Source organism: Nonomuraea sp. NPDC049141 (genome assembly GCF_040648415.1).
GTDB lineage: Bacteria > Actinomycetota > Actinomycetes > Streptosporangiales > Streptosporangiaceae > Nonomuraea.
In genome coordinates this window covers 55,323-160,026 of record NZ_JBEZDR010000033.1, presented here as the reverse complement: position 1 = coordinate 160,026, position 104,704 = coordinate 55,323, and the positions used below count along the sequence as shown (strand labels likewise).

General features: G+C 67.3%; 102 protein-coding genes and 5 pseudogenes (1 of these 107 running past the window's edge). 54 read left to right on the top strand and 53 right to left on the bottom strand.

From position 1 onward, the window contains the following. Nucleotides 1–586 precede the first annotated feature (586 nt). Both AB0B91_RS58880 and AB0B91_RS58875 read right to left on the bottom strand, forming a co-directional pair. A complete protein-coding gene (locus AB0B91_RS58880; protein WP_358340896.1) occupies nt 587–931 on the bottom strand; it encodes an alpha/beta hydrolase in 345 nt (114 codons plus the stop codon). Between the two features lie 110 nt (nt 932–1,041). After that, nucleotides 1,042–1,551, bottom strand: a pseudogene (locus AB0B91_RS58875) (transposase family protein); the annotation flags it as partial. A 705-nt stretch (nt 1,552–2,256) separates the two neighbouring features. On the opposite strand from AB0B91_RS58875, the gene AB0B91_RS58870 reads away from it, so the two are divergent. Beyond that, nucleotides 2,257–2,616 (top strand): hypothetical protein, encoded by a 360-nt coding sequence (locus tag AB0B91_RS58870; RefSeq protein ID WP_358340895.1) that lies wholly within the window; start codon nt 2,257–2,259, stop codon nt 2,614–2,616. Beyond that, nucleotides 2,591–6,817 (top strand): tetratricopeptide repeat protein, encoded by a 4,227-nt coding sequence (locus AB0B91_RS58865; protein ID WP_358340893.1) that lies wholly within the window; start codon nt 2,591–2,593, stop codon nt 6,815–6,817. Before AB0B91_RS58870 ends, AB0B91_RS58865 begins: the two co-directional genes overlap by 26 nt. A 171-nt stretch (nt 6,818–6,988) precedes the next feature. Here the strand turns inward: AB0B91_RS58865 and AB0B91_RS58860 are convergent, their stop codons facing one another. Further along, entirely contained in the window at nt 6,989–7,117 is a 129-nt protein-coding gene (locus AB0B91_RS58860; protein WP_358340891.1) for a hypothetical protein, read from the bottom strand. Between the two features lie 622 nt (nt 7,118–7,739). On the opposite strand from AB0B91_RS58860, the pseudogene AB0B91_RS58855 reads away from it, so the two are divergent. Next, nucleotides 7,740–7,919 (top strand): annotated as a pseudogene (locus tag AB0B91_RS58855) (transposase); the annotation flags it as partial. Nucleotides 7,920–8,059: 140 nt separating this feature from the next. Here AB0B91_RS58855 and AB0B91_RS58850 read toward each other — a convergent pair. From AB0B91_RS58850 to AB0B91_RS58830, 5 genes are all read right to left on the bottom strand, one after another. After that, nucleotides 8,060–9,283: a hypothetical protein gene (locus AB0B91_RS58850; protein WP_358340889.1), complete on the bottom strand. Its 1,224-nt coding sequence runs from the start codon at nt 9,281–9,283 to the stop codon at nt 8,060–8,062. Further along, nucleotides 9,276–10,682 (bottom strand): aminotransferase class V-fold PLP-dependent enzyme, encoded by a 1,407-nt coding sequence (locus AB0B91_RS58845; protein WP_358340887.1) that lies wholly within the window; start codon nt 10,680–10,682, stop codon nt 9,276–9,278. The genes AB0B91_RS58850 and AB0B91_RS58845 overlap by 8 nt, the downstream gene beginning before the upstream one ends. Continuing rightward, entirely contained in the window at nt 10,679–11,248 is a 570-nt protein-coding gene (locus tag AB0B91_RS58840; RefSeq protein ID WP_358340885.1) for a DUF6875 domain-containing protein, read from the bottom strand. Before AB0B91_RS58840 ends, AB0B91_RS58845 begins: the two co-directional genes overlap by 4 nt. After that, nucleotides 11,245–11,754, bottom strand: a complete 510-nt coding sequence (locus AB0B91_RS58835; protein WP_358340883.1) for an EF-hand domain-containing protein — start codon at nt 11,752–11,754, stop codon at nt 11,245–11,247. Before AB0B91_RS58835 ends, AB0B91_RS58840 begins: the two co-directional genes overlap by 4 nt. Nucleotides 11,755–11,867: 113 nt before the next feature. Beyond that, entirely contained in the window at nt 11,868–12,890 is a 1,023-nt protein-coding gene (locus tag AB0B91_RS58830; RefSeq protein WP_358340881.1) for a DUF418 domain-containing protein, read from the bottom strand. Between the two features lie 355 nt (nt 12,891–13,245). Between AB0B91_RS58830 and AB0B91_RS58825 the strand changes: the two genes are divergently transcribed. Together AB0B91_RS58825 and AB0B91_RS58820 are read left to right on the top strand one after the other, a co-directional pair. Continuing rightward, nucleotides 13,246–13,689, top strand: coding sequence for a VOC family protein (locus AB0B91_RS58825; protein ID WP_358340879.1), 444 nt, complete (start codon nt 13,246–13,248; stop codon nt 13,687–13,689). 9 nt (nt 13,690–13,698) lie between these two features. After that, entirely contained in the window at nt 13,699–14,037 is a 339-nt protein-coding gene (locus tag AB0B91_RS58820) for a hypothetical protein (protein WP_358340877.1), read from the top strand. Between the two features lie 246 nt (nt 14,038–14,283). On the opposite strand, the gene AB0B91_RS58815 is transcribed toward AB0B91_RS58820, so the two are convergent. The 10 genes and pseudogenes from AB0B91_RS58815 to AB0B91_RS58770 form a co-directional block, all read right to left on the bottom strand. Next, on the bottom strand, nt 14,284–15,003 hold the full coding sequence (locus tag AB0B91_RS58815; protein WP_358340875.1) for a zf-HC2 domain-containing protein: 720 nt from the start codon (nt 15,001–15,003) through the stop codon (nt 14,284–14,286). Continuing rightward, a complete protein-coding gene (locus tag AB0B91_RS58810; protein ID WP_246652910.1) occupies nt 15,003–15,512 on the bottom strand; it encodes a sigma-70 family RNA polymerase sigma factor in 510 nt (169 codons plus the stop codon). The genes AB0B91_RS58815 and AB0B91_RS58810 overlap by 1 nt, the downstream gene beginning before the upstream one ends. A 24-nt stretch (nt 15,513–15,536) precedes the next feature. Continuing rightward, the gene (locus AB0B91_RS58805; protein ID WP_358340873.1) at nt 15,537–16,313 is read right to left on the bottom strand and encodes an enoyl-CoA hydratase-related protein; all 777 of its coding nucleotides are present in this window, start codon (nt 16,311–16,313) and stop codon (nt 15,537–15,539) included. Between the two features lie 32 nt (nt 16,314–16,345). Further along, the gene (locus AB0B91_RS58800; RefSeq protein ID WP_358340871.1) at nt 16,346–17,626 is read right to left on the bottom strand and encodes a hypothetical protein; all 1,281 of its coding nucleotides are present in this window, start codon (nt 17,624–17,626) and stop codon (nt 16,346–16,348) included. Then, a complete protein-coding gene (locus AB0B91_RS58795; RefSeq protein WP_358340869.1) occupies nt 17,623–19,152 on the bottom strand; it encodes an amino acid adenylation domain-containing protein in 1,530 nt (509 codons plus the stop codon). Before AB0B91_RS58795 ends, AB0B91_RS58800 begins: the two co-directional genes overlap by 4 nt. Nucleotides 19,153–19,624: 472 nt before the next feature. Then, nucleotides 19,625–20,956 carry a hypothetical protein gene (locus AB0B91_RS58790; RefSeq protein WP_358340867.1) on the bottom strand — a complete coding sequence of 444 codons (1,332 nt, stop codon included), beginning with the start codon at nt 20,954–20,956 and terminating at the stop codon, nt 19,625–19,627. 448 nt (nt 20,957–21,404) lie between these two features. Continuing rightward, nucleotides 21,405–21,928, bottom strand: a pseudogene (locus AB0B91_RS58785) (CbrC family protein). Between the two features lie 221 nt (nt 21,929–22,149). Beyond that, nucleotides 22,150–22,581, bottom strand: a complete 432-nt coding sequence (locus AB0B91_RS58780; protein WP_358340865.1) for a hypothetical protein — start codon at nt 22,579–22,581, stop codon at nt 22,150–22,152. A gap of 96 nt (nt 22,582–22,677) precedes the next feature. Further along, complete coding sequence (locus AB0B91_RS58775) at nt 22,678–23,226, bottom strand: N-acetyltransferase (protein ID WP_358340863.1); 549 nt, start codon at nt 23,224–23,226, stop codon at nt 22,678–22,680. Between the two features lie 1,065 nt (nt 23,227–24,291). Continuing rightward, nucleotides 24,292–25,119, bottom strand: coding sequence for a hypothetical protein (locus AB0B91_RS58770; protein WP_358340861.1), 828 nt, complete (start codon nt 25,117–25,119; stop codon nt 24,292–24,294). 524 nt (nt 25,120–25,643) lie between these two features. On the opposite strand from AB0B91_RS58770, the gene AB0B91_RS58765 reads away from it, so the two are divergent. Next, nucleotides 25,644–26,036, top strand: coding sequence for a hypothetical protein (locus AB0B91_RS58765; protein WP_358340859.1), 393 nt, complete (start codon nt 25,644–25,646; stop codon nt 26,034–26,036). Here the strand turns inward: AB0B91_RS58765 and AB0B91_RS58760 are convergent. Continuing rightward, nucleotides 26,002–26,865, bottom strand: coding sequence for a pentapeptide repeat-containing protein (locus tag AB0B91_RS58760; RefSeq protein WP_358340857.1), 864 nt, complete (start codon nt 26,863–26,865; stop codon nt 26,002–26,004). The two genes, AB0B91_RS58765 and AB0B91_RS58760, sit on opposite strands and share 35 nt — an antisense overlap. Nucleotides 26,866–27,121: 256 nt before the next feature. Between AB0B91_RS58760 and AB0B91_RS58755 the strand changes: the two genes are divergently transcribed. Then, on the top strand, nt 27,122–27,691 hold the full coding sequence (locus AB0B91_RS58755; protein ID WP_358340855.1) for a hypothetical protein: 570 nt from the start codon (nt 27,122–27,124) through the stop codon (nt 27,689–27,691). 419 nt (nt 27,692–28,110) lie between these two features. Here AB0B91_RS58755 and AB0B91_RS58750 read toward each other — a convergent pair whose 3' ends face one another. After that, nucleotides 28,111–28,380, bottom strand: a complete 270-nt coding sequence (locus AB0B91_RS58750; protein ID WP_358340853.1) for a transposase — start codon at nt 28,378–28,380, stop codon at nt 28,111–28,113. 67 nt (nt 28,381–28,447) lie between these two features. Then, entirely contained in the window at nt 28,448–29,008 is a 561-nt protein-coding gene (locus AB0B91_RS58745) for a TetR/AcrR family transcriptional regulator (protein WP_358340852.1), read from the bottom strand. A gap of 119 nt (nt 29,009–29,127) precedes the next feature. On the opposite strand from AB0B91_RS58745, the gene AB0B91_RS58740 reads away from it, so the two are divergent. Further along, complete coding sequence (locus tag AB0B91_RS58740; RefSeq protein WP_358340850.1) at nt 29,128–30,177, top strand: aldo/keto reductase; 1,050 nt, start codon at nt 29,128–29,130, stop codon at nt 30,175–30,177. A 98-nt stretch (nt 30,178–30,275) separates the two neighbouring features. On the opposite strand, the gene AB0B91_RS58735 is transcribed toward AB0B91_RS58740, so the two are convergent. Further along, nucleotides 30,276–30,473 (bottom strand): hypothetical protein, encoded by a 198-nt coding sequence (locus AB0B91_RS58735; protein ID WP_358340901.1) that lies wholly within the window; start codon nt 30,471–30,473, stop codon nt 30,276–30,278. On the opposite strand from AB0B91_RS58735, the gene AB0B91_RS58730 reads away from it, so the two are divergent. Further along, nucleotides 30,398–30,583, top strand: a complete 186-nt coding sequence (locus AB0B91_RS58730) for a VOC family protein (RefSeq protein ID WP_358340847.1) — start codon at nt 30,398–30,400, stop codon at nt 30,581–30,583. The two genes, AB0B91_RS58735 and AB0B91_RS58730, sit on opposite strands and share 76 nt — an antisense overlap. 43 nt (nt 30,584–30,626) lie before the next feature. Next, nucleotides 30,627–31,667 carry an aldehyde reductase gene (locus tag AB0B91_RS58725; RefSeq protein WP_358340845.1) on the top strand — a complete coding sequence of 347 codons (1,041 nt, stop codon included), beginning with the start codon at nt 30,627–30,629 and terminating at the stop codon, nt 31,665–31,667. A gap of 809 nt (nt 31,668–32,476) precedes the next feature. On the opposite strand, the gene AB0B91_RS58720 is transcribed toward AB0B91_RS58725, so the two are convergent. Then, nucleotides 32,477–34,714: a LuxR C-terminal-related transcriptional regulator gene (locus tag AB0B91_RS58720; protein WP_358340843.1), complete on the bottom strand. Its 2,238-nt coding sequence runs from the start codon at nt 34,712–34,714 to the stop codon at nt 32,477–32,479. 134 nt (nt 34,715–34,848) lie between these two features. Here AB0B91_RS58720 and AB0B91_RS58715 point away from each other — a divergent pair, with 134 nt between their 5' ends. After that, nucleotides 34,849–35,844, top strand: a complete 996-nt coding sequence (locus AB0B91_RS58715; RefSeq protein WP_358340841.1) for an NAD(P)-dependent alcohol dehydrogenase — start codon at nt 34,849–34,851, stop codon at nt 35,842–35,844. Between the two features lie 2 nt (nt 35,845–35,846). Here AB0B91_RS58715 and AB0B91_RS58710 read toward each other — a convergent pair whose 3' ends face one another. After that, nucleotides 35,847–36,515 carry an AraC family transcriptional regulator gene (locus tag AB0B91_RS58710; RefSeq protein ID WP_358340839.1) on the bottom strand — a complete coding sequence of 223 codons (669 nt, stop codon included), beginning with the start codon at nt 36,513–36,515 and terminating at the stop codon, nt 35,847–35,849. A gap of 213 nt (nt 36,516–36,728) precedes the next feature. Between AB0B91_RS58710 and AB0B91_RS58705 the strand changes: the two genes are divergently transcribed. Further along, on the top strand, nt 36,729–37,706 hold the full coding sequence (locus tag AB0B91_RS58705; RefSeq protein ID WP_358340837.1) for a zinc-binding dehydrogenase: 978 nt from the start codon (nt 36,729–36,731) through the stop codon (nt 37,704–37,706). Between the two features lie 18 nt (nt 37,707–37,724). Here the strand turns inward: AB0B91_RS58705 and AB0B91_RS58700 are convergent, their stop codons facing one another. After that, entirely contained in the window at nt 37,725–38,114 is a 390-nt protein-coding gene (locus tag AB0B91_RS58700) for a VOC family protein (RefSeq protein ID WP_358340835.1), read from the bottom strand. A 123-nt stretch (nt 38,115–38,237) separates the two neighbouring features. On the opposite strand from AB0B91_RS58700, the gene AB0B91_RS58695 reads away from it, so the two are divergent. The 4 genes from AB0B91_RS58695 (at nt 38,238) to AB0B91_RS58680 (ending at nt 41,977) form a co-directional block, all read left to right on the top strand. Further along, nucleotides 38,238–39,143 carry a LysR family transcriptional regulator gene (locus AB0B91_RS58695; RefSeq protein WP_358340833.1) on the top strand — a complete coding sequence of 302 codons (906 nt, stop codon included), beginning with the start codon at nt 38,238–38,240 and terminating at the stop codon, nt 39,141–39,143. Between the two features lie 67 nt (nt 39,144–39,210). Continuing rightward, entirely contained in the window at nt 39,211–39,612 is a 402-nt protein-coding gene (locus tag AB0B91_RS58690) for a hypothetical protein (protein WP_358340831.1), read from the top strand. Between the two features lie 41 nt (nt 39,613–39,653). Continuing rightward, a complete protein-coding gene (locus AB0B91_RS58685) occupies nt 39,654–40,790 on the top strand; it encodes a hypothetical protein (protein WP_358340829.1) in 1,137 nt (378 codons plus the stop codon). Next, entirely contained in the window at nt 40,787–41,977 is a 1,191-nt protein-coding gene (locus AB0B91_RS58680) for a hypothetical protein (protein ID WP_358340827.1), read from the top strand. The genes AB0B91_RS58685 and AB0B91_RS58680 overlap by 4 nt, the downstream gene beginning before the upstream one ends. Before the next feature lie 12 nt (nt 41,978–41,989). Here AB0B91_RS58680 and AB0B91_RS58675 read toward each other — a convergent pair whose 3' ends face one another. The 4 genes from AB0B91_RS58675 to AB0B91_RS58660 all read right to left on the bottom strand — a co-directional run bounded on the left by AB0B91_RS58675 (nt 41,990) and on the right by AB0B91_RS58660 (nt 45,979). Next, entirely contained in the window at nt 41,990–42,868 is an 879-nt protein-coding gene (locus AB0B91_RS58675) for a sigma-70 family RNA polymerase sigma factor (protein ID WP_358340825.1), read from the bottom strand. After that, entirely contained in the window at nt 42,865–43,305 is a 441-nt protein-coding gene (locus AB0B91_RS58670; RefSeq protein WP_358340823.1) for a VOC family protein, read from the bottom strand. Before AB0B91_RS58670 ends, AB0B91_RS58675 begins: the two co-directional genes overlap by 4 nt. An 85-nt stretch (nt 43,306–43,390) precedes the next feature. Beyond that, nucleotides 43,391–43,996 carry a hypothetical protein gene (locus tag AB0B91_RS58665; protein ID WP_358340821.1) on the bottom strand — a complete coding sequence of 202 codons (606 nt, stop codon included), beginning with the start codon at nt 43,994–43,996 and terminating at the stop codon, nt 43,391–43,393. A gap of 72 nt (nt 43,997–44,068) precedes the next feature. Further along, entirely contained in the window at nt 44,069–45,979 is a 1,911-nt protein-coding gene (locus AB0B91_RS58660) for a sugar transferase (RefSeq protein ID WP_358340819.1), read from the bottom strand. Nucleotides 45,980–46,023: 44 nt separating this feature from the next. Here AB0B91_RS58660 and AB0B91_RS58655 point away from each other — a divergent pair, with 44 nt between their 5' ends. From AB0B91_RS58655 to AB0B91_RS58640, 4 genes are all read left to right on the top strand, one after another. Then, nucleotides 46,024–46,314 (top strand): hypothetical protein, encoded by a 291-nt coding sequence (locus tag AB0B91_RS58655; RefSeq protein ID WP_358340817.1) that lies wholly within the window; start codon nt 46,024–46,026, stop codon nt 46,312–46,314. 133 nt (nt 46,315–46,447) lie between these two features. Next, the gene (locus AB0B91_RS58650) at nt 46,448–47,914 is read left to right on the top strand and encodes a sialidase family protein (protein WP_358340816.1); all 1,467 of its coding nucleotides are present in this window, start codon (nt 46,448–46,450) and stop codon (nt 47,912–47,914) included. A gap of 176 nt (nt 47,915–48,090) precedes the next feature. Beyond that, nucleotides 48,091–48,894 (top strand): hypothetical protein, encoded by an 804-nt coding sequence (locus AB0B91_RS58645; RefSeq protein WP_358340814.1) that lies wholly within the window; start codon nt 48,091–48,093, stop codon nt 48,892–48,894. A 107-nt stretch (nt 48,895–49,001) separates the two neighbouring features. Then, nucleotides 49,002–49,427, top strand: coding sequence for a hypothetical protein (locus AB0B91_RS58640; protein ID WP_358340812.1), 426 nt, complete (start codon nt 49,002–49,004; stop codon nt 49,425–49,427). A gap of 118 nt (nt 49,428–49,545) precedes the next feature. Here the strand turns inward: AB0B91_RS58640 and AB0B91_RS58635 are convergent, their stop codons facing one another. Then, nucleotides 49,546–50,019, bottom strand: coding sequence for an AAA family ATPase (locus tag AB0B91_RS58635; protein ID WP_358340810.1), 474 nt, complete (start codon nt 50,017–50,019; stop codon nt 49,546–49,548). A gap of 259 nt (nt 50,020–50,278) precedes the next feature. Further along, nucleotides 50,279–50,503: a hypothetical protein gene (locus AB0B91_RS58630; RefSeq protein WP_358340808.1), complete on the bottom strand. Its 225-nt coding sequence runs from the start codon at nt 50,501–50,503 to the stop codon at nt 50,279–50,281. A 44-nt stretch (nt 50,504–50,547) separates the two neighbouring features. Between AB0B91_RS58630 and AB0B91_RS58625 the strand changes: the two genes are divergently transcribed. Beyond that, nucleotides 50,548–52,272 carry an FAD-dependent oxidoreductase gene (locus AB0B91_RS58625; protein ID WP_358340806.1) on the top strand — a complete coding sequence of 575 codons (1,725 nt, stop codon included), beginning with the start codon at nt 50,548–50,550 and terminating at the stop codon, nt 52,270–52,272. 127 nt (nt 52,273–52,399) lie between these two features. On the opposite strand, the gene AB0B91_RS58620 is transcribed toward AB0B91_RS58625, so the two are convergent. Further along, nucleotides 52,400–53,293, bottom strand: coding sequence for an ETEC_3214 domain-containing protein (locus tag AB0B91_RS58620; protein ID WP_358340804.1), 894 nt, complete (start codon nt 53,291–53,293; stop codon nt 52,400–52,402). Between the two features lie 567 nt (nt 53,294–53,860). Between AB0B91_RS58620 and AB0B91_RS58615 the strand changes: the two genes are divergently transcribed. Continuing rightward, nucleotides 53,861–54,340 carry a peptidoglycan-binding protein gene (locus tag AB0B91_RS58615; protein ID WP_358340802.1) on the top strand — a complete coding sequence of 160 codons (480 nt, stop codon included), beginning with the start codon at nt 53,861–53,863 and terminating at the stop codon, nt 54,338–54,340. A gap of 67 nt (nt 54,341–54,407) precedes the next feature. Here AB0B91_RS58615 and AB0B91_RS58610 read toward each other — a convergent pair whose 3' ends face one another. After that, nucleotides 54,408–55,073: a DUF4386 domain-containing protein gene (locus AB0B91_RS58610; protein WP_358340800.1), complete on the bottom strand. Its 666-nt coding sequence runs from the start codon at nt 55,071–55,073 to the stop codon at nt 54,408–54,410. On the opposite strand from AB0B91_RS58610, the gene AB0B91_RS58605 reads away from it, so the two are divergent. Then, nucleotides 55,063–55,716, top strand: a complete 654-nt coding sequence (locus AB0B91_RS58605; protein WP_358340798.1) for a TetR/AcrR family transcriptional regulator — start codon at nt 55,063–55,065, stop codon at nt 55,714–55,716. The genes AB0B91_RS58610 and AB0B91_RS58605 overlap by 11 nt on opposite strands. Nucleotides 55,717–55,722: 6 nt before the next feature. Here AB0B91_RS58605 and AB0B91_RS58600 read toward each other — a convergent pair whose 3' ends face one another. After that, nucleotides 55,723–56,157: an SRPBCC family protein gene (locus AB0B91_RS58600; protein WP_358340797.1), complete on the bottom strand. Its 435-nt coding sequence runs from the start codon at nt 56,155–56,157 to the stop codon at nt 55,723–55,725. Nucleotides 56,158–56,257: 100 nt separating this feature from the next. Between AB0B91_RS58600 and AB0B91_RS58595 the strand changes: the two genes are divergently transcribed. From AB0B91_RS58595 to AB0B91_RS58575, 5 genes and pseudogenes are all read left to right on the top strand, one after another. Then, nucleotides 56,258–57,244 carry a DUF1838 family protein gene (locus tag AB0B91_RS58595; RefSeq protein ID WP_358340795.1) on the top strand — a complete coding sequence of 329 codons (987 nt, stop codon included), beginning with the start codon at nt 56,258–56,260 and terminating at the stop codon, nt 57,242–57,244. 39 nt (nt 57,245–57,283) lie between these two features. After that, nucleotides 57,284–57,838 (top strand): hypothetical protein, encoded by a 555-nt coding sequence (locus AB0B91_RS58590; protein ID WP_358340793.1) that lies wholly within the window; start codon nt 57,284–57,286, stop codon nt 57,836–57,838. A 289-nt stretch (nt 57,839–58,127) separates the two neighbouring features. Then, nucleotides 58,128–59,172, top strand: a pseudogene (locus tag AB0B91_RS58585) (arabinofuranosidase catalytic domain-containing protein); the annotation flags it as partial. Continuing rightward, complete coding sequence (locus AB0B91_RS58580) at nt 59,161–59,730, top strand: AbfB domain-containing protein (protein WP_358340899.1); 570 nt, start codon at nt 59,161–59,163, stop codon at nt 59,728–59,730. The pseudogene AB0B91_RS58585 and the gene AB0B91_RS58580, both read left to right, overlap by 12 nt. A gap of 95 nt (nt 59,731–59,825) precedes the next feature. Continuing rightward, a complete protein-coding gene (locus AB0B91_RS58575; RefSeq protein ID WP_358340792.1) occupies nt 59,826–61,838 on the top strand; it encodes a hypothetical protein in 2,013 nt (670 codons plus the stop codon). Here AB0B91_RS58575 and AB0B91_RS58570 read toward each other — a convergent pair. Both AB0B91_RS58570 and AB0B91_RS58565 read right to left on the bottom strand, forming a co-directional pair. Beyond that, nucleotides 61,820–63,775: a hypothetical protein gene (locus AB0B91_RS58570; protein ID WP_358340790.1), complete on the bottom strand. Its 1,956-nt coding sequence runs from the start codon at nt 63,773–63,775 to the stop codon at nt 61,820–61,822. The two genes, AB0B91_RS58575 and AB0B91_RS58570, sit on opposite strands and share 19 nt — an antisense overlap. 70 nt (nt 63,776–63,845) lie before the next feature. Next, nucleotides 63,846–66,134, bottom strand: a complete 2,289-nt coding sequence (locus AB0B91_RS58565; RefSeq protein WP_358340788.1) for a hypothetical protein — start codon at nt 66,132–66,134, stop codon at nt 63,846–63,848. Nucleotides 66,135–66,306: 172 nt separating this feature from the next. Here AB0B91_RS58565 and AB0B91_RS58560 point away from each other — a divergent pair, with 172 nt between their 5' ends. The 7 genes from AB0B91_RS58560 to AB0B91_RS58530 are packed head-to-tail and all read left to right on the top strand — an operon-like array spanning nt 66,307 to nt 74,141. Next, nucleotides 66,307–67,671 (top strand): extracellular solute-binding protein, encoded by a 1,365-nt coding sequence (locus AB0B91_RS58560; RefSeq protein WP_358340786.1) that lies wholly within the window; start codon nt 66,307–66,309, stop codon nt 67,669–67,671. After that, on the top strand, nt 67,668–68,534 hold the full coding sequence (locus tag AB0B91_RS58555; RefSeq protein WP_358340785.1) for a sugar ABC transporter permease: 867 nt from the start codon (nt 67,668–67,670) through the stop codon (nt 68,532–68,534). Before AB0B91_RS58560 ends, AB0B91_RS58555 begins: the two co-directional genes overlap by 4 nt. A gap of 32 nt (nt 68,535–68,566) precedes the next feature. After that, nucleotides 68,567–69,379: a carbohydrate ABC transporter permease gene (locus AB0B91_RS58550; protein WP_358340783.1), complete on the top strand. Its 813-nt coding sequence runs from the start codon at nt 68,567–68,569 to the stop codon at nt 69,377–69,379. After that, complete coding sequence (locus AB0B91_RS58545; RefSeq protein WP_358340782.1) at nt 69,376–70,224, top strand: NAD(P)-dependent oxidoreductase; 849 nt, start codon at nt 69,376–69,378, stop codon at nt 70,222–70,224. The genes AB0B91_RS58550 and AB0B91_RS58545 overlap by 4 nt, the downstream gene beginning before the upstream one ends. Beyond that, nucleotides 70,221–71,477: an enolase C-terminal domain-like protein gene (locus AB0B91_RS58540; protein ID WP_358340780.1), complete on the top strand. Its 1,257-nt coding sequence runs from the start codon at nt 70,221–70,223 to the stop codon at nt 71,475–71,477. Before AB0B91_RS58545 ends, AB0B91_RS58540 begins: the two co-directional genes overlap by 4 nt. Before the next feature lie 25 nt (nt 71,478–71,502). Beyond that, nucleotides 71,503–72,543: a LacI family DNA-binding transcriptional regulator gene (locus AB0B91_RS58535; RefSeq protein ID WP_358340778.1), complete on the top strand. Its 1,041-nt coding sequence runs from the start codon at nt 71,503–71,505 to the stop codon at nt 72,541–72,543. Continuing rightward, nucleotides 72,540–74,141, top strand: coding sequence for an FAD-dependent oxidoreductase (locus AB0B91_RS58530; RefSeq protein WP_358340776.1), 1,602 nt, complete (start codon nt 72,540–72,542; stop codon nt 74,139–74,141). Before AB0B91_RS58535 ends, AB0B91_RS58530 begins: the two co-directional genes overlap by 4 nt. A 4-nt stretch (nt 74,142–74,145) precedes the next feature. On the opposite strand, the gene AB0B91_RS58525 is transcribed toward AB0B91_RS58530, so the two are convergent. Genes AB0B91_RS58525 through AB0B91_RS58510 form a run of 4 tightly spaced genes read right to left on the bottom strand, consistent with a single transcriptional unit; the run spans nt 74,146 to nt 78,367 of the window. Further along, nucleotides 74,146–75,429: a hypothetical protein gene (locus AB0B91_RS58525; RefSeq protein WP_358340774.1), complete on the bottom strand. Its 1,284-nt coding sequence runs from the start codon at nt 75,427–75,429 to the stop codon at nt 74,146–74,148. A 15-nt stretch (nt 75,430–75,444) separates the two neighbouring features. Then, nucleotides 75,445–76,779: a peroxidase gene (locus tag AB0B91_RS58520; protein WP_358340772.1), complete on the bottom strand. Its 1,335-nt coding sequence runs from the start codon at nt 76,777–76,779 to the stop codon at nt 75,445–75,447. 22 nt (nt 76,780–76,801) lie between these two features. After that, nucleotides 76,802–77,818, bottom strand: a complete 1,017-nt coding sequence (locus AB0B91_RS58515) for a hypothetical protein (protein WP_358340770.1) — start codon at nt 77,816–77,818, stop codon at nt 76,802–76,804. Nucleotides 77,819–77,833: 15 nt separating this feature from the next. Next, a complete protein-coding gene (locus tag AB0B91_RS58510) occupies nt 77,834–78,367 on the bottom strand; it encodes a hypothetical protein (protein ID WP_358340768.1) in 534 nt (177 codons plus the stop codon). Between the two features lie 117 nt (nt 78,368–78,484). Here AB0B91_RS58510 and AB0B91_RS58505 point away from each other — a divergent pair, with 117 nt between their 5' ends. Both AB0B91_RS58505 and AB0B91_RS58500 read left to right on the top strand, forming a co-directional pair. After that, nucleotides 78,485–79,996, top strand: coding sequence for an FAD-dependent monooxygenase (locus AB0B91_RS58505; RefSeq protein WP_358340766.1), 1,512 nt, complete (start codon nt 78,485–78,487; stop codon nt 79,994–79,996). Continuing rightward, nucleotides 79,966–80,565 carry a TetR/AcrR family transcriptional regulator gene (locus AB0B91_RS58500; protein ID WP_358340764.1) on the top strand — a complete coding sequence of 200 codons (600 nt, stop codon included), beginning with the start codon at nt 79,966–79,968 and terminating at the stop codon, nt 80,563–80,565. Before AB0B91_RS58505 ends, AB0B91_RS58500 begins: the two co-directional genes overlap by 31 nt. 74 nt (nt 80,566–80,639) lie before the next feature. Here the strand turns inward: AB0B91_RS58500 and AB0B91_RS58495 are convergent, their stop codons facing one another. Beyond that, entirely contained in the window at nt 80,640–80,846 is a 207-nt protein-coding gene (locus AB0B91_RS58495) for a cold-shock protein (protein ID WP_219534776.1), read from the bottom strand. Between the two features lie 258 nt (nt 80,847–81,104). Here AB0B91_RS58495 and AB0B91_RS58490 point away from each other — a divergent pair, with 258 nt between their 5' ends. Next, entirely contained in the window at nt 81,105–81,857 is a 753-nt protein-coding gene (locus AB0B91_RS58490; protein WP_358340762.1) for an SDR family oxidoreductase, read from the top strand. Nucleotides 81,858–81,860: 3 nt separating this feature from the next. Continuing rightward, nucleotides 81,861–82,202, top strand: a complete 342-nt coding sequence (locus tag AB0B91_RS58485) for a MerR family transcriptional regulator (protein ID WP_358340760.1) — start codon at nt 81,861–81,863, stop codon at nt 82,200–82,202. Here AB0B91_RS58485 and AB0B91_RS58480 read toward each other — a convergent pair. The 6 genes from AB0B91_RS58480 to AB0B91_RS58455 are packed head-to-tail and all read right to left on the bottom strand — an operon-like array spanning nt 82,197 to nt 87,616. Continuing rightward, entirely contained in the window at nt 82,197–83,162 is a 966-nt protein-coding gene (locus AB0B91_RS58480) for a hypothetical protein (RefSeq protein ID WP_358340758.1), read from the bottom strand. The genes AB0B91_RS58485 and AB0B91_RS58480 overlap by 6 nt on opposite strands. Nucleotides 83,163–83,216: 54 nt before the next feature. After that, nucleotides 83,217–84,170: a branched-chain amino acid ABC transporter permease gene (locus AB0B91_RS58475; protein ID WP_358340756.1), complete on the bottom strand. Its 954-nt coding sequence runs from the start codon at nt 84,168–84,170 to the stop codon at nt 83,217–83,219. Beyond that, nucleotides 84,167–85,027, bottom strand: a complete 861-nt coding sequence (locus AB0B91_RS58470) for a branched-chain amino acid ABC transporter permease (RefSeq protein WP_219534779.1) — start codon at nt 85,025–85,027, stop codon at nt 84,167–84,169. The genes AB0B91_RS58475 and AB0B91_RS58470 overlap by 4 nt, the downstream gene beginning before the upstream one ends. Continuing rightward, nucleotides 85,024–85,683, bottom strand: a complete 660-nt coding sequence (locus tag AB0B91_RS58465; RefSeq protein WP_358340754.1) for an ABC transporter ATP-binding protein — start codon at nt 85,681–85,683, stop codon at nt 85,024–85,026. The genes AB0B91_RS58470 and AB0B91_RS58465 overlap by 4 nt, the downstream gene beginning before the upstream one ends. Next, complete coding sequence (locus tag AB0B91_RS58460) at nt 85,680–86,435, bottom strand: ABC transporter ATP-binding protein (protein ID WP_358340752.1); 756 nt, start codon at nt 86,433–86,435, stop codon at nt 85,680–85,682. Before AB0B91_RS58460 ends, AB0B91_RS58465 begins: the two co-directional genes overlap by 4 nt. A 2-nt stretch (nt 86,436–86,437) precedes the next feature. Then, nucleotides 86,438–87,616, bottom strand: coding sequence for an ABC transporter substrate-binding protein (locus tag AB0B91_RS58455; RefSeq protein ID WP_358340751.1), 1,179 nt, complete (start codon nt 87,614–87,616; stop codon nt 86,438–86,440). 165 nt (nt 87,617–87,781) lie between these two features. On the opposite strand from AB0B91_RS58455, the gene AB0B91_RS58450 reads away from it, so the two are divergent. After that, nucleotides 87,782–88,882 (top strand): 5-methyltetrahydropteroyltriglutamate--homocysteine S-methyltransferase, encoded by a 1,101-nt coding sequence (locus AB0B91_RS58450; RefSeq protein WP_358340749.1) that lies wholly within the window; start codon nt 87,782–87,784, stop codon nt 88,880–88,882. A 27-nt stretch (nt 88,883–88,909) separates the two neighbouring features. On the opposite strand, the gene AB0B91_RS58445 is transcribed toward AB0B91_RS58450, so the two are convergent. Next, complete coding sequence (locus AB0B91_RS58445; protein ID WP_358340747.1) at nt 88,910–89,707, bottom strand: class I SAM-dependent methyltransferase; 798 nt, start codon at nt 89,705–89,707, stop codon at nt 88,910–88,912. A gap of 100 nt (nt 89,708–89,807) precedes the next feature. Here AB0B91_RS58445 and AB0B91_RS58440 point away from each other — a divergent pair, with 100 nt between their 5' ends. Next, nucleotides 89,808–90,347: a CGNR zinc finger domain-containing protein gene (locus AB0B91_RS58440; protein ID WP_358340745.1), complete on the top strand. Its 540-nt coding sequence runs from the start codon at nt 89,808–89,810 to the stop codon at nt 90,345–90,347. Here the strand turns inward: AB0B91_RS58440 and AB0B91_RS58435 are convergent. Then, nucleotides 90,340–91,266 carry a D-2-hydroxyacid dehydrogenase family protein gene (locus AB0B91_RS58435; protein ID WP_358340743.1) on the bottom strand — a complete coding sequence of 309 codons (927 nt, stop codon included), beginning with the start codon at nt 91,264–91,266 and terminating at the stop codon, nt 90,340–90,342. The two genes, AB0B91_RS58440 and AB0B91_RS58435, sit on opposite strands and share 8 nt — an antisense overlap. A gap of 161 nt (nt 91,267–91,427) precedes the next feature. Between AB0B91_RS58435 and AB0B91_RS58430 the strand changes: the two genes are divergently transcribed. Then, entirely contained in the window at nt 91,428–91,913 is a 486-nt protein-coding gene (locus AB0B91_RS58430; protein WP_358340741.1) for a CHRD domain-containing protein, read from the top strand. Between the two features lie 416 nt (nt 91,914–92,329). Here the strand turns inward: AB0B91_RS58430 and AB0B91_RS58425 are convergent. Together AB0B91_RS58425 and AB0B91_RS58420 are read right to left on the bottom strand one after the other, a co-directional pair. Further along, nucleotides 92,330–92,479 (bottom strand): annotated as a pseudogene (locus tag AB0B91_RS58425) (ClpX C4-type zinc finger protein); the annotation flags it as partial. Nucleotides 92,480–92,496: 17 nt separating this feature from the next. Continuing rightward, the gene (locus tag AB0B91_RS58420) at nt 92,497–92,838 is read right to left on the bottom strand and encodes a hypothetical protein (protein WP_358340739.1); all 342 of its coding nucleotides are present in this window, start codon (nt 92,836–92,838) and stop codon (nt 92,497–92,499) included. A 331-nt stretch (nt 92,839–93,169) separates the two neighbouring features. Here AB0B91_RS58420 and AB0B91_RS58415 point away from each other — a divergent pair, with 331 nt between their 5' ends. The 10 genes from AB0B91_RS58415 to AB0B91_RS58370 all read left to right on the top strand — a co-directional run bounded on the left by AB0B91_RS58415 (nt 93,170) and on the right by AB0B91_RS58370 (nt 101,893). Next, the gene (locus AB0B91_RS58415) at nt 93,170–94,996 is read left to right on the top strand and encodes a glycosyltransferase family 2 protein (RefSeq protein WP_358340738.1); all 1,827 of its coding nucleotides are present in this window, start codon (nt 93,170–93,172) and stop codon (nt 94,994–94,996) included. 76 nt (nt 94,997–95,072) lie between these two features. Next, the gene (locus AB0B91_RS58410) at nt 95,073–96,083 is read left to right on the top strand and encodes an energy-coupling factor ABC transporter permease (RefSeq protein WP_358340736.1); all 1,011 of its coding nucleotides are present in this window, start codon (nt 95,073–95,075) and stop codon (nt 96,081–96,083) included. A 29-nt stretch (nt 96,084–96,112) separates the two neighbouring features. After that, a complete protein-coding gene (gene cbiQ, locus AB0B91_RS58405) occupies nt 96,113–96,868 on the top strand; it encodes a cobalt ECF transporter T component CbiQ (RefSeq protein ID WP_358340734.1) in 756 nt (251 codons plus the stop codon). An 11-nt stretch (nt 96,869–96,879) separates the two neighbouring features. Then, on the top strand, nt 96,880–97,620 hold the full coding sequence (locus AB0B91_RS58400; protein WP_358340732.1) for an ABC transporter ATP-binding protein: 741 nt from the start codon (nt 96,880–96,882) through the stop codon (nt 97,618–97,620). A 117-nt stretch (nt 97,621–97,737) separates the two neighbouring features. After that, nucleotides 97,738–98,076 (top strand): STAS domain-containing protein, encoded by a 339-nt coding sequence (locus AB0B91_RS58395; protein ID WP_214643247.1) that lies wholly within the window; start codon nt 97,738–97,740, stop codon nt 98,074–98,076. Between the two features lie 48 nt (nt 98,077–98,124). Then, nucleotides 98,125–98,898, top strand: coding sequence for an SDR family NAD(P)-dependent oxidoreductase (locus tag AB0B91_RS58390; RefSeq protein ID WP_358340730.1), 774 nt, complete (start codon nt 98,125–98,127; stop codon nt 98,896–98,898). A gap of 6 nt (nt 98,899–98,904) precedes the next feature. Beyond that, nucleotides 98,905–99,669 (top strand): crotonase/enoyl-CoA hydratase family protein, encoded by a 765-nt coding sequence (locus AB0B91_RS58385; protein ID WP_358340728.1) that lies wholly within the window; start codon nt 98,905–98,907, stop codon nt 99,667–99,669. 103 nt (nt 99,670–99,772) lie between these two features. Beyond that, entirely contained in the window at nt 99,773–100,390 is a 618-nt protein-coding gene (locus tag AB0B91_RS58380) for a rhomboid family intramembrane serine protease (protein WP_358340726.1), read from the top strand. A 103-nt stretch (nt 100,391–100,493) separates the two neighbouring features. Then, nucleotides 100,494–101,027 carry an RNA polymerase sigma factor gene (locus tag AB0B91_RS58375; protein WP_358340724.1) on the top strand — a complete coding sequence of 178 codons (534 nt, stop codon included), beginning with the start codon at nt 100,494–100,496 and terminating at the stop codon, nt 101,025–101,027. Then, nucleotides 101,024–101,893, top strand: coding sequence for a hypothetical protein (locus AB0B91_RS58370; protein ID WP_358340722.1), 870 nt, complete (start codon nt 101,024–101,026; stop codon nt 101,891–101,893). The genes AB0B91_RS58375 and AB0B91_RS58370 overlap by 4 nt, the downstream gene beginning before the upstream one ends. On the opposite strand, the gene AB0B91_RS58365 is transcribed toward AB0B91_RS58370, so the two are convergent. Beyond that, complete coding sequence (locus AB0B91_RS58365) at nt 101,894–102,430, bottom strand: TIGR00645 family protein (protein ID WP_358340720.1); 537 nt, start codon at nt 102,428–102,430, stop codon at nt 101,894–101,896. A gap of 133 nt (nt 102,431–102,563) precedes the next feature. Here AB0B91_RS58365 and AB0B91_RS58360 point away from each other — a divergent pair, with 133 nt between their 5' ends. Further along, a complete protein-coding gene (locus AB0B91_RS58360; protein ID WP_358340718.1) occupies nt 102,564–102,938 on the top strand; it encodes a BlaI/MecI/CopY family transcriptional regulator in 375 nt (124 codons plus the stop codon). On the opposite strand, the gene serC is transcribed toward AB0B91_RS58360, so the two are convergent. Then, on the bottom strand, nt 102,917–104,038 hold the full coding sequence (serC, locus tag AB0B91_RS58355; RefSeq protein ID WP_358340716.1) for a phosphoserine transaminase: 1,122 nt from the start codon (nt 104,036–104,038) through the stop codon (nt 102,917–102,919). The two genes, AB0B91_RS58360 and serC, sit on opposite strands and share 22 nt — an antisense overlap. Nucleotides 104,039–104,167: 129 nt before the next feature. Here serC and AB0B91_RS58350 point away from each other — a divergent pair, with 129 nt between their 5' ends. Beyond that, nucleotides 104,168–104,704: the start of an ABC transporter substrate-binding protein gene (locus AB0B91_RS58350; RefSeq protein WP_358340714.1), read on the top strand. 2,103 nt of this gene lie beyond the right edge of the window; 537 of the gene's 2,640 nt are visible here — the first part of the coding sequence; it begins with the start codon at nt 104,168–104,170; the stop codon falls past the right edge of the window.

The following is a 104,704-nucleotide window of genomic DNA, read 5'->3' as shown; positions in this document are numbered from 1 at the left end:
CTTCGGCCATGGTCTTCACCATGGATCGCAACATGTCGGGGTCGTCGGTCTCGATCTGCCGCGCCAGCCACTGCGCGGGCGTCACACTGTTGTCTGCGGCCATCGCCTGATCTCCTTCGATCTTGATCTTGCTACTCGAAGGATCACGCGATGGCCGTCTTCATTTCACGACGCCACGCCTATGACCAGGCCAAACTCGTACACCACTCCCGTGGACGCAACCCAAGCTAAAGGAGACGCTGAGCAGGAGCCCATGACGGCGGTGGACGTCTGTGGACAGTCTCGAAGTCCCTTGTAAACAGAAGGTCAGGGGTTCGATTCCCCTCGTCGGCTCTGCAACTGAAAGGCCCTTTCCCATGATCGGGAGAGGGCTTTTTCGATCTTGTACAGCAGCAAAACACAGCTATGGGGTCAGCTGGGGGTTCTGGTGGACGAGTGGCACGCGGTTCGGTGCACCTTCCGGTGGCACGAGCCGTACAACACCTAAGGGGTCCCGGTAGCAAGGAAGAAATCTCCAACGAAGTAGCTTCTGACCTGTGACAACCGAGGCCTCGTCCCGAGGTTGCGGCGCTTTTCGATCAGACAGCTACGGCAGACGCTCAAAAGCTCCGTCGGCGGCTGCTCTTCGAGGCATGATCGAGGGCCGCGCCTCCGGGCAGCGGACCCCGTTGGCCGGAACCGACTGCGAGATCAGGTAGCGGTCGATCACGCTGTGCCCCGAGCCCTCGTACGTGAGCACGCGGGCCTCGGCGCCGATCTGCTTGGCCGTGCTGAGGGTCCACGGGTAGCCGGTGGCGAGGTCGTTCAGCGAGGAGGCCAGCAGGATGGGCGGGGTGGCGTCCACACGCAGGGGGTGCTGCGGGTTGGGAATGGGTGTGGGCTGCGCCAGGCAACTGGCGATCCGGCCCAGCGCGGGCGGGCTGTACCTCATGTCCCTGGCCCGCGCCGCCTGCCGGCGCAGGAGCGAGGCGTACTGTGTAGTCGGCGACTGGCAGGTGGAAGTTCTGGCAGAACACGGGCGTACTGACCTTCACCTCCTCGTCCGGTCTCGGCGTTGGTGAGGATGGTGGCATAACGGTGGCGGCGTTTGAGAGCGAAGTCATCGACACCCAGCACGCGCCGGATCCGCAGCGGTGGCAGCGGCATGAGTAGCCGCAGAGCCGTGGACCTCAAGACCGCGACGGCCAGGACCGCCGAGAGCCGAGCCCCTGCCCAGCCGGCCAACTCTGTGACCACGGCGCCCAGTTGGCCCGTGAGCCGACGAGTTCGACGCTGGTAGCGCTCGAGCAGCCCGGGCACCTGCTCACGAAACGTCTGCCGACCGCATTCCCATGCCGGACAGAGCAGACGCCGTCCCTGTATCGACACCACCCGCAGACCCTCGACCGGGAGGTCGGCCACCGTCCGGCTGTAGTAGCCGTGCACCCGCCCGATCAGCGTCCCGCACACCGGGCACGGCACCGGCTCATCGCGCGTCCGGGCCATGACCCGAATGAGGTCGTCCTCGCCCTCCACACCCTCGATGACCAGGTCAGACAAACCCGCAAACACCACACCCGTGAGATCGTCGATCTTCGACATGGCCCAGCTTGGCAGCTGATCACTCAGCGCCGCCACCGATTACGGGCCAGAGCCGTTGTTCTTACATTCCCTCTGCTGGCCGCGCTGCAGCTCTCCGGCCGGTCGCGGCCAGCACCGCCCACGCGCCAGCAGACACGGCGGACAGACAGAAGCCAGCGAAGTGCATCATCAAGTGTGGTCAGGCGATAGCCGTAGTCGCAGCGAGTGACGGTCAGGACATGCCTCCGGCGGAGATCTCCGACCCCGAGGTGATCATCATGCGGACGTGCACGTGGAAGAGTGGCTGAGGTAGGTCCTGATCACCTCGCACGCCATCCACCCGGACAAGCCCAGCAGACCGGCGACAACGGGTCAAGCCCGGCTGTGACCCCCTGGCATCCCATGACCGAGGAACGGCGACCGGCGAACGTACACGCGAAGCCGAGTTTGACCCGCCGCCACGGGCCTGCCCGCCGCTTCGCGGGGGGCGACGGCGTACGAGGCAATCAGAGCCCTGGGAGCTCGAGGAAAAGCCCACGTCACCCGACAAACAGGATGGCAATATGCATATAGGTACATAAATGCAGATTAGCGGAATCTTGCTTACCAGGAGGTTACATAGACGACCGGGTACCCACGAGTTGTCGGAGGTGTCTTGTATGAAGGAGATCCGTCAAACCATAGAAAAGGATCAAGATGGATTCCGAGATCATCGCAACCAGCGCGGCCACCCTTCTGGCCACCAAGGCGTGGGAGGCGTACGCAACGCAAGCTGGCAACGCCGCATGGAGCAGGATGGTCCAGCTCGCAAACAGGCTCAGACAGCGGTTGGGAATTACTCCCATGGACAACAAAGTCCAGGCCGAAACCATCGAAGGAGTAACTGCTCAACTTCACCATATAATGCGTGTAGACAACGATCTCTCTCAAATGGCGAGAGATTTCCTGAACCTTACTCAGCGGAACTATCACGCGATTGGCATCGCGATTGGGGATAACGCTCGCGTAGGCAAGGCCGTATACATTCACAATGTTGAACGGGATGTCAATTTCTAGCTGGAGTGGGTCAATGAACAGCCGGCAGGCGGATTCATCTGGTGATCACTCACACTCCAACGAGTCCTACGTCGTTACGCATCGCCCACCCACTCCAGGCGCGCCGTTCGCGGCTGGCATTAGCATTGGAGCCCATAGCCACATAGATAAGGCCGTGAACATCGGGCAGGCGCAGACAATAAATATCCATGCCGCCCACAGCCAACCACTCCCTCCGCCACCCCTGCCAAACCCGCCAGGCAACTTTATTGGACGCTCCAAAGAGATCCAGGATCTGAAGAATTCGACTCAGAAATCTCCCGCACCCACTCTCGCGATAACTGGAGCACCAGGGGTAGGAAAGACAGCCCTCGCCGTTGTGCTCGCACACGCCATCAAAGACAACTACCCCGGAGGGCAGACCTTTCTCACTCTTAGTCGAGAAGATCATGCTGAGCCGGAAGACCTGTTAGAAGCGGTCCTCCTGGCATTGGGGCAGCACGGCTCACAACTACCGCAGTCGCAAGCTGGAAGAGTCGGGGTAGCTCGATCCATACTATCCAGTCGACGCATACTCCTGGTGATTGATAATATCTCCCAGGAGCGGCAGCTACGCAGTTTGCTTCCTATTCCGACTGGATCGCTCCTCATCTGCACAAGTCGATCCCGCCTCAGCGGCTTGCAGACATCGGAAGTTCACCACCTACACCTAGATACTCTAGAGTCTTCAGAGGCAGCTTCATACCTGACGACAAGGATCGGAGAATCCCGGTTCTCATCCCAGGAGCAGGTGAACGAACTAGCTGACCTGTGTGGGAATCTTCCACTCGCTCTGCATTTAGTATCAGCAAAGGCTCTCTCGCGTCCTCATCTAACTGCCGACAAGATCGCAAGCGTTCTGAGCGATAAGAAGAGGCGACTGCAGGCGCTGCGGGCAGGGGATCTCTCCATTCGAACGGCCTTCGAGGTGACATATTCAGACCTTCCAGAGTCCCGCGCGCAGGCATTCCGGGCGCTTGGACTCCATCCAACAGGTAGCATCAAGACTCACATAGCTGCGACCGTGATTAGCGCGCTAGCTTCTGGAGTTTCAGGCACGGAAACGCTCGACGCAGAGGAAATGCTAGACGACCTCGTCGAGCAAGGCCTACTTGAGCAGATCGGTCCAGAGCGTTTTCGCATTCACGACTTGCTTCATAATTACGCACTAACGCTAAGCGCCGAGATTGACACGTCCCGGGTGAGACACGAAGCCCTAATCGCACTCGGTCACGCGTACCTTGATACAGCCACCATCCTAGGCGCTCGCATTGACCCACGGACAATGCCAGGTATGAATAGCTCGCCAGACGAAGGCGAAGGAAATCCGTACCTCAAGGATGACCTGGACAATCTTCTAGCTATTACACAACAGGCGGCGGAGCTTGGTGAGTGGGAGCTCGTGTCTCGTCTCACCTTTTCATCTGAAGTTCTATATCGAGCGCGGAGCCGGTGGAGGGCACTTCTTCACACAAATGAGCTCACTCTCACAGCGGCTCAATTCACATCAAACGAGCACTGGCGCGCCCGAGCTCAGTTGAACATTGGCAATGCCAATATAACGCTAGGCGACATCGCTGCAGGCGAAACAAATCTTCGTAATGCCTTCGAGCTGTCAAGCGATATAGGTGATCCAAGTCTCGCTGCCAGTGCGCTGTACTGCATCGTCAGACTTCAGGCAGAGTCACAGCCAGTCGAAGCCATAAAGGTCTATGAAACACTTCTCAAGATCCTTCGGCAGGGCGACGACAGATATGGGATCGCGGCCGCACTATCGGGTCTAGCAGACTGCATGCTTCGGACTGGGCGACTCCAAAAGTCTGAGAAGCTTTTGCAGCACGCACTGGCAGTTGCGAAGCAAGTCAGAAGCCGCATGTTGCAGGCCGATATCCTCGGGAATCTCGGGCTTATTAATCTCGAGCTCGCAAGGCCGAACGAGGCGCGGGAATTCGTCGACCGATCGTTGCTAGAGCATCGATCCGTAGGTGACCCTTCCGGCGAAGCGGGCTCTCTGCTACTCAAGGGTCGCGTCGCAGAGGCGACAGGAAATACGGAAGACGCCATCAATGACTACGAGCAGGCGCTTGCGGTTTTCCAAGAGCTAGAAGAAGTATCTGGCCAGCAAGCCGCGTTGACTCATCTCGGGAGCGTCTATCGGGTGATTGGTCGTCCAGGCGTAGCAGCTCAGCATTACGAAGAGAGCCTCCAGTTGGCGGAGACTCTTTGTGATGCCCAAGCGGCCGTGGTTTCACTCGTAAACCTCGGATCATTGTGGGTGAATGTAGCCGAGCTTGAACGCGCTAAGGAGAGCTTTGCTAGAGCTCTAGGTGTCGCCGCGCAGTCTGGAAGCTCATTCTTGATCGCTCAAGCCCTTCAGCAGTTCTCGAAGTACTGGAGTCACCAAGGCGAGTGGGAGAAGGCTGCAGGCGTCTTGGAGGAAGCGCTAGATCTTATCCAAGGCATTCCCGGCGCGCCTGATGCCGCAGAAACTCGAGCAGTTCTAAGTCATGCCTATTATCGCATCGGGCGCGGAGATGAAGCACTCCAGCAGCTTCGTCTAGCGGAACAAGAGCTTGGGCCTGGCTCCAGCGACCCCGCTCTCATTGCGGTCAAACGTCAGCTAGCAACCGTACTCTCAAGCCGTGGAATGTTTGCCGAGGCGGCCGTCGAAGCCGAGTATGCCCTGAAACGGTCCGAACAACTGGGACGAGCTCAGGGAATTGCCGAGTCTCTCGGGGTTCTCGCAAACGTCTTGGCACGCCAAGACGAGTTCGAACAGGCGGCAGTCAAATATAGAGAGTGCATACGCGTAGCAAGAGAAACCCTCGATCCCCCCTTGCTCCTGGCTCATCTCATCAATCTCTCCACGTGTCTTTCCGCGTCAGGAGAGGACAAGGAAGCCTTGGAGGGCTACAAGAAGGCCCTTAAACTGGCCACTCGACTTCAGGACAAAGCAGCCAGAGCTACGGTCCTGCGCTGCCTTGGAGTCGAGCATGCGAAGAGGGGCCGCCTTAGCGAAGCGGAAAAGCGTTTCAATGAGGCAGCCAGAATTGCCGCGCCGCTACGAGACAAACACTTGCTTGCAGTGTTGCGTACTGATCAGGCCCAGGTCTTCGTGGAGCGAGGAAAACTGGATCGAGCACGACAGCTCCTTGAAAATGCGCAACATCTGTATGCCGAAATTAATGATGTGGACGCCGAGCGCAAGGTCATGCTCAGAATGCTTGGCCTCGAACTCGACCAAGGCTGTTCTAGCCCTTCAGAGCTGTCTGACAGGGTCTCAGAACTCCTCCAGAAGAATCGCCATTCACCTGCCGGCGCATTTCTTGTAAGAGCGCTCGAACCTCCAAAGCAAGCATATCAGTTCCTTGGAAGTAAATATCAGCTCCCTGGAAGACGGATCAATATTTCAAGCGACGTAAAAGAGAGCCTTCCCGATATATCAATCGAGGGGATGCTCCACCATCTCAGCGTTTCGCGACATAGCTGTTTTGTTTGCAGACAACCCGTCGCACTCGAAGCTGAGGCTAATCTCGTTCACCTCCTGCATACCGGGGATAACGCAGCTGCAGTCTGGCTGAAGCTGTGTCATCCACGATGTGGACCGTCTGCCGTCGTGGCGATAAATGAAGCAGCTCCCACTGGCATCCTTAATGTAGAGATCGAATGCTCGCTTCTACCTGTAGGGGACAAGTACATACCAAACATCATTGTCGACATCCCGCACCTAGTTCAATCTGCCGACAAGCACGGATATAGCGATACATACCTCGATTGGCTGGCGGCACATGGCTTCACGCACGTAAAAGTGAATGAGCGCACGGGTCAGGTTCAGGTTGAGCTTGCACAGAGCAATCAAAATGAAAGAATTCTTGCTACACTGAATAACGGACGAATGTGCCTTACAGTTCATGGCAGATCCGTTCTCGTTGATGCACCTCTCAGCTTCCTGCCGATTTGGTACGGGAGCACGTCCGAAGGCGTTCTTGGAGTAATGATCGGACATAACCTTCAAGGTATGAGCTGGGAGAGTCCAAACCATTTAATCGACGCTGCAATGCGAGGTCGCCTTGTTTTTGCGGTCGTTCCCCTAGCGGTAAATCACCCTGCACAGAATCATCGGTGCGTTTGCACCCCTGCCACCGGAAGAAAGTTCAAGCACTGCTGCGGTGTGGTCCGGTAAGGGGTAGCTGTTACGGAGAAGGAGCGGTGCAGCCCAGCAAACCAAATGCAGAGATCCGCTTCATTACATGTGGAATGTGACAGACATGAGTTGTCGGGCTGAGAGAAGCTGGAAGGTGCGTGAGCGAAGTCCTCTCGCTGCCGTACGGCAGCGCCGTACGGCCACCACGTCTCACACGAGCACACGCGCCAGGTCCGATCTGCCGTCCGCGCAAGCCGTGACATCGTCGACCATGCTCATGCCGTTCCCTTGGATCAGACGGCTGCGTGACGCGCCACTGACGACGATGTCGGCTTCCACCGGCTTATGGCGACAGCCGCACAACCCTTTCGGACCTCGGGCCGCGTCTGACGACGAGCGTGATCGTCCTGCCTGATGGGCGTACTGTTGGCTCCAGTCCGGCTTGTATTCGAGCTTGCTTCGCATCTACGGGCATTCCAACTAGGGAATATCTGCGGAATGGTCTTGACGACTTCGAGATTGCTAGACCACGTATGTGCAGGTCTGGGGCGAGCCGATGGTGCCTGATCACCGTCTCTCCCAAGGCGGGCATTCAGGAGTTGCCGCGCCGCTTCCGGTGCTAATGACGGTGGGGCAGGTCACGTCCCGTCGGCCGGGGGCCGCGTGGGATGCCTACTTCCGGTGCAGGATCTTTGAGATCTTTCCGCCCGAGACCGGCGCTTTTGGCCAACCGGCCCGCGGGGCGTGACCGCCTCTGATAGAGCGGAATCGAGGGCCGCTCGCGCAGGGGAATCCCTCTTCATGTCGTGGGCTGTCAGCTCTCAGCAAGGCCGGGACTGCGCGGGTTGCCGAGGTCAGTAGACGGCTTATCGGATGGTAGACGGGCAAGTCTTGTCATTAGCACGCCGCATGATCTCGGCGAGGGCCTCTGTGAGCTGCGTCAGCGGACGGAGGGGACGTCATGAAGGTCTACTGCGGCATCGACTGGGCTGAGAAACACCACGACATCGCCCTGGTCGACGAGGCGGGCACGGTGATCGCCCAGCGACGCATCGCCGAGTCGCCTCAGGGCTATGAGGAATTGCTGACCCTGCTGGCCGAGGCCGGCGACAGCGCAGAGACGCCGATCCCGGTGGCCATCCAGCAGCCCGCAGAGGGGGCGTAGAACCGCCCCATGAGGCCGATCCCGCACGATCAGTCATCGGCCTGCTACCTGCTACCCGGCTGGTCAGACGACCCATGAGGTAGTTGTGGGGGAGGTGCCGCGCCCCGCAGAGTGGGTCAGACCGCCGGGCGCTGTCCAGAATCGGCGAGGCCCATCACCGCGAGATCGCGCAACAGGGCGGTGGCATTGTCAGCCAGAGCGGTCATCTGCTGGTCGGTGAAGAACGCCCGGTTGTAGGGGATGACCGCGCCCAGCGAGCCGCCGCGGTTCATGACGTGGAGCACCGGCACGGGGCCGGGAATGAAGGTCGCGGAGTGACGGTCCACGCACCGCAGGCCACCGGGTAGCTCGCCCAGCCTCTTGCGCCCCAGGTTGGAGATCCCGATTGTGATCGGCAGCACGGGTCCGGCCAGGAGGTCGAGTAGTCCCACCACCTCGCATTCCAGAGCCTGCCATCGAGCTTGGAACAAGCCCGCCGAGATGGCGCGCGCCACGGCGAGCGGATCGTCGTCTACTTGTGCCGGGAGGTGGGCAGCGGAGCAGGCGAACATGGGCTGTTGTGGCGCGATCCGGAGGTGGAGGCGCATGTTCACCGGCATGTGGCAGGTCAGTGTCAGCGATCGCTCGCCGGTCATCATGCGGCGTGCGGCGACCAGGAGCGCGCCGCAGACCACCGCATGGGTCGACAGTCCGGCAGCTGCCGCCGTACGCTCCAGCCCTTCGGTCGCGGTGCGGCCAAGCTCCAGGTATCGGGCGGCGTAGTCCAGGGGCGCTTTCGAGTCCCGCGCGGGTAGTGTCGCCACGATGGCGCGCTGGGCGAGGGCGGTCCTGTGGGCGACATGGTCGGCCACCTGCTCCGGGGTGACCCGGCCCGCCAGGAAGGACTCCAGCGGAGGGGGCAATCCCGCTTGCCGCGGTGCGTCACCGCCCCCGTAAAGGGTCCAGAGCAGGTGCTCCACGGCGAAGGCGCTGGACCCATCGATGATCGAATGGTGGAAGAGGAGCACCACGGTCGAGTCCTCGTGACCGTGAGGCACGACCAGGACTCGGAGCGGTGCCCCCGGGTTGGCTCCCGGCCTGGGCAGAGCGGTCGACAGCGCGTTGAACAGTTCCGTACCGGCGGGAAAGACCTGAATCGGCAGAGGCTTGCCGGTCGCATACAGCCACGAGCCGTCCGCGATGCGTGTGGTGAGCATCGGGACGCTGGTCGCCAGCGTGGCGCACGCCTGGGTGAGGCGGTCGATTCGCAGTGGCCCCCGAACCCGGCTCCAGAGCGCGGCCCAGATCTCCTCCTGGGCAAGGAGCCATTCGACCGGCGAGAGAGCACGGCCCTCACGCATCGCCGGCCTCGGCTTGGATACGTTTCCATAGCCCGGCCATATGGGCCCGGTCGGTAGCCGGTCCTCCGGCGGCCATGCGGAGCACATAGCGGCCGCGAACCTGCGACGAACTGAGATAGATCTCGCCGGTGGAATTGATCCGTGCGAGCAGCTCGGCGTTGCGGTCGTCATCCGCCCGGAGACGGAAACAGACCAGTCCGAACGGGTGCGGGGCGACGATTTCGAAGCGCGGATCGGCCCTGACCCATCCGGCGAACTCCTGGGCCAGCGCGACTCCCCGACGCAGGTGGGCGCGCAGCCCTTCCGCACCATAACAGCGCAGCACGAACCATAGCTTGAGCGCGCGGAAGCGCCGTCCCAGCGGAATCTGCCAGTCACGATAGTCTCTGGCCTGGCTGCTGATCTCCGTCAGATAGCCGGCCGAGACGTTCATGGCGTTGGTCAGGGCCTCGGGATCGGCCACCCACATCACGCAGCAGTCGAATCCGGTGAGCAGCCACTTGTGCGCGTTGACGCAGTAGCTGTCGGCGTCCTGCAGGCCATCGTTGATCCACCGCAGCTCCGGGCAGATGGCTGCGACCCCCGCGTATGCGCCGTCCACATGCAGCCATAGGTCGTAGGCGTGGCACAGCTTCCCGATGGCGGGCAGAGGATCGACTGCGGTCGTGGATGTCGTCCCAACGGTCGCGATCACCGCGACCGGGGTCAGGCCCTGCGCGATGTCAGCGTCGATCAAGGCGCGCAGGTGCTGCGGCCGCATCGCCAGGGTTCGACCGTCGACCTCGACCCATCGCACCCCCGCGTCTCCGATACCCGCGATTCTGGCGGCCTTGGCCACGCTGCAGTGGCTCTCGCAGGAGGTGTAGACGGTGTACCGGCCGCCGCTGCCGCCGTCCCGCCATGCCAGGCCCGCGCGGCGCCACAACGCCGCCGTCAGCGCCACCAGTGCCCCGGCGGAGGCGGTGTCCTGGATGACGCCTCGGCCGGCGAAGCACGCCGGCAGGCCCATCAGGTCCGCCAGCCAGTCGGTGACGGTCATCTCCAGCTCGGTGCACGCGGGGTTGGACGACCAGGTCATGCCCTGCGCGTTGAGCCCCGCGGCCAGCAGCTCGCCCAGCACCGATGGCCCTGAGGTGGTCATCGGGAAGAAACCCAGGAAGCCTGGATGCTGCCAGTGCGCCATCCCCGGGAGCAGCAGCCGGTCCACATCGGCGAGCATCGCCGAGAACGGCTCGCCGTATTCGGGTGCCCGCTCGGGAAGACGGCCGGCCACGTCACCCGGCTGGACCGACGGCATGACGCGGAATCCCTCGCGCCTCGACCAGTAGTCCGCGATCCAGTCGACGACCGTGTGGCCGTGCTGGCGGAACTCCTCGGGGCCCATGTGCGGGGCGCTCACCGAGAGCTCCGTAGGGGGAAGAACCTGCGGTAGGCGGCCAGGTGCTCGGGATCTCCCTGCAGGAATGGCAGATCGGAGTGGACCATGTGCCGTACCGCCAACAGCGGCACCGGGCTGCGCAGAGGCCGAAACCACGGATTGTGCAGCCCTGGCACATCGGGCGGGCCGTCGTGGAACTCGCCGATCATCAGCCCGCGCCGTACGAAGGCCGGCTTGAGGCGACGCTGCACGCCTTCGATCGTCAAGCCGTGATCGGCGGCGGTGAGCCGTGGGAAGAGCACCAGCAGCGCCTGGTCAGGATCCGTGGAGCGCTCGAACCAATGGAGACACTCGGCCATGATCGCCGTCATCGCGGTGGCGTCCGCTGGGCAATCCGGCCATGTCACCGCCCACACCATGCCACGGTCCAGCGCGCGCCGGGCGTACGGGCAGACCGGTCCGCTCCGCCCGAGCTCGGGATGCGGTCGACACAGGTATTCCCGTACCCAGGTGCCGGCCACGCCGCAGGCGTCGGCCTCCCCCGGCTCGGCTCGCACCGGCCGGGGATCGGGTACGGGCTGCCTCATATCTGGCTGAACTCGGTGTGCGGCCGATCGCTGGTGTAGAAGTCCACAGCCGCTGCGAGCAGCTCATCGACGCTGATCTTGCCGTCGACGCCGGCGTCGGCCGCGGCGGCCGCCTCCGCGGCGCGCTCCGGGGTGGCCCCCATGGCACGCAACACGGCGGCCCACTCCTCCAAGCTGACCGCGCCATCGCCGTCGACATCGGCTACGTCGATCACTGCTGTCGCCCACGGCCGCAGCGCCGAGGCGAAACCCTCGGCGTTGCCGCGCAGCTTGGACGCAGCCGCGGCCAGGAACTCCTCCTTGGTGATGGCCCCGTCGTGGTCGGTGTCGGCCACCTCAGCCAACGCCGTGAAGTACTGCTGCGCCGCTGCCAGCAGCGCCGCTCCCTTAGGCGACTGGGGTGAGTGCCCACACGCCCCCAGAATCCGCTTCGCCATGGCCTTGAAGTCGTCGGCCCTGATCGCACCATCATGATCTTGATCGAACGTGTCGTACCGGTCGGACATCTTCGCTCTGTAGGCACTTGCCGTGGCAGTGGACATCTTCCTCCCCATCCGGTCGAGCGCTGCTAACGAGCAGCGTAAATTACTCTAAGCACATAGTCAACTACATAAAGTAATTACCGTGTTCTCTTTGCGAAGATATCCGCAGCTGTGGCCACTTGGTCCTGGATCACATGGGCGTAGACGCGGAGCGTGATGGCCGGGTCGGCGTGGCCGAGGCGGGCTGCGACGACGTGGACGGGTACGCCCGCCAGGAGCAGCGTGGTGGCGTGGATGTGTCGGAGGTCGTGAAGGCGGGCGTGGGGAGCTGGCCTCTTGGGTTCTGCTTGTTGTGGATCTCGATGAGCTTGGGCATCAGAGAGCTGGGCGTGTTGGTAACGGCGCAGCCAAAGGGTGCAGAACAGCCACTGGGCCGTGAGGATGGCCCCCGCGGTCCAGTACGCCGCCGTCAAGGACTGGCCGATCGGCAGGCCGAGGATGTGACTGGCCACCAGAACGAGGAGTGTGGCGGTCAGATAATCGGTCAGCGCCATCCGCCCCAGTGGCGCGAAGACGAACTGCAGCGCCGGTCGCAGCGGCGTTCTGAGCAGGACCAGCAGGCCGCACACGTACACACCGACGAGCAGCAGATCGGCAAGGCTGGACATGGAAGATAGGTACGTCGTGGCCCCCACGGCCCGCATGTTGGCCTGTACCCACAGGGCAGAAGCCAGTCCCGCTGCGAAGACCAGGCCCAGCAGGGCCGGCCCTCGGGTGGACCGCTCGATCTGCTCGATCACCCCGTAGCGGACCAGTGTCGAGCCCAGTGGGAACAGCCCGGCGATCAGCAGGGGCCCGCCCCCGCCGAAGATCAGTGCCGCCGGGATGAGTGCGGCGGCGAGGCCGGCCATGGCCCACCGCGGCAGCCAGGTCGAGGGCAGCAGCACCAGCATGCCGACGACGGCGTAGTCGGTCAGGATCTCGCCCGGCCATAGCAGCATGTGCACGAGGCCGATCGCGAGCAGCGCCCCAAGCCGGCGCAGCAGGACCAGGCGTGGTCGGGGGACGCGGCTCGCGGCGGAGTTGAGCAGCAGCGCGAACCCGATACCGAACAGCAGGGAGAAGACCGGCAGCGCGAGCCAGGGGTCCCAGTCGCCCATGGGCTGGCTTTCTGGGCGCCACTCGAACGGACGATCACGAACTGAGATGAACGGGTCTGAATAGCCGAAGCTCTGGCGACCAGTGCGGTGAACAGGTCTGAACGGCGCTGGAGATCGTTTGGGACCTTGTAAACGGAAGGTCAGGGGTTCGATTCCGCTCGTTGGCTCTCACATGGGAAGCCCCTGAACAGGCGTTACGCCATCAAGGGCTGCTGATTTGTCAGGACAATGTTGAGATCTTGCCAACCCGAACCACGTTCGCTGCATGGCAGCAATCTAGCAAATGGGGTTCCCTTACGGAACCTTGGGCGCTACCTTTATCAGAGTCTCCTAAAGAAACCTCGAAAGGGATCCGATGACATTCATAAGGCGCTTCGACCACGTCGGCATCACCGTCGCCGACCTCGACGCCGCGACGGCGTTCTTCGTCAACCTCGGTCTGGAGGCCGATCGGAAGATGGCCGTCGAAGGCGAGTTCCTGGACACGGTGATCGGCATGACCGACGCCCGCACCGAGATCGTCATGCTGCGACCGCCCGGCGGAGGTACGACGCTGGAGCTCTCGAGCTTCACGCGGCCGGACCACCTCCCGGGTTCGCCTGCTGCGCCGGCCAACGAGCTGGGCCTGCGCAACGTCGCCTTCGAGGTGCACGACCTCCAAGCCGCGGTCGACCACGCCGCAGTCGACGGTTACGGCCTGGTGGGAGGCATTGGTGAATACGAGGGCGTGTGGCGGATGGCCTACGTCCGCGGGCCCGAAGGAATCATCGTCTCGTTGGCCGAGCGCATCGAGAAGTAAGGAGACATCATGAGCACGACCGTGACCGACGAACAGATTCGGGCTCTGGCCGCGACCGCGAAGCCCTACAGCCTGGCGCTCCTTCAGTGGGGGCCGGAGCGGACCATGGACGGCGCGGACGCAATCGAACTCGAACACCAGCGACGCATGGTGTCGCTGCGCGCGGAGGGGGTGATCGCGATCCTGTGCCCGGTCGCCTCCGACACCATGGCCGGCGTCGCGATCATGACCGTGCCGGCCGAAGAAGCCGCGGAGATCATGGCCGGGGACCCCTGCGTGCGAGCCGGGATGATGCGCTGCGAGGTTCACCCGTGCCACGGCTTCCCCGGAGACGCCCTCCCCGCATAAACGATCCCGGCCAGGGCAATCAGCACCTACCCGATCACGGCGTACATTCGCCGACCGCTCGGACCATCGTCGACGCCGATTCGGTCACGTCCACGGAAGGGGTATCACTTCACGCCGCCGACCGGCAGATCGGCCAGGCATCGCAGGTGGCGGCCGTGCAAGCCGGATGACCTGCGCGGATGGCATTATCGGCCGCCCAGAGCCGTAGCCCAGGGAGCCTCGGGGCGTCGCCCTCGGAGTCGACCGCTACAGCTGCCTGTCGAGTATGACGCGCCCGTTCTTGGTGAGCCGGACGTCGATGCTCCTGATTTGCTTCATGGTCAGCCCGGTCGTGCCGACGGGCATGGTCGTGGTGTCGGGCGACGCCATCCAGGTGGCCAGCCTCGTACTGCTGCCCAGAAGGTCGGTGACGTACATGGCGTACTCGAACGTCTTGGGCGGGGCCGGGTCGGCGGGCACGGCGTAACGGCAGGTCAACTCCACTCGGGTGCCCCAGGGTTCCTGGATGACGCGCACCTCGGCGGTGACAGGGCTGGGAATCGTCTGCAGCATCGGCAGGGCGGTCTCCTGCCGCTCGGGCGGGAGCGGGGACGCCTGCATCGGCAGGGCGGCCTCTTGCCGCTCGGGCAGGAGTGAGGACGCCATCACCCCGGCAAGAGCCGCCGCGATGGCGACCGCGGCGGCACGTATCCGGCCCCACCGCCGGGCTCGCCGGCTGGAGTTCATCAGCTCGGGCAGCAGACTCGCCGGCACCTCGGCAGGCGAGGGGTCGGCGTGCGGCGGGCGCAGGGCGTGATCCGCCGGGACGGTCGAGAGGATGCCGGGTATGCCGGCGAGCGAGGCGACCGCCTGCGAGCAGGTGGCGCATCCGCTCAGGTGCTCTTCGTACTCGAGTCGTTCGCGGGGGGACAGGGCCCCGATGACGTACGCCGCGTCCCATTTCGCGTACGGATCCGTTGAGGACATCAATGAGTGGTTACCCCCCTTTCCTGCAGCGCGAGTCGCAGGGCCCTGAGAGCGTAGTGCAGTCTCGACTTCACCGTGCCGGGCGGCAGGTCGAGCTTGTCGGCGAGTTCGGCGACGGATTCGCCGCCATAATAGGTGCGCACAATCACGGTTCTGTGGTTCTCCGACAGTTGCGCGAGGGCGTCGGTGACCAGCCAGGCGTCGAGTGTGGCGTCTATCTGGTCGGCGCTGGACGTTTCGGGGAGCCGGTCGGTGCCGACCTCCCGGCGTACCCGAGCGCTGCGGCTGTGGTCGATCACCACGTTCCTGGCCACGGTGTACAGCCAGGCGCGCGATGCCGTCTCACCCTTGTGGAAGACCTCCGGGCTCTTCCACGCTCGTAGCAGCGTTTCCTGGACGACGTCGTGGGCGAACTGGTTGTCGCCGGTCAAGCGGACAACGAAGCGCCACAGCGCGGGCGCGTGCTCGTCGTACAGTGCCCGCAGGAGTGCCGCATGCGCATCGGTCATGTCCACACCCATGTGAGAAGGGGGTTACTTTCCCGGGAAAACGGGCCTTCGCTTGCTCAGGAAGGCTTGCGTGCCCTCGCGCATGTCCTCACTGGTGAACGTGCGGCGGAAGGCGTTCGCCTCGATGTCGAGCGCGGCGCCGATCTCCCGACCGCGCGAGTCGTTGACGGCCTCCTTGCACAACGCCACGGCGATCGGTGAGTTCGCTGAGACCAGCGCCAACGACTCGTTCGCCGCCTCCAGCATCTCCTCCCTGGTCACGAACACCCGGTTGACCAGGCCGATTCGCAGGGCCTCCCCGGCATCGACGTTGCGGCCCGTGTAGATCATCTCCCTGGCCCGGCCGGGGCCGACGTGACGTTGCAGCCGCACGCATCCGCCGAAGGCGGGGATCAGCCCGAGCCGTACTTCCGGTTGGCCGAATACGGCGTCCGCCGTCGCGTAGATGTAGTCGCAGGCCATGGCCAGCTCACACCCGCCCCCGAGCGCGTACCCATTCACGCAGGCGATCACCGGGAACGGCGCCGCCTCGATCAGCCGGGTGACCTCCTGGCCCAGCCTGCCGAATTCCTCGCCCTCCTCCGGCGTCATCGCCGCCATCTCCCGGATGTCGGCACCGGCGACGAAGGCGCGTTCTCCCGAACCGGTGAGGATCATTCCGCGGAAGCCGGTCAGGCCGGTGAGGAAGCGTTTCAGCTCGGTGAGGGTCTGCCGGGACAGGGCGTTGAGCACGCCGGGCCTGTCGATGGCGAGCGTCACGATCTGATCATTGTCGTCGACCGTCAGTGTTCGGAAAGCCATGGACCGTCCTCCAGAGATCACGCGCTGTCAGGTCAGGAATCCCAGATCGCTCCGTACGCGGGGACACCCCGCATCTCAAGTTGTTCGACGAGGTGCCAGGTGGTCCTCTTGTTGGAGATGCAGATGATCGCCTCGGCGTCGAACTCCACATACGCCCGGTAGGCCAGGGCCAGAAGGTCGGGCTTGCCTTTGGCATCGGTGTCCCAGACGACCGCGTCTGGCTGCACGGCGAGGATCTCCTCCACCAGTTCGTCGCCGTATGTCGTACGGGGGCGCCGTGTCGACCAGACCAGCCGCGACGGCGTGTCGCGGGACAGCAGGTGCGGCAGGCACGGGCCGATGCCGCTGCCCGTGGCCACCCAGACGACGCGCGCGAACAGCTTGTCGATGTTGCCGACGCCGGCCGTCGGTATGCCCTTGACCCACAGGTGAGAGGGACCGTCGTCGATCAGCGACCCCGTCCAGTCGCCGGCCCGCGAGACGGTGAGCCGGAAGCCGTTCCTGCCCGGGGTGGGCACATTGGCGAAGGAGTGCCACTCAAGCAGCGGGTTACGGCTCACGGTGGTCGACGAGCCCGCGAACGGCGTGACGCCGTAATCGAACCCGAGCAGGGCCACGTGCGACGACGGCCTGGAGATCCGGACAGGCACGCGCCGCAGGCGCAGCCACGGCAGCGCGACGCTGAGGGTGATGGCCGTGAGCGCCCAGAACGTCGCCTGGTGGGCCGCGGTCAGCAGCGCATGCGCCCAGAACAGGGCGAGCACCGTCCAGCCGCCGAACCGGTGCACGACCTCGAACACGTTGTGGAGTCGCGCCCGCAGCGAGGGCAGCGCGAAGACCACCATCGCGACCAGCAGCGCCAGGATCGCGTACGTGAGCGTGCGCAGCCCCACGGAGACCCCGGCGGGGCGTACGGTCATCACCCCGGCGAGGAAGGCGAACCACAGGGTGGCCGCGACCGTCCCGCCGACGTGTAGTCCACCGAAATGGTAGACCTTGCCCAGAATGCGGCGGACCGCCAGCGGCCAGCGGACGGGAGCATCGGTGGCCACGTGAAAGAGCAGGTTGATGACGTACTGCTGGCGGATCAGCACGGCCAGGGTGACATTGGCCACCACCAGGAGGGACAGGGTGCTCGGGTCGGCCCACCAGCCGACGGTGATCGCGTGGACGAGGAACCCCGTGTTGACGGCCAGCACGACGGCGGCGAGCCGGTTGTAGTGCATGAAGCGCCGGCCACTGCCGAGGATCCTGATCGCCGAGCGCGGCGGAGGCAGTTCGAGCGCATCCGACAAGGAGCGCACGACCGTCATGCGACCACATCGATCAGGTCGGGCAGGGCGGTCTTGTCGACCTTGCCGCGGTCGGTCATCGGCAGCTCGTCGACGGCCACGACGCGGGAGGGCACGCAATAGTACGGCAGCGACTGCTCGACGGACTTCCTCGCCGCCTCGACGTCCACGCTCGCCGGGCTGACGAAGCCGATCAGCTCGCCCTCGCGCAGGACCGTGGTGGCGCGGGCGCAGTCCGCGGTCAGCTCCAGTGCGCCGGTGACCGCGTCCAGCTCGACCCGGAAGCCTCTGACCTTCACCTGGTCGTCGGTACGGCCGTGGTGTTCCAGCTCACCGTCCGGTGTCCAGCGGCCCAGGTCGCGAGTGCGGAACATCAGGTGGCCGCCGCCACGGAAGGGATCGGGCCGGTACCTCTGCATGGTCACGACGTCGTTTCCAAGATAGCCCGCGGTCACGCAGGCGCCGCCCGCCCACATCTCGCCGATTTCGCCGATCGGGCATGGCCTGCCGTTCTGGTCGAGGATGTAGACCGTGGTGTTGGGCAGCGGTCTGCCGATGGTCAGGACGCGGCGCCGCGGATCGTAGCGCTGGATCGTGTTGACGATGGTGACCTCGGTGGGTCCGCACGCGTTGTGGAAGGCGCTGAAGCGAGACCAGGTGTCCGCCAGCTGCCGGGGGCAGCGCTCGCCCGCGACCGCGACCACCTTGACGTTGCGGCACCGAGAGGCGTCGAGAGAGCCCAAGATTCCCGGGGTGGCGATGACGACGTCGACGTCGCGCACGGTCTCCTCGATGTCGTCGCCGCGGATGACGAGCGTGGCGCCGTGCGACAGGGCTCCAAGGATCTCCCAAACCGCCATGTCGAAGGCGATGTTGAGGATCTGGGCCACCCTGGTGCCAGGGCCGATTCCCAGGGAGCCCGGCTCGTTCAGCAGGATGTTGCACAGGTTGGCGTGGGTCACGTTGACACCGTTGGGGTGGCCGGTCGTCCCAGAGGTGAAGATGACCACCGCCACGTCGCCCGACCCGCCCGGGACTCGCGAGGACCACTCGCCCGAGCGCGGGACCTCGTCCACCGCGATGACCTCGTGACGATCGCTGGCGGGGATCCTCGGCGCCGTATCGGAGGAGGTCAGGATCACCTTGATGGAGGCCGTGTCGACGATGTGGCGCAGGTGGACGGTCGGGGTGATCCGGACATCCTGCGGCACGTAGGCGGCGCCGGCCTTCAAGATCGCGAGGATGCCCACGACCATCGGGATCGACCGTGTCATGAACAGGCCGACGCGGTCGCCGGGACGCACGCCACGGTGGGCGAGTGACGCGGCGAGGCGGTTGGCGTGGCGGTCGAGTTCCAGGTAGGTCATGCTCTCGCCGAGATGCGTGACGGCGATCGCGGTCGGCGCGGCCTTGGCGTGGGCCTCGAAGGCATGGTGGATGCGGTCGAACGCCGGGGTGGCCTCCGGGCCGGCGCCGAAACTCTGGAACAGGATTCGATCCGCAGAAGGAAGATCGACGAGAGCAGAGCGATTCAGACGCAGTGTCACTGGAAGTCTCCCGCTGAGTCGACGTGAGCTTGCTGTCCGCGTTTGGCTGATCTTCGAAACGATGTAGCCGCCGACCCGGTTCAACGATGGGGTGAACTTTTCGCAATCGACTCGCCCTGGCTGCGACGGGGTCTCGGTAACCAGCCCTGGCGCCTGCCGGGTGTCGATGCGGGCGGCGTCGTGGTCGGGGTGCCTGTCGAGGCGGGAAGCCGAAGCGCCGGTTACGTCGAGGACTTCACGGGCGGGTCGGCATGCTGACCACGGCGCGCATTCGACCTTCAGCAGGATCGCTCAGCCGGCTATGTCAAGATCACGGCATCTGGAGGCAGCCCGCTCGGAGCGGCATTTCCTCCTCTCGGTTCTGCCTGGTAGCGGGCTCGGCCGCCCTGTTGAGACTTATGCCGCGCTTGGGCCGTCTGCGGCTCGCGAGCCCGTGTCCGCGGTGCGGTCACGGGCTCGCGTCGTTTATCCGCTACTGTGCGGCGCCTACTTGGACGCTCTGGCTCAGCGCGTCCTGGAAGTGTTCGCCGCCTTCGAAGCGGGCTCGCCAGTGGCCGGCCGCAGGCTCGGTGATGGCGTCAGCGAAGGCGTAGCCGGTTCCGTCCCAGTAGGCGGGGCGGGTGGACCGAGTGGCCCAGGTGGTTCCGTCGGTGGAGAATTCGATGATCGCTTCTGGGTCGGCCGGGGTGGAACTGCCGGTGAAGGCGAGATGGCCCGACACTACGACCTCGGCTTCCTCCCGTACCGCTGTGAGGTTGGTAAAGGATGCGGGGTGGGCGACGGTGAACGCGATGGTGGTGCTGGCGTGTGCCTTGAAGGGGTCTTCGGTGTAGTAGGCGACGGTGACGGTGCCTGTGGTGTAAGGCACGAACGTCAGGCTGTAGCGACCTTGCGCGTCAGTGGTGACGGACGTGGGCGCGCCATTGGTGTTCTCGACCCGGACGGAGAGCTTGGTGTCGGGGATGGGCTGCCATCCTGCGGGGGAGCGCCATCTGGCCAGGCCGGAGACGGTGAGCGGGTCTCCTGCGTTGACCCTTGCCGGGGCCACGTTGGCCGTTACCTCGGTGGCGGACTCCTTGGCCTTGACGATCAGCTTGTCGGAGGTGCCGCTCATGTACCAGAGGTGGTCGTTGCTGTAGGGGTAGGTCGCCCTGAACTCAGCGCCCATCTTGAGGGTGAGCGAGTGCCGGAACCGGCCCTTGGCGTCGGTAGTGAGTTCGGCGTGGTCGAAGCCGGCGTAGCCGCCCGTCTTGTTGAGGTACGAGATGCCGAAAGAGATGGGGAAGCCTTGCCCAAGCGGTTTGCGCTCCCCGCTGCCGGGCCAGATGCCATAGAGGCGGCCTTTGACGGTGACGTGGCGGTGGGTGTAGTCGACGGTGGGGCGGCTGGGAGTGAGTGGGTCGAAGACGGTCTTCACCATGTAGATGAGCTGGCCGGTACGTTCGGCGGTGACGTGGGTGCCTTCGGTGTCGGTGGCTTCGACGTCGATGCGGTAGGTGCCGAGGTCGGTGAGCTGGACGCGGGTGCGGGTGGTCCAGATGCCGTTGGTGGAGGTGCCTGAGGTGAGGGCGAAGTCGTCGATGGTGGCCAGTTCCCCGCCGGTAGCGGAGATGACGTGGGCCTTGAGCGTGGCGATCGGCTGGTCGGAAGTGGTGGACACGCGGATCTTGCCGAGGTCGCCCTCGTCGCTGCCGGACCAGTTGATCGTGATCGTGCCCAGAGATCGGGCTGTCGCGGGTTGTGGACCGGCGATGAGCGTCAGGCCGACAAGGATGCCGGATAAAGCCGCGATGATACGTCGCACGTTGTTTCTCCCCGTGGTGTGATGTGACCCCGTTGCTGAGATATTGAAGCTTTTGGACGTTATCGGCAAGAGTGAATTTTGTTGATGTGGAGGTGGCCCAGCGACGCCGTCTAATGCGATTGTGCGTCACCAGTCGGCAACAGCTGCCTGAGCAGGTAAAAGGCTGCGGATGGTGGTCTGAGGTCGACATCGGACCAGCGGACCGGTCGTTGTATCACCGAGACCGAAGGAATGTCGCGACAGCGGGACGACATCGCGAGCGGATAAAGTGCCGATCGGCTATTGCGATTCCGCGCTCCTTTGGAAGACGTACTTCTCCGGCACCGCCGACCTGTGGATCGGTGGGTCGATGGAAGAACTCCACGGGATGGCCGTCGACGAGGAGACTCGTTGACACCACCAAGCGGGCGATCAGCATTCCGATCAGGAGCAGTTCCTAGGTGCGATTTCACGTGAAGTCGGCGTATGCCAAGTGAGATCCGCATTTGCGGCACCTGAACAGATAGGCCGTGGGGGTGCCGTCCTTATCCAGGGCCGCGAGGAAGCCATCCACGGCGACCATCCGCCAGTGGAGTGCTCGAAGCGCAGCATTTCCCGCGCATCAGGGAAAGCATCCAATTCCGGCGCCCCGACCGGCCCGAGAAATGCAGCGCCGTCACCGCAGTGGAACAGCCAGCGTTCCTGCTGCCATCCAGAAAAGCCAGGAGTTCTCCGACTGATGATCTCGATCGTGACTTTCGGCGCGTCGTTGGGGGCGTCGTAGACATCTACAAGTTCGGCGTCATAGCGGGCTGCCAGGCTCCCGTCCGCGATGCACCAGGGACATGGTTTGCTCGTGAGAGTCTCGACGCAGTAGACCGGCCCTGTGTACACGTAACCTCGATGTTGGCCGCAACACACGCACACCGCATCGGACGCCTTCACCGACCCCGTACTGAGCGGATCAGGGTGGTAATCGAAGTCAGGCAGCATGGCGGCACAATACGCGGTGGATCCGGTGAAAGGGATCCTTTGTTCAAGGCGTCGTCCACGCGTGGGGAATGATCATTCTCCTTCCCCGATGCGGCAGATTCCTTGTGGAGGGCGGCTTTGTGGCGCTTGATCGCCTCGACCAGTTCGGGCGCCAGCCGTGTTGTCGTCTTCGAAGGGCGGCTGCAGTGGCGGGTAGTCTCCGGTCGCCTGCCGGGCTGGCGTCATCCTGCGATCGGGCCTGACGCCGCATCGAGAGCTGTGGCCCAGTGTTCGATGGCGACGTGCACCTGATGGCGGTCATAACCCCGAAGAACCACGTCAAAGGCCGTCTGACGGACCTCGGCACCGGTGATCTCGCCCGCCTCGACACGCGCTCGCAGGGCGTCCACCTGCGTGCGGCTGTAGCCCCGTAGCGCCACCTTGAAGCGCGCGGGCAACGTGTCCAAGAGCCGCGCCCACCTCTCGGCCATCGCCACGACCTGATGCACGTCGTACCCGTTCTCGACCGGATTGGCGTGCAATGCCACCAGCTCCTTGAGCAACTGATGGCCCGTGAATTCCTCTTCCCCCGCGCGAGCCCGTGCGACCCGCTCAGCCAGCCGGTCGTAGCCGGCTGGGTCGACCCCCTTGGGGCGAATGTCGAAGTTCGCCATTTCCCGATAGTGACAGTGGCGCGCCCGTATTGCCAGGAAGCAGCATAAAGGCGGACTAACCGCATGTGCTGTGGCGGTTGGGGAGAATCGCCGGAGTTAGGCGTCGAGGTCGCGGAGCCCGACGGCGTCGTGACGCCAGAACGGCTCGGAGTAGACCAGCGTCCCCGTCATCCATGGCTCGTACGCCGGAAGCCTGATCACCTGGAAAGCGGCGTCGGGGATGCGCAGGGACGGCTTGCGGAAGCTCAGCTCGGCCCCCGGGGTGAACCCCAAACGGGAGTAGTAGCCGGGGTCGCCTTCCAGGAAGACGAGGGGGCTCTCTCCTTCGGAGAGAGTCGCGAGCCCGGCGCGGACCAGGGCCGAACCGATGCCCTGCCGCTGGTGCTCGGGCAGTACGCCCAGCGGGCTGAGCACCTGCACATCGATCAGCCGCCGCGGGGCGTCGAGCAGGCTGCGGGTGAACATGACGTGCCCGACGACCTGCCCGGCGACCTCGGCCACGAGCGCCAACCCTCCGCCGGAGCGGACGCCGTGGCGCAGGGTGTCGACGAGGTCGGCCACGACTCCGCCGTGGTCGCCGAACGCTCGCAGATGGACGTGGCGCACGGCGCCTGCGTCGCCCGGCTGCTCTTCTCGAAGCTCCACCCCCCGGAGGGTAGCGATCTATCCCGTCGCCAACATCTGCTTTTTCACCCGCCTGCCCCGCATACGGACGGCGAGGCGCAGCGTGGGCCCCGGCATGGCTATACAGCAGCGCGTACAGCACACCGCATCACACGAGCACACCCCACCAGCCCGAGTGGTACTACGAGCAATGGACCATCAATATCGCCCACAAGCAGTGGCAACGCGACATATTCCGCACCGCGGAGATTGACCACGACAAGGACGAACGAGTGTCTTTGTATGGCGGCCGTCGCTGACCGCTATCGGGCCCCGGGACTCAGTAGCTATGGCTGAGGCGACAGCGGCACCGACAGCAACGTCTGTACACGCGCCGCGCAGGGCGTGCGCGCAGCCACATCAAAGATTGAAAACGGACGGTCATGTTGCCACGCAGGCTTCCATCGCCGCAGCCTGCCCGCAGCAGGAAGGACCGGTACTCGCCAGGTAGCTCTATTCGGAGTTGCGCCTCCAGGTCGGCCAATTCGTCGGCTCCCAGCGGAGGCTGGAGCTTCCAGGCGTGGCCCGCAGAACCAAACACCGCACCGGCATCAGGTGCGGTGGCCAGCCGCGAAAGCCGTTCTCGTACATCCGACCATTCGGCATGCGTCACGTCCAGCACGATACAAGCACACGGTGCCATCTCCCGCTGTGGGACGATCTCGGGATCGAGCTGCCACGGGTCCTTTTCGGCGGCGAGGTTTAGGACCGGGACTCTTTCCAAGAGTCCGGTCCTGCCGTCTCGTCGGCGGAGGGGACCGCGATGTCGGTCTTGGTGCCCCAGCCAGTCAGGCGAGCGTCGACAACGCGGTAGATCAAGCGCTTACCGAGCCCCTCGGGCCACGAGGTCCGAACCCTGCGCACCAACTGGTCTTCTCCGAGCCATAGCGGCCACGAGAGTTCGGTCTTCGCGTACTTCCCGGTGGGCTTCCCGTCGTGCTGAGCGCGGAACGCGGCCGACGCCTTGTAAAGCCGGCTGAAGGTGAGCGTCTCCTGGTAGAGCGTGGTGCGGGTTGCCCGCCGGCGTCGGTTCCTTCTTGGCGCTGGTTAGAAGGGGCCGCTCTCCGGATAGCCAGCCTTTATGACGGTCTTGCGGGTCTTCGCGTTGAGTTTCTTCTCCCTGATGACCTTGCTGGCCGCCGGTGTAGCGATCTTCACCTTGATGCCCCAGTCCGAATACTTGGTATCGGTGTGGAAGGCCATCTGGTCATAGGCCGTGCTGTCGCCGTCCGGGTAGGCCGTCGTGTCGACGACCGTGCGGGTGAGCAGGTTGTGTTCATCGAAGTACAGGCTGAACTCGACGTTGCCTTCTCCGGCGGACTTGTCGTGCCGGAATTTGGCGAGTGTGGCGGTGCCCTGATATTGGCCGGTCGCTACCTCTGATGCGTTGTCCAGCATGAACTGTAGTTCCGCTGGAGTGGCGCCCATGTTGAGGAGAGCGTTTTCGGGCCCGTCGGCCTTCGACTGGATCCAGGAACGACCGGAAGGCAGGGCCTTGGCGATGCCGGCGTTGGTCACGTAGGCGTTTCTGCCCTGAGCGATGACCCGGTAGGGAGGGTTGGACCCTTTCTGGCGTGAGGACATGCGGACACGCAGATCGGCAGCCGCTACGTTGCCTTTGTCGAAAGCCAGGGTACCGACCGTTTGGGTGGTCACCTGTACCTGCATAGCCTGGTCGTCGGAGGTGAAATCGAGGGTGATGCCGTTTGATTCGGTGATCTTTACGCCTTTGCCTGAGATCAGCTGGGCCTTCAGGGCTTTCACCGGGTCCGCTGGAGCGGCCTGCACGGAGGCTACGGATGTCGCCTGAGCGGGTACGGCCACCGCGCACACGGCAGCGGCCGTTGCCACGAGGCCTGCTAAGAAGAGCTTCATTAGCGTCCTTGCTTGGGGGGATATAGCAGAGAAAAGAGTAAGTGGATGGTGTGGGCGAGATAAGGGATTTCTTGTAACGATCCTGTGCAGACTGGTGATCCCAAAGGGTGATAACCCTCGATGAAGGTGGGTGGGGGGTAGTCCTTGCGTCCGCTCTCGTATTTCCGGATTAGGGCTGGCAGAGGTGGCTATCCTCAGGAATGCAAGCCCTCACCGCTGCTGCTGCCCGGAACTACTCGGCTGAATACGACGCGGGCCTGCCCGCAGGTCTGCCGCATTGCCCTTGCAGGTATCAAGGCGGCAGCCGGGCATGCGGCCTGGGGGGCAGATCCCGGCCGCCGGCAGCTTGGGCCGCCGCTGATCGCCGATGGGCTCGCTTTCCGCTTACGACGATTCAGGCTTGCGAGCTAGAAGGCAGACATGCTGCCGCTTCTGCCCCTCGCCGGGCTCCTCGAGTAGTCGGGCGAACGATCGGCCCACGTCTGCTGCGTACCGTGTGGACTTGATCGGTAGAGTGGCCGGCCATGGGCGTTCTCGTCGACTATTTCACGGCGGACTCCGACCAGTCCGCGGGGCTGGCCCTGGCTGGCGGGCCGGAGGCGGTGAACCTGTCGTACGTCGACTGCAAAGGGTGGCTCGACGAGCTCGACACACTGGTCGCGGAGCTCACCGGACACGATCTCAGCGAGTTCGGGGACAGTGAGGCCATCGTGGACGATGGCGAGTCGGCAGGCGTGGACCGGGCAGCACCCGAGACTGTCGCAGCACTCGCCGCCGTGGACGACGCGCGGCTGCGCGGGTACGCCGAAGACGAGCTGCTTGACGAGTTCGAGGTCGAACGCATTACAGCTTTGCGGGATCTGGCGCGTGAGGCGGTGCGGCTCAACCAAGGGCTATATCGCTGGATGTGTGTCTGAGTGCCTCGAACAATTCCTCGCGGAGTGAGGGCGGCAACTTGCGCCCCATATCCAACGGACTCACCAGCGCCTGGTCGTCGTTCTGCACCAGGGCCGTGTCCGCGAGGAACTCCAAGCTGAAGTGCGCCTCCTTCCGGTGACGTGCGTCCTGCCACTGCTCCACCAAGGGCAGCACCGCCTCCACGCGTGCGCTGATCCGGTCGAGAAGCGCGTAACCGGGCAGGCCGGGCCAGCGCTGGGCCTGCAGGTCGATGTGATGCAAGGCGACGTAATCCAGCTCCGCGCCCGTGAAGTCGTTTCCGGTGAAGTCATTGCGGTCCCTGCCCAGCGCGGCCCGGTGGTCGGTCGGGTGCCCCCAGAAGTTGACGTTCCGCACGCGACCAAGGAAGACGCAGTCGACGAACTCCGCTTCGGAGGTGCTCGTCTGGTCTCTCAGTCGAGACCGGTCGAAAGTGCACCTCTCGAAGCGGACGTTGCCGAAGAACGTGGAGGAGGCGAAGCGGGTGCGCCGGAACACGCAATCGCGAAAGACTGACTGGGGCCAGCTGACACCGTCCCATGTTCCTCGCACGCGCGTCGAGCCCATCGACAGTTGCTCGAAGACGGCGTTGGTGAAGTCACATTCCTCGAATTCGCTGCCGTGAACGGTGAACTGGGTGAACCGCGTTCCGGAGAAGTCCACGTCCACCAGCCGTGCCCGGTCGAAGGTCACGCTCGACACGCCGGTGGGCAATTCGAACCGCTGGCCGCGAAGCTCACCGCGCGCGATCCACGCAGGGCTCCATGCCTCTGGACTGGGCTGGAGGCTGAGTTGCTCGAACGCGCTCATATGGGCCGCCTGCCGCGAGTGCGATCGGAATGCTTGTCCGCGGAGCGTGTCACCGCGTCGGGGGGACCGGCTGCAACGGTGTTCGCTGAAAGAACGAGATCATGCATCTGCGGAGTCTGGCAGTCGCATCCGACAAACTGCAGGCCGAGCCGGTACTGGGGTCCAGCGCTCCTACGCTTGTGCGATCGTCGGCAATTCGGCAGGCATTTCCTCTTGAAGGTGACGCCGACGAACTCCCTTTCCATAGGATGCCTCGGTGATCGACGGTGATGGCCTCGCGTACCAGATGATCTTCTCTCACGCTGACGAGGCGATCGATGAGTACTGGACCAAACTCGGTGGTCAGCCCGTCTGGTTGGAGGAACCGCAGTGGCCGCTCTGCTGGCGGCACGAGCGTCTCATGGGGTTCATGGGGCAGTTCCGGTTGCCCGGCCGGGAGATCCGGATGGCCTACCTGTTCATGGACAACGAATCCGAGGAGTCGTGGAATCCGGAAGGCGGGGAGAACGCGCTCATCGTGCAACCGGGCCGGATTCCGCCCTTGGTGCAGGCAGTCGGTGCCGCCACCGGCGAGAGCCTCGTGAACGAGTTGTTCGTCGACCTGGAGGAGATCGAGCAGTCGGCAGCCCCTCGGTGGGGGTCTCACATGCTCGGCACTCCTACCTGGTGGCAGTTCGAGGAGTATCCAGCGGGCGCATGGACGTACTTCTTTCAGCTCCGCAGCTCCGAGCAAGGCATGTACGACTCATTGTTCGCTGAGAGTGGGGTGGGTTACGGCTTCCTCAGCCCCGACGAGCAGGAGGGCCGCTTCCTGTGGCAGTGCTGACTCAGCGAAGGGTGACGACAGTATGGTCGCCCTCGACGTCGACCGACGATCAGTGCGTTCCGGGAGTCCCTGGACGTCGATGAGTGCGGACCGTATGACCGGGCGCATGCGATTGGCGTATGGCGGATGGCTGAGACGGCACAGCCGTCCGAAGGCTGCGAGGGAGCAACTCGTTCGGGCAGGCCCGCCGCGATGTCGCAGCAGAGTTGTTCTTGAGCTCACGCACCGTCGGCGACCATCTGTAAAGTGCGTCCCCCAAGCTGGGTGTCAGAAGACGCGGCGAACTCGCTCGTCAGGTGGTGCTTACTGCTGCTCTTGCGGCGGTCGACAGGCGACGGGCCCGTCGCGGGGCCCCCTTTTCGCGCGCACGTGGGAGGCATCCACGCACACGCGGCTCCAGTCCAGCTCGTCTGCCGTGTTCAGCTGCGACAGGAATATCCGGTGCGAGTGGTCGAAGACACCTGCCTCCTGCCAGCGCTCCAGCCGCCGCCGGTCTGCCCGGAGCCGAAGCCAAGCTCCAGGGGCAGTTGCTGCCAGGGGATCCCGGTGTAGAGCACGAACAGCACCTCCTGCAGACACAACCGGTCCGGCACCGGCCGGGGACCCGGTGGCCGCTCGGGCCACGATGGCAGCGCCGGCTCGATCAATGCCCATAACTCGTCGTCCACGACCCACGGCTTGACGCTCACACCATCACGAACGGCCCAGTCGTCGTACCGGGTTACAGCCGACCCGCATCACGCTGCAAGATCGTGTTCAGGGCGCTTGTGGGCGGAAGCCATCGATCGCGAGCTCCATGAGGCGGTCGGCCTGGGCGGCGCCCTCGGCGTCGTCGGATGTTCGCCACAGGCTGCTGAGCAGCATGATGACGTCGACGGGGTCGATGCCGGGGCGTACCTGGCCGGCTGCGACGCAGGCGTCGAGGAGCTGTTGGACGGCGGCGGTGACGGGCGGCCAGGAGGCGCTGATGACGTCCTTTGCTGCGGCAGAGTGCAGTGCTTCGCCCAGTCCGTGCTTGATGCGCACGTAGCTGGTCAGGGTGGTGAACCAGCTTCGCAGCGCATCCAGCGGGGGCTGGGTGGCGAGGGTTTGGGTCACGGCGTCGGTGAGTTGGTCGATGCCGTGCTGGTGGACATCGAGGAGGAGTGCTTCGCGGGTGGGGAAGTGCCGGTAGAGCGTGCCCGGGCCGACGCCCGCGCGCTTGGCGATCGAGTTGAGTGAGGCGTCGGGGGACTCGGAGAGCACCTCATGGGCGACCTGGAGGATCGCCTCCCGGTTCTTGAGCGCGTCGGCGCGCTGCCGTGCGGGCTCGGGCATGGGTCCTCCTGTGGGTGGGCGCGGGGCCCCGGTTGCGATCCGGAGAGCTCTCCGTTACGGTCGAAGAGTCAGCCGGAGAGTTCTCCGGTTGTTCCGATGCCCATTGTAGGAGTCCTCCCGTGCGATACATCAAGCTCGGCCGTACCGGCCTCGACGTCTCCCCCGTGGCCATCGGTGCCATGACCTACGGCGACCCCGACCGCGGCCACCCCGTCTGGTCCCTGGACGAGGAGAGCAGCCGCCCCCTGATCAAGCACGCCCTCAAGGCCGGCATCAACTTCTTCGACACCGCGAACATGTACTCCTACGGCTCCAGCGAGGTGATCCTGGGCCGCGCCCTGAAGGAGTACGCCAACCGCGACGATGTAGTCATCACCACCAAGGTTCGGCACGCCATGCGGCCGGGCAGCCCCAACGGCGGCGGCCTGTCCCGCAAGGCGATTATGTCCGAGATCGACAACAGCCTGCGCCGCCTGGGCACCGACTACGTCGACGTCTACATGATCCACCGCCTCGACAACGACACACCGCTGGAGGAGACCCTGGAGGCCCTCAACGACGTGGTCAAGGCCGGCAAGGCCCACTACCTCGGCGCGTCCTCCATGCACGCCTGGCAGTTCGCCAAGGCCCTCCACCTGCAGGAACGCCACGGCTGGGCCCGCTTCGTCACCATGCAGGACCACTACAACCTCCTCGCCCGCGAGGAGGAACGCGAAATGCTCCCGCTGTGCGCGGACCAAGGCGTGGCCACCATGGTCTGGAGCCCGCTGGCCCGCGGCCGCCTCGCCCGCCCCTTCGAGCAGGCCAACACCGGCCAGCGCGCCGCCACCGACGGCGCCTACGCCGACACGCTCTACAAGGCCACCGCCGACAGCGACCGACAGATCATCGACGAGGTCGGCGCCATCGCCGACGCCCACGGCGTCTCCCGCGCCCAGGTCGCCCTGGCCTGGCTGCGCCGCAACTCCGTCGTTGCCGCCCCCCTGGTCGGCGCCCGCACCATCGGACAGATCGACGACGCCGTCGCCTCCCTCGACCTCGACCTCACCGACGACGAAGCCCGGCGCCTGGAAACCCCCTACACCCCCCGCCACGACTTCCAGGGCATCTCCGACGCCCGCGAACTCGAGCGCATCAAGGCCAGCATCCCCGGCTACGCCAACGTCTGACACCGCCCGCGCCGCACCCTGTACTCCTCCACGACCCGAGGAGTCGACATGACCGAACCCGTAGGACGTCTGGGATCCGTGGCCCTGGACTGCGACGATTAACGCGCACTCGCGGCCTTCTGGGCGGCGAGACCACCATCGAGTCCGACGACTTCTGCGCCGTCGAACTGGGCGCACTCCTCCTGGTCACCGTCCGCGTCCCCGACCACCAGCCACCGCAGTGGCCCAACGGCACGCCCAAGCAGTTCCACCTCGACGTGGCCGTCACCGACCTGGACGAGCCGAACGCCTCGCACTGGCCGCCGGTGCGACCAAGGCCACCGACCAGCCCAACCCCGACCGCTGGCGGGTCTTGCTGGACCCCGCGGGCCACCCGTTCTGCGTCACCACGCTCATCCCTGCTTAGAGAAGCAGGCTTTCGTCCATGACTGTCAAGGAGGACTGGAACCATGGCTGAAGTACTGGTCACAGGCGGCACGGGCTACATCGGCAGCTGGTGCATCCTGGCTCTGCTGGAGGCGGGGCACTCGGTACGCACGACGGTCCGCAGCCTGTCCCGCGAGCCGGAACTGCGGGCGATGCTGCAGCGGGGCGGAGCCGCATCCGACGCGCCCTTGCGCGTGGTGACCGCTGATCTGACCCAGGACGCGGGCTGGCCGCAAGCGGTGCAGGGGTGCGACGCCGTCCTGCACGTCGCCTCGCCTACCCTGACGAGCTCACCCCGCTCGGACGACGAGATGGTCACGCCTGCCCGCGACGGCGTGCTGCGTGTCCTGCGAGCGTCCCGCGACGCGGGCGTGCGACGGGTGGTCCTGACGTCGGCGATCGGCGCTATCGCCTACGGCCACCCGGACCGGGACACACCGTTCACCGAGGACGATTGGACGAACGTGGACGCGGGCATCGAGCCGTACCAGAAGTCCAAGACGCTCGCCGAGCGCGCTGCCTGGGACTTCGCCAGTAAGCAGGGGAACGGGCTGGAACTGGCGACCGTGAACCCCACCGGTGTTCTTGGCCCGGTACTGGGACCCGACTTCTCCCCGTCCCTCGGACTGATCCAGCGCATGTTGGACGGCTCGATCCCCGTGAACCTGAAGTTCGCCTCCGGCTACGTGGACGTACGCGACGTTGCCGACCTGCACCTGCGAGCCATGACCGACCCGGCAGCCGCAGGACAGCGGTTCATCGCGACCTCAGGGCGCAGCCTGTGGGTCCGCGACGTCGCCGCGATCCTCCACCAACGCTTCGGGAAAAAAGCCGACCACGTACCCACACGGGAGATGCCCGTCTGGGCAGCCCGCGGCCTGTCCCTGATCAAACCCGAACTGCGCCCGCTCCGCGCGCTTCTGGGCAAGAACCTCGACGCCACCTCGGACAAGGCCCAGCGCCTACTCGACTGGAAGCCACGCCCCATCGAGGACACCATCGCCGAGACCGCCGAGAGCCTCCTAGCGCTAAAAGCCGTCGAAGCTGAGAGCCTTACCGCCTGAGGCGGCTCTACAGGCAGCCGGTCGGCCAGTGCATCGATCAGCTCGTCGACGGGGAAACCGTACCCGAAGGGTGCCCCACCGTCGACGGCTCGATCGGTGCCCACAACTCGTCGTCCACGACCATGGCTTGACGCTCACGCCGTCACGAGCGGCTCAATCGTCGCACCGGTTACGGCCCAGCAGCACTGCACCTCAAGATCGTGTTACGAGCTCTTATGGGGCGGCTCAGCTGTAGTCGTGGTCAGCCAAGAACTCGCCTCCGGCTCCGGGATGATCGCCGCGTGTGCGCCCGGGTCGTAGGTGGCTGAGGTGTGAAGCGTACGCACAGCGCGCGGGAAACATCAGGCCGCGGGCCGACCGCCGGGTCATTAGCCCGGCCTGGTGCTGCTCCCACCGACTGGCCGAGCTCGGCTTCGGACGCCATGCGATAGTGATCATTCACAGCCGGCCCAATTCTGGCCCTCGCGGTCGAAGCCCGCCCGGGAGATCACCTTGTCCACGAAGACGATCTCTGAGTCCACTCCGTCGGCCTCTGGAGTCTTCAGTGGGATGCTTTCTCCCCGCTGGATGAGGACCTGGCCCGGCTTGAGCTTCGCGAAGTCCGTCGCCCTGAAGCTGACGGCCGCATATATGTAGGTTAAGCAAGATCGACCTTGCTGCCACGGGCCGCGATCATACTGGCGTTCAACCGTAGTCGGGCCCGGGGCGGGTGCGGTGGGTGTTGGCCAGCGGCCATGATGAACACCTGGATTGCGCTCGGTCACCTGGTGGTGCGGGCCGGTCCGACCTGTACCCGCGATCAGCTCATTTCACCGATCGGACGCTGCCATCCAGGCGGCAATTTGAGTGCGCGACTTGAAGCCGAGCTTGTTCAGAATATGGCGAACATGGCTGTCCACGGTGTGTTCGGAAATGAAGAGCCGGGCCCCGATCTGCTTGTTGCTCAGGCCGTCCGCGACCAGTCGCGCGACCTCTGCCTCCCGCTTCCCGAGCGGCGCCACGTCGGTGGAGGCGGCTATCGGGGGAGGTTCGCCGAGAGCCAGTCCGATGGCGGCGGCCCGGCTCAAGCGTTTCCCCGCCTCGAATTCGGCCGCGAATCTGGAGGGTCCGAGTTCTGCTGCCGCCGATTGTTCGGCACGGGTGACGAGTGGGACGAGGAAGGGCAGGATGCTCGCGCCCGCGCCACTGCGCACGGTTTCCGCCGCCCCCAGGAGTCGCGCCGCGAGTCGCGCCTCGCCCGAGCCGGCGGCGTGGCACCCCAAGGCGTCGAGCAGGCAATACTGCGCCACCCGGTCGTCGATCCGATGGGCGATTCGCAGCGCCTCGGTGAACAGTGGCTTGGATTCGCCGAGATCACCGGCCATCAGCATGACGGAGCCGTGGTTGAACAGCATCATGTCGAGGCTGTAGAGATCGCCGATTTCCCGGCTGATCCGCACGCCTTGTGACGAGGCGGATCTCACGCTGTCGAGATCGCCGTCGAACAGTCCGTTGAGCGACTGGGCCTGTAGCGACATGAGTGTGGCCGGGAGGTCGTCGCACGCCGCGCGGGCCTCGCCGAGCAGGCGTTCGGCGGATTCGCGATCACCGGTCATGCTCGCGGCCATCGAGGCCAGGGAGAGCGACTGTGACAGCAGACTCGGCTCCCGGGCCGCCGCCACCGCCTTTTCGAGCGCCGATGCGGCGGCTACCGGATCGGACTGCAGCACGGCCAGGAATCCGCGCATGAAGTGTCCCCGCGCGTTATCGCCTCCGGACGCGATCAGCTCGTCGAGCCACCGAACGCCTTCATTGGTCGCCCGCGTCATCCAGTACCAGCCGAGGGAGGTGGCGAGGGCGATTCCGCCGGAGAAATCCTCCTCGTCCAGGGAGCGCCGGAGAACCGAACGGACGTTGTCGATCTCCAGGTTCATCCATTCGAGCCACTCGACAAGCTGAAATCGGGCCTCGGCCGTGGAACGCAGGCACCTCGTTCTGTAGTAGTCGGCGAATCGCCGTTCGACGGCCTTTTCCTCACCGGCCGCGCGCAGCTTGAGAACGGCGTATTCGCGCATTGTCTCGTGCAGCCGATAGCAGGCGAGATCTCCGGCGTCCTCCTTCATCACCAGGGATTTGTCGACGAGCGAAGACAGAAGGTCCAACGCATCCGCGGAATCGCAGACGTACTCGATGTCTTCGAGCGTGAACCTGCCCGCGAACACGCACAACCGCCGCAACAACGTCTGCTCGCCCGCCGCCAGCAGGTCGTGGCTCCAATCGATGGTCGTACGCAATGTCTGATGGCGCGGCAGCGCGGCCCGGCCACCCCCGACGAGCAGCCCGAACCGGTCGGTCAGGCGATCGAGGATCTGCCCGGCGGTGAGCACCCGGGTCCTGACGGCCGCCAGCTCGATCGCCAGGGGCAGACCGTCGAGCCGGCGGCACAGATCGACCACGACCGCCTGGTTCGCCGCGGTCAGCTCGAACGCGCCCGATCCCGCCGCGGCCCGTTCCACGAACAGCGTGACCGCCTCGTTCTGCCGGAGCCGCGTGAGAGGCGTGTGAGCCGCGGGCAGTTCGAGCGGCGGCACGGGGACCACGTGCTCGCCCGGCGCCGACAGCGGCTCGCGGCTGGTGACCATCACCCGCACGCCCGGCGCGGCCTTGAGCACCTCTGTCACGAGCCGGGCGGCCGCTTCGACCAGGTGCTCACAGTTGTCCACCACCAGCAGCAGCTTCTTGTCGCGCAGGTAGGACAGCAGCCGGGCCAGAGGCTCGGTCGCCGCCTGGTCGCGCAGGTCCAGGGTTGTCAGCACGGTGTCGCCGACGCGGGCCGGATCCCGTACCTCGGCCAGCTCCACCAGCCACGTCCCGTCCGGGAACCCGCGGCCGAGATCGGCCGCCATCCTGATCGCCAGGCGCGTCTTGCCGACCCCGCCCGGCCCGACGAGGCTGACCAGGCGCGCCTCGGTGAGTTTCCTCCTGATGTCCGCCAGCTCGTGGCGGCGGCCCACGAAGCTGGTCGCTTCGGCCGGCAGATTGCCCGAGAGGCGCGGCGGTCTGGCCATGGTTGCCCTGGACACTACTACCGAATCACGAATCTCCGTGATATTCGCGGCCCGGCCCGCTGTCTACCGTGACGAGCATGTCCGAGGAGCCGGCGATACAGCGCGTCGAGGTCGGCGCCCCGCGAGGAGACGTCATGAAGGCAATCCGCTTCAACCGGTACGGTTCGCCTGATGTCCTGAGTTTGGAGGACGTCGACCTGCCCGCTGTCGGCGATGACGACGTGCTGGTCAGGGTGAAGGCGGCCGCCGTCAGCCCGCTCGACGTCCGCACCATGACGGGCACGCCGTACTTCATGCGACTGCTGTGCGGCCTGCCCCGGCCCAAGCCCATCGGCCTGGGCGGCGAGATGGCGGGCTGCGTCGAGGCTGTGGGCGGGAACGTCACCAGGTTCCGCCCAGGAGACGAGGTCTACGGCGGCCGTGGCATGGCACCCACCGCGCGCAGTGCGGCGTTCGCCGAGTACGCCAGCCTCCCCCAGGACGGGATGGTGGCCAAGAAGCCGGCCAACCTCTCCTTCGAGGAGGCGGCGGCCATGCCGGTGTCGGCGCTCAGCGCCCTTCAGGCATTGCGCGACAAGGGCCGCATTCTGCCTGAGCACAAGGTGCTCGTGAACGGTGCTGGGGGAGGCGTGGGTACGTTCGCGGTGCAGCTCGCCAAGGCGTACGACGCCGAGGTGACCGGCGTGTGCGGCACCCATAACGGGGACATGGTCCGCTCGATCGGTGCCGACCACGTCGTGGACTACACCCGCGACGACATCACCGGGACGGGACGCCGCTACGACCTGATGATCGACATGGCCGGTAACCACCCCCTGCCCGTGATCAGGCGGCTGCTCGCCCCGAACGGCGTGCTCGTGGCCGTCGGCGGGCCGCTCAAGGGGATGTGGATCCGCCCCCTGCTCGGTCCGCTCAAGCTGCTCGTGCTCTCCCCGTTGATCAGTCAGCGGCTGGCGCCGATGGTGACGAAGGCGAGCGGCGACGATCTCGACCTGCTGCGACGGTACGCCGAAGCCGGGAAGATCACTCCGGTCATCGATCGGACGTACGCGCTCAGCGCCGTCCCGGACGCCATCCGCTATCTCGGCAAGGGACACGCTCGGGGCAAGGTGGTCATCACCGTTTCATGAGCTCAGGTCCGGGAGCGGTAGCGGCCCGGGGTGGTGCCGATGAGGCTGGTGAAGGCTGCGATGAAGCTGCTGGGATTCGCCCAGCCGCAGGCGTGGGCGACGCGGGTCGTGTCGTGGCCGTCGGCGAGGAGGACGAGTGCGTGGTAGACGCGTAGTTGTGTGCGCCATTCGTAGAAGGTCATGCCGAGTTCGTTGTGGAACAGCCGGCTGAGAGTGCGGGCGCTGGCTCCGATCGCCTGCCCGAGTTCGGCCAGTGAGGCGTTGTTTCCGGGCTGCTCGTACATCATCTGGGCGATGGCCTGCAACCGGTCATCGCGCGGTTCCGGCAGGTGCAGTGGCTGCTCGCGTGCTTCGTGGAGTTCGTCGACGAGGACTCGACGGAGGCGAGCGCCCGCGGCCCGGCTGGGGTCGCCCGTGGCGCGGTCGTAGTTGCGTGGGCCCGTGAGGGCGAGCAGGATTTCGCGGGCGAGGTCGGAGACCATGAACACGGCAGGATGGCCGGGTACGAGCCGGGCCAGCGAGGGTGGCAGGAAGACGATCCGCATGTCGGTGCTGCTGTGAGCGCGGTGATAGTGCGTGAACCCGGCGGGGGTCCATGCGACTCGATTGGCCGGCACGATCGATGTGCCACGTTCGGTGTGTACGGACAGGACGCCACGGGCCGCGTACACCAGATGTCCACGTGAATGGGAATCCACCGGGCTGGTTCCGCCCGATGGCCATAGATGTACGCCTCCGGACGGCCATAGATGTGACGTCGGACCGGACGCGGCAAGTTGGCGGCCAACGGGCATAACTTGGCATTCTACCGGTGGACGGTCACAGCGCTCTCTCACGACAGTGGATGCATACGCGATCAACCCATGCCGAGAGGGAGTACGACCATGCGAGCGGCGGTCTGTGTCAGGGCGGGTGGCCCGGAGGTGCTGGAGATCCGTGAGCTGCCGGTACCGGCGGTTCGGGAGGGCTGGAGCCTGGTGCAGGTGAAGGGCGCGGGCTTGAACCGATCGGAGCTGAGGACCCGCCAGGGGCATTCCCCGAACGTGAAGTTCCCGCGGGTGCTCGGCATCGAATGCGTGGGAATCGTGGCATCCTCCACCGATCCCGACTTGCCGGACGGGACGACCGTCGCGGCGGTGATGGGTGAGATGGGCCGGGAGTTCGACGGCGGCTACGCGGAGTACGCGTTGCTGCCGAACTCGCTGCTGATGCCGGTCACCACCACCCTGCCCTGGGACGTCTTGGCCGCGCTACCTGAGACGTACCTGACCGCGCAGGGCTCGCTGGACGCGTTGGGGGTCGTGCCGGGCGGTCAGGGGCGGCTGCTGATCCGTGGCGGGACGTCGTCGGTGGGGATGGCGGCCGCGTCGATCGCGGCCGGCTACGGTGTCGAGACCGCGGCCACGACCCGGCGGCCGGACAAGGTCGACGCGTTGACCGCGGCCGGCGTCGACCATGTGCTCGTCGACGCCGGGGGGCCGCTGACGGCGAGCGTGCACGCGGTCTGGCCCGAGGGCCCGGACCATGTACTGGATCTCGTCGGGGCGCGTACGGCGGTGGAATCGCTGCGCCTGGTCCGTCGTGGTGGGACGGTGTGCGTGTCGGGCTCCCTCAGCGGATGGCTGATCCCGGACTTCGAGCCGATAGCGATGATCCCTTCCGGAACCAGGCTCACGGCTTTCCACAGCGACGACTTCAAGGGCAGCGCGGGCACGACCGTGCTGCAGCGAATCGTCCACCAGGTCGAGGCAGGCGTCTATCGACCCAACATCGACCGTGTCTTCGGCCTGGACGACATCGTCGCGGCCCACCGGTACATGGAGAACGACCAGGCCACCGGGAAGGTCATCGTCGTGCCCTAGGCCCCCTCGTAGCGGCACTCATTGGTCCTGGAGCAGCCCGAGGACGTTGCCGTCGGGGTCGGTGACGGTGGCCACCAGGCGGCCGCCGCCGACGTCGTGCGCGGGCTCCTTCACCGTGGCGCCCGCGGCGGTCACCTCGGCCAGCTTCGCCTCTATGTCCGGTACGTGCCAGTAGGCCACCGGCGAGGTCATGCCCTGCGGTCCACCGCCCGGCACCAGCCCGATGTGCTGGCCCTCGGCCTCGAAGCCGACGTAGTAGGGCCCGTCGGCCTGCGGCTGTACGCCGAGCAGCGCGGCGTACACCTTCTTGGCCGCCGCCAGGTCGGAAACGGGATGCAGCACGGTCTTGATTCCCTGGGTGGAAGAGCTGGTCATGGTCACTCCTGACGTCGTGGTGGTGAGGTCCATGACGGTCAGGCTAGGTGCGGTTCGAGGGTGCGCGCTTCTCGATTCCTGACCAGTCAGGTCAGAAGTTCTCGCCGTGCTAACACCTCCCCTGACCGGCCCGAATACTGGATGAGGAGGGGGCACATGGAGTTGCGGCATTTTCGCTATTTCGTGGCGGTAGCCGAGGAGGGGAGCTTCACGCGGGCGGCAGCCCGGCTGCACGTGTCGCAGCCCACGCTGAGTCAGCAGGTGCGGGAGCTGGAGCAGCGGGTGGGTGCGACGTTGTTCGCCCGCGACCCGGCGGGCACCAGGCTCACCGCCGCGGGCGAGGCGTTCTACGAGCGGATCAAGGTCGTGCTGAGCGCGGTCGAAGAGGCGGCCAGAGCGGCCAGGCACGTGGCCGGTGCCGGGGAGGGCGCGTTGCGGGTCGGGGTCTCCCTGCCTCTTCCCGACGAGCTGCACTTCTCGGTGCTCAGTGCCTTCACCGCGGCGTATCCGAGGGTGCGGACGAGTTGGCGGCAGGTGGGGCTGATCGATTTCGACCGTCCGCTCATCAACGGGGAGCTCGACGCCGCGCTCATGTTCATGCCGGTGGACTCCGAGCGGCTGACCTGGGAGCCGCTCACCACGGTGCCGAGGGCGGTTGCCGTACCGGTCGGCCATGCGTTCTGGGACGCCGGGAGCGTGCCTTACACGGATGTGTTCGACGAGCCGCTCGTGCCGGTGGCCTCCGCCGTACCCGAGAGGGTCACGCGCTGGTGGCACATGCACGAGGAGCGCAACGAGGAGACGCCCCGCCTGGTCGGTCAGCCGGGCGCCACCCCGGACGAGCTGCTGATGGCCGTACGCCTGAATCGGGCGCTCTGTCCCGGCCCCTACAACTTCAAGGACACCCCGCTGCCGTCGGGCATCCGCATGGTCGAGGTCACCGGCCTGTCCGAGGCGGTGGTCGTGGCGGTACGGCGGGCCGGCGACAACGGAGGGCTCGCCGAGGCGTTCTGCCATCTGGCGGCACGCACCGCCCATGAGATCACCGGCCTGCGGCGATAGGCATGGCCAATGGGGTATTGGCGATGGGACTTCGACAGCCCTGGCGCGGCGCCTCGATGCTGATGGCGTGGATCCATTTATGGTGGCCGCCGGCTCGGCGGTGGTGGGGGCGATGGCCTCGGAGGGTTGGCAGGACGCGCGACGGGCGATCGCCGCGCTCTGGCGGAAGCCGCATCCCGAGCGGGTGCCCGCGATCGAGGCGGACCTCGAGGAGGTACGCGCGGAGGTGCTGACCGCCAGGAAGGCCGCGGACCAGCAGACCGAGGAGGAGCTGGCCGTGGAGTGGCGGCGCCGGCTCGGGCGCCTGGTCGCGGCCGATCCAGAGCTGGCGGAAGAGCTGCGGCGGATCGTGGACGGGCTCACCCCGCGGGCCGACGAGGGCGGTGCCCCCGGCGTCATGATCGCCCGGGCGTCGGGCCGGGCCAGCCTGTTCCAGTCCGGCCGGGACATGCACGTACGCGAGCGATGACCGCACCCTCCCAGGCGCCGCGAGACGACGCGAGAACGGGAGTGAAACTCGAGGCCAAAGCCTTCTTCTTGGCGCGGATCTACCAGGCGGCGCGCGACCTGTACGTCACCGTCGTCAACCTGCCACGCAGCCTCACCGTCTCCCTGGTCACATTGATCGTCGGGGCGATGGTGGCGGGCGTCGCCTGGTTCGTCGTGGGGGTGGTCCTCCCGCAGTACGCGCCGACGTACAAGACGCAGTTCCTGATCGACGCCACCTCCGAGCCCGGCGACATCACCAGGTCGCTCATGACCGTCGTCGGCTCCGCCGGCGACCGGGACGCGCTGGCGCTGCGCCGCTTCGGCGGCGAGTGCGGCGCCGACGACGACACCACGCAGCTCGTGTCCTTCGGCACCGGCAACCGACGGGACATCAAGGCGGCGGCGGGCCAGGTGCGCGCCGGGGGCCAGAGCACGCTGCTGCGCGGCATCGTCGCGGCGGTCGAGGATTTCGCCGCCCCCTTCGCGCAGCGGGCCAAGCAGGTCAACCGGGTCATCGTGATCAGCAACCACGGCGCCGACGCCTGCGACGCGGACACCGCCTTCGTCGAGCGCGAGATCCGGGAGCGGGTCGCGTCGGCGGGGCTGAACATCCAGTTCCGCGTGGTCGGCTACCGGGTTCCCCGTGCTCAGCGCGAGGCGCTGGAGCGCATCGCCACCGCTTCCGGCGCCCCCGCGCCGCTGTACGCGGGGACGCCGGCGCAACTGGACTCCGCCCTGGACTGGTTCACCAATGTCGAGCCCGTGCTGGAGAGCGCCAGGCGGGTCATCACCACGCTCAACGCCACCGTCGACAGGGTCAACGCCGCGCTGCTGGCCATCCGGGACGGCAGGCTGGATGTCGCCGCGCGTGAGCTGCGACAGGCCGGAACGGGCGGCGTGGACACCGAACTGGACGACCTTGCGGGGCGGGCCAAGACCCCCGCCGCCCGCGACCTCCACGCGCGGGCGGCCGACCTGCGCACCCAACAGGGCCGCCTGCTCGACGGCACCCGGCGGTTGCTGGACGGCGCGCGCGCCGGTTCGTCGCCGGAGCTCGCCTCGCTCGAACGGGCCACCGCGGACTACAAAGACAGGGTCAAGCGCATGAACGACGCGATCAAGGCACTGCTCGCCACGGCCCCGGCGAGCACCTCATGACCGCCCCGGCCAAGGCCCGCAAGCGGCGGGTGGCGGTGGTCGTCGTGCTGCTGCTCATCCTGGCCGCGATCGCCTACTTCATCTACCTCGCCATTCCCGGCCATCGCACGGCCTTCCTCGTGGACACCTCGGAGAGCCGGGTCGACATCGCCGCGATAGCCGCCTCCGTGGGGTCGGCCGCGCGGAACGCCGGTGACAGTGACGCCGTCTCGCTGCGCAGGTTCGGCGGGACCTGCGGGGCCGTCGACAACACCGCCGAACTGGTGAGCAGCGGCACCAGGCGGGGCGAGCAGGTCGCCTCGGCCGCGCGGACACTGACCTCGGCCGGCAAGGTCACTCTGGAGAGCGGTGTGCTCGCGGCGATCGACGACTTCTCCGGCCTCTACCCCTTCCGGGGGCTGCGGGGTAACCGCATCGTCGTGGTGACCAGCCACGGCACCGACGCCTGCACCCGTGACCAGAACGCGGTCCTGAAGGCGATCCGCGAGCGTGTGGCCGCCGCGGGGTTGACGCTGGAGTTCCGTTTCGTCGGCTTCCAGGTGCCCGACGGGCAGCGCGACGAGCTCCAGACGCTGGCCAGGGCCAGCGGCGCGCCCGAGCCGCGCTTCGTCCGCTCCGCGGCCGAGCTGGACGTGGCGCTCCGTGAGCTGGTGATCCCCGACTTCGGCCTGGCCAAGCCCGTGGACCTCCCCTCTGAGCGGGAGTCGAAGCCGGCCAAGGAGTACGACTTCGCGGTCGCCCTCCTGACCGGCTGGGGCGTCACGGTCACCGGCGCGCCGGTCCAGTGCCACGCCACGACCGGCGAGACGGACCAGAGCCGGACCCTGTGCCGCTTCCGCCTCGCCGAGGGGCAGCGCATCGGCTTGGTCGCCAAGGTCTCGGGCCCCGATCCCAACCCGATGCGCGCGCGGAACAACCCCAACTACCGGCCGATCAACACCCCTCTCTGGTACGGCTGCGACGAGGGGCCGATGTCGCGTACCTGCAGCGTGACCATGACCCGCGAGCGCCTGGCGAAGGCTGTGGCCAAGTCCGGCGACGCGCCGTCGACCTCGATGCTGGCATGCGTGACCACCCGGGATCCGGCCGCCGACGTGCTGGCCGCGACGTGCGCCGCCCTCACCGGCTCCGAGCCGCCCCCCACGCCTGCTGTCACCTACGCCGACGGCTCCGTTGACGGCGGCTGAGTCACGGGCGGCTCACGCGGGGTCCGGCAGGCGCATCGAGGCGAGCCTGGCGGGATCGGCCACGATCGCGATGGCGGTGATCCGGTCGTCGGTGACCGTGAACGAGATGATCGAGAGCGGGGTTCCGTCCTCGCGCCAGGAGACGTACCCGGGAAGGCCGTTGACGAGCACCGCCTGATGGCGTGCGACTTGGCCGGAGAACATCTTCGCGCCGGCGGCGACTTCGGTGGCGCCGAGCGTGACGACCACCCCACCGGGGGTGTCGACGGTCAGCCTCACGTCCGGGTCGAGCACGCGCAGCAGTGCTTCGAAATCGCCGCCCACGGCCGCTGCGCGGAAGGCTTGGATGACCTCTCGTTGTTCTCGCCCGACGACCGTCGGCCGTTCGGTCGCCTGTACCTTCTTGCGAGCGCGGCTGGCGATCATCTTGGTGGCGTCGGCGGACTTGCCGAGGATCTGACCGATCTCGGCGAACGGCACCGCGAACAGATCGTGCAACACGAATGCCAGCCGCTCGCTCGGCCCGAGCGAGTCCAGGACGACGAGCAGCGCGAGCCCCACCGAGTCGGCGAGCGCCACGTACTCCTCGGGCTCGGCGCCGTCGTCGGCCGTTACCAAGAGCCCAGGAAGCTCGTCGCCGTAGGACGCCTCGGGGCGGGTCTGGCGTGACCGCAGGACATCCAGGCTGATCCTGCCGACCACCGTGGTCAGCCAGCCCGCCAGGTTGGCGATGGTCGCCGTGTCCTGGCGGGCGAGCCGCATCCAGGCCTCCTGGACCGCGTCCTCGGCGTCGGCGTGCGATCCGAGCACGCGGTAGGCGACCGCGCGCAGCCGATCGCGCTGGGCCTCGAACGCCTCGGCCACCAGGTCTGTCCGGCTGGTGTCATTCATCTCGTCATCGTCCTCGGATCTGCTTGCTCATATCCGTCGGTACGGTTTCGGCGGCGCTGCTCGCGGAGCGAGATCCGGTTGCCGTCCGGATCCACTGCCTCGATGCGGACGCCGAACGGGTAGTCCTCCGGTTCGGGCTGATCGAAGGTCACGCCTCGCCGGCGAAGCACCTCGAAGTCCTTCCTCAGGTCGTCCGACTCGAGGAAGATCGGACCGGGGGCGCCGCCCGGCTGCTTCCCGATCGGTTGCCCCGCGGCCGGCGCATGCGACCAGAGGACGATCTCGACCGGACTGCCGGCAACGCCAACGGTGAGGAAGCGTGATTCCGGCCCCGGGTAGTCGATGCGCTTCTCCAGGCCGAGCCCTTCGGTGTAGAACTCCAGCGCGCGGTCCTGGTCGGTGACATAGACCGTCACATACATGATGTTCGTCAGCACTCTGGTCTCCCATCCAGTTGTCGGTCCGACGACCGTGGGGCCGTCGCCTGTATGACGGGAGCCGGCGCCCGAAGGTAACCGGCGGCTATCGGAGGCCGGGGGAGGAGCGTGCGAGGCGGTCTTGAATCAGTCGCTGGCGTTCCGCCGGTAGCCGGCGAGCATTCATCGCCCTCTGTAGAAGAGCGGAGTCGAATCCATGCTTGCCCATGTGGCCGAGGAGAGGTTCATAGCGATCAGGCCGCTCTCGCAAGAGCTCTGTGGCCAGCCGTAGCTCCAGGCGAATCACCGGAACACGATGAGAGCCGCAGGTGATCAGGACATAGTGCTCCCACGGGCCGCGGCCGACGCACTCCATCCCATCGGAGTCGTCTTGCGTCTCGACGGTGCTGATCTCCACCTCGACCCCGTTCACCTCGTACTTGGTGAAGTACTGCGAACTTTCGGGGATCCAGGATGCGGGGTAGAGGCAAGGAAACGATGAGAGGGCGGCGGCGAACGAGTCCACGTCCTCTCGTCGAGCCACCAAAATGTCGATGTCCCCGGCGGGGAGATGGACACCGTGCAGCAGGGCGGCGCTTGTGCCGCCCACGCGGTATGCCGGGTCGGCGTCCGCGGCTCTCAGGGCGGTGAGCGTCATGTCCAACGTCGTAGTTACGTCCACCAGCTGCAGAGATGCTTCGCGATCACCCATAGAGGTCAGCGTATCGATCACGGAGGCGCGCACGTCAGGGCTGCGGATGGCCGGCCGCACGGAAGACCGAGACTAGGAAATACGCTTCCAGTAAGCGGAAATGGACTCCCAAAGGATCTTCCGGTCCGATTCCAGGCTCGCGGACTTGTCGTGCCAGATGCCCTGGTGCCCTCGTTGAACGTCGTACGCATTTGTCATCGGCTTGAGATTGAGCTCTAGGATCTTGTTGGCGAACCGACCGAACAGCCCAGGCTTTCCGGCCAGATCCTTTTCATTCCAGACCGGGCCCAGGGTGGGGCCGAGGGCATTTATTGTTCTCTGCCGGTCGACATCAAATATCGGGCGGTCGTTCACGACTGACATGTTGCTCTTATAGAGCACGTTGTAGCCCAGTTGGACGAACTCATCGAGACTGCTCTTCGCCCAACCTTTGCCGACCCACGTGCGCCGCTGATCCGATGAGCCGGAGCTGCTGTCCCTACCGTTGGTGATCTTCATCGTACGGCCCTTGGCCAGGTCGAACTCGCGGCCGAACTGGCCGGTCCGTTTCTGCAGGAAGAAGGGGTTCCTTCTGTCCTCGGCGAACTTCGCGAGCGCGAAGGCGAAGACCGCGGGAGCGGTGATCGTGAGAATCCCCAAGGCCCACTTGACGTCATGCCACCGCTTGGCCGGACTCTGCTTCCAGGCTCTGCCCCGCAGACTCTTGTAGCCCGGGACGGGCCAGCTCCGGGTGGCGATTGCCGCGCCGGTGCTGAGAACGGCCATGCCGAATCCCATCTCAGAGGCGTGTTTCCAATTCCAGCCGGCGCCGCCGGCCCATCCCGCGGTCGCCAGCACGGTGGTGCTCACCGCCCCGCCGACCAGGATCCGGGAGAATGCCCGCTCCCACGTGGCCGACTCCATGGCCTCGGCCAGGCCGGTGAGCGCGGGTCCGCCTCGGCGCAGTAATGCCGGCAGCGTGGCGTGCGCACCGGCCATCAACCCGCCGGCGAGCGCTCCGTGCAACGTACTCCGAAGCAGCCCCGCCGCATCGATGGTGCCGGTGGCGAACAGCTGATCGATCGCGCTCAGCCCGCCGGAGTACATCGCGCCCAGCGCCGCCTGACGGATGCTCAGCAAGGTGATCCGCAGCGCCAGGCCCTCCGCTCGGAGCAGCCTTTTCACCACGGCTTCGAGTAATGGGCCGAGCCGGGGGGCCAGCAGCTTCGTGAGGATCATCAGTGCCAGCACGAACGCCGCGCATGCCACGAATCGCCACCTGGCCTTGACGATCGCGTCATAGGCGATCTGGCCGCAGTCGGCGAGATGCTCGCACCGCCGCCGCAGGTCCGCCAGCTGCCCCTTATCGCCGTGCACCACCCGCGCGGCCTGCCCGAACGCGGCCGTGGCCGGCCCGCCCCCGCCTCCGGCCCCGGCCGCCCGCTCGGCCTGCCCGGCGATCTGCTCCTGAACATCGCCGATCACGCGTCCCAGCGCCGTCGCGGCATCCCGCAGCCGCGCCACACCGTCGAGATCGCCATCCGGCCACGCGGCCCCGGCTCCTACGGACTCGAGGAACCAGAGCGCCTGGCTCACGAGGTCAGGCGGTGGCGTGGTCGTCGGCAGGCCGCACGAACCCTGCGCGGGCTTGTACTCCTCCGGATCCGCCAGCCATGCCGGGCACGACCGCGCGCCCGGGATCCCGGTGTTCGCCCCCTCGGCTGTGGCATACGTGGCCCCGGTGACGACCAGCCCCGCCGCCATCCCGCGAAGCAGATTCACCGCGACGACCAGGTCTTTCAGCAGGTCATCACGTATTCGGGCGAACCCCGGCAGGCCCGCCTCGGGGTCACCCTCGAACAGCGCCCGGCCCAGATCGTCCTGACCGAAGGGCTGTTCATCCATCGCCCGGCAGAACGCGTCCACGCCCCGGGCCGCATCATCAGCGGCCTCCCAGACGCCTCTTCCCGCGCTGATCCAGATCTCCGGGTTGAATTGCAACACCCATGCAGGGGCCAGATGGTTGGGGACGATGTCTCCTCAACTCCGTGATCTCCAGCAAACGTTTGCAAACTCTAACGGATCACCCAGTTGCGCACGCGTCCGATTGCGCGGCCCTTCGGTGCCAGGGCGGCCTGTCGTGTGGTGGCGCGGGGGACGATCTGGGAGATGCGCTGGTGGGACAGGCCGAGCACGCTACCGATGTCGCGGGTGGTCCAGCCCTTGTCGATGAGGGTGCGGGCGGCGTTGCGAAGAGCGTCGCGTTCGCCGTGGTAGGTGGTCGTGATCTGGAGTTCGAGGTCTTCGGGGAGCGGCTGGGCTTTGCGATCATCCGGTAGCGATCATTCGGCAGACGAGACTGATCTTGCGCCGGTAATCTTCCCTGCGTCGTTCGCCGGACGCCTGGGAGATGCCGCATTCCCCGGCGGGCCGGTGACGTCTTCATCAACACAACGAAGATGAGGAATGCTCGTGATCCGACGCTTCAGGGCTCTGTTACCCGCATCGGCCATCCTGCTGGCCTGCACCGTCGCGCAGCCCGCTGCCGCGGACGATGCCGCGACCGGCGGACCCGCCGTCGTACGGCCGGTCTCGGGTACCAGCCCGCTGCCCGCAGGCTGCGGACTTCCCCCGGCCGACGGCTACACCCTGAACCCCAACACCGAAGTCCTGCCCACACTGGCGCGGGACCCGAACCGTCCGCAACACCTCGTCACGGTGTACCAGCAGGATCGCTGGAACCGGTACGGCAGCAACGGCGCGGTCACCGCCGTGTCGGACGACTACGGCCTGACCTGGCAGCGGTCCACGAACCTGCCCGCCTTCTCCCAGTGCAACGGCGGCACGAGTGCCAACGGCGGGGACTACGCCGTCACGACGGACAACTGGATCACGATCACGCCATCGGGTGCCGCGGTGGCCGCGTCGTTGTCGATGTCCCGCGCCGGCGACGTGACCGCCATCCTGGTGGCCCGCTCCGGCGACGGCGGCCGGACCTGGGACGCGCCGACCACTCTGCAGCGGGACGACAACCCGCAGTTCTTCAACGACCGCCCGACGGTGACCGCGGACCCGTACCACCCGGGCGTGGTCTACGCGGTGTGGGACCGCATCGACGACCAGTCGACCAGCACCACGCCTAACTGGGTACAGCCGATCTACCTGGCCAAGTCGACCGACGACGGACGCACCTGGACCACCAGCAAGGTGTACGACGTGCCCACCAACGAAGGCGCCATCGGCACCCAACTGGTGCCGCTCCCGGACGGGACGCTGCTGATCGGCACGCACTACGAGACGAACACCGACGGCTCCACCCGGGTCATCCGCTCGACCGACGGCGGCAAGACCTGGTCGCCGACGCTGAACGTCCCGGCCCCGCTCGCGGTGGGCCCCCGTATCCCGGACCCGGACAACTCGGGTGACCCGGTACGCAACGCCTCCCTGCCGCTGCTGGCCGCCCAACCGGGCACTCGGGTGGTCAACGCCACCTGGCAGAGCCAGGAGGCCGACGGCACCTTCCACGTGGCCTACGCGCGCTCGGCGGACGGTGGGCAGACGTGGTCCACCCCGATCCGTCTGGACAAGACGCCCACCGGTTCCGCCGCCGTACCGGTCGTCGCCGCGTCCAAGACGGGCGCTGTGGCGGTCACGTACTACGACTTCCGCAACAACACGTCCGACCCGGCCACCCTGCCCACCGACCTGTGGGCCGTGACCTGCTCGAGCAACTGCACGAAGCCCGGAGCGTGGCGCGAGCAGCACATCGAGGGGCCGTTCGACACGCGGAAGCTCCCGTTGACGAGCGTGGGACGCCTGCTCGGTGACTACACCGGCCTCGTCTCGGTCGGCAACAACGCCTTCACGGCCGCGTACAGCGTCTCCACCGGCGACGCCGCCAACCCGGTGGACGTGCACAGCGCGATCTTCTCCGGCTGAGCGGTCGTACGCCGCCGGCGGGGCCCGGTCCGGACGGACCGGGCCCCGCTGTTAGAACGCGGCCGTCGAGCAGCGGCGCCCGCGCAGGCGATGCGCTTGAGGCGGTCGCCAGTGACGGTGCTGGGCAAGGGATTTGCCGTGATGAGATAGAGATCATCATCTGTGATTATCCGCGCATGAAACGCATATGGGTCGCGCTGGCGGTAGCCGGTCTGGTGAGCGTCGCGATTCCCGGCGGCGCCGTGCACGCGACTCCCGAATCGAAGTCCCTCGACTCCGTCGTCAAAGCGATCAAGAAGCAGTTCGCGAAGAAGAGCAGCGTGCGCTTCTCCGTCAAGCGACGCGGCGGTCCCCCTGCCACCTGGGACATCAAGGCGTCCGGTGCGTACCGTTTCAGGGCTTCAGGTGTGTACGCCGCCGACACCACGACGATCTCCCAGGAGCCAGAGGGGACAGGCCGGTCCCGGGAAATCAGCATCGGCCGGGAGTTCTACTCACAGGACTACGTGCGTTCCAAGGACGGCAAGTACGTCTGGAAGTCGCCGTCGACAGTGGGGAAATGGACCAATGCGCAGAACCTGGCCGGGGTCATCTGGGGAGAGGACCTGATCAACGGGATCAACCCGGGCTTCCTCAAGCTGGTCGCCTCTCACGGTGCGACCAGCGCCGACGGCGGAACTTTCGAGGGAGTGAAGACGACCCTCCACAGCGGCACGGTGACGGTTCCCAAGCTGGATGAGAGGCAGGCTGGGATGTACTTCGAGACCCGGGAGGAGGAGTTCGCGTATGGCGGGCCGATCACCTGGAAACTCTGGGTGGGCCCGGACAACCTGCCGCGACGTTTCCACGCCATCATGAGGTTCACCCGGCCGAAGGGCGGTGACGCCGAGACCATGACGATGAACATCATCTACCGAGGATGGGGAAAACCCGTCAAGATTACGGCTCCGCCCAAGCACCTCATCACCGACGACTGGTGATCGACGAACTGCGGAACGACACCCAAGGCCTCTTTGGGATCAACGCTCGCTCTGCGGAGAGTCGTCGTAGGCGCGTATCCTGCCGTGGGGCCTTATGGTGCGATCTCATGAGACGAGGTCTGTGGATCTCCCTGACGGCGGTGTTCGCGTCGATTGCCGCGGTGTTCGTCTTGGTCATGACGCCTGTATGGCGGGACAACGCCCGCCTCGAAGCCCTGTACGAGCGCGTCCTCGCCTATCCTCTTCCGCCACGTACCGGAGACGTCTTCCCGATGGATCGTGACGTGACCTTCGGGAAGAACCTGGCCAAGGGGAGCGGAGCTTACTGCGACTATCGCGTCAGGATCACGCTGCAAACTGCGCTGACGCCGCAGGAGATCCATCGCCACTATGGCAACGCATCGATCACGGGCGCCTCGGAAAAGGCGATGATCTCCCTGTTCTTCGAAGACGAGGGACCTGCCGGCGGACGCCGAGTCATTGTCGAGGTGTACGACTCCCATGACTGGGACTGGGACTGGCGCTGTATGTAGAGCGAAACGAATCGATGGCCTTGCGTATGGAGCCGGATGGATTCGTGGTTCGCCGCAGGCTCGCTCGGGCTGCGGCCAATCGAGCCCCTGGGTGGCACCACGGCCCTCATCGAGTGGATTACAGCGAGGCGAGCCCCTCAAGCTGCCGGACGACCTGCTCTATCGGAGCGGACGTGTCGATCTCCATGGTCGCGGTGGCCCGTAGCAGCGGCTCGACAACGCGAAGGTTCTCCAGGATGGCTTCTCGTTCTTCTGGCCGCTTGCCATACGGATTGTTGGTCCGCGCCATGACCCGGGCCAACAGCACCTCAGCGGGCGCGCTCAGCAACACGACGTGGTCAAACTGCTGGTAGAACTTCCCCTGATTGCTCTTGCAGCCGGCCACGAACAAGCTGTCCTGCTCGTGCCCGGTGAGCAGGTCGGTCATGGCCTCTTCGCGCCATACCCAGTCCGACGACCCATCTGACAGCGTGATCTCGTGGCTCCACCGGCCGTAGTCCGTATCCACAACCCGGTGCCCTCGTGAGCCCAAGATTCGAAGAGCACTCGATTTGCCGGTCCCCGACATTCCCGTGATCAATACCTTGGACATGGCATCACCCTAGGCGAGGCCGACCGCTGTGCCCGCGGCCTGAATGGATCGCCACTCTTCGCGATCAACGTGGCCACGCCGCCGCCAGCCAGCGCCACCCACGCCAGGACCGGAACGCGCAGCTTGCGGTGCGAGCAGTACACCATGTCGTGGGTGCGTCGGAGATCGTGAAGGTGGGCATAGAGGAGCTGGTCGCTCGGGTTCTGCTGGTTGGTTCTCGATGAGCCTGGGCATCAGGGAGCTGGGTGTGTCGGCGACCTCACAGCGGCCTGAGCAGGTCATGGGCCGCGACCCAGAGCGTGTAGGGGTTCGCCAGGTTCAGGTTGTAGACGACAACGCCGGCGATGACTGGATTCAGGCCGGGCATATGGACGACGCTGCAGTGCACGGTGTCGCTGGTCCCGACCGGGATCAACGTGGCCGTCGAGGCGCCGACGGGAATCGTGGTGCCGGCCGGCCGCCAGGATCCATCTTCGCGAAACACACCAGCATGAACACGTCACCTGACCTGTCCGCTAGGAGGTTCTGATGGACACGGACCCAGCTGAAGCTTCTGTGGGGGCGCGCCTGGTCTCGCTCGTGGGGCGTTCTCCCGTCCTCGACGCGGCCCAACTCGGAGTGCTGCGCGGTTATGGCAGCGAACGGGACGTGGCCGCCGGTGACGTGCTGTTCGCCGATGGCGACGAGACCTACGATCTGATCGTGCTGCTCGCGGGCACGGCCGACATCGTGGACGGGTACGGCAGGCCAGGGGCGGCCGTCGTCACCGGTTACGGTCCGTCGGAGTTCCTCGGTGAGATCGGCATGCTCACCGGGCAGCGCGCCTTCCTCAGCGCCGTCGCCACCTCCGCGGGGCGGGTCCTCGCGGTGCCGGTGGCGCAACTGCGCCGGATCATGGCGCAGGAGCCGGGCCTCAGCGATCTCTTCCTGCGGACCTTCCTGCTCCGTCACTCCATCCTGATGAGCCGCAGCACAGGCCTGACCCTGATCGGATCGCGCTTCGATCGTGACACGCGGCGGCTGTTGGAAGTTCTGGCGCGCAACCGCCTGGTCTGGAACTGGCTGGATCTGGAGGCGTCGCCCGAGGCCGAGCAGATCCTGCAGGGGCTGGATGTTCCGATCGCCGATCTTCCGATCATCATCGTGCCCGGCGGGCCGGTGCTGAGGAATCCCGGCAGCCGCGCGCTCCTGGACGCGCTGGCCATCTCGGGACACGCCGGGGCGTATCCGCCGGGTGTGTGTGACCTGCTCGTCGTCGGGGCGGGCCCAGCCGGGCTGGCCGCCTCGGTCGCCGGCGCGTCCGAGGGCATGGCGACCACCCTGGCGGAAGACACCGCGCTCGGCGGCCAGGCGGGGACCTCGTCACGTATCGAGAACTACCTCGGTTTTCCCGCGGGCTTGTCCGGGGAAGAGCTCGCGACCCGGGGGACGCTGCAGGCGCAGAAGTTCGGCGTACGCATCAAGCTGGCCGCGAAAGCCGCCTCACTGTCGTTCCAGGACGGCGTTCACCAGGTCGCCTTCGATGACGGCGAAGCCGTCCAGGCCAAGTCGGTGATCATCGCAACAGGCGCACGGTACAACAGGCTTTCCCTGGACCGCCTGGCGGAGTTCGAGGGCGTCGGGGTTTACTACGCGGCGACCCAGGCGGAGGCCCAGGCCTGCGGAACCGGGCCGGTCGCGATAGTCGGTGGCGGGAACTCCGCGGGGCAGGCCGCTCTTTTCCTCAGCCACTCATGCGCCGAGGTGCATGTGATCATCCGCCAGGATGCGCTCGACGTCTCGATGTCGCGGTATCTGGTGGACAGGATCGAGCGCAACCCGCGCATCGTCGTCCGGCCTTCCACCCACGTCACAGCCCTGATCGGGACGAACCAACTCGAGGCGGTAAGGCTCCGCCGCGAGGGTCGGCAGGAAGCGGACGAGCTTGCTGTAGCCGGGCTGTTCATCTTCATCGGCGCGCAGCCGGGAACCGGCTGGCTGGCCGGCCAGTTGGCCGAGGACAGGCATGGCTTCCTCCTGACCGGCAGCAACATCCCCGCCGCCCGACTGGAGCACGAGGGCCAGACACCACTGTTTCTGGAGACGAGCAGGCCTGGCATATTCGCGGTCGGCGACGTGCGCAGTGGCTCCGTCAAGCGGGTCGCGGCCGCCATCGGTGAGGGCTCGGTGGCCGTCCGCCTCGCCTTCGAACGCCTCCAGTCGGCAGGTCAGGCCGATCTCATCGGCCCGGCCGCTCCCCAGCCGACAAGCTGAGTCATGGCTGCCAAGCCATCTTGCGTTCGTGCCCTGCTGTCCCTTGGGGTGGCCGCGAGGAACACTCCTCGCGCCGAACGTCCTACTCATCCTGGGAACCCGCACCCGCGCCCACCTGACGGACTCATCAGCAATCGGATGCGACGTCGCACGTTGTCCACGGAATGAGATCTTGGCCCGGGTAACTTCGGACAATGATCCGATCCACCCCCAACTGCTGAGGGTAAAGCTCCTTGATGCCATGCTCGTCGGTAGAGATATCGACGGCGTTCGGCGCTGTTTCCATGTACGTGTTGACTGCGGAGATTGCGAGAAGTTTCCTCATCTCCGGGCCGATGCTCTTGTTCTTGGTAAACTTCCCCCCTTCTTCGGAGGCGTTCCAGGTGAGCCATCTTCCCCCTAAGCCTTTGCTGTCCTTGGTCGAAAACCATTGGCATGCATCATTCAATCCCCAAGCATGCGTTTTGTAGTTCGACGGATTTCCTTGATAGATGGACTGGTAGATATAGCTGTTCGCTGTCGCGCCGGAGAGGAAGACTATCGTATCGGCGTCGCTGTTCACCGGGATATCCGCGAACGTGGTCTTGTTGAGTATTATGGGGCTTGATGGATTCATATTAGGCCTGAACGTTGGCTGGAATTGGCGATTGCAGGACGTCACAGAATATGCGAGCACCACGTCTGAGTCATCCGAGAGAACGTCAACCCAGTATCCGCGCCCAGGGAAAACGCTCTCGATCAGTTTGCGCCCCGTATTGCTGACCTTGGCGCGGTAGAGCGGGTCTCCGAGGATCGACTTGAATTTCTCCATACTGAAACCTGCTTGCAGGCCGGCCAGCTTGCGGTACTCATTTTCTCGCCAATTAAATGTGCGCGCGTACCAGTCGCCGGCGCTGGATACCGAAGAAATGATCGTAATTATGGACGACGCCAGAAGGGCGACGAAGACTATGACGACGATGGTGAAATTGCGTTTTGTCCACGAGTCGAAACGTGTGCCAAAAGATTGTCTCCCGTCCATCGGCCATGCTTCCTATGTCAGCTACCAGCGGATATGGGCATAGCGGTCTCTTTGCCTGGTATCGCGCGATTATGTGAATCGTTACAGCGATTGATTGATCGTGTGTGTGAGGGGTGGGCAAAGCGAACTTTTCACCGGAATTCCGGCGCAAGGCTTCTTCTGTAACTACTGCACCGGCTGAGGCGACCCCGGCGATCCCACATGCCGGCGCGTCTCCGCTGGACAACCTCGCCGCCAACACCGGCGCCGCGAGCGGATGCCTCCCCGCGTGCTCCGCCGAGCCGGTGCCGCTGCGGGTGCTGCGCCATGAGGGGACTCCGGCCCGGGTTCAAGGGTGTTTCAGACCCTCCACCGGACCCGCGTTCCGAGCTCTTCCGCAGCGTCAACAGGTCGTATCGACACTTTCCAGAACGAGTTAAATCGTCCGCGTCCGCCGAGTACCGCCCAGGGTGCTGGGTATCCACCTGCCGTTAACGTGGATCAGGGCGGCGAATTATGGGTCATGACCCTGCCCCAGAAAGCTGGACGAACGCCGCCCTTGCCCGACGACACGACGGAGGACGACTCGTGACCGTTACGCCGACTTTGCAGGCACCGCCATTTCCCGGCATCATCAAGAAACCGCAGCAGGGCGAAGCCGTAAAGAAGTGGCAGCAGCGGATGCAGGACCGCGGCTGGCACATCAAAGTAGACGGGATCTATGGAACAGAGAGCGAGCGCCTCTGCAAGAACTTCCAGGCCGAGAAGGACCTTCAGGTCACCGGCATCGTCGACGAGACGACGTGGAACAAGACGTGGACGGCCCCGAGCGCGGTGGCTCCGCCGTTCCCCGGTCGCGTCCTCAAACAGCCGCCGATCATGAACGGCCAGGATGTGCGGCAGTGGCAGGAAGAGATTAGCAAGCGCGGCTGGCCCATCACGGTCGACGGGAGCTACGGGCAGCAGAGCGAAGAAATCTGCCGCCAATTCCAGAAAGAGCACGCTCTCGTGGTCGACGGCATGGTCGGGCGGAACACCTGGACCAATACCTGGGTAGAGACGATCTGAACCGGACTTACCCATGCCAGAGCGGCCCTTCGTCGGAGAAAAGCGGTGAGGGGCCGCTCGCGTTTCTTCAGGCGGCGTCCGTCGGTGCGGGCTGTGCCGCTTTCGCGTGGTCGGCCTCCGGCATTGCGGGAAATCCCTTCACGATGAGCAGAATCCCCAGGGCGACTTCGAAAAGGCCGCCGGGGATCGACGTCGTCAGTGCGATCTTGTAGCCGAGGAGTTCGGCGATCGTGCCGGCCATGAAGAGCGCGTACCCGCCCAGCCCCCACACCGCCAGGAACGCGGGCACCAGCCGCTCACGCAGCATCGCGCGGCAGAACACCACCATCGCGGCGCAGACCGCGAGCATCCCGAAGTGGAAGGCGTAGTAATTCCCCTGCTCGGCGACCCGCGCCAGCGCCGGGAAGACCGAGGCGTGGCCGCCGGCCGCGTACTCCTGTGCGAGCGGTATCAGCAGGAGCAGGAAGAGGATCCCGACGGCCAGCACCACCACCTCGATGATCCTGATCGTCAGGTAGGCGGTGGCGGCGAACGGGCGGCGCGTCCGCAGCAGGTTGAAGATCAATAAGCCGTTGACGATGTCGAAGACGGAGTTGGCCAGCATCAGCAGGGCTCCCGCCGACAGCGCCGTCTTGGCGGCGAGAACCCCGGACAGCACGTCGGCGCTGTCCGAGGCGGTATCGACCAGAGCGCCGACGAAGAGCGAGAGAGCCGCGCCACGTGTGCCGCTCACCCGGGAGCGGGTGCTGCGGGCAGCCATCGACGTGGCCGACGCGGGCGGGATCGGCTCGCTGACGATCCGCTCGCTCACCCAGGCGCTCGGCGTCAAGCCGATGTCGGTCTACTACCACGTCGCCAACAAGGACGAGATCCTCGACAGCATCGTCGACCTCGTCGCCAGTGAGATCGAGCTGCCGTCTCCCGACGGTGACTGGCGCGCGGAGATGCGGCGGCGGGCCGATTCGACCCGGCGCGTGCTCAGAGGCCACCCTTGGGCCATCGGCCTGCTCGAGTCGCGGGCCACCCCCGGCCCCTCGACGCTGCGGCACCTCGACGCGACCATCGCCACGCTGCGCTCGGCCGGCTTCTCGGTGCCACTGACCGCGCACGCGCAGACCCTGCTCGACAGCTACACGTACGGCTTCGCGCTGCAGGAGGCCTCGTTGCCCTTCAAAGGCCCGGACGCAGCGGCCGAGGTGACCGAGTCCATCATGGAGCAGTTCGCCGACGGCGCTTATCCGCACCTCGTGGAGATGGCGACCGAGCACGTCCTCCGACCCGGTTACGACTTCGGCGACGAGTTCGCGTACGGCCTCAACGTGATCCTCGACGCCCTCGCACGATCGCTCCCCGGTGACGGCGGCCACCACCCATGAGGACGGTCATGACAGCCGTTCTGCCAGGATCCGAGCGCGGGCGAGTTGGACGTTGCGCGCCTGGCCCGCGGCGAAGCCGACCAGGAGCCACGGGGCCGTCAGGTCGAGCCGGTCGCTGACCCGGGTGCCGGTGCCGTCCGGCTCAAGGTCGAAGCGGTAGGCCAGGCGAATGCGGGCCGGGCTCCGCACCTCGCCGTAGAGGGACAGGTCGTCGGTGTGGAGGGCCACTTCGATCGGGTTGTCGTAGGTGAAGATCGAGAGGAATCGGAAGCGCTCGACGGCCGTGTACCGGATCACGCCCGGCTCCGAGCGGTTCACATCGCTGACGGCGACCACGAGGGGGGACAGGCCGATATAGCTCTCCGGAGTCGTGAGGTGCTCGAACACCTTCTCCGGGGCGGCGCCCACGTGGAATTCGTGGGTCAGCACGCTGTTCGACACCCGGCCTCCCGCACCTGCGCCAGGCCTGGTTGAGGCCGGGTCTCGGCAACTGAAATGATCAGCGTAGTCCCTGTTACCCCTCTGTATCGCAGGAGCACTCTTGTTCAAGCGTCGTGGTTTGACCTTGTCCGCAGCCCTCACCGCGCTGTTGGTGTGCGTCGCCGTTCCGGGCGCGTCGGCGGGCGAGCAGTCGGATGATCCGACAGATCCGGGGCCGGTCTACAAGACGGTGACGGACAAGAGCGGGCTGCTGTCCTTGCAGACCAATGGGCGGCCGGACGGGCGGGACATGGTCTTCCGGATTTCGGGAGCCGTTTACGCCAACATCGAGGGCAACGCTTATGACCCGCAGCTGCGCCATGGCCAGAAACTGTTCAACGTCGAGGGCTACAACATCCGGCGGCTCTATCGGGTGCCCGGCACCACGCAGCTCTACCAGCTCTCCCGCGAGATCGTGTTCTACACCGACCCCGCCGACCCCACGAAGATCCTGCGGGAATGGAAGAACCCGATCGACCTCCGGACGTACCCTGTCGTTCCCATCAACAACGACGCGGTGAACTTCGGTCCGTTCAACGTCACCTCCTCCTACGTCGGCCCGCCCCTGCGGCAGATGTACGACGAGACGGAGTGGACCAGCGACATCCCGGTTCGCACGGACCTCAAGCTCGCGTTGGGCGAGTCGTTCGGCCTGGTGAAGGGCGTTTACGCGGCTCAGGAGATGTTCGACTTCTACGTCGACTCCCGCGAGGTCGAGGCCCGCACCACCGCGGGCGGCGTCCCCAACGGCGCGATGAAGACCAAGATCAGCTGGTCCAGGACGAGCCCGTGGGCGCCGTTCATGTGCCTGCCGGAGACCGACGTCCGCGGGCAGCTCACCTACCACGCCCGCAGCTGGTCGCTGCCGTCCTACCTGGACATCGAGCCGTGGCTGCGTGCGGAGGTCGAGGCCTCCTACCCGCTGTTCAAAGCGGCTCCCACCGCGCCCGGTCCGAGCGAGAACTCCTGGACCTCCTTCTACAACAAGCAGCTGGGCAAGGGTGCCACCACGTGGGCCGACTGGTGCGCCGCCAACGGAAAAGCCTGACTTTCGAACTTCTCTGACATTCCTCGCATCAGACTGGTCATGAACTCACCCGCCGAGTACAAGACCAGCCGCCGACTCCGTGCCTGGGCGGGGGCCGCCGCCATCGCGACCTCACTGGCGCCGTTCCTCGTCATGGGCACCGCCACCGCGGACAGCACGGCCGCCGTCGCGAACGGGTTCGACTGGGGGCCCGTGGTGGAGCGGGCGCTGCACTGCCTCAAGCATCGGCCGGAGGACACCTGGTACGTCGTGCGGGCCCGCGTCGCCGCCGTGGGCGACCTGACGGGTGACGGCAAGCCCGAGACCGTGGTCGTGTCGTCATGCCCGAGCCCCACGTCGGGCAACCCCGTGATCTCCTTCGTCTACGACGGTGGCGCCAAGCGCTCGGCCCCTCGCCTGCTCGGCGCGTTGGGCAAGAACCGCTACTTCAAGTCCCAGACCGTGACCATCCGGAAGGGTCAGGTACACCTGCGGGGCAAAGTGGTCAGCGACCGGGCCGCCAATTGCTGCCCCGATCTGATCGTCAGCCAGACGTACAAGTGGAACGGCACGAAGTTCCTCAGGACGGCCGAGAAATCGACCCGCATCTCGTGATCCCCGGCTCGGCGCATGAAATCTCTCAGCGTTCGTTGCACGGAGCGGGATAGCCGTTCTTCCGAACATGGTCACGAAAATGCCCGTGGCCGTGGCCACTAGCTCCTGGATCGCATGAGCATGGACGCGAACCTTCCGGCCGCGGCATTTTCATGACCCCACTGAAACCTTGACGCACATGCGCTTCCGTTTCATAGTGAGCCAGTCACTCCAAGCGCATCTTCGGAGGTCGTACAGAACGCAAAAATGTTAGCGCTAACAAAGCACCTTCCTTTCCGTTCCTGCCGTGATGTCGCAGGTCGGCGGGGCATCTCCCGGCATCGCGGCGCCCCCTGAAAGGCAGTGGTCAGTCATGCTCAAAAAGGCACTGTTATCCGCGGGTGCGGCCGTCGCGCTCGTCGCCGGCCTGCTGGTCGGCGTCTCCACGCCCTCGCAGGCCGCGACGTCGCTCGCGTGTGACATCTACGCCGCCGGCGGTACCCCCTGCGTGGCGGCGCACAGTACGACCCGCGCGCTGTACGCCGCCTACAACGGCCCGCTTTACCAGGTGCGCCGCTCCTCGGACAACACCACCCGGGACATCGGCCTCCTGAGCGCGGGCGGATATGCCAACGCCGCCACGCAGGATTCTTTCTGTTCCGGTACGACCTGCCTCATCACCATCATTTACGACCAGTCGGGTCGCGGTAACCGCCTCACCCAGGCGCCCCCCGGTGGATTCTCCGGCCCGGCCGCAGGCGGATATGACAACCTCGCGGTCGCGACCGCGGCGCCGACCATGATCAATGGGCACAAGGCGTACGGCGTCTACGTGGCTCCTGGCACCGGATACCGCAACAACAGCACCAACGGCATCGCGAAGGGCGACCAGCCCGAGGGAATGTACGCGGTCTTCGAGCACGCACTACAACGGCGGCTGCTGCTTCGACTACGGCAACGCCGAGACCAACAGCCGGGACAACGGCAACGGCACCATGGAGGCCATCTACTTCGGGAACATCAAGGTCTGGGGATACGGCACGGGCAACGGCCCCTGGGTCATGGCCGACCTCGAGAACGGCCTGTTCTCCGGAGTGAACGCGGGCTACAACGCCAATGACCCGACCGTGAGCCACCGGTACCTGACCGCCATCATCAAGGGTGAGCCGAACCACTGGGCGATCCGGGCCGGCAACGCGCAGTCGGGCAGCCTGTCGACCTACTACAACGGACCGCGCCCCAATGTCTCGGGCTACAACCCGATGAAGAAGGAGGGGGCGATCATCCTCGGGATCGGCGGCGACAACAGCAACGGTTCCGCCGGCACCTTCTACGAAGGCGTGATGACGTCGGGCTATCCGACGGATGCCACCGAGAACGCGGTGCAGGCCGACATCGTCGCCGCCGGATACACGACGTCGAGCGGCGGCGGCACGCCCGGTACGCTCACCCCCGGCTCGTCGATCTCGCTACGGGCGACGACGTCCTGCTGCACGACCCGCTACATCCGTCACCAGAACGACCAGGCCGTCACGTCGGTGATCACCTCGTCCAGCTCTTCTGTCGACAAGAGCGACGCCTCGTGGATCGTGCGCAGCGGCCTGGCCAGCAGTTCGTGTGTGTCGTTCGAGTCGAGGAACTACCCCGGCGACTACCTGCGCCACCAGAACTACCAGTTGTACCGGCAGCACAACGACGGCAGCACGCTGTTCGCCGCCGACGCCACCTTCTGCCCGCAGACCGGCAAGAGCGGCCAGGGCACCTCGCTCGCCTCCTACAACTTCCCGACCCGGTTCATCCGCCACTACAACAACATCGTCTACATCGCCAGCAACGGCGGCTCGAACTCCTTCGACAGCGCGACCTCGTGGGCCGCCGACGTGAGCTGGTTCGTCGACCAGCCCTGGGCATAGCCGAGCGGAGTCGTCCCCGGGCCACAGCGCTGATACGGGCGGAACCGTAATGCCATTCCCTTGACGGTCCCATGCCTGCTTCTTAGATTTCGGTCATGACCTTAATAAGGCGAATCGTGGTGGCGGGGATCGCCGTCACCACGCTCCTGGGTGTGGCGGCCCCCGTCAACGCGGGTGTGGGCAAGGTGACCGATCTCGGTGTCCCGCTGCAGGACGTGCTCCTCCTCGGCGGCGTCGTGGCTCCAGGCCCCGAAGGCCGCACGGTGCTCTGGGGTGCCTCCTCGGGCACTCCCGCCCACCTCAACGCCGTCGACCCGGCCACCGGCGACGAAAGCGGCCGGTTCGACCTGCCGGGCGCCGCCGGGGCCTGGGCGGTGGACGCGACGCCGGACGGCAGCCTCTACGCCGGTACGTACGGTGACGGCCGCCTCTACCGCTGGACCCGCGAGAGCGGCGTCGCCGACCTGGGCCGCCCCCTGCCATCGGAGAACTTCATCTGGTCAGTGGCGGCCGGCGAGGGCGCGACCGTCTACGGCGGCACGTCACCGGGCGGCCGGCTGTTCGGCTACGACCCGGCCGGCGGCGTCCGCGACTACGGCCGGCTGTCTCCGGCGCACGCCTACGTCCGCAGCGTCTCCTACGCCAAGGGCAAGATCTACGCGGGTACGGAGGGTCCGGCGGCCGTCTTCGAGGTGGACGCCGCCACGGGCGTGGCCGAACGGCTGCCCGACCCGCCAGGGCTCGACCTCGCCGGCAAGTGGGCCTACGACGTCAACGCCGCGGGAGGCTTCCTCTACGTCAGGTTCGGGGGCGCTTTCCCGGGGCCGTTGCACGTGTGGGACATCGCCGCTCGTACCTGGACGGACGCCATCGAGTCGGCCCACGGCCTCGACGTGTCGCCGCCGGACGATCAGGGCCGCGTCTACTTCGTCAAGGCCGGCGAGCTGGTGGGCTACGACCCGCGCACTCGTACGGTGACGGGGACCGGCATGCCGTTCACGGGACGGGTGGCGAACACCAGGGGCATCGGCTGGGCGGAGCTGGGCCTGCCCGACTACCCCGGCAAGAGCCTGGTCGGGCTGCTGTGGCGGGGGCTGATGTTCCGCTACAACCCGCAGACCGGCGCGCGCTCGTTCGTCCAGACCGGCATCCAGGGCGAGCCGATCGACATCACGGCCATCGCCGACGGCCCGGACGGCCGCGTCTACACCGGCGGTTTTCTCAACGGCGGGTTCGCCGCGCTCGACCCGAGGACGGGGGAGCGGACCGAGTTCCACACCTTCTCCCAGAGCGAGGCCATGACGGCGCACGCCGGCAAACTGTACGTCGGCGCCTACCCCGAGGCCAGGGTCTACGCCTACGACCCCGCGCTGCCATGGAACAGCACCGAGTACTCACCCAGTCCGGAGCCGGGACCGGAGCCCAACCCGGCCAGGCTGTTCGACCTCGCGGCCGACAAACAGATCAGGCCGCGCGCCCTGGTGTCGGCGGGCCGCTACCTGGTCGCCGGCACGATGCCCGACCTCGGCAACCTCGGCGGGGTGCTGGCGGTGTGGGATCCGAAGAAGGGCGCGCTGAAGTACGCCCGGCGCAATGTGATCCAGGACCAGAGCATCGTGTCGCTGGCCTACCGCGACGGCGTCGTCTACGGCGGCACCTCGATCTACAGCGGCCAGTCGGCCACCCCGCCCACACAGCCCGAGGCCAAGCTGTTCGCCTGGTCGGTCCGGGAAGACCGGCTGCTGTGGGAGATCGTCCCGGCGCCGGGCAAGCCGGCCATCCCGGCGCTCACCTTCGACCGCCTCGGACGGCTGTGGGGCATCGCGGGCGGCGAGGTGTTCAGGGTGAACGTCGCGGCCCGCAAGGTGGTCTCCACGATCACCCTCTCGTCGAGTACGAGCGCGAGCGGGGCCCTGGCCCTCAACCGGGTGGACGGTCTGCTCTACGGCGCGCACGCGGGGACGGAGGTGTTCGCGCTGAACCCGATCAACGGGCGGCGGACGGTGTTGCGGCAGGGACCTGTGCACCAGCTGGCGGTGCACAGGTCCGGAGACGTCTACTTCGCCGAGGGCCCGCGGTTGTTCAAATATCAGCCACAGAGCCGGTAGGTATAGAAGTTCTCGAAGCGTGACAGATACATGTGTTCGTCCGGGCCCTTGAGCAGGATCGAGATCGGGCGGGCGATGAGCGTGAGCGTCATCGCCGCCCGGTCGATCCGGTAGGCCTTGCCCTGCACCTTGCCGTACAGCATGCCGTCGCGGCCCAGCTCGATGTTGGTGTCGAGCCAGACCTGCGTGGCGGTGGACCAGGGGTAGGTCTGGTGCTTCACGGTGCGCAGGACCGTCCCCGTGGCCGGATCGAGCTCGAAGAGCGTGTCCGGCGAGAGCCCCCAGAGCTTGCCTTCACCGTCGAAGGTGATCGAGCCGAGCGACAGATCGCCGGGCACCGGGGTGCTGGTCCACTTGAGGGTGTCGGTGGCGATGTCGTAGGCGAAGGCGTGGGCGGCGTCGCCCTGGGGCGTGCTGGTGCCGCCGAACGCCGACGTCGTGCCGTACAGGACGCCGTCGCGGTAGGCCAGGGCGATGATGCTCTGGCCGGGGATGAGGTTCCGCCTGATCACCGACTTGCCGGTGGCGGGGTCGAGCAGTCCCAGCGCGCCGCCGACCGTGCCGGCCTTGGGCACGGTGCCGAAGGCGAGCCAGTCGCCGGCCGAGACCATCGCGAACGGCCGGTCCTGCTCCTGGTCGGCGAGGCCGAGCAGCAGCCGGGGTTCGGTGCCGTCGAACTCGTAGATGCGGGCGCCGGGATAGACACCGAGGTAGAGCTTGCCCTTGTGGGTGACGATGCCCTCGCTCTGACCGACGTTCGGCCAGAACTGTGACGCGCCGGTCGCGGGGTCGTAGGCGGCCAGGCCGCCGGTGAAGAAGCCGCCCGCGTAGACGCGGCCGTCGGGGCCGATCCCCATCGACCTGATGGAGACGGGCTGGCCGGTCAGCGTGGAGTCGAACAACCTGCCCCGGCCGCTCTTGCGGTCGTAGTGCCACATGCGGCCGGTGGAGGAGGTGCCGACGAGCGTGCGGCCCATCCAGCCCAGCGGCCGGGCGGCGCCGCCGCCGAAGTCGGTGAAGCCGAGCCTGGTGGTCTTCTTGCGCCTGATGTCGTAGACGGCAAGCTCCTCGCCCTGGAACAGGTAGACCTGGTGTCCGTGCGCCCCGCCGCCGACGGTGAGGCTGTCGACGTCGTCCACCACGTCGCGCCACCGGTTCCTGACCAGGTCGTAGACGCCCATGGGGTTGGTGCCGGTGGAGGTGGTGAAGCGGACCAGCAGGTGACCGGCCACGACGTCGAGGTCGTAGGCGTAGCCGCTGCCGTCGATCGGTGGGTCGATCACCTTGATCAGGGTGCCGTCGGGCTTGAGCACCGCTACCTTCATGCTCGCGGCGCCCATGCCCGCGTAGATCGTGCCGTCCTTGGCGATGGCGAGGTCGCGTATGTACTGTTCGCCGGGCACCGGGCTGCCCAGGTCCGCGATCTTCCCGGTGGCCGTGTCGTAGCGAAAGAGCCGGCCGTTGGGTGAGGTGCCGCCATAGACGGCCGAGCCGTCCGGGCTGGCGGCCACGGTCCACACGAACGTCTCGCCCGGCACGGCGATGCCCAGCTCGCTGACCAGGTCGGTGGCGGGGTCGTAGCGGAAGAGCCGGCCCATGGCCCCGGCCGTGGCGTTGTAGCTCCCCACGTAGACGGAGTGATCGGGGGCCACGGTGACGGCCCAGGAGCCGAGCGCGTACGGCAGCGGCCGCTCGGCGATCAGGGCGGCGTCCGCCGCGTTCCTGATGCCGAGCATGGCGGGGCCGGACGCGCTGGAGGTGACCGAGTAGACGCGGTCGCGGTCGCGCGCGGTGCCCGCGGTGGTGGCGCCGGTGAGCGGCAGAGTGCCCAGACTCTGGAAGCCACAGCCTGTCGGAGGTGCGGCTGCAGCGGTTTCGGCCTTGACCGGAGATGTGAGGGAGAGTGCAATGGCTAACGCAACGGCGAGGATGCGCATGGGGCCTCCGATGAGAAGATAACGGCCTTGACCGTAATTCGTCGGCAGACCCCCTGGCAAGATGGTGCTCTCAGGGCAGCTGGTCAGGTGTCTCCGTCAAGCCGTAGTAGATACGCGGGGCGCCGTCCAGGTGGACCTTGACCTTGCCGTCGCGGGCGGTGAGCCGCCGTTCCCTGCCGATGCAGTCGAGCTCCCTGACCGAGCTCCCGGCTGCGGCCACCTTGAGCTCCGTCTTGGTCGGCCAGCCGTCCACCCACGGTTCCGGCGCGGCGAACCAGGTGGAGTCCGGCGCGTGATCGGTGTTGAGCAGGTAGCCGTCCTTCCTGCTCCACAGGATGGAGACGGGTCCTTCCGGCGTGTTGAACAGCAGCCCCTTCAGGTCGGGGTCGGCCGGCTTCAGCCAGCGGACGAACGTCGCCTGGTCCAGCACCTGTGCGGCGGTGGCGTAGGCGAGCATGGACGGCTTGGCGCTGGTGTCGCGGTTCATGAGGCCGTAGTGGTACTCGGGGTTGGCCGGGTCGGCCAGCTGCGGTTTGCCGAGGACGCTGTCGTGCAGTTGATACCAGTTCACGCAGCGCACCCCCTCGGCCATGGCCAGCGCCAGGGTGAGCAGGACGTTCTCCGCGGCCTGCCGGTAGGTGTCGTGCCACCAGCTGTTCGGCTTCGTGCAGGCGTAGGCCTCGGTCAGCCACAACTCCTTGTGCCCGTACTCCGCGATCGTCTCGCGGGCCTTGCGCAGGCCGCCGAGGAAGTTCCAGTAGGAGCCGTTGCCGCCTTGCGTCCACTCCTCAGGAGGCGGCGCGTAGTCCGGCGTGAAGTTGCCCCTGCCTGGATGGAAGGCGAACCCGTCGATGAGGTCCCAGCCGCCGGCATCGTGGAAGTTCTTGGTCCAGACGTGGTCCATACCGGCCAGACCGGCGTTGAGCACCTTGGTGGGCGCCCCTGCGGCGGTGAGCCGGTCGCGTACCGGGCGCAAGCCGTCCCGTACGTAGGCAGCGGCGGTCTCGCCGCTCATCCACGGCTTGTTCACCTCGTTGGCGACCTCGAAGTAGCCGGCACCTGAGCTGATCGCCTTCTGCGTGTTCGTGTCGGCCCAGGCGGTGACCTCGGCGGCGGTCCCGCCCAGAGGGATCCCGGCGAGCTCGATGTTGTGACCGATCCCCGCCGCGTCGAGGGTGGCGGGCGGCAGGCCCGGCCCGCCGTCGTAGGAGATGCGGACCCGCTGGATGCCCAGGCGTTTCATCAGTCCCACGACGGCGGCGGCGTCCGGCTTGAGCAGCCAGGGGTAGTTGGCGATGCCGAACATGCTGTCCGCGCCCGCCTGATAGGTATGCGGCGGCAGGACGGCGAGGTTGGTGCGGGCGAACGCGCTGTCCGTGCCCGCGGTGGCCTTCACCTCGGTGAACACGATCCCGCGGGGTGGTGAGGTGACGGTGAAGGTCTGCGTCCACGTGGCTCCCGCCGCGACCGTGCCGGTCACGCTGCCCTTGGCCAGCGTCCTGCCGTCGAAGTCGCGCGCCCACCACGACAGCTTCACGCTGCGGGCGGCGCTTCCTCCGTTGGCCACCTCCGCGTGCAGGGCCATGGCCTGGCCGCCGGCGTCCCAGAGGGAGAAGGGCTGGTCGGTCCAGACCTCAACGCCGAGGGGCAGGCCCGCGCCCATGGTGCCGCCCGCGGCCGGTCGCATCGAGCCGAGCACCAGGTCGGCCTCCGTCACGGCCGCGCTCGCCGTCCCGGTGCCCGGCGCGTGGATCCAGGTGGCGTTGGTCCAGGCAGGGGTGGTGGCGGCCAGCCGGAAGTAGGCGCGGGTGTCGGCCCAGGTCTCCTGGTAGACGACCCCGGCATTGCTCTCGTACGGCACTCCGCCCCCGGCATCGCGGTTCCACGTCGTCAACGCGGCGAAGGACTCGGGCGCCGAGGGCGAGACGACGGCGCGGCCGAGCATGAAACCGGCCGGGATCAGCGTGGTCGAGCCGGCGACCTCCCAACGGAGCTTCGCGCGGTGCGGCGCGACGCGGAAGACGCCGCGGACGGTGATTCCCTCGGCCGCGGTGGGGAGCGTGTAGTCGACCTGGATGGCCTGCGTGCCGTCCTGGAGTGTGACGAGCGACGGCGTTCCGCCGGTGGTGCGCTGGATGCCGGTGACGGAGTCCTTGGTCATGAACCCGGTGAGCCTGACCCGTTCGACGCCGCCGCCGTCGCGGACGGTGATGCCGCCGTCGGTGCCGGCGGTCAGTGTGATGCCGTCAGCGGAGATCGAAGGGGTATCGGCCTTGGCCGGGGCCGTGGGAAGCAACGCTCCTGCGAGTCCGGCGGCTACGGCTCCGCCGAGGAAGCGGCGTCGGGGGATGTCAGACATGAAGATCTCTTCCCTGTCGACCTAATGCGGATTAGGGAGATGTGTACTCCGGCTGAAACGAGAGTGTCAAGGGTGATTTGTGCGCATCACGTAATCTGGCGGTAACGCCTTGACACCGTCTCCTAATGCGGATTAGATGCCACCTAATCCGCATTAGGCCAGAGGAGTCGCCATGGATGTATCAGCCTCCAGAAGGTGGATGGCGGGGGCGCTCGTGCTCGCCGCCGCGACGGCGGGCTGCTCGTCCGGCTCGTCGGGTGAGGACTCGGGCAAGACCGCCATCACCGTGGCGGGCATGCCTCCCACCACCGCCGCCAAGACCCGCAAGCAGTTCCTCGACGCGGTCGCCGCGTTCGAGAAGGCCAACCCCACCATCAAGATCAAACCGACCGACACGCAGTGGGACGCCAGGACGTTCGCGACCAGGCTGGCCGGCGGCAACGCGGAGACGGTGCTGACCGTGCCGCTCACCGAGCCGCCGGGGCTCATCGCCCGGCGCCAGGTCGCCGACCTCAGCGCCGAGATCAAGAGCCTGCCGCACGCGGGAGACTTCGACCCGCGCGCGCTGGCCCCGGCGACCGGCGCGGACGGCAAGGTCTACGGCCTGCCCGTCACCGAGTACGCGCTGGGCCTGGTCTACAACCGCGCCCTGTTCACCAAGGCGGGGCTCGACCCGGACCGGCCACCGGCCACGTGGGACGAGGTCAGGGCGGCGGCCAAGAAGATCGCCGGGACGGGTGCGACCGGATACACGCAGATGACGGTCAAGAACACCGGCGGCTGGATCCTGACCGCGATGACCTACTCCTTCGGTGGGCGGATGGAGAAGCAGGAGGGCGACAAGTACGTGTCCTCCCTCCTGGACGGCCCGGCGGAGGAGGCGCTGCGGCACCTGTCCGCGATGCGGTGGCAGGACGACTCCATGGGCGCCAACCACCTGCGCACCCAGCAGGACGCGGAGCGCGACTTCGCCGCCGGCAAGATCGGCATGCTGATCGGCACCGTGAACAGCTACAACCGCTACACCACCCTCTACTCCGGCAAGCCGGACGACTTCGGCATCGCGGCGCTGCCGCAGCAGGGTGCGGGCAAGGCGACGCTGCTGGGCGGCCTGGTGGCGGCCGTCAACGCCAAAGCCACAGCCGCGCAGCGAGCCGCCGCGGTGAAGTGGATCGACTTCTACTACCTCAAGCCCAACTACGACCCGGCGGCCGCCGAGCAACTGGCCGTGGCCAACGCGGCGGACAAGCTGGCCGTCGCCCTGCCCACGCTGCCGTTCTACGGCGTGTCGGTGGCGGGCCCGGTGAACGCCGCGATCGCCAAGCACGCCAACATCCCGGTGTCGAACTTCGCGCCCTACGTGAAGGACACCGACAAGCTGGAGTACGTCGTCGAGCCCCCTGTCGCCGCCCAGGATCTGTACGGCGCGCTCGACACCGCCGTGCAGGCCGTTCTGACCCGTAAGGACGCCGACCCGCGCGACGAGCTGACCAAGGCGGCGGCGCGAGTCGCGCCGCTGCTCGAGAAAGCACAGTGACCCGGTCCAAAGGCGTCGCGGCCGCGCTGTTCCTCATCCCGACGGTGCTGGTCTTCGGCCTGTTCTCGTGGTGGCCGATCATCCGTAGCGTGGTGCTCGGCTTCCAGCGGACCAACCTGGTCGAGGCGGCGACGTTCGCGGGCCTGGACAACTTCCGCACCCTGCTCGCCGACCCCCTGCTGGGCATGGCGGTGCGCAACACGCTGCTGTTCACCGGTCTGGCCCTGCTGATCGGCTTCCCGCTGCCGATCTTCCTGGCGGTGCTGATGTCGGAGTTGCGGCGCGGCTCCGGGTTGATGCGGGTGCTGGTGTACCTGCCGGTGGTGGTGCCGCCGGTGGTGGCCGTGCTGATGTGGAAGTGGTTCTACGACCCGGACTCCGGCCTGTTCAACCAGTTGCTCGGGTTGGCCGGGCTGGGACCGTACCCCTGGTTGCAGTCCACGGGCATGGCGATGCCGAGCCTGGTCCTGGAGGCGACCTGGGCGGGCGCCGGCGGCGCCGTGCTCATCTACCTGGCCGCGCTGTCCGGCGTGCCCACCGAGCTGTACGAGGCGGCCGAACTGGACGGGGCGTCGGTGTGGCGCAGGTTGTGGCACGTGACGCTGCCGCAGCTGCGGCCCATCCTGCTGATCATGCTGCTGCTCCAGGTGATCAGCACCTTCCAGGTGTTCACCGAGCCGTTCGTGCTGACCGACGGCGGGCCGGAGGACTCGACGGTCACGGTGCTGCTGTTGATCTACAGGTACGCCTTCGTCAACGGCGACTACGGCACGGCGGCGGCGCTGAGCGTGAGCCTGGCCGTGGTGCTGGCGGTGCTGTCGGCCGTATACCTGCGGCTCACCAGAACGTGGGGGACGAAGTGAGAGGAGTGATCTCCGACACCGAAAGGCGCGGGATGCGCCTCGGCTTGGGCACAACCCAGGTGCTGCTCATCGTGGCCCTGGTCCTGGAGGGTGCCGGGCCGATCTACTGGATCTTCAAGGGCGCGATCTCCTCCACCCAGGAGTCGCTGCGCCGGCCGCTGGCCCTGTGGCCGGCGGACGTGCGATGGTCGAACCTGGCGGAGGCGTGGACGACCCTGGAGGTCGGCCACTACCTGACGAACACCGTCGTACTCGTCGGCGGCTCCTGGTTCACGCAGCTGTTCGTCGCGACGACAGGCGCCTACGCGCTGTCGGTCCTGCGGCCCTCTTACGGCAAGTACGTCTATGGCGCGGTCCTGGCGACGTTGTTCCTGCCTGGCACGGTCTCGATGGTCTCGCTGTACCTGACCGTCCTGGACCTGTCCATCGCCAACACCCCGCTGTCGGTGTGGTTGCCCGCAGGGGCACACGCCTTCAACGTCCTGCTGGTCAAGCAGTTCTTCGACGGCATCCCCAAGGAGCTGTTCGAGGCGGCGCGTCTTGACGGCGCCGGGCCGTGGCGGATCTTCACCCGGCTGGTGCTGCCCATGTCGCGTCCGATCCTGGCCGTGGTATCACTGCTGGCTGTCATGAACGCGTGGAAGGACTTCCTCTGGCCCATGATCGCCCTCACCGACACCGAGAGCCAGCCGCTGGCGGTGGCCCTGCCCCGGCTCGCGGACACCTCGGACCAGGCCCTGCTCATCGCCGGGATGCTGATCGCGATCATCCCGCCCGTTGTGGTGTTCCTGCTGTTCCAGCGGCAGATCATCCGGGGCATCGCCTTCACGGGGCTGAAGGGATGAGGGTCCTGGTCACCGGTGCGGCCGGCCGCCTCGGTTCCGCCGTACTGACCGAACTCGCCTCGCGGGACATCGCCGTGACCGCGCTCGTCGCGGAGGATCCCGGCCCGCTGGCGGCGGAGCGGGTCGTCGTGGGCGACGCCCGTGATCCGGCCGCCGTCCGCTCGGCCCTCGAAGGGGCCGACGCCGTCGTCCACACGGCGGCGCTGGCCTCGCCCGAGGTGGCGGCGCCCGAGGTGGTGTTCTCGGCCAACACGCTGGCGACGTTCGTCGTGCTGAACGAGGCGGGGGAGCAGGGGGTACGGCGGGCCGTGATCGCCAGCAGCTTGTCGATCACTGGTCTGCCCTTCGCCAGGTCGCGCCCGAGCCCGCCGTATCTGCCGCTGGACGAGCTGACGCCGTTGCGGATCGAGGATCCGTACGCGCTGTCCAAGCAGGTGGACGAGGCCACGGCGGCGATGATGCACCGGCGGCACGGCATGACCGTCGTCGCGCTGCGTTTCCCCTTCCTCGGCGACCGGGCCAGGCTCGCCGCGCGCGCGGAGCGGCTGGCCAGGGAGCCCGCGGCCGGGGCCACGGAGGTGTGGAGCTACCTCGACCTGCGCGACGCCGCGCGCGCCTGCCTGCTCGGGCTGACGGCTCCGCTGCACGGCGCGCCGGTCGTCTTCGTCGCCGCGCCCGAGACGCTCGTGACGACTCCCACCGAGGAGTTGCTCGTGACACACCACCCCGGCGTGCCGCGTCGTACGGCGTTTCCCGGCAGGACGGTGGCCATCGATCTCGAACCGGCCAGGCGGCTGCTCGGGTTCACCGCCTCGCATCCGTTTCCAGAGGAGCGACAATCATGATCATGCCGGAGACGCAGGCGCCGTGGGAGGCCAGGGACGGGCTGCGCATCACCGGTGTGCGCACGATCGTCACCGCCCCGGGCGGGGTGCCGCTCGTCGTCGTGCGGGTCGACACCTCGGAGCCCGGCCTGTACGGCCTGGGCTGCGCCACCTTCACCCAACGCTTCCACGCCGTGGTCGCCGCGATCGAGCAGCACGTCGCGCCCATGGTCATCGGCCGGCATCCGGCCGATATCGAGGACATCGGCCGGATGCTGCATTACTCCTCGTACTGGCGGGGCGGGCCGGTGCACAACAACGCGCTGTCCGGCATCGACCAGGCGTTGTGGGACATCGCGGGCAAGCGTTTCGGTGTGCCGGTGTACGAGCTGCTGGGCGGGCGGGTCAGGGCGGCAGCCGCCGTCTACACCGGGGCTCGCGGTGGCGAGATCGAGGAGTCGATCGAGCGGGCCGCCGCGCTCGCCGAGAAGGGCTACCGCTACGTGCGGCTGCAGGCGGGCGGGCCGGGGCTCGGCACGTACGGCGGCGTCGGCACGCCCGGCGGGTATCCCGGCAGCCCCCATCCTGACGGCTGGGACGTCGGTCACTACCTGCGGACCACGCCGCGGTTGTTCGAGCGCGCCCGCGAGGTTCTCGGTGATGAGCTCGGCCTGCTGCACGACGCGCACAACCGGCTCACGCCGAAGGAGGCGGTGGTGCTCGCGCGGTCGCTGGAGCCGTACCGGCTGTTCTTCCTGGAGGACCCGCTCGCGCCCGAGCACTTCGACCGGCTGCCCGAGGTGCGGGCGGCGGCGCCGATGCCGATCGCCTCCGGCGAACTGGTCTCCTCGGTGACCGACGCGGCGCGTCTCATCACCTCCGGTGGCGTCGACTACCTGCGCCTGCACGTCTCGGCCGTCGGCGGGCTGACGCCCGTGCGCAAGCTCGCCGCGTTGTGCGAGCTGACCGGGGTACGGACGGCCTGGCACGGGCCGCCGGACGTGTCGCCGGTGGGTGCCGCGGCCAACGTCACACTCGACGTCACCAGCCCCGCGTTCGGGATCCAGGAGGCGCACGTCTACCCGGAGACCGTGCACGAGGTGTTCCCGGGAACGTTGCGGACGGTCAACGGCTACATCGCCCCCTCCGACCGGCCCGGCTGGGGTATCGACCTCGATGAGGACGCCGCCAGGCGATATCAGCCGGAGACGCACCTGCACGAGCGGTGGGCCGCACAGGTGCGCAGGCCGGACGGCGGGATCGAGGCTCCGTGATCTACTACTTTTTGGGGGATATGCCATGAGTCGCCCTCGTCAGGCGGACATCGCTCGACTGGCCGGCGTCTCGCAGCCGACCGTGTCGCTGATCCTCGGCGGCGGCGCCGCCGCCGTGGGGATCGCCGAGGAGACCCAGCGCAAGGTCATGGAGGCCGCCGCGCAGCTCGGGTACATGCCCGACCCGATCGCCACCCGCCTGGCGGCCGGGCAGAACAACCTGCTCGGTCTCTACACCTTCACCTCGACCTTCCCCACCGAGATGTCCCACGCCTACTACCCGTTCCTGGTGGGCATCGAGGAGGAGTCGGCGGCGCAGGGCTACGACCTGCTGATGTTCATCGCCTCCAGCATCACGGGCGAGCGCCCGCACGCCCAGGTGCTCAACCGGGTACGGCTGGCCGACGGCTGCCTGTTCCTGGGCAGGCACCTGCCCGTGCCGGAAATGGATCGCCTGCTGGCCACCGATCTGCCCGTCGTCTACATAGGGCGGCACGACGAGTTCGGCGACCGCCTGCCCTACGTCGGCGCTGACTATGTCTCCGCGAGCGCCGCCGTGGTGCGGCACCTGGCGGGGCTCGGCCACGAGCGCATCCTGTACGTGCGCGAAGCCGACGAGGCGATCACCTCCGTCGACAGGGAGGCGGGCTTCAGGAGCGGCATGGACGAATGCGGGCTGGCGGCCGCGGTGGTGCGCACCGACGGCACCGACCTGACCCCTGAGCGGTTGCGCGCCTGGCGCGAGCAGGGCGTCACCGCGATGGTCACCGAGGCCACCGACACCGACGCCGCCCACCGCGCCCTCCTGGTGGCCGCCGAGCGCGCGGGTCTCCGCTTCCCTGACGACCTCTCCTTGGCCACGCTCGGCGACCCTCGCGACCGCGCGGCAGGTCTCACCGGCTTCGCCGTACCCCGTCGCGAGATGGGGGCCGCGGCTGTCCGGCTGCTCACGAAACTCATCGCGGGAGACCGTACGGTCCTCAGGCACCAGCTCATGGCCTGCGAGCTGGAGCCAGGCGAGACCGCGGCACCTCCCCGCCAGCCCTTGGAAAGGCACCACCCATGACCGACATCCTCATCGTCGGCGGTGGGCTCGGCGGCGTCGCCGCAGCCCTGGCCGCCTGCCGCGCGGGCCACGCCGTCGTCCTCACCGAAGAGACGGACTGGATCGGTGGCCAGCTCACCGCGCAGGCCGTACCCCCTGACGAGCACCCGTGGATCGAGAGCTACGGAGCCACCGCCACTTATCGTGACGTGCGCGGCTCCATCCGCGACTACTACCGGCACTGGTACCCCATGACCGGCGGCGCACGGCGCTGGCGCGAGCTGAACCCCGGCGCCGGATATGTCAGCAAGTTGTGCCACGAGCCGCGCGTCTCCCTGGCGATCCTCAAGGCTATGCTGGCTCCCCACCTGGCCGCCGGGCGGCTGCGCGTCCTCCTGGAACACCGCCCCGTCGACGTCGAGGTGGACGGCGACCGCGTCAGGGCCGTCACGCTGCTGGACACCCGCTCCGGCGACTCGCACACCATCGCCGCCGCCTATGTCCTCGACGCGACGGAGACCGGCGAGTTGCTGCCGCTGGCGAAGACGGAGTACGTCACGGGCGCGGAGGCCAGGAGCGAGCACGACGAGCCGCACGCGCCGGAGGAGTATCAGCCGCTGAACATGCAGGGCATCACCTACTGCTTCGCCGTCTCGCACCACGAGGGTGAGAACCACGTCATCGACCGGCCGGTGGACTACGGATTCTGGCGCGACTACCGGCCAGGCTTCTGGCCCGGGCCGCTGCTCGGCTTCAGCGCACCGGACCCACGCACCCTGGAGCCCGAAGCCCGCTGGTTCGACCCCAACCCGCCCGGTGACCCCCGCGGAGTGCTGGCCGACCAGAGCGCCCAATCAGGGGACAAGGACCTGTGGATGTTCCGCAGGATCCTCGCCCGCGACCTGTTCGAGCCCGGTTTCGCCGCTTCCGACATCACTCTGGTCAACTGGCCGCTGAACGACTACTGGCTACGCCCGATCATCGAGGTGGATGCCGACACGGCCGCGCTGGCGCACCGGGAGGCCAAGCAGCTGTCGCTGTCCCTGCTGTACTGGCTCCAGACCGAAGCGCCCCGTCCTGACGGTGGCACCGGTTTCCCCGGGCTCCGGCTCCGCCACGACGTGGTCGGCACCGCCGACGGGCTGGCGAAGTCCGCCTACGTCAGGGAGTCGAGGCGCATCCGCGCGGTCACCACCGTCACCGAGCACCACGTCTCCAGGGCCATCGTCGGTGACCGCGGCACGTTGCGGCACCATGACTCCGTCGGGGTCGGCGCGTACCGCATCGACCTGCACCCGTCGACCGGCGGGGACAACTACATCGACATCGCCAGCGTGCCCTTCGAGATCCCGCTCGGCGCGTTGCTTCCGGTCACGATGCGCAACCTGCTGCCCGCGGGGAAGAACCTCGGCACCACGCACATCTCCAACGGGTGTTTCCGCCTGCACCCGGTGGAGTGGAACGTGGGTGAGGTCGCGGGCCATCTGGCGGCGTACTGCCTGCGCCGGGGGGTGGAACCGCAGGAGGTCAGGGAGCGGGAGGCGCTGCTGGAGGAGTTCACCGGGGAGCTGGACAAGATCGGGGTGGAGCGCCACTGGCCGGCGCCTGCGGGCTACTGAGCCTTCAGCCCGTAGGTTCCGATGCGCGATAAGCGGCGGCCAGATGGTCCTGGAGTTCGGCGTGCCGGAACTGGTAGATCGGGCCGACCGCGCGCAACAGGCCGAGGCGGTGCGCGTCGTCCAGGAACAGCATCAGCTTGCGGGGAAGCCGACCGGCCAGGGCAAGACGGATGGTAGCGATCAGGTACGCCATCCAGGCGTGGTGATGCCCGGCCGCGAGCCCGGCGGTGAGACCGAAGGCGAGCGCGTACACAAGCCCGGCCGAGAACCCGAACGCGGGGGTCTCGGTGAGCCCGGCTGCGAGCCCGGCTGCCAGGCCGCCCGTCAGGGCGGCACTGAAGCCGATCGTGCCGGCGCGGACGAGGTTGAGCGTCCGGTCGGCTCGCCAACTGGTCAGTGGGGTGCTGGCCTGCCCCTCCGGGGTCGGAGCCTCCGCCCAGGCGGCGAACCCCGACGCGGTGCCGTGGGCGAGGCCGACCGCGAGCGCGGAGACGGCCCCGGCGACGAGGGTGGAAACGACGGAACCGACGGTGAGCCACATCAGGATCACCATCGCCAGCCCGGCGGCCAGGCCGAAAACCAGGCCGCGCACCGGGGTGGTGCGGCGGGGCCAAGGTCCGGTGGCCAGGGCCGTGCCGAGAGCGAACACGATGATGGCGAAGACGAAGCCCGCGAGCAGGGTGAGTGAGCCGATCAGCGCGATGACGGCCCGCCAGTTGCCGACCAGCATGCCCACCAGCACGACGAGGAACGTCACGTTCGACACCACGGCGGCCACGGGATGCCACGCCTGCGCCGTGGACGCGGCGTAATGGCGGACGATCAACCCGACGGCGAACGGTACGAGCTGGAGGACCGCCACGGTCAGCATCAGCGTCGCGACGTCGAGCGAGACCCCACCACCCACGTTCGCGGTCTTGAGGATGACATTGACCGTCGGCCCGAAGGTGACGCTGCCGATGGCGGCCAGCAGCACCTGCGTCGCCGCACCGGCGACCACGTCGCCGTTCTGCACCATGGCGAGTTTCGCGCCGAACGGTCCGCCAGGTGAGGACGCGACGAGCAGCAGCGCGATGAACGAGGCCGCGGGCAAGCCGAACAGCGCGGCGACACCCCAGCCGAGGAGCGGGACGCACACCAGGTTGGCCAGGAGTACCAGCAGGAGCAGCGGGAGGTCGGTGAAGACGGTACACAGCGCCGGCAGGGTGGTCGCGAGACCGGCGGCGAACATGGTGGCCGCTATGAAGACAACGGTGACGGCGTTGAACAGCAACTGAAGTGTGTTCATGTGGATCCCAGGTCCTCAGTCTGTGAGGTCACCCAGCCAGCGCAGCGCGGTCAGTCCCGGCATGAAGCAGTATTCGCCGCCGCGTGTGACGACGAACCGCGGCAGCGCGACCAGGCGTCGCCGTACGGGACGCCGGGGAATGGTGAAATCGCCGGAGCCGTCGTGGGCACCGATGACGGGATCCCTCGCGTCGCCCGCGCCGAAGAAGACGCCGTCGTTCATCCATTCGGACTGGGCGAACTCGAACTGCCGCCCCAGGTGCGCCCCGACGAAGGCGAACATCAGCCCGCGATCGGCCCCGTCGTCTTCCAGGACGCCCTCGGGCAGCAGCGGGCCGTAGGCGGTGCCGCGTCTGATCATTCGGTGCAGCCTCGGCACTCCGGCCACCGCCGCGTCCCGGGGGTTGCCCCGTCGGATGTGGCTGCCACCGGGAGTGGCGAAGCCGGCCGGATCGTCCTGTTCGTACAGGAAACTGTTGTTGCGGTACGGGTCGGCGCCGAGCGTGGGATCGTCGTGCAGGGGGCAGAGCGCCAGAGGCGCGCCGCTGCGCCAGCGGCCCATGATCTTGGCGGCCAGGAGTTCCTCGTCCTCGGGGCTGGTGGCGTTGTCCTTCAGGTAGCGCCGGAACAAGGCGACGCGCTGGTGGAGCTTGCGGAAGACCACGTAGGTGCCGTTGCGGCCGAGCGCCTCGGGCTTCGGCGTCTGGATGCCGCCGAGCTCGTCAGGGTAGCCGAGCACGAATTCGCCGGCCTTGAGGGGCACCTCCAGCTTGTTGGATCCGGCGATGCCGCTGCCCTCGACGGCCGGATGGCTGATGCCGTCGCGGTAGCCGAAGGGTTCGGTCTCGGTGGGCAGCGCGTGGCAGTTCTGACGCCAGATGGCCGTCACACCGGGGAGGGCGTCGTAGGCCGGGCGGGCACGGTCGATGGCCGCCTCCAGGTGCGTGCTGTCGGGAGCGAGTGCCACCAGCACCACGTGCACCTCGGGCGTGCCCAGCGGCGCCTCCCAGTGCTCGGGGGCGCTCTCGCCGACGTCGCCCAGCGCCTTGGCGCGTGCGGCCATGCCCTGCCGGAACTCCCAGGCGAAGGTCTCCAGCGACTCCCGCGGCACCCCGAGCGCCTTGAGGCCGTGATAGGTGAGCGCGACACTGACCCAGGTCTCGCCCAGCGGGCTCACCGTGTCGGCGGCCGAGGTCGTCACGGCGCCGACCCGCCGCATCAGCTCCCGTCCGCGGTCGCGGTCGTCGATGCGGAACAGGATGTAGGTCGCCGCGTACGGGCTCGGCCGGGGGCTGAGGACCCCGCGCTGGATGTCGTCGAGTTCGAGCTTGACGTGGGTTCGCTCGCTCACCGAAACCCGCCTTCTTCCCGCGCTACTTCGCCGAGACGATGTTGTTCCAGAAGGCGCGCAGGCTTTCGTCGACGCCGAACAGCGAGCTGAAGATCGTGGTGTCCGCCATGATCACGTCACCGGCCCGGTCACCGCTGGGCGGCATCCACAGGAACATGTTGAACTCGGTGTTTCCGGCCTCCGTGAAGGGGTGCGGTCTGGACAGGTCGATCGGCTGTCTGCCCAGCACATGGATGACGTTCGGGTCGTCGGTGGTCACGGCGTAGTGGGGGAGGTGCATGTGGAAGTTGAAGCTGGACACGCCTTCCAGCCACCTCTTGGTGTCCAGATCCCGGGCGATGGACAGAGGAGCGCTCTTCTTCCCTTCCGTCACCGCGGGACGGAGGCCGTAGCGGTTCTCGACGGGCACCCCCAGACCGGCGATCAGCGATCTGGTGTACCTGCCGAAGCGTTGCTGGCGGGGCACCAGCGCGTCACCGTGGTGCCGATATTCGATCTCGCGCACCGCCAGGTCGTCCGACGCGCCGACGTCATGATGCGGCCCCAGGGCCAGGCAGGTCCCTTCGCGGGTGAGGAAGTCACGCACCGCCTCGATCTCGGCGGAGGTGGCGTCCTGCCCGGTGATCATGTGGTCCAGCCCCCACACGAACATCGTGTCGGTGTCGGCCAGCACCCGCTCGTCCAGAGGGGTGTGGAATCCGGCCTGGTCGACGCGTTGATACACGGGTACGGGATGTCCGGTGGTCTCCTGGACGAACTGCTGGAAAGGCAGCCAACCCCAGAAGAACAGCTCCAGCCCGCCCGCGATGCCTTGCTGGAACCGCAGCGGATCCGACCACTTCGGGTCTTCGTAGGCCGGCCAGGTCACGCGGCGCACTTCGGTCATCGTGGAGAACCGGTTGTCCAGCTCGGCCGGGTTCCTGCCCGCCTCGGCTGGATAGCTCCACGCGACGTAGATGCTCAACCGCCGCCGGCCGGGAGTGTAGGGACGCGGTACGTGGTTCTGGTTGTAGGTCCGCGCCGTTCTGAACTCGTTCATCTCGCCTCCGGGCCGTCACTGGAGCTGGTCGAGCATCTCCGACAGGGCGCTCTTGATCCGCAGAGCCTTTTTGATCTCGTCCGCGGTGACGTACGGATACTCGCCGTACTCGATGAAGCTCGGGCAGTGATGCTCACGGACGAACCTGATGAACGCCTCGGGGTTGGTCCTCCAGTCCTCGGGGAAGCCTTCGAGGTTCTCGAAGGCCGTGCTCACGCCCGCCTTGCTGAACAGCGCGATGGCGTCCTCGGTGTACTTGTCGAAGTCGGTGTCGAAGATCCCCTGGTACATGAAGCGCGTGTCGTCGTCGAAGAGCACCCAGCGCAGGTAGTGCAGCTTGAGCGGCGCGAGGAGATACGGATCGCCTTCCAGGGCCTTGGCGAGCGTGGAGCCGTACTCTCGCATGGCATCGGCCCGGCCTGGTTTGACCTTCGCGATGACGGTGAACCCGTAACATGCCGGGCTACGCGGGTAGACGGGGCCGTACTTCCCCTGCTCCAGCCGGTCGGTCTCCTTCGGGATGACAACCGCCTGCGGCCTGATGTCCATGGCCGTCCCTCTCCATCGTCCTGCTCACGGGGGGAGACTGAAGCGACCTGACTATGACAATTGTCGCACAGGGTAGCGCGTTGAAGACTTAGTAATCGGTACCGTATCGTTTACTAAATGACCGTACTCATCGTGGGCGCCGGCCCCACCGGGCTGGCCCTGTCCATCCACCTGGCACTGCACGACATCCCCGTGCGCGTCATCGACGGCGCTCCCGCCCCCGCCACCACCTCCCGCGCCCTCGGCCTGCAACCACGCGGCGTCGAGGTCCTCGAACGGATCGGCGCGCTCGGCGAGTTGCCACAACGTTCCCAGTCGTCCCTCAACATGTCCTACAACGAGGGATCCCGTACCGTACTGCGGTTCCACGTCGGCCAAGCCGTCGCCGACCAGCCGAAACAGGCGCTGCTGATCTCACAGGCCGACGTCGAGGGCACCATGCGGCAACGCCTGGCCGAACTGGGCGGCCACGTCGAATGGGGCACCCGGCTGGTCGCCGCCCGGCAGGACGACGCGGGCGTCACCGCCACCGTCCAGACCGCCGACGGCGCCGAACATCACGTCGAGACCCACTGGCTGATCGGCTGCGACGGCGCGCACAGCACCGTCCGCAAACTCGCCGCAATCGGCTTTCCCGGCCGCAAACTCCTCGAGCGCCTGCTCATGGTGGACGTACGGGCCCAGTGGCCATGGGACAGGAACGGCAGCACGACCTGGATGGATGCCGGTCACATGCTGTCGGTCACCGCGCTGCCCGACGACACCTGGCGGGTGTTCACCGAACCGCCGTCGGACCTGCCGGACCAACTTTCCGAAAAGGAGATCACCGACCGGGTGCTGAGCGAGCTCTCCCGCCGCAGCGGGGTCGACCTCGACACGGTCACGGACATTCGCTGGGCCACGGAGTTCCGCATCCACCGTCGGCTCGCCGACGCCTACCGGCGCGGCCGGATCCTGCTCGCCGGAGACGCGGCACACATCCAGAGCCCCACTGGCGGTCAGGGGCAGAACACCGGGCTGGGCGACGCGGAGAACCTGGCCTGGAAGCTGGTGCTGGTCGCCCGCGGCCGCGCCGACCAGCGGCTGCTCGACACCTACGAGGGCGAACGACGACCGCTGGCCCGCAAAGTCCTCCGCGCCACCAGCGCCGCCGTGGGCATCATGCTGCCGCACGACCCGTGGAAGCGCCTGCTGCGCGACAAGGTCGTCCTGCCGGTCGTCCGCCTGCCCGCGGTGCAGCGCCGGCTGTGGCGGGCCGCCTCCCAGCTCGGCATCAGCTACCGGGGCGGTCCGCTGGCTCCGGGCGCGCATCGGTGGATGCCGGGCCCGCGTCCCGGCGACCGGATGCCCGACCTCACCTGCCGACGTCTCGACGGCGGCCGGACCACGCTGCACGCCGCGATCTCCGGGCGCTGGGTGGTGCTGGCCGGCGATCAGGATGTCGCCCGCCGCCACGTCGAGGCCGCCGCGGCGCTGCTGGGTGCCGACCTCGTCGTCGGGCTCACCCCGGTGGAGCGCGGCTCGTCCGACGTGGTGCTGATCCGTCCTGACGGGCACATCGGTTGGCGTGGCCGTCCGGCACCCGACAAACTGACGGCATGGCTGAACCAGGTGCTGTGGCCCGCGTAGAACGCCACGGCCGCCCACGCGACCCGGGAAACGACGCCGCCATCCTGGACGCGGCGTTGGACCTGCTGATCGAACGCGGCGCGGCGGGCACCAGCATCGAAGCGGTCGCCCAACGCGCCGGCGTGGCGAAACTGACCGTCTACCGGCGCTGGCGAGCCAAGGACGACCTCCTGATGGCCGCGTTGGAGCACGCCCGTGCCTCCGACATGGACGCCGCCCCGGCCGGGCAGACGATCGACGAACTGGTCTCGTCCATCGCCGAGCTCCTCAGCCGCCCCCGCTTTCGCGCGCTGATGGCACGTGTCATCGGCGCCTCGGTCGACTACCCGCAACTGGTGACCGCCTACACCGAGCGCTACCTGAAGCCACGACTGGACGCCCTGACGCAGATCGCGCAGCGGACCATCGACGCCGGTCTCCTCCCGCCGGACACTGATCCCGGTGTCATCCGGGAGATCCTGGCCAGCTCGATCGGCTCCGTCCTGCTCCAGCATGAAGAAGACGTGACCGCGGCACAGATCGAGCGCCGGCTGCGGAGCCTGTTGCACCACATCGGATATCGGTCGTGATTTCTCGGCCGCTGAACGCAGTAGGGGCCCGCATCCATGCGGATGCGGGCCCCTACTTAAGGCATGCGCCGTGATCAGGCGGGAACGATGTTCTCCGCCTGCGGGCCCTTCTGGCCCTGGACGACATCGAAGGCCACCTTCTGGCCCTCGGTCAGCTCACGGTAGCCACCGTTCGAAATGATGTTGGAGTAGTGGGCGAAGACGTCGGCGCCGCCGCCGTCCTGCGCGATGAAGCCGAAGCCCTTTTCCGAGTTGAACCACTTCACGGTTCCGGATGCCATATCAATCTCCTTCTGATGGTTGCAGATACGGGATCCGCACTTTACGGATCCTGTGTCGCTTTGATGAGCCCATCCGGAGATGACCGGCAAACAAAAAACGCACCTGAACTTCATGCTAGGTCAGGTGCGCACAAGTCTTTATGGGTACCACAACTGCAACGTTCAGACCATAGCACACATTTTGCCGCAGCCGCAAACCCGTACGAGCGGGCTCCGCACTTGACCTTGACCCCAGGGGCCGGGTTTAGCGTCCCGCACATGGAAGACACCCTTCACGGCCGGGCCGTGCTCATCACTGGTGGCGGTACCGGGATAGGCCGGGCCACGGCGCGGCGTTTCGCCGCCGCGGGCGCCGACGTCCTCATCGTCGGACGTACGGCTGAGACCCTGGCCGCGGCCGCCGAGGAATGTCCCGGCATCCGGATGTTCGTGGCCGACGTCGCCGCGCCGGACGGCCCGGACGCCATCGTGGCCGCCGCGCTCGACGCGTTCGGCCGGATCGACGCTCTGGTCAACAATGCCGCCATCACTCGTCCGGCGGCACTTGAGGCGATCGACAGGAAGATCGCCGAGGAGCAGCTCGCCACGAACCTCCTGGGACCGGTGTTCCTCACCCAACGCGCGCTGCCGTACCTGGAGAACGGGGGCACCATCGTCAACGTCACGTCCAACCCGCCGCACTATGGCTGGGCGAACAATTCGATTTACGGGTCCACGAAGGTGGCCCTCGATTTCCTGACCCACACGTGGGCGGTCGAGCTCGCGGAGCGCGGTATCCGGGTCGTGTCCGTGGCGCCGGGGGTGACGTCGACGCCGGTGCTCGGCAACGCCGGTTTCTCGGCCGAGGAGATCGCCGCCGTGGGAGAGTCGCTTCGGGCTCGGATTCCGTTGGGGCGGATCGCGCGGCCGGAGGAGATCGCCTGGTGGATCGTGAACGCGGTACAGCCGGAAGGCGGTTATCTCAACGGTACGGTCATCCGTGTCGACGGTGGGCTGAGTGCGTCTGGGTGAGAAATGCTGATCGGAGAGCTGGCCAACAAAGCAGGCACCACCATCAAGGCGCTGCGCTATTACGAGCAGGAGGGCCTGCTGCACCCCCGGCGGGCGCCGAACGGTTACCGGGAGTATGACGAGGCGGCCGTCACCCAGGTGAGCACTATCAAGGCGCTGCTTTCACTCGGCCTTACCGCCAACGACCTTCGGGCCTTTCTGCCCTGCCTCGGTGAGGGCCTCCCCGACGGGCCCATCTGTCCCGACAGCGCGCGGGTCATCGCCCGGAAGCTCTCCGATGTGGAGGGGAAGATCGCCGCGCTGGAAGTTCTGCGCGGGCGGCTGATCGAGGCGCTGAATTCATGATCCGTTGATGCTGAACGGTGAGAACCACTGACTGATGACCCGCACCTTCCCAGGCGACGGAGGAATGACGGCGACGTAAATGGCACCGCTCTTCATGGTGACCTTGGACTTGTAGAACGCGCCGCGGCTCAACGCCGCCCATCCGCGTTGCGTCAGCCGCAGCTCCGCCGCGCCGGGGCGGGCGGTGTAGGTGTCCTGCTGGCGCACGCCGTACCAGACCACGGCGCCGCCGTCCTCCGTCCTGAGCGCGTAGATCTCCGGTACGAGCTGCGGCTGGTATTTCAGCGTCCACTGGCCCCGCGCCTTCTGCCGGTCGCTCCGCAGGCCGGCGACGAGCTCGGTGGTGTAGTCACCGGAGGCGAACATCCGCTTGGCAGCCGCGTCCTCGCCGAGTGTGCTCATCAGGCGCGTGTGCGTCTCGGCCGCCTGCCGGGGGGAGGCGGCCAGGTCACCGCGTTCGTCGGCGTTCAGGGCGGTGGCGAGACCGTTGGGATCCGTCGCGATGGCGGGTGGCCGCGCCACGGAGCCGGAGACCACCCGCCATCCTTCGGCGGTCTTCTGGAAGATCAATTGCGTCCAGTCCGACCCGGTCTGGTATTCGGCCAGGAACCAGGCGCCGCTCGGCGGAATCGCGAACCGCGTCTTGGTGAAGGCGGGTCGTTTCCCTGGGCGTTCGCCGAGCAGCGCGTTCACCCGGTTGTCGGCGTTGGTCATTTGCAACGAGAGCCCGGCTTCCGCGGACTTCCAGTCCGCCTGCTTCGCCAGGCGCTCGTACTCGCCGAGAATGCGTTTGGCCTCGGTCTGGGGAACCGGGGCGAAGGCCGCCGGAGAGGACACCGCGCCACCCGCGAAAGCCGGTTGTGCGGGTTCGCCACCGCTACATGCGGCGACGCCGGATAATGCGAAGAAAATGGCTAGATACCGGATCTTCATGGCCGTCTCCGGAAAGTCGATTGCCACGAAGTACGTAGTGCGCCCTATTAGAGGTTCACTGGTATGCCAGATGAGTAACTCTCAACGATCTTTAAATCGTGCCCGGGTGAACGTGGGCAGCAGCCCGCGGGGCAGGAAAAGCACGACGAGGATGAGCACGAGCGCGTAGACCGCGTACGACAGCACGCTCGGCGCGTACGTGGGCATCCCCGGCAGGCTCGCGACCCTGTCGAGCCCCTGCACCAGCAGCGTGATCGCGGTGGCCCCGACCACGGCTCCCCAGACCGTGCCCAGCCCGCCGACGACGGCCATGACGATGTACTGGATCGAGATGAGCACCGGGAACGACCCCGGCGCGACGTACCCGGTGTAGAAGCAGTAGATGCCGCCCGCAAGGCCGGCGAAGGCGGCCGACAGCGCGAAGACGACGAGCTTGTAGCGGCCGACCGGGATGCCGGCGGAGGCGGCGGCGGTCTCGCTGGTGGCCAGGGCGCGCAGGGCCCGGCCCGGCCGGGAGGTGATCACGTTGTGCGTCACGAGCATCACCAGCGCCAGGCCCGCCCATGTCAGGTAGGCGTACGCCGGCGCGCTGCCCGCCTCGAACGAGCCGACGCCGAACTGCGGGATGGCCTGCAGCCCGATGTCCCCGCCGGTGACGTCGAGCTGCCCGGCCAGGGAGAGCAGGATCAGCTGCATGGCCAGGGTGGCGAAGGCCAGGTGGTGGCCGCGGAGCCGCAGCAGCGGGGTCCCGATCACGAGGGCGAACGCGGCCGCCGCGACGGGAGCGGCGACCAGCCCGACCAGGGGAGGGACGCCGTTCAGCGCGAGCAGGGCGGCGGTGTAGGCGCCGATGGCGTAGAAGGCGCCCTGGCCGAGCGAGACCTGCCCGGCGTACCCCATGAGCAGGGAGACCCCGACCGTGACCATGGCCGCCAGGCCGAGCAGGATGTACACGGCCAGCGAGCTGTCGTCCAGTACGACGGGCAGGACGAGCGTGACGGCGGCGATCAGCAGCCCGACGGCCGGCCGTTTCACACCGCCTCCTGGTGGATGGTCGATCGGCGGCTCGCCTGTACGACCATGACCACGAGCATGAGACCCAGGGCGACCTCCAGCTGGTGAGACCCGTACCCGTACCCCGCCGCCATGGTCTCGGCGACCCCGAGCAGCAGCGCGCCGCCGAGAGCGACGGCCGGACGGGTGAGCCCGCCGAACACGGCGGCGGCGAAACCGTTGACGATGAGCGTGACGTCGGTGTCGAACGAGATGGGCCGCAGCGGCGTGACCAGCACTCCGGCGATGCCGCCGAGCAGCCCGCCCAGGGCGAAGGCCAGCAGCCCCATCAGCCGGGTGTCGATGCCGATCACGCGGGCGGCGTAGGGGTTGGAGGCGCACGCGGTCAGCGCCTTGCCCAGGTAGGTGCGGCCGAAGAAGAGGACGAGCAGGACGAACGTCGCCGCGGTGACGGAGATGACGAGCAGATGCTGGGTCTGCACATGAGCCCCGGCGATGGTCACGGAGCCGGCCAGGCCCGGGGCCGAGCGCGGCTGGTCGCCCCACAGGACGATCTCCACGGCGTAGGCGAGGACGCCCACGCCGAGCGTGATGATGAGCGACGACAACGGGGTGGTGTCCCGTTTGCCGGTGGCGGCCAGACCGGTCAGGAGCCCCGCGAGCGCGGCGACCAGGACGGCGGCCACCTCGCTGACCCCGTGGGGAACCCCGAGCCCCAGCAGCGAGGAGGTGCAGAGCCCGGCGACGACGGCGAAGGTGCCCTGGGCGAAGTTGACCACCCCGGTGACCCGGTAGATGGTGACCAGCCCGCTGGCGATGAGCGCGATGGCGCACCCGACGGCCAGCCCGTTGAGCAGATAACCGATGAACGCGCTCATGTGATCGCCCCACCCAGGTACGCGCCGGCCACGCGCGGGTCGTCGGCCAGCTCGGCGCACGCGCCCTCGGCCACTATGCGGGCTCCTTCCAGGACGTACGCGCGCTCGCACAGCTCGAAGGCCAGCCGCGCGTTCTGCTCGATGAGCAGCACCGTCAGGCCCAGCGTCCGGTTGAGCTCGACCAGGTGACCCGCCAGCTTCGCGGTGAGCAGCGGCGCCAGCCCCAGCGACAGCTCGTCGACCACGAGCACGTCGGGCCGCGACATCAGGGCCTGGCCGAAGGCCACCATCTGCTGTTCACCGCCCGACAGCACGCCCGCGCGCCTGCCGGACAGCTCGGCCAGCTGGGGCAGCAGCCGGTAGACGGAGGAGGGGTCGCGCAGACCGGAGCGCCAGCCGCCGAGGGCGAGGTTGTCGGCGACCGACAAATCCGGAAAAAGTTGGCGGCCCTCCGGGATGAGCGCCAGCCGGCCGCCGATCCGCACCGTGCCGGACGCTGGGGTGAGGAGGCCCGCCAGGGTGTTGGCCAGCGTCGACTTGCCCGCCCCGTTCGGGCCGAGCAGCGCGACCATCTCGCCGCGGGCCACCGAGAGCGTGACGTGGTCGAGCGCGGTGGCCGCGCCGTACGAGACGACCAGGTCGGAGACATCGATCATGAAGCCTGTCCGAGATAGGCGGCGAGCACGAGCGGATCCGCGCGTACCTCGGCCGGAGAGCCGTCCGCGATGACCCGCCCGAGGTCGAGGACCACGACGCGGTCGGCGAGCCGGGTCACGAACGCGACGTCGTGCTCGATGAGCAGAATGGTCAGCCCACTCGCGCGCAGCTCCTCGACCAGGGCCGCGAGCCGTTCGCGCTCGCCGCCGCGCAGGCCGGACGCGGGCTCGTCGAGCAGCAGCAGCCTGGGCCGCGCGCACAGGGCGCGGGCCAGTTGCAGCGCCCGCTGCTGGCCGATCGGGAGCTGGTCGGCGGCGCGGTCCGCCCACTCGGCCAGCCCCACCCGGTCCAGGGCGAGATCCGCCTCGCGGGCGATCTCGCGCTCGTCGGCGCGATGCCGCGGCAGCCGCAGCGCCGCCGCGACGAACCCGGCCCGGGTCCGGCTGTGCATCCCGACCATGACGTTCTCCCTGACCGTCATGCCGCGGAACACCCGGGCGCCCTGGAAGACGATGGACATGCCGAGCCGGGCCCGCCGGTGGGGCGGCAGCCGCTCGACCCGGCGTCCGAGAAAGGTGATCTCGCCCCGGTCCGCGGGCAGATGGCCGGTGATGAGGTTGAACAGGGTGGACTTGCCGGCGCCGTTGGGCCCGATGACCCCGCACACCTCGCCCTCCGCGACGCTCAGCGAGACGTCGCCGACGGCGTAGACGCCTCCGAAGGAGCGCGAGATCCCGGTGACCGTCAGCACCGCTACTCCGCGGCCACGGTCTTGGCGAGCTGCGTCTTGGCCCAGGCAGTGGTGATGAACTGACCGTTCTTCACGGTGTTGACCGAGATGTACTCGGGGGAGAGCCCGGAATGGTCGGTGGGGGAGTAACGGAACCGGCCGTTCGGCGTGACCAGGTCCATGGTCTCCAGCGCCTGCTGGATCTTGGCCTTGTCGGTGCCCCCAGCCTTCTTGATCGCCTCGAACAGCAGCAGGCTCGCGCTGTAACCGTCCTGCGCGAACTGCGGTGGCGGGTAGCCGTGTTTCTGCTGGTACGGCTTGGCCATCTGCTCGATGACCTGCTTCTGCTTGCCGTCGGGTAACTGCTCGCCCACCACGCCGATGGCGCTCTGCACGGTCATCCCCTCGGCCGCGGCGCCCATCGGCTCCAGCCAGAGCTTGCTGGCCTGGGACGCGGTCAGGAACAGCGGCACCTTCAGCCCGGCGGCGGCGTACTGCTTGGCGGCGGTGACACCCGGCGCGCCGGAGCCCCAGAAGACCAGCGCCTCGGCGGCGGAGCCGCGTACGTGGGTGAACAGGGGGCTGAAGTCGGAGGTCGTGGTCTCGTACGGCTCGTCCACGGCGATCCTGACGCCGTACTTCGGGGCGAGCGTGACCATGGCCTTGTGACCGGAGACGGAGTAGGCGCTCTTGGAGTCGTAGGCGACCGCGATCGTCTTGAGGCCGGTGGCCTGGATGTACTGCAGGTAGCGCTCGGCGTACATGCTGGACAGCGCGGGCGTGACGAAGACGTACGACTTGATCGGCTCGACCTGCTCCTGGGCGGGCGCCAGCGACAGGTACGGCATCTTGTCCCGCTGGGCCAGAGGCTCGATCGCCAGTGCCGAGTTGGAGAAGACCGGGCCGATCAGCGCGTCGATCTCGCCCTTGATCTGGTTGTAGGCAACGATGCCCTGGTCCGGGGCGGTCTTGTCGTCGCGGGCGACGAGCTCCACCTTGCGGCCCAGCAGCCCGCCGCCGTTGTTGATCTGTTCGACGGCCAGCTCGACGGCCTTCTTGTCCTCGCTGCCCAGCGGGGTGTAGTTGCCGGTCAGCGAGACGATGAGGCCCACTTTGATGGGGTCTTGGGCGCCCGATCCGCCACTGCCGCAGGCGGCCGTGGCGAGAACGAGACAGGCCAGGGACGGGAGAAGCCTGCGCATCAGGACCTCCTGGACCGCGAATGTGGCCCTGAATGTAGGCAGGCTTTTTACGCCTGTCAATAGAGTGCCCAACATTGTGATCGGGAGGACGTTGGGCAGAACGGTGACAGCCGTTGCACGGTGGCCTAACTTGGGGCGTACGACGCTCAAGAGAAGGTGATCCACATGCGCACCTCACCCCCTTTCCGCGCAGACCATGTCGGCAGCCTGCTCCGGCCGCCGGCCCTGCTCCGCGCCCGTGAGAGTCTCACCGGCGAGGCGCTGCGCGAGGTGGAGGACGAGGCGATCCGCGAGGTCGTACGCAGGCAGGAGGAGCTCGGTCTGCAGGCGGCGACCGATGGGGAGTTCCGCCGGGCCTCCTGGCACATGGACTTCATCTACCAGCTCGGCGGCATCGGCCAGGCGACCGGCGAGCACATCACGGTCCGCTTCCACAACGAGCAGGGCGACCTCGAGTTCACCCCGGCGGCGATGCGGGTGCACGACAAGATCAGGCTGGACGAGCCGATCTTCGCCGACCACTTCACGTTCCTGCGCGACACCGTGACCACGGCGGTGCCCAAGCTGACCATCCCCTCGCCCAGCATGGTCCACTACCGGGGCGGGCCCGCCTCCATCGACCCGGACGTCTACCCCGACGTCGAGGAGTTCTGGAGCGACCTCAGTGCCGCCTACGCCGAGCAGGTCCGCAGGATCGGTGAGCTGGGCTGCACCTACCTGCAGTTCGACGACACCAGCCTGGCCTACCTCAACGACCCGGCGCAGCGGGCGGAGCTCGCCGAGCGCGGCGACGACGCCGAGCACATGCATCTGCGCTACATCAAGCAGATCAACATCGCGCTCGCGGCCAAGCCCGAGGGTATGGCGATCACCACGCACATGTGCCGGGGCAACTTCCGTTCCTCCTGGGCCGCCTCCGGCGCCTACGATTACGTTGCCGAGGCGCTGTTCGGCGAGCTGGCCGTGGACGGGTTCTTCCTGGAGTTCGACGACGAGCGCTCCGGCGGCTTCGAACCCCTGCGCTTCGTGCCGCCGGGCAAGATGGTGGTGCTCGGCCTGGTCACCACCAAGCGCGGGGAGCTGGAGTCCAAGGACGCGCTCAAGCGGCGCATCGACGAGGCCGCCAAGTTCGTCGACCTGGACCAGCTCTGCCTGTCCCCGCAGTGCGGCTTCTCCTCCACGGTCGAGGGCAACGTGCTCACCGCCGACGAGCAGTTCGCCAAGCTGGCCCTGATCGTCGAGACCGCGCGGGAGGTGTGGGGCTAGGAAGCCCCGGCCAGGTCGCGGCGGGCGTCAGGTGCGGATCGCGGACCGCGCAGAGCCGCGGGCGCGGACCGCGCAGAGGAGGCGGTTGTTGCCGCGCTGCCAGAGCGTGCCGACCTCGGCGAAGCCCGCCCGGCGCAGGGCCTCGACGTGCTGGGACAGCCGGCCGGACTCGGTGCCGCTGTGGGCCGCGCCCGCGGTGGTGCGAGCGGTACGGGCGTCGTTGAGTTCGGTGAACGCGGGCTCGGCTTCGATCGCGTCCCACCACTGCCGCCAGTCCTCCGGGCGGTCGCCCGCGAACACCCGGTCGGTGTGGCGGTCGTGGATGGCGCGTTCGAGCCGGGCGATGGCCGGGGTGGTGTCGTCGTCGGAGTCGAAGTGGTCGCCGTTGAGCAGCAGCCCGCCCGGCCGCAGCACGGTGACCAGGTCGGCGTACAGCTTCCGGAGGTCCGGCTCGGCCAGCCAGTGCAGCGCGGTGGTGCTCACCGCGACGTCGGCCGGGCGGTCCAGGCGCAGGGACGCCGTCCAGCCCGGTGTCCGCAGGTCCACGTCGACGAAGCCGAGCTGCGGGTACGCGGCCCGGCCGAGACCGAGCAGCAGCGGGTCGGCGTCGACCGGGATCACCGTGGCCTCGGGCAGCCGCTCCAGGAGCCGGGCGGACAGCGAGCCCGGCCCGCAGCCGAGGTCGATGACCAGCGGGTCGGGGCGGCCCAGGGCCTCGACGGTGTCGATCAGCGCGGTGAAGCGCTCCTCGCGGTCGGGCAGGTAGCCCTCCTGCTGCCGGTCCCAGCGCGTGATCCAGTCGAGTGCGATCTCATGGGTGAGCACGTCGTCTCCTTGTGACCATCGTTTAACCTTTAGACAGTCACAAGCTAAAGCATTGGATGTAACTGGTCAAGTGAATTTCAACAGTCACACGGATACGGTCGTGAGAGTCGCCGTGGCGGTGGTCAACGCGCTGACCCCGGGCGAGAGCCGGGGGCGGCCATGGCCGGCGCCACGCGATCTCGCCGCCACCGCCACCGACGTGCTCCGTGCCGTCTACCCCACGCATCCCGAGGTCACCGAGGCGGAGGCGGGCGAGTACGCCGAAGTCGCGGCGCGCCTGCGGGTGGTCTTCCAGGCCGTCGCGGATGACGACATCGACACGGCGGCGACGCAGGTCAACAGCCTGCTCGACGAGTCGCGCGCGCGGCCGATGCTCCAGCGGCACGACGGCGAGCCATGGCATCTGCACTTCCACGGCACGGGCGGCACCCTGGCCGGTGACTGGGCGGCGAGCTGCGCCACCGGGCTCGCGATCGTGCTCGGCAGTGAGTTCTCCGAGCGGCTCGGCGTGTGCACGGCGCCGCACTGCGACCGGGTCTACGTGGACGTGTCACGCAACGGCACGCGCCGCTTCTGCTCCACCGCCTGCCAGAACCGGGTCAAGACCGCGGCCTTCCGGGCGCGGGGCAAGGTCACGTGAGCAGGCGGACCGGGGTGCCCGCGAGGAAGGCCTCGATGTCGGCCACGGCCTCGCGGAAGTAGGTGCGGTAGTTGCCCCGTGTGACGTAGCCGAGGTGCGGCGTGGCCAGGACGTTCGGCAGCGTGCGCAGCGGATGGTCGTCCGGAAGCGGTTCCCGGTCGAAGACGTCCAGCCCGGCGCCGGCGATCCGGCCCTCGGACAGCGCCTCGATCAGGGCGGCCTGGTCCACGATGGCCGCCCGCGAGGTGTTGACCAGATAGGCCGTGCGACGCATCAGCGCCAGCTCCGGAGCGCCGAGCAGCCCGCGGGTCGTGTCGCTCAGGACGAGGTGGATCGACACGATGTCCGACTCGGTCAGGAGCGCCTCCTTCGTGGCCGCATACCGTACGCCCAGCTCGCCCGCCCGATCGGCGGTCAGATTGCGGCTCCAGGCGACGACGTCCATCCCGAAGGCGCGGCCGATGGCGGCCATCTGGGAGCCGATCTTGCCGAGGCCGAGCAGGCCGAGGGTGCTGCCGCGCAGGTCCAGGCCGATCGTGTGCTGCCAGGGGCCGCCGGTCCGCAGGGCGGTGGCCTCGGGGACCAGGTGGCGGGCAAGGCCGAGGATCAGGGCCCAGGTCAGCTCGGTAGGGGGCGCCGAACTGCTGCCCGTGCCGCAGACCGTGACGCCGTGGGCGCGGGCGGCGTCGAGGTCGATGGAGGCGTTGCGCATGCCCGAGGTGATGAGCAGGCGGAGGTTCGGGAGCCGGGCGAAGAGCTCGGCGGGGAACGGGGTGCGTTCCCGCATGATCACCACGATCTCGTGCTCGTGGATGGCCCGGACGAGGTCGTCCTGGGTGGCGAAGTGCTCGCGAAAGCTCGTCGCCCGGACCGCCGCCCAGTCGGCCAGACCGAGTGCGATATCCTGATAATCATCCAATACAGCACAGCGCAGCATAAATGCGGATATTACCGGCGCTGTCCCCGGCGGGCACAGGTCGCTCGCCGTGTCGCCACTTCGTGCTTACTTCGCCGTCTTGGCATATCGCCACATACGTGCGGAAGGGTGTCCTGAAGTCTGATGGGAGAGGAAATCATCCCATGCGCAGACCCTTGGCAGCCGCCACCCTCACAGCAGCGGCCCTCATCACCGCCTTCGTCGCCCTCCCTGGCGCGGCGAACGCGAGCCCGGCCGGCACCGCCGACCGTACGCACCGCGTCTTCATGAACGGCAGGCAGGAGGTGCCCGGCCCCGGTGACCACGACGGGATGGGCGTCTTCACCTACCAGGTGAAGGGCTCGGAGCTCTGCTACACCATCACCGACCGCCACATCAAGCCGGCCACGGCGGCCCACATCCACAAGGGCAAGAAGGGCGTGGCGGGCCCGATCGTCGTCACACTGAAGACCCCGGCCAAGGGCTTCGCGAAGGGCTGCATCAAGGCGGTCAAGGACGAGAACAAGAAGAACGCCGCGCTCGTCCTGACCCGGAGCGAGCTGCACGGCATCGTCGACTCGCCGCAGCGGTACTACGTCAACGTGCACAACAAGAAGTTCCCCATGGGCGCCATCCGCGGCCAGCTGTGACCCCCTGCTCCAGCTCCCCGGTGCGATGCGGGGAGCTGGAGCCCGTTCAGCCGGTGGACAGGCGTTCCGCCTCCTCGTGCAGTGCCACGATGAGGATCAGCTCCAGGTGGAGCTCCGCCAGATCGGGCGCCGCGAGGCTGTCGAGGACATGCATGATGGGCCTCCCTCAAGCAAGGACGTCCCATCTGTCACGGGGGTTTACCAGATCATTCCCGGAAGCGTTCCCAGGCCGACTGGCGCGTCATGCTGAGCGAGGCGCCGATGCGCTCCCAGCTGACGTTTCTGGTGCGCAGGTGCCGCACCCAGTCGTGGAGATTGTCGTCGATCTGCACCTGCACGGCGGCGATCTTGGGGAGGTGGTCGAGGATCTGGTCCTCGCTCATGGTCTCCCACACGGGCAGGCGCGGCTCGGTGGAGGCGGCGAGCCGCTCCTCCTTCAGGATCTCGGCGCACAGTCCCACGCACTCGTCGCAGATGTGCACGCCGGGTCCGGCGATGAGCTTGGTCACCTCGGCGGCGCTCTTGTGACAGAACGAGCAGCGCGTGTTTTCCTTCCAGTCAGGCATAGCCTGACGGTACCGCGTCAGGTGGCTCCTGACAAGCCGGTGAGCGTCTGCATGATCTCCTGCCGCTCCTCGTTGATCCTGCGGCAGATCGTCACGTAGGCGTTCAGCACCTTGCAGTACGCCTGACGCGCCTCGTCGAGCTGAGCCGCGCGGATGACGATCCGCTCATGGTCGCCCTGGATCTCGGCCTCGGTGAGCAGCGCCCGCGCCTCGTCCACGATCTCTTCCGCCCTGATCCGCGTACGGCGGAGCAGGGCTGAGCATTCGTAGAGCTCTCCCAGCCGCGCTGAGGAGACGATGAACTCCGCAGCGTGTACGGCCGAGCCGATCACCCTGGGCCCGCGAAGATCGGATCCCACTCTCGCCACCTCCCCGGTCAAGGTTGCCTCACTGTAGACGCGCCACCCCATCCGGTGGATCACCTGTCCTGACGTGGGGTACCGCATCCTTCCCCCGGGGGAGGTTCTCTCCTCCCGGGTGGGAAAACAGCGTCCCTGAACCTCATTCGGTCTTGCCGGATTGCGGTAATAGGCGGCCTCACCTGCGCTTATGTGAAGAGTGCGATGAATCTTCGGTCTGCGGAAGAGGTGGGGATGAAGAGACGAGATCGGCCACGCGATGCCCGCTCGCCATCACATACTGAAACGACGTGACAGCGGATCGTGACGGCTGAGGGGCGCGCTGGTGGCTATGCCGAAATCGAACGGCGACGAGGACGCGGTGGACGTCAGCGTCATCATCCCTGCCCACAACTGCCGGTCATACCTCGACCGGTGCCTCACCGCGGCGCTGGTCCAGCGGATCAGGAAAGAGATCATCGTCGTCGACGACGGATCGACCGACGGCAGCGAAGAGCTGCTCGACCTCTACGCCACCTACCACAAGGGCAGCGTCAAGGTCGTCAGCATCGCCGGCTCCGGCGGCGCCGGGCGGCCGCGCAACGTCGGCATCGAGCACGCCACCGGCCGCTACGTCTTCTTCTGCGACGCCGACGACTACCTGGGCCCCGAGGCGCTCGAACGCATGGTCGCCATGGCCGACCGCAACGGCTCCGACATCGTGCTCGGCAAGGTCGTCGGGCACGGCAGGCGGGCTCCGATGTCGATGTTCCACCGCGGCGCCGAGCGGGCCGAGCTCGGTGACAGCGCCGTCTACAACAGCCTGAGCTGCTTCAAGCTGTTCCGCAGGGAGATGCTGATCAGCCACGGCATCAAGTTCGGCGAGGGGATGCTCGTCGGCGAGGACATCCACTTCACCGTGCACGCCTACTGCCACGCCAAGGTGATCTCCGTGGTGGCCGACTACGACTGCTACCACCTGGTCTCCAGGGCCGACGGCAGCAGCATCATGCAGCAGCCGGGCAGCCGCGACCCGCGCGGCTGGCTCACCATGATCCGCGGGCCGATCCAGCTCATGACCGAGCACGTCCCGCCGGGGCCGCTCCGCGACCACCTGCTCCGCCGGCACTTCAGGCTCGACGTGTTCGAGCAGCTCGGCGCGCCGTTCCTGGAGGCGGACGAGGTGCAGCGCAAGGAGATCGCGCAGGAGGTGGCCGCGCTCTGCGACAGGTGGATGACGCCCGGCGTCTACGAGCGGCTCAACCGGACCGACAGGCAGCGGCTCACCGCGCTCGGCGACATCAACCGCCTGGTACGCCTGGCCGAGATCGAGGGCGCCGCCGTACGCCGCCGGCTGACCGGCCTGCGCTGGGAGGCGAACCGGCTGGTCGTGACGGGGATCGCCGGGCTCGACGGCATGCCGGAGCACGACGGGGTCGCGGTCGTGCTGCGCGCCCGCAACGTGCGCGGACAGGAGCTGATCGTGCCCGCCGAGCGCGACGGCGCCGCGTTCGCCGCCCGCATCGACGTGGCCGCGCTCGACTCGGGCATCTGGGACCTGCGGGTGGCCGTCGAGATGGAGGGCGTGGTCAGGTACGGCCGGCTCGGCGCCGACCGCGACGGCTGCGTCACCCGGCCGGCGCCCAGGCTGATCGGCAGCGTGGTGACCCTGCCGTACTTCACCAAGGACAACGGCAACCTCAGCATTGACGTCGGCGGTCACCTGATGACGGTGCCGGGCCGGGCCAGGATCCACCGGACACGGTGGACGCTCGGGCGGCGGCTGGTCATCGACGGCGAGGTCACGGTCGTCGGGGTGGTCCCGGCGGCGTCGGCGATCAGCCGGCTCGTCTGGCGCGAGCGGCAGACGGGCAACGAACGGGCCGAGCGGGTGGTGGCTCTGCCCGGTGGCGGGTTCGCGGCCCGGCCCGCGATGGGCAGGTTCGCGCCGGGCATCTGGGACGCCTATCTGGAGGTCGAGCTGGGCGGCCCGCCGGCCAGGTTCCGGATCGAGACCGACGCCCAGACCGTCGCCGCGCCGCGCCGGCTGTGGGGCCGGTTGCGGGGCGGGGCCGTGGTCAGGAGCGTGCGCCCGTACGCGACCTCGGGCAAGGGCCGGCTGAGCACGGTGGTGCGCAAGATGAAGACCCGGACGGCCTTCCGCAAAATCCTCGGCTAATTGCCACCTATGTGCAGGTGCAAGTCGATGTCCTAAACTAGCCGTGTTGCAGCACCGCTTGATGAAGGGCTTTTCCGTGCACGTACCTGATGGCTTCTTCAACGCGGCCGTATCCGTGTCCGCCGGGGTGGTCGCCGCCGCAGGGCTGGCGGTCTGCCTGCGCGGAGCCCGGCGCGAGCTCGACGACCGGACCGCGCCCATGGCCGGGCTGGTGGCCGCGTTCATCTTCGCCGTCCAGATGCTCAACTTCCCCGTCGCCGCGGGTACCAGCGGTCATCTGCTGGGAGGGGCGCTGGCCGCCATCCTCGTGGGGCCCTATACAGGTGTGCTCTGTATGGCCGTGGTCCTGCTGGTGCAGTGCGTGTTCTTCGCCGACGGCGGCCTCACGGCCCTGGGGATCAACATCTCGATCATGGGCATCGTCACCGTGGTGGTCGGCTGGGGGGTCTTCCGGCTGGTGGCGAGGCTCACCAAGAGCAGGGGCGGGGTGACGGCGGCCGCGTTCCTCGCCGCGCTGATCTCCGTTCCGTCTGCCGCGCTGGTGTTCTCGGCGCTGTTCTGGGTCGGCGGCACCGCGCCGATCGAGGTCTCCGCGGTGGCTCTTGCCATGGGCGGCGTGCATGTGCTGATCGGCATCGGCGAGGCCGTCATCACGGGGCTGACCGTCGGCGCGGTGCTGGCCGTCCGGCCCGACCTCGTGTACGGCGCCCGCGGGCTGACCAGACCCCTCGTGCTGAGGGGGGCGAGCGCCGGGGAGCCGATCACGGTGGCCGCCGAGGAGCCGGCCCCCGCCCGCGCTTCGGTGAAGCCGTTCCTGCTCGTCGGCCTCGGCCTGACGCTGCTGCTGGCCGGGATCGTGTCCTTCTTCGCCTCCTCCAGCCCCGACGGGCTGGAGGCGGTCGCCGAGAACAAGGGCTTCCTCGACCAGGCCACCGACCACGTGTTCGGGAGGTGGGCGCTGGCCGACTACGGTGAGGTGGGCGGCATCCCCGTGGGGATCGCCGGGATCATCGGCGTCGGGCTCGTGCTGCTCATCGCCGGCGGCGTGGCCTACGCGGCCCGCAGCCGAGGAAAAGTTCGGGTCTGAGCGAATGAACGGGAGACGGTGAGTAGCGGGTGGGCGCTGGGCACCATCATCAGCTCTACCTGGCGGGGGACTCGGTCGTGCACCGGCTTCCGCCGCAGTGCAAGCTGCTGGCCGTCGCCGCCTTCGCCATCGTGGTGGTGGCGACGCCGCGGGAGCGGTTCTGGGCGTTCGGGCTCTACGCGGTCCTGCTCGCGGGCGTCGCCGTGGCCGCCAAGGTGCCGCTGACGTACGTGCTGCGGCGGATGGTGGTCGAGCTGCCCTTCGTGCTGTTCGCCTTCCTCATCCCGGTGATCGGGCTGGGGGAGCGGACGACCGTGCTGGGGGTCTCGCTGAGCGTGGCCGGGCTCTGGGCCGGCTGGAACATCCTGGCCAAGGCGACGCTGGGCGTGGTCGCCTCGATCCTGCTCGCGGCCACCACCGAGCCGCGGGTCATCCTCATCGGGGCCCAGCGGCTCCGGCTGCCCACCCTGCTGGTGCAGATCGCGATGTTCATGCTCCGCTACATGGACGTGATCATGGATGAGATGCGGCGGATGCGGGTCGCGCGGGAGTCCCGTGGCTTCGAAGCACGGAATTTCCGGCACATCCCGGTGATCGCCCGCTCGGCGGGCGCCCTGTTCATCCGCTCGTACGAACGCGGTGAGCGGGTGCACCTCGCGATGCTCAGCCGCGGCTACTCCGGGCGTATGCCGATGATGGACGAAATTTCGGGATCTGTTGGGCAGTGGGCCACGGCCCTCGCCCTGCCGGCCGTGGCTCTAGCCGTACTAGGACTCTCGCTGTGAACTCTCTGGTCGTGAACTCTCTGGAAGTGAACCGGCTCGCCTACGCCTACCCCGACGGGACGCAGGCCCTGTTCGGCGTGGACTTCGCGATCCGGCGCGGCGAGCGCGTCGCGCTGCTCGGCCCCAACGGCGCCGGCAAGACCACGCTCGTCATGCACCTGAACGGCATCCTGACCGCCGGGCACGGCTCGGTCAGCGTGGCGGGCACGCCGGTGCGCAAGGACACGCTCAAGGAGATCAGGCAGCGCGTCGGCCTGGTCTTCCAGGACCCGGACGACCAGCTCTTCATGCCCACGGTCAGGGACGACGTCGCGTTCGGCCCGGCCAACTCGGGTGTGGCCGGCGAGGAGCTGGAGCGCGCGGTCAAGGGCGCGCTGGAGCGGGTCGGCATGCTGGAGGTCATCGACCGGCCGCCGCACCACCTGTCGTTCGGTCAGCGCCGGCGGGTGGCCGTGGCGACCGTGCTGGCGATGGAGCCGGAAATCCTGGTGCTCGACGAGCCGTCGTCCAACCTCGATCCGGCCGCGCGCAGGGAGCTGGCCGAGGTCCTGCGCTCGCTCGACGTGACCGTGCTCATGGTCACCCACGACCTGCCGTACGCGCTGGAGCTGTGCGAACGCTCGCTCATCCTCTCCGACGGGGTGATCGTCGCGGACGGGCCGACCCGCGAGCTCCTCGCCGACTCCGAGCTGCTCGCCCGCCACCGCCTGGAGCTCCCTTACGGCTTCGCCATCCCCGCGACGGCTGAGTAGGGCGGATGGCGGCGGGTCTTTTTCGGGTTTTGGCCCCCTGCATCAAAACCATCCGAGTTTGTGCATGCCCGGTATCCGGGGATGTCGAAGTACAGTGGCTCATCGAGGAGGGGCCAAATGAAGCTGCGGCTTGCGCGACACGCCCTGGGTGATGCCGTGGTGGTGGCCGTTGAGGGGGAGCTTGACCTGTTCACGGCGCCGTTCCTCCGCGACGAGGTCCGCGACGCCATCAAACAGGATGGCGCCTGGCTGGTGCTCGATCTCCAGCAGCTGTCGTTCATGGACTCCAGCGGGCTGTCGGTGCTCATCGAGGCCTGGCGGCTGGCCACGGGAGAGGGCGGCGGCGTGTCACTCGCCGCGCCACAGGCCCCCGTCGCCCGCATCCTGCGCACGACCGGGCTCGACCGGCGGATCAAGGTATATTCCGATGTCGACACGGCCGTAGGTGAGATTTAACCCACTCCGAGTAGAACCTCATTCGGTTGGCGGGTTAGGGTCCGGGATATGGACGTGAACGGATCTGCAGCAATCATCTCCGGCGGGGCCAGCGGCCTCGGCGAGGCGACGGCCCGCGCACTCGCGGGTCACGGCGCCACAGTGGTCATCGCCGACCTCAACGAGCAGCGCGGCAAGGCCATCGCCGACGAGCTCGGCGGCGTCTTCGCCAAGACCGACGTGACGGACGACGAGCAGGTGCAGGCGGCCGTCGAGGCGGCCGTCGCCACCGGCAAGCCGCTGCGCGTCGTGGTCAACAGCGCGGGCATCGGGTGGGCCGAGCGCACCGTCAACCGTGACGGCGCCCCGCACAACCCGGCCTCCTTCCGCAAGGTGATCGAGGTCAACCTGATCGGCACGTTCAACCTCATGCGCGTCGGCGCGGCGGCGATCGCCAAGACAGAGCCGGTGGACGCCGACGGGCAGCGCGGCGTGGTCGTCAACACCGCCTCCGTCGCGGCGCTGGAGGGCCAGACCGGGCAGCTCGCCTACTCGGCCTCCAAGGGCGGCATCGTCGGCATGACCGTGCCCGCCGCGCGCGACCTGGCGGCCATCGGGGTGCGGGTCAACACCGTCTGCCCGGGGATCATCGACACCCCGATCTACGGCTTCTCGGCCAACGCCGACGAGTTCAAGGCCAAGCTGGTGGCGCCCGTGGTGTTCCCCAAGCGCATGGGACGGGCCGACGAGTTCGCGCACCTGGTCAGGTCGCTCATCGAGAACGACTACATGAACGCCGAAGTCGTCCGCTTCGACGGCGGCATCCGCTTCCAGCCCAAGTGAGGTTCCGTGTCTGACGAAGTGCTCGTCGAAGAGTCCGACGGCGTCGCCGTGATCACGATCAACCGGCCCGCCGCGCGCAACGCCATCAACGGCGCGGTGGCCCGCGGCATCGCGGCCGCTCTGGACGAACTGGACGCCCGCACCGACATTTCCGCCTATGTCCTGACCGGCGCGGGCGGCTACTTCTCGGCGGGCATGGACCTCAAGGGCTTCCTGTCCGGCGACTTCCCCGTGGTCGAGGGGCGCGGCTTCGGCGGCCTGGCCGAGTCGCCGCCCAAGAAGCCGATCGTGGCGGCGGTCGAGGGCTACGCGCTCGCGGGCGGCTTCGAGCTCGCGCTGTCGTGCGACGTGATCGTGGCGTCGTCGGAGTCCAAGTTCGGCCTGCCGGAGCCCAAGCGGGGTCTCGTGGCGGGCGCGGGCGGCATCATGCGGCTGCCGCGCCGGATCCCGTACCACATCGCCATGGAGCTCGCCCTGACCGGCGACCACTACCCCGCCTCGCGCCTGTACGAGCTGGGGCTGGTCAACCGGATCACCCCGGCGGGCGAGGCGCTGGACGGGGCGCTGGAGCTGGCCCGCAAGATCGCCGCCAACGCCCCGCTGGCGCTCGCGGCGACCAAGAAGGTGATCATCGAGTCGCAGGACTGGTCGCTGGAGGAGATGTTCGCCAAGCAGGGCACGATCATCAATCCGGTGTTCGGCTCGAAGGACGCCATGGAGGGCGCGGCGGCCTTCGCCGAGAAGCGCGCTCCCCAGTGGAAGGGCGAGTAGCCCTTTTCCCGACCCCCTCCCCTGATTGGGAGGGGGTTTCCTTAGCGCACGCATAAGTTCTTCTGCGTACGGTAAAGAAGGAGACGGCAAGCGGGAGGGGCGCATGAGCGACTATTCGAGGTCCGCGTACGAGTCCGCCAAGCGTCGTGCGGGCACCCTCCTCACCGGTGCGCTGAGCGCGGCCTTCGTCATGATCGTGATACTCGGCGTGATGTGGGCGGTCGAGGTCGTCGACTTCACCATGAACGGCAGCCTCGACCGGGAGTTCGGCATCGTCGGCCTGGAGCCTTCGGGGCTCATGGGCATCTTCTTCGCCCCGTTCCTGCACGTGGGCTTCGGTCACCTCATGGCCAACTCGCTGCCGCTGCTGATCCTGGGGTTCCTGGCCGCGTTACGCGGGATCGGGCGGTTCTTCGCGGCCAGCCTGCTGATCATCGTGATCGGCGGGATCGGCACCTGGGCCACCAGCGGGCTCGACACGGTCACGGTGGGCGCGAGCGGCCTGGTGTTCGGATATTTCGGGTACGTGCTGGCCCGCGGGATATTCGACCGGCGCGTGTTCGACATCCTCATCGGCATCGGGGTGGCGGTCGTCTATTACTCGATCCTGTGGGGGCTGCTGCCCAACCAGCAGGGCATCTCGTGGCAGGGCCACCTGTTCGGCCTGCTGGGCGGCGTCATCTCCGCCTGGGTGCTGCGCCGCAAGCGCGAAGCGCTGTAGGACGGCATTTTTCCCCCGATAAGGGTGAAATACCGATACGGCCTCAGACATGTAAGGGGTGACCACAACCCCTGAATGAGGAGGCCGACCATGGGATTCGCCTGTGGATGACGACCGGAGACGCCGGTTCGAGGCCATGTATGCCCAGACATACGAGCCCATTCTCGGATACGCCATGCGCCGCTGCGAGTCCCCCGAGGACGCGGCGGACGCGGTGGCCGAGACGTTCGCCATCGCCTGGCGCCGAGTCGACGTGCTGCCGCCTGACGCGGAGGCCAGGCTCTGGCTGTACGGCATAGCCAGGAACGTCCTGGCCAACCACCGGCGCGGCCGGGTCAGGCGGCTGTCCAGAAGCGTGCAGCTCGACGCCGACCTCGCCGACCTGTACGCCTACTCGCCCGAGGGCAGCGTGGAGCTGGGCGCGATCGCGCAGGCGTTCAAGGAACTGCACGAGGACGACCGGGAGCTGCTGTCCCTGGTCGCCTGGGAGGGGCTGGACCACGCCCAGCTCGCCAAGGTCCTCGACTGCTCGCGCAACGCCGTACGCATCCGGCTGCATCGCGCGCGCAAGCGCTTCGCCAAGACGCTCGCCCGGGCGGGCGTCTCCGTCAACCGTGTCACCGTGGAGTCCGTATGAACGAGTTGAGGCAGCTCGCCAGGGTCCGGGACGAACAGCTGGCCGGTCAGGCGTCCGGCGCGGGGGCCCGTGCGCTGCTGGCGGCCATCGTCGCCGAAGAGCCGAGTACGGAGGATGCCGGGAGCCGGGCGCCGAGATCCCGCCGCACCCGCCGCCTGGTCGTGGGGCTGGTCGCCACCGCCGCGCTCGCCATCGCGGCCGTCATGGGCCCCACCCTGCTGAAGCGGGACGCCACCTCGTACGCGAACACGGCCATCGACATCGAGCTGCAGGGTGACGAGTACGTCGCCAGGATCAAGGACCCGTTCGCCGACCACGCCCTGTACGCCGAGGCGTTCCAGGCGATGGGCCTGGACATCGGCATGGAGCTGATACCCGTCTCACCGACCCAGGTGGGCGGCATCGTTCGCATGGGATTCGCCGGCACCACCATGGACGACAAGCTCGGCGGCAACCTGGAGCCGGACGGATGCGCGTTCGGCCACGAAGGCTGCTTCCTCACTGTCACGGTGAGCAAGGGATTCAAGGGCCGTGGCGTCTTCTACCTGGGCCGGCCCGCCAAGTCCGGCGAGAAGTACCAGGCTTTCGGGCAGGCCGGCAGGAAGGGCGAGATGCTCGAAGGCTACGACGCCGACGGGCGGACCGTGGGCAAGGTCGTGGCCGAGGCGCACCGGCGGGGCCTGCAAGTGGTCTTCCAGATCATCGAGCCGAGCCCGGACGGCAACGGCTTCGGCATGAGCCGGGATCAGTCGGCCGAGGTCGGCGACCACTGGTACGTCTGGGCCGCCGAACCCGAGCAGGTCGGCACGGTGCGACTGCTGGTCACGGAGAAGCACCTCCGGAAGAACCCGGTCACCGGCGAGTAGCTAGGACGGGTGCACCCGCTCGGCCGGGGAGGATGAGAGCAGGCGATCTATCAGTGCCAGGCCGATGGCCGACAGGACGAAGGCCAGGTGGATGATCGTCTGCCACATCATCTTGCTGTCTGGGATGTCCTGGGCCTTGATGAACGTCTGCAGCAGATGGACCGACGAGATGCCGATGATGGCCGTCGCCAGCTTGACCTTGAGCACGTTCGCGTTGACGTGGGACAGCCACTCCGGCTCGTCGGGATGCTCGTTGAGGTTGATGCGCGAGACGAACGTCTCGTAGCCCCCGACGATGACCATGATGAGCAGGTTGGAGATCATCACCACGTCGATGAGGCCCAGCACCGACAGCATGACCGTGACTTCGATGTCCTTGTTGCTGCCGTGGAGGACACCTTCGATCAGGTGCCATAACTCGACCCCGAACTGCCACACGTACACGCCCTGGGCCACGATGAGCCCGAGGTAGAGCGGGACCTGGAGCCAGCGGCTGGCGAACATCAGGTAGCCCAGGCCGTTGGGCCGCCTGCTCATACTCATCCGGTATAACCCCCGTCACATGACGATATATCCGCCCAACTGGGCGGAAGGAAGATCAGCCCCGTTCGCGCATGTGGGCTTTTTCGGTAAGAATGTTTCCTAACTCACCTAGCCGGAGGTTGGTCAGTTGGCGAAGCTGGGGTCCCTGGAGCGCGCGATCATGGACGTGCTGTGGGATGCCGGTAAGCCGATGCGGGTGCGCGAACTGCTGGCCACGCTCAACGAGGAACGCGAGCTCGCCTACACCACGGTGCAGACCGTCGCCGAACGGCTGGTGAAGAAGGGGCTGCTCGTCCGCACGCCGTACCGGAACGCCTTCAAGTACGTGGCCGCCTACTCTAGGGACGAGCACGTCACGCGGCTCATGCTGGAGGCGCTTGCGGCCAGCACCGACCGGCTGCCGGTGCTGGCGAGGTTCGCGCAGAGCGTCGAGGAGGAGGACGCCCTGGCCCTGCTGGACGAGCTGTCGCGCCGGACGGGTCAGAGACGCTCGACCACGTAGTCGACGCAGACTGTCAGCGCCTCGACGTCGGCCGGGTCGATGGCCGGGAACATCGCGACGCGGAGCTGGTTGCGGCCGAGCTTGCGGTAGGGCTCGGTGTCGACGATGCCGTTGGCGCGCAGCGCCTTGGCCACGGCGGCCGCGTCCACGTCGTCGGAGAAGTCGATCGTGCCGACCACCTGCGAGCGGAACTCGGGAGCCGCGAACGGCGTGGTGTAGGAGGTCTTCTCGGCCCAGGTGTAGAGGCGCTGGGCGGAGTCGGCGGTGCGGGCGGTGGTCCAGGCCAGGCCGCCGTTGCCGTTCATCCAGTCGAGCTGGTCGGCCAGCAGGAACAGCGTCGCCACCGACGGGGTGTTGTAGGTCTGGTCCTTGCCGGAGTTGTCGATCGCGACCGGCAGGCTGAAGAACTCCGGCACGTAGCGGTCGGTGGCGGCGATCTCCTCGACCCTCTCCAGGGCGCGCGGCGACATGAGCGCGATCCACAGGCCGCCGTCGGAGGCGAAGCTCTTCTGTGGGGCGAAGTAGTAGACGTCGGTCTCCTCGATGGCCACGGGCAGGCCGCCCGCGCCGGAGGTGGCGTCCACGAGCACCAGCGAGTCGTCGGAGCCGCCCAGCTCGATCGGCCGCTCGATCGGCATGGCCACGCCGGTCGAGGTCTCGTTGTGGGTGAGCGCGTAGACGTCGACGCCGTCCTCGGGCACCGCGGCCGGGTAGGTGCCCACCTCCGACTTGATCACCGTGGGCTCGCCCAGCCAGGGCGCCTTCTTGGCGACGGTGGCGAACTTCGAGGAGAACTCGCCGAACGACAGGTGCTGGGACCGCTCACGGATGAGTCCGAAGGAGGCGATGTCCCAGAACGCGGTGGTGCCGCCGTTGCCCAGCACGACCTGGTAGCCCTCGGGGAGCGCGAACAGGTCGATGAGGCCGGCGCGTACGCGGCCGACCAGGTTCTTGACCGGCTTCTGGCGGTGTGAAGTGCCCATGAGACTCGCGCCGGAGGCGGCGAGCGCGGCCAGTTGCTCGGTGCGAACCTTCGAGGGCCCGCAGCCGAAACGGCCGTCGACGGGCTTGATGTCAGCGGGAATCACGATGTCAGCCACCTGACCAAGGGTACTTACCCGTGAAGGTTGCCTGGACCCGGGTCCGGATGGTGAGAAAGGATGAACCATTCCCACTGATCATTCGTTGGACCAGCAGCACAGAACAGCACCGGCTGGAGGAGCGTCCGGGTGGCCGATCTGCGGAGTGTCGTCGAGGGGCTGATTCGCCGGCCGGCGTTCTGGCGGGCCGACCCGCCGCTGCCCACGGTGTTCGTGACGGGTCCCGCGGCGCTCGCCGCGGCCGAGATGCTCGCCAAGCCGTTCGTTGGCTGCGTGCCCTATGCCCATGTCAAAGAGGGCGCGCACAAGTCGATCCAGGCGCTGGTGGAGGAGCTGGCGGGGGAGCAGAAAGGCGAGCTGGGCAAGCCGGTGGGCGGGTCGCTGCTGCCGCCGCCGCGCTTCCCACTCGCGCAGTTCGTGCTGTGGGCGAGGAAGCAGCGGTATCTGCCGCCGCCGGGCGATGATCCCAAGGATCCTGAAAGCTGGCTGCCCGCTCCGGGCACGCACCCGGGCTACCGGATGTTCAAGGAACGGCTCAAGGAGTGGCAGCGCAGCAGCCGCGACACCGACCGGGGGCGCAGAACGTCGGCCGACTTCCTGGCGCGCGCCGCGACGACCTGGGTGCCGGTCGGCACGCTGGCCGTCTGGTGGTTCAACGGCCCCGCC

Excerpts from the sequence above, each read along its gene's own strand:
- AB0B91_RS58880 (WP_358340896.1), bottom strand. The coding sequence starts at position 931 with ATGAGGTACAGCCCGCCCGCGCTGGGCCGGATCGCCAGTTGCCTGGCG.
- AB0B91_RS58870 (WP_358340895.1), top strand. The coding sequence starts at position 2,257 with ATGGATTCCGAGATCATCGCAACCAGCGCGGCCACCCTTCTGGCCACC.
- AB0B91_RS58865 (WP_358340893.1), top strand. The coding sequence starts at position 2,591 with ATGTTGAACGGGATGTCAATTTCTAGCTGGAGTGGGTCAATGAACAGC.
- AB0B91_RS58850 (WP_358340889.1), bottom strand. The coding sequence starts at position 9,283 with ATGCGTGAGGGCCGTGCTCTCTCGCCGGTCGAATGGCTCCTTGCCCAG.
- AB0B91_RS58840 (WP_358340885.1), bottom strand. The coding sequence starts at position 11,248 with ATGAGGCAGCCCGTACCCGATCCCCGGCCGGTGCGAGCCGAGCCGGGG.
- AB0B91_RS58835 (WP_358340883.1), bottom strand. The coding sequence starts at position 11,754 with ATGTCCGACCGGTACGACACGTTCGATCAAGATCATGATGGTGCGATC.
- AB0B91_RS58830 (WP_358340881.1), bottom strand. The coding sequence starts at position 12,890 with ATGGGCGACTGGGACCCCTGGCTCGCGCTGCCGGTCTTCTCCCTGCTG.
- AB0B91_RS58825 (WP_358340879.1), top strand. The coding sequence starts at position 13,246 with ATGACATTCATAAGGCGCTTCGACCACGTCGGCATCACCGTCGCCGAC.
- AB0B91_RS58820 (WP_358340877.1), top strand. The coding sequence starts at position 13,699 with ATGAGCACGACCGTGACCGACGAACAGATTCGGGCTCTGGCCGCGACC.
- AB0B91_RS58815 (WP_358340875.1), bottom strand. The coding sequence starts at position 15,003 with ATGTCCTCAACGGATCCGTACGCGAAATGGGACGCGGCGTACGTCATC.
- AB0B91_RS58810 (WP_246652910.1), bottom strand. The coding sequence starts at position 15,512 with ATGACCGATGCGCATGCGGCACTCCTGCGGGCACTGTACGACGAGCAC.
- AB0B91_RS58805 (WP_358340873.1), bottom strand. The coding sequence starts at position 16,313 with ATGGCTTTCCGAACACTGACGGTCGACGACAATGATCAGATCGTGACG.
- AB0B91_RS58800 (WP_358340871.1), bottom strand. The coding sequence starts at position 17,626 with ATGACGGTCGTGCGCTCCTTGTCGGATGCGCTCGAACTGCCTCCGCCG.
- AB0B91_RS58780 (WP_358340865.1), bottom strand. The coding sequence starts at position 22,581 with ATGGCGAACTTCGACATTCGCCCCAAGGGGGTCGACCCAGCCGGCTAC.
- AB0B91_RS58770 (WP_358340861.1), bottom strand. The coding sequence starts at position 25,119 with ATGAAGCTCTTCTTAGCAGGCCTCGTGGCAACGGCCGCTGCCGTGTGC.
- AB0B91_RS58765 (WP_358340859.1), top strand. The coding sequence starts at position 25,644 with ATGGGCGTTCTCGTCGACTATTTCACGGCGGACTCCGACCAGTCCGCG.
- AB0B91_RS58760 (WP_358340857.1), bottom strand. The coding sequence starts at position 26,865 with ATGAGCGCGTTCGAGCAACTCAGCCTCCAGCCCAGTCCAGAGGCATGG.
- AB0B91_RS58745 (WP_358340852.1), bottom strand. The coding sequence starts at position 29,008 with ATGCCCGAGCCCGCACGGCAGCGCGCCGACGCGCTCAAGAACCGGGAG.
- AB0B91_RS58725 (WP_358340845.1), top strand. The coding sequence starts at position 30,627 with ATGGCTGAAGTACTGGTCACAGGCGGCACGGGCTACATCGGCAGCTGG.
- AB0B91_RS58720 (WP_358340843.1), bottom strand. The coding sequence starts at position 34,714 with ATGGCCAGACCGCCGCGCCTCTCGGGCAATCTGCCGGCCGAAGCGACC.
- AB0B91_RS58715 (WP_358340841.1), top strand. The coding sequence starts at position 34,849 with ATGAAGGCAATCCGCTTCAACCGGTACGGTTCGCCTGATGTCCTGAGT.
- AB0B91_RS58705 (WP_358340837.1), top strand. The coding sequence starts at position 36,729 with ATGCGAGCGGCGGTCTGTGTCAGGGCGGGTGGCCCGGAGGTGCTGGAG.
- AB0B91_RS58700 (WP_358340835.1), bottom strand. The coding sequence starts at position 38,114 with ATGGACCTCACCACCACGACGTCAGGAGTGACCATGACCAGCTCTTCC.
- AB0B91_RS58695 (WP_358340833.1), top strand. The coding sequence starts at position 38,238 with ATGGAGTTGCGGCATTTTCGCTATTTCGTGGCGGTAGCCGAGGAGGGG.
- AB0B91_RS58680 (WP_358340827.1), top strand. The coding sequence starts at position 40,787 with ATGACCGCCCCGGCCAAGGCCCGCAAGCGGCGGGTGGCGGTGGTCGTC.
- AB0B91_RS58675 (WP_358340825.1), bottom strand. The coding sequence starts at position 42,868 with ATGAATGACACCAGCCGGACAGACCTGGTGGCCGAGGCGTTCGAGGCC.
- AB0B91_RS58665 (WP_358340821.1), bottom strand. The coding sequence starts at position 43,996 with ATGGGTGATCGCGAAGCATCTCTGCAGCTGGTGGACGTAACTACGACG.
- AB0B91_RS58645 (WP_358340814.1), top strand. The coding sequence starts at position 48,091 with ATGAAACGCATATGGGTCGCGCTGGCGGTAGCCGGTCTGGTGAGCGTC.
- AB0B91_RS58640 (WP_358340812.1), top strand. The coding sequence starts at position 49,002 with ATGAGACGAGGTCTGTGGATCTCCCTGACGGCGGTGTTCGCGTCGATT.
- AB0B91_RS58635 (WP_358340810.1), bottom strand. The coding sequence starts at position 50,019 with ATGTCCAAGGTATTGATCACGGGAATGTCGGGGACCGGCAAATCGAGT.
- AB0B91_RS58625 (WP_358340806.1), top strand. The coding sequence starts at position 50,548 with ATGGACACGGACCCAGCTGAAGCTTCTGTGGGGGCGCGCCTGGTCTCG.
- AB0B91_RS58620 (WP_358340804.1), bottom strand. The coding sequence starts at position 53,293 with ATGGACGGGAGACAATCTTTTGGCACACGTTTCGACTCGTGGACAAAA.
- AB0B91_RS58590 (WP_358340793.1), top strand. The coding sequence starts at position 57,284 with ATGAACTCACCCGCCGAGTACAAGACCAGCCGCCGACTCCGTGCCTGG.
- AB0B91_RS58580 (WP_358340899.1), top strand. The coding sequence starts at position 59,161 with ATGACGTCGGGCTATCCGACGGATGCCACCGAGAACGCGGTGCAGGCC.
- AB0B91_RS58575 (WP_358340792.1), top strand. The coding sequence starts at position 59,826 with ATGACCTTAATAAGGCGAATCGTGGTGGCGGGGATCGCCGTCACCACG.
- AB0B91_RS58570 (WP_358340790.1), bottom strand. The coding sequence starts at position 63,775 with ATGCGCATCCTCGCCGTTGCGTTAGCCATTGCACTCTCCCTCACATCT.
- AB0B91_RS58565 (WP_358340788.1), bottom strand. The coding sequence starts at position 66,134 with ATGTCTGACATCCCCCGACGCCGCTTCCTCGGCGGAGCCGTAGCCGCC.
- AB0B91_RS58560 (WP_358340786.1), top strand. The coding sequence starts at position 66,307 with ATGGATGTATCAGCCTCCAGAAGGTGGATGGCGGGGGCGCTCGTGCTC.
- AB0B91_RS58550 (WP_358340783.1), top strand. The coding sequence starts at position 68,567 with ATGCGCCTCGGCTTGGGCACAACCCAGGTGCTGCTCATCGTGGCCCTG.
- AB0B91_RS58545 (WP_358340782.1), top strand. The coding sequence starts at position 69,376 with ATGAGGGTCCTGGTCACCGGTGCGGCCGGCCGCCTCGGTTCCGCCGTA.
- AB0B91_RS58540 (WP_358340780.1), top strand. The coding sequence starts at position 70,221 with ATGATCATGCCGGAGACGCAGGCGCCGTGGGAGGCCAGGGACGGGCTG.
- AB0B91_RS58535 (WP_358340778.1), top strand. The coding sequence starts at position 71,503 with ATGAGTCGCCCTCGTCAGGCGGACATCGCTCGACTGGCCGGCGTCTCG.
- AB0B91_RS58530 (WP_358340776.1), top strand. The coding sequence starts at position 72,540 with ATGACCGACATCCTCATCGTCGGCGGTGGGCTCGGCGGCGTCGCCGCA.
- AB0B91_RS58525 (WP_358340774.1), bottom strand. The coding sequence starts at position 75,429 with ATGAACACACTTCAGTTGCTGTTCAACGCCGTCACCGTTGTCTTCATA.
- AB0B91_RS58515 (WP_358340770.1), bottom strand. The coding sequence starts at position 77,818 with ATGAACGAGTTCAGAACGGCGCGGACCTACAACCAGAACCACGTACCG.
- AB0B91_RS58510 (WP_358340768.1), bottom strand. The coding sequence starts at position 78,367 with ATGGACATCAGGCCGCAGGCGGTTGTCATCCCGAAGGAGACCGACCGG.
- AB0B91_RS58505 (WP_358340766.1), top strand. The coding sequence starts at position 78,485 with ATGACCGTACTCATCGTGGGCGCCGGCCCCACCGGGCTGGCCCTGTCC.
- AB0B91_RS58500 (WP_358340764.1), top strand. The coding sequence starts at position 79,966 with ATGGCTGAACCAGGTGCTGTGGCCCGCGTAGAACGCCACGGCCGCCCA.
- AB0B91_RS58495 (WP_219534776.1), bottom strand. The coding sequence starts at position 80,846 with ATGGCATCCGGAACCGTGAAGTGGTTCAACTCGGAAAAGGGCTTCGGC.
- AB0B91_RS58490 (WP_358340762.1), top strand. The coding sequence starts at position 81,105 with ATGGAAGACACCCTTCACGGCCGGGCCGTGCTCATCACTGGTGGCGGT.
- AB0B91_RS58485 (WP_358340760.1), top strand. The coding sequence starts at position 81,861 with ATGCTGATCGGAGAGCTGGCCAACAAAGCAGGCACCACCATCAAGGCG.
- AB0B91_RS58470 (WP_219534779.1), bottom strand. The coding sequence starts at position 85,027 with ATGAGCGCGTTCATCGGTTATCTGCTCAACGGGCTGGCCGTCGGGTGC.
- AB0B91_RS58465 (WP_358340754.1), bottom strand. The coding sequence starts at position 85,683 with ATGATCGATGTCTCCGACCTGGTCGTCTCGTACGGCGCGGCCACCGCG.
- AB0B91_RS58455 (WP_358340751.1), bottom strand. The coding sequence starts at position 87,616 with ATGCGCAGGCTTCTCCCGTCCCTGGCCTGTCTCGTTCTCGCCACGGCC.
- AB0B91_RS58450 (WP_358340749.1), top strand. The coding sequence starts at position 87,782 with ATGCGCACCTCACCCCCTTTCCGCGCAGACCATGTCGGCAGCCTGCTC.
- AB0B91_RS58430 (WP_358340741.1), top strand. The coding sequence starts at position 91,428 with ATGCGCAGACCCTTGGCAGCCGCCACCCTCACAGCAGCGGCCCTCATC.
- AB0B91_RS58415 (WP_358340738.1), top strand. The coding sequence starts at position 93,170 with ATGCCGAAATCGAACGGCGACGAGGACGCGGTGGACGTCAGCGTCATC.
- AB0B91_RS58395 (WP_214643247.1), top strand. The coding sequence starts at position 97,738 with ATGAAGCTGCGGCTTGCGCGACACGCCCTGGGTGATGCCGTGGTGGTG.
- AB0B91_RS58390 (WP_358340730.1), top strand. The coding sequence starts at position 98,125 with ATGGACGTGAACGGATCTGCAGCAATCATCTCCGGCGGGGCCAGCGGC.
- AB0B91_RS58380 (WP_358340726.1), top strand. The coding sequence starts at position 99,773 with ATGAGCGACTATTCGAGGTCCGCGTACGAGTCCGCCAAGCGTCGTGCG.
- AB0B91_RS58370 (WP_358340722.1), top strand. The coding sequence starts at position 101,024 with ATGAACGAGTTGAGGCAGCTCGCCAGGGTCCGGGACGAACAGCTGGCC.
- AB0B91_RS58365 (WP_358340720.1), bottom strand. The coding sequence starts at position 102,430 with ATGAGCAGGCGGCCCAACGGCCTGGGCTACCTGATGTTCGCCAGCCGC.